Origin of the sequence: Paenibacillus oryzisoli (assembly GCF_001653565.1) — a bacterium.
Lineage (GTDB): Bacteria > Bacillota > Bacilli > Paenibacillales > NBRC-103111 > Paenibacillus_E > Paenibacillus_E oryzisoli.
In genome coordinates, this window is record NZ_LYPB01000060.1 from 1 (window position 1) to 115,343 (window position 115,343).

The following is a 115,343-nucleotide window of genomic DNA, read 5'->3' on the forward strand; positions in this document are numbered from 1 at the left end:
CTGCATAATTTTAAAAAATGAATGCTTAGGCCACGTAAGAACTCTAACCAATTTTTCAATTTGAATTGTGAAATCGACTCGGAAATCCATCTATTGTTCCAAAGAGGGAAGAATTGGAAAAAATACATACATAAAATCCATTTAATTTGTTTGTGGCGGTGGAGTGAGGTCTGATTTGTCGCTGTTGAGGTAGAGGTAGAGGTATATGCAGAGGCAGAAGTAGAAGTAGAAGTAGAAGTAGAAGTAGAAGTATATGTAGAGGCAGAACGTCCGAAATCCGAAAAAAGCGCCCCAATCTGAAGCAATTGCTTCGAGAGGGGACTTTTTGAGGGCAGGCTTCATTGCATATGCTTCTTGTAAGCAGTTCTTTGAACGCGCTTTTTGCACGCAGTTCTTTCTACGAACCTCTCTAACTAAACCACCAATACAGGGGAATAAATAAAATCGACGTTATAATCCCGGCGGCGCCCATGGCAAATCCGCTCATACTGCCTTCCTCCTCCGAATCTTTGAGGAGGCGTGCAGTGCCAATCCCATGTGCAGCGGTGCCAACGGCGATGCCGATGGAGAGCGTATCGCGCCATCCGAGCCAAGTCAGCAGCTTTCGGCCGATCATGCTGCCGAAGAGCCCGGTGAGGACTGTTAGCACAGCCGTTAGCTCCGGCAAGCCGCCGAGATGGCGTGATATTTCGAGCGCGATAGGCGAGCTAACGGATTTGGGCAGCATGCTGAGCAGAATCTCACGGCTTCCGCCGAGCAGTCCAACCAGAGCGGCAGCGGTAACAATGCCGGATACGGAACCGAGCGTAACCGCAAGCAGGATGCTGGTCAGGTGTTTTTTTATCAATCCCGCGTGTTTATACAGCGGAACACCCAGGGCTACAGTTGCTGGTCCAAGCAACAAGGTAATCATATCCGCGCCTACTTTGTAGGCGGAATAGGGGATGTGGAAGCTAAGCAGTACCAAGATGATGAAGCCAGAACAGACAAAGAGCGGATGCAGCCAACGCCACCGCTGATGAATGAACTGAGCAGCCGTATAAGCTGCGACACTGAGTGTGATGCCGAACATCGGGTTCATAAGCCAAGAGAAGGAGGTCATTTCATCCCACCTTCAGCTGTCTTTGGCCCAGGAGCACCAGTCTTCATCCGATGCCCTTTCTCCCCATGTCGTTGCAATTTGGATGTGATAAAGCCTGTAACAAGTAACACCGCGACCGAACTCCCCATGACACCTACTCCGATAGAAAGCCAGTTTCGCCCGATCAGGGGGAAGAAGGCCATGGTGCCCACGACAAATGGCAGGAAAAACAGCATCATATGGCCCGTGAACCAATTCGCGGTCGTTTCGACCCATTCGAGCTTAATTAGCTTTGCAAACAGGGCGATAGTAAAAAGGATAAGTCCAATCACATTGCCTGGAAGTGGGATGTGAAAGCTCGTTTGAAGCCAAATACCAATAAAGTTAAACGCAAGCAAAATTGCGAGTCCTAACATAAGGTCCTCCTGTCTATCGTCTTGTTCTTCGTCCTTGTCTATCCTCTTGACCTGTCGTGATGTCTTAATTAATGCCCTACCGCGCTGGAATCCGTATCCTCACGAGTGTCCCTTCGCCTAGATGACTCTCGACTTCAATCCCATACGCATCGCCAAAGTAAAAAACGATACGATCATGTACATTTTTGATGCCAATATGTGTTTCGTCCAGTGTGTCCGAAGGTTGAGCGAGCCGATTTCGCAGCTGGACAAGTTTCATTTCATCCATGCCAACTCCATTATCCCTGATCTGGATCAGCAAGTCATCCCCCGAAACTAAGGAAGATACTTCCAACAGTCCTGCATGACTGCTCCTTTCCAGTCCGTGGACGAAGGCATTTTCGATCAGCGGCTGCAATGAAAAATGCAGAACTTGCAACGTCTCACTATCTACCGCGAGTTCTTCGCGATACTGAATTTTATCCCCGAAGCGCAGCTGTTGGATTTTCACATACAAGCGAATGTGGATTAATTCTTCCTGTAGGGTTACGGTTTCTTTCCCTGTTTGAATATGAATGCGGAACAGCCGGCCTAGGATACCGACCATTTCACCGACATCACGCTGTCCGCTGATAATAGCTTTCATTTGGATTGTTTCCAGCACATTAGCGAGAAAATGCGGATTGATCTGACTTTTCAAAGCACCATACTGTGCGACTTTCTGCTGGGCTTTAGACATGGAGGAACGTTCAATATAGTTCTGCAGGTCTTCTAGCATTTTACGGATACCGTGATACAACACGCCGAACTCATCCTGCCGGTCCGAGCTAAGATCCACATCGAAATTTCCTAAACCAACCATTTTCACCTTACGGCTCAGCAGAATGATCGGCTTCGTCACCCGCGCGGATAGAATGAACATGAATAGTACGGCAGTTCCTAGAGATAAGAAAGCTAATGCTAGTATAATTTTGATCAAAATCTCCGCTTGTTTCGTCATTTCTTTCTCATCGATGGATTGAATGACCTTCCAGCCCGAGTAGGGAGAGGTCACGAAGTTAATGAACGAATTGGCGCCGGCAAAATATGCGTAAAAGCTCCCATGCTCAGCAGTCAGAACAGTCTGAAGCTTTTGATTCTCGAGTGGAATCGGTTGATTGGCGTTCACTGACGTATTATCAGAATTATAAATACTAGCACCTTGGCTATCGATAATGGTGAAGTTGCGTTTACTCGTCTCCGACAATTTCAATATTTCACGTAAAGAATCTAATCGAATATCAATAAGCATCACCCCGAGTGGCTGCTTACTTCCGACTTTATTAATGACCCGCGCGATGGAAATAACGGGATCTTTGGCATTTACGCGATGGAAGGGAAGGTGAGTTCCGAATAAGACGATGCCACCTTTACTTCGCTGTGTCTGCACGTACCAATCCTCATGCGTGAAATCTTCCACATCATAATCCGAACGATTGAAATTCGCCGAGTAGAAAACACGAGAACCTGCGTAAATTTGCACGCTATCGACATTCTTAATTGTCATTTCAATCGAACTAACGAAGTGTTCAATCGTGTTCCCGTATTGAATTCGCTGATCGTTACTGTTCTCGTCACCATCTGCAACCCAATGCTCTAAGGCATTCTGCAGTTGCCCATCCATTTGCGCATTGAGCGTTCCTTTCTCGATACTCTGCAAATATTGATCGATATTGAAGGACAGATTCGTAAGAATGAGGTTCGAGGAGCTTTGGTACTCATTTTTGACGGCTTGGATGGAGAAGAAATAGATAATGACCGAGATAATCAATAAGGGAACGGTAATAATCAGAATCATTAGCACGAAGATTTGATGGTTAACATGCTTCATCCGATACTGCTGCGAGAGCCGCCGCCATGCATTCAAAGGTTCACCATCCCCATTTCTTCCGATAGTCTGTTGGTGTCATGTTCGTAATGCTTCGGAAGGTTTTTACAAAATGTTTGTAGCTTTTATACCCACACATCGCGCACACATCGGTGACCAAATACTCTGGCTTCTTCAAGCATTCTTGCGCATAGTGGATACGAATTTCGGTCACAAACCGCATGTAGTTTTTATCTAATTTTCTTTTGAAAATACGACTTAAATACGAAGGATTATAGAAGAATCGATCAGCTACCATCTGCAGTGTAATGTCTTGATCGATATGCTCTTTAATATAAGCTTCTATGAGCTCAAAAATAAGCACATCTTGGTGATTCGTTGAAGAGAACTCCTCTCGATACACTTCACTGACTTGCACCATCCAAGCGGCCAGCCAATTGAATAGGGCTTCGAGCGTTGGGAAATCATCGACACACGTCAGTTTTAACAGTTTTTCACTGTAAACGCCTTCGACAGGAACGCCATTGCGGTGGGCGAAGCGAACGGTAATCGAGATGATATCTTGTATATAGGCGAATCCACGATCCAGCGAAGTGTGGGGCATATGCGTCCGCAGATCCGTGGCTAAGCGCTGCATAAGCTCCTCGATATCCCGTATATTACCGCTTTCAAGTCCAGCGATCAATCGGTTCTTATCGGTCTCTTCCAGTAGTAGTCGGGTATCCTTAGCACGCGTTTGTGTTTCATTCGTTTCAACTGGCAAGAAGAACTGTCGATTCACTTGATAGTAGCGTTGATACAGGGCTTGATCCGTTTGACGAAGCAACTGTGGCAATTGCGAACTATCCGATGTTGCTTTGCCAATCGCCATGAATAAGCTGGAATTGCTCACTGTAAATGAGTCAGGCTCGACCTCGTACGTACTTGCTTGATCACCCAATAGTGCTATCGCATAGCATTTGGTCTTATCTATATATAAGAGAAGAGGTATGGGAATACTGGAACGATACACTGATTCTAAAGCCCTCCGAATAATGCCTTCGGCTTGTTGTCGGAACTCTCTTTTATCATAAAATGAGACCGAATCTTGAGGAAACCATGTCACGACCATAGGTTGGTATCGAATCGTCAAATGCCCAAAGTCATGGAGATGTTGGCGTATACCTTCGTCCCAAGCCGCATGTTCATTCTCCAGTAAATACTTGACCAACTGGTTGCTTTTATAGGTTCTAATTTCGCTGGCTTGTTGTTCCAGATCCATACGTTGCGCTCGTTCATCATGCTTTTGCTTTAGCGCAGCCATACAGCTTTGAAGGGTCGCAAAGCTCTCGTCATATTCAAGAGGCTTTAGCAGAAAGGCATATACACCGCCAAGACGTATCGCCTTCTGAGCATATTCAAAATCATTGAAACCCGTCAAAATAATAAAAAGGGTATCTGGGCGTGTCGCTCGAATGTGTTCAATCATCTGAAGACCGTCCATCTCGGGCATGCGAATATCTGTGATAATCAAATCTGGTTGCACATGTTGAGCTGTGAGCCAGCCTTCCTTGCCATTGACAGCTTCAACAATTGTAGTGAAACCAAGCTCTGCCCAGTCAAAATAGTGCTGCAAGCCAGCTCTGATGAGTGGTTCATCCTCGACAATGAGTAGTTTATACATGAAGTTCCCCCAGCTTGTTAGGACTTGAAACCGTGCGGTAACACAAGTATAACACTAAAATTATCGGAATTGAGGCTCTCATTTGCTGGAAAACGAACAGGTCAGAATACGACTATGAATGTAAAGATACGGGGATTCTCCTCCATTTTAATTTCACGTATGCTTAGTGCACGGAATGAAACGAATCATGTTTATTCCACAAACAATAACGGGGGTGCTCACATGAGGGCTATGAAAAAAGGACTTATGACACTGGTAGGCGTTGCTCTTGTCGGGTCGCAGTTAGTTGCATGTACGAATTCATCTACGAATACACCAGCGAACACAGCCACGAGTACTGCCGAAAGTAAAGCGGTTACACCAAGTCCGGCGGCTGCGAAGGCAGTTGAGATTACGTGGTGGAATTTCCCGAATTTTCAACCGCTAGATGGGGAAGTTGGGAAATACGAGAAGGGAATCATTGCCGCTTTTAACAAGAAACATCCAGAGATTAAAGTCAATTTAGAGATGATTACCTTTGAAGGCGGTCCGCAAAAGCTAAACGTTGCTATCGCTTCGAATTCGGCACCAGATGTGATCTACGATGCGCCTGGACGCATCATTGACTGGGGGAAGAAGAAGTTACTGGCTCCGCTGAATGACATTGTTACCGAAGAAGTGAAGAAAGATATTACGCCAGCCCTGTGGAAGCAATCCATGGTTGGGGATCAGATCTACATGTATCCGATTAATACTGCACCGTTCATGATGGCCGTTAATAAGACCGTATTCGAGAAAATCGGAGCGCTTGATTTACTGCCGCTGAGTCGACCTGACCGGACGTGGACCATGGCTGAATATGAGAAAGCGTTGCAAGCCGTGAAGGAGAAAGCGCCTGAAATCATTCCAACGGGCTTCTTCGCCAAAAGTACAGCAGGTGATCAAGGGACTCGCGCCTATATTGCCAATCTAGGGGTTTCAAGATTCTTGAGTGAAGATAACTCCAAAGTAGCAATTAATACGGATAACGCTGCCAAAGCATTGGATTGGGTAGCTAAAGCGACGAAGGATAAGATCAGTGTGTCCGGTTCTGCCTCCCTCGCCGCAGCGGATGTCAACGATTTATTCTTGCAAGGTAAATTAGCTTTTACGCTTAATTATTCAGCTGTCCTTAAAGCACAGAACGTTCCTCTTAAAAAGGTGCAATTCGAAGATGTTCTGCTGCCATTCCCTACATTAGATGGATCTAAGCCTAAGCTTGAACCGTATTTGGGCGGTATGGCCGTGTTTAATAACGGAAATGCGGACAAGATTGCAGCTGCCAAGAAGTTGGTCGATTTCATTGCGAACGATCCCGAGTATGCAAAGAAAAACTTAATTCAAACGGGTGGATTGTCTGCACGTACGTCAATTACAGGTCTTTATAGTGATGCTGAATATAAATATGCAGAAACAGCTCGTCAATTCATCACAGATGCACCAACAATTGCCGATGGTTACGCAGAAATTCGTACATTTTGGTTCCCTGAATTGCAACGTGTGTTAACGGGTGGAGCAACAGGTAAGGAAGCATTGGATAGCTTTGCGGCTAAGGCGAACGAAGCCATTGCCAAAGCAAAGAAAGAGCAAGCAGCCTCCAAATAAGTAACGAAGAGTGTCCACTGGGAGTAGAGTGCGATTGTACTCTACTCTTTTCATCTCAATAAAGAAAGGGAGGGAAGAAACATGGAGGTTACGGTTCGTAAAACCAAGAGTTATATTCGTCGAGATTGGCTTATGAGCTATATTTTTCTACTGCCTGCACTTGGATTCTTTCTGCTATTTGTCGCTTATCCCATGGTAAAAGGGATTTACATTAGCTTCTTCGATTATTCCTTGCGTACATTCAACTTTATAGGATTCGCTAATTATGTCGATTTGATTCACAACGAAACGTTTCTGAAATCGATGCGAAATACGCTTCTGCTTGTCGTTATAACAGTTCCTATTGTCATTGTTTTCTCCTTATTCGTAGCGGTTTCTATTTATAAGAAAAAGGAATTCGCACGATCATTCTATCGTGGGGTCTTCTATCTGCCAGCCGTATCTTCTGTCGTTAGTATTACGGTCGTATGGGGATGGATCTACCATCCGAATTATGGCATTCTCAACTATTTAGGGGGATTAATTGGCCTTGAACCGATGTCATGGTTAGGCGATCAGCGAACCGCTTTATTAGCGATTATTGCCGTTTTAATTACGACATCTGTTGGTCAGCCAATCATTCTTTACGTAGCTTCCCTAGGCAATATTCCGACTTCTTATATCGAAGCGGCTGAAATCGATCGGGCTAATCCTTGGCAAATCTTTTTGAAAATTATTTGGCCTATGCTCATGCCGACTAATCTCTATATTATCGTTATCACGACGATCAATACATTCCAATGTTTCGCTTTAATTCAGTTGCTTACTTCTGGCGGGCCTGTTTATAGTACTTCGACCGTCATGTATGGCGTGTACGAGCAAGCTTTCGTGCTTGGCCATTTCGGCAGTGCCTCGGCGATGGGTGTGTTCCTTGCGATTATTATCGGGGTTATCTCGTTGATTCAATTTAAATTCTTTGGCAGCGATGTTGAGTACTAGGAGGGGACATCATGAGAGTAAACGCTGGGCAAAGGGTATTTAACGGATTTTCTACGGTATTATTAATTCTTTCTACGTTGTTTTTCATATTTCCGTTTTATTGGATTGTGACGGGGGCTTTTAAGTTCCAAACGGTGGCCACACAAATTCCGCCAGAATGGTTCCCGCTCAAACCGACCTTGCAGAATTGGGTAGATTTATTCAAAAATCCAGTATGGCGCTGGACGCTAAACAGTTTCATCATTGCGGTAGTTGAAATGTTCGCTGTCTGTCTAGTTTCGGCTTCTGCCGGCTATGTCCTGGCGAAGAAATTGTTCCCAGGCCGGAAAATTATTTTTACAATGTTCATCGCTGCAATGGCCTTACCGAAGCAAGTCATTCTTGTACCACTCTTTACGATGTTGGCCGATTTCGGATGGGTCAATACGTATCATGGACTTATTTTACCAGCAATTGGATGGCCATTCGGTGTGTTCTTGATGAAACAATTCGCTCAAACCGTACCAGGGGAGTTAATTGAAGCGGCGAAGATCGATGGTTGCTCCGAAATCCGACTATTCTCTACGATTATCTTGCCATTACTTAAACCCGCGTTAGGGGCGTTAGCGATCTTTACTTTCATTGCCTCGTGGAACGATTATTTCAGTCAGCTCATTATGACGAGGTCTACCTCGATGATGACACTGCCGCTAGGGGTAGCCACGATGCAAGGCGAATTTACAACCAACTACGGAATCATGATGGCCGGAGCCGCACTCGCGTCTGTCCCTATGATTACGATCTTTCTCGTGTTCCAAAAAGCCTTTACACAAGGGATTACAATGGGTGCGGTCAAGGGTTAAGGTTAAAGTGACATGGTACATTAAATGGGTTAACGATTCAATCAATTCATCACTTGGAGGAAATAGGATATGAAACCTTATAATTTAGAACAATTTCGCGGTATTATTATCGCTTTATATGCGAGTTATGATGAGCAAGGAGAAATAAATACAGACGCAGTCCGACGATTAGCTCGTTATTATGCCTCGACGGGCGTAAAAGGGCTTTATGTTGGGGGGAGCTCGGGAGAGGGGATGCTTCAAACCGTTGAAGAACGTACGGGGATCCTTGCTGCTGTGATGGAGGAAGTCGGTCATGAACTGACGATTATTGCTCATGTAGGAGCAGCCGCAACAAGAGATAGTGTCGCACTTGCCAAGCATGCGGAAGAAGTTGGGGCACATGCGGTTTCAGCGGTTCCTGCGATTTATTATCGCTTATCTCCTGATAGTGTAGAGGGACATTGGCAGGCGATCATTGATAGTACTTCGCTGCCGTTCATCATTTACCATATTCCGCAAACGACTGGCTTTCAATTATCGAAGGGCTTGTTAATGAAAATGGCCTCGCAAGAAAAGGTGATTGGCGTTAAGATTTCCGCAGAAAGCACCTTTGAGCTTCAACAATTCAAGGCGGCAGGAGGCAGCGAGTTCCTCGTATTCAACGGTCCTGATGAGCAGTACTTAGCTGGACGCAGTATTGGTGCAGATGGTGGTATTGGCGGAACCTACGGGGTGATGCCGGAGCTATTCCTCAAGATCGAACAGTGCTATGTAGCGGGACAAATGCGCGAAGCGCAGGAGTGGCAGTTCAAAGTTAACGAACTTATTGTCCAATTACTGTCTTTCCCGTCCTTATATGGGGCTTGCAAAGCGATTCTAAAGCTGCGTGGCTACGATATTGGAGAGCCGAGAATGCCATTATTACCCTGTACAGCAGGAGATCAAGGGCGGATCGAAGAATTGAATACGCGGATCATGACACTGGTTAAATTGGCTAAGGCATAAGAGGGAGGAATGGTAACGATGGAACCTAGGGAGATATTTCAAGCAGGCGGGTTGATCGTTTCCTGTCAGGCACTGGAGCATGAACCTCTTCATGGCGGAGATACAATGGCGAAAATGGCCAGAGCAGCTGTTCAATCGGGAGCGATTGGCATTCGAACGAACGGTGTCCACGATATTTTGATGATAAAAAAAGAAGTTGATGCACCTGTTATTGGACTTATTAAAAGAGATATACCAGGCTCTGATGTGTTTATTACCCCAACTTTGGATGAAGTAAAAGCGATTGTGATAGCAGGCGCTGATGTTGTCGCGCTTGATGTTACGAATCGCGAAGGTCGATTGGAAGCGGTGAAACCGCTCATTGCATGGGCTCACGAGATGGGAGCCGTTGTTATGGCGGATATTTCAACCTTGGAAGAAGGACTGGCAGCAGAAGCGCTTGGTGTTGATTTCATCGGGACGACACTTGCTGGCTATACACCCTATAGTACGCAGCAAGAAGGACCTGATTATGAATTGCTTGAACAGTTATGCGGAAAAGTTCGTGTACCTGTTGTCGCCGAAGGACGAATCTAGACACCGGAGGAAGCAGTGAAAGCATTGGCTTGTGGGGCCGCCTACGTCGTGGTGGGGAGTGCGATCACGCGACCACAGCTCATTACCGAGCGTTATGTGCAGGCTTTATCTACTTTGCGTGTGTAGGGGGAGGACAGATGGCAGCGTATACCTGTAACCCTTTATCGGATTATGTGATTGGCGTTGATGTTGGCGGGACGAAGATCAATGCTGGTCTCGTAAATGGCCAAGGTGAAGTCTTGCGAATGGTCAGTTTAGCGACACTTGCGGGCGAAGTGAAGACGGTCGATCGAATTCTGCAAGCGATTCAAGAAGTGATGACAGAAGCTGGGAGCATAGAGCCAAACCTATGTTTGAAAGGTATTGGAGTCGGAAGTGCAGGACAGATCGAATGGTCGAGCGGCTCCATTCGTTCGGCATCTGAGATTATCCCCGGTTATGCGGGAACGAGGCTTAAGGATATCCTTCAGGAGCACTTTCAGGTGCCTGTTATCGTGGATAACGATGTGAATGTGCTCGCGCTGACGGAGAAACATTTGGGGGCAGGACAAGGTGTGGCACATTTCCTGTGTCTAGCACTAGGAACAGGTGTTGGCGGCGCACTCGTTGTAGATGGCCGTCTGGTCCACGGTGCATGGGGCGGTGGCGGTGAGCTTGGCCACATTTCAGTTGACTTCAACGGCCCCCCTTGTGTATGCGGCGGAATTGGATGCTTGGAGCAATATGCGTCAGGGACTTCGATTGCTAGACGGATGCACGAGAAACTTGCGCTCAGGGGAGAAGGCGAAGATGGTATTGACTCGCGTGAGGTTTTTGCACGATGGCATAGGGGAGATCTGGTAGCGAATGAACTTATGCTGGAAACCTTGTCAGCGCTAGGATCGGCCATAGCTTCTTTCATCCATATGTTTAATCCCTCGTTAATCGTCATCGGCGGCGGGGTAGCCGAAGCGGGTGATCGGTTGTTTACGGAGCTGCGGAAAGAAGTAGCACGAAGAACAATGCCTGCTATGCTGGAGGGTGTTCGAATCGAGCCAGCTTATCGTGGCAATTGGAGCGGTATGATTGGCGCAGCACTGCAACTGTGGGAATGATCGTGGGAGAGCCTCGCTATTGAAGCGGGGCTCTTTGTGCAATTGGAAAGTTACGGACGATTCTGAAATGCTGTTCGATGCGTTGCTCATCAACCCACCAATTTCGCGCCTTAGTAACTCAGTAAGCAACAAATTCCACTAACTTAGCTACTCAGTGACCCCAATATCACCATTTCTAGTTACTCATCAACACAACACTCAACTACTTTTTACCAACCAGGACACGGCACGCAAGTTTAACTGGAAAACCTCCATCTATTTTAGTCCAAAAAGCTTGAAATTACGCATTAAATGGAAATTATACAGTTAAAATTCCATATATCAGCTGTTTCGGTTAGATCCAGGCAAATTAGCTGTATAAAATCCATTTAGTTGATCGAAATCGATGAAATGGGGGGAATTAGCTGTAGTTTTTACAGTTAAACATGGCAGGGGGCGGATCAAGTGGTTTGAAATGGTCTTGACGCTCTCGTTCGGTCTATCCACTCCGCCGCTGACCGTCCGCTCCCAATCATTTCCCCCGCCAGTTCCCCTGTCGGTAATCGGAAGGCGTTGTGCCTGTGTTGCTTTACTAAGTTAGACGATGTAGCCTGTCATCTTCGGATGAGGGCTACTTTTTGCGTAAGCCAAAAAAGTAGTTACCATCATTTGGAACACTGCTATAATGGATGGAGTTCAGTTCGGACTATAGCAACCAAAGGGGAGAGCGCATTGCCATTCATTGAGGTTAAACATTTACGCAAAACATTCGAAACCGATGTGAGACGAACGGGGCGATTTGCCACGATTCGAAGCTTGATTAAGCCGGAGAAGAGAGAAATGGTCGCGGTGGAGGATATATCTTTTTCCATTGAAAAAGGCGAGAGTGTTGCCTATTTGGGACCCAATGGTGCGGGCAAATCGACAACGATCAAAATGCTGACCGGCATCTTGGAGCCGAGTGGTGGAAGTATTGAGGTGGCGGGCTTAATTCCGCATAAGAGTAGAAAACTAAGTTCTTATCAAATCGGTGTCGTATTTGGACAACGGAGCCAGTTGCTATTTGATTTGCCTGTGAAGGATTCCTATGATTTATTACGATATATGTACAGTATCTCCTGGGAGCAATATCACAGAAATTTACGCGAGTTTGCCGAGGTTCTGGAAGTAGAGCATCTGCTTAATCGACCGGTGAGAACGCTTTCGCTTGGCCAACGGATGCGTTGTGAAATCTTGGCTTCCTTGTTGCATGAGCCGGACATCCTTTTTCTGGATGAGCCTACAATCGGGCTCGATGTTGTGGCGAAGGAGCGAATCCGTGCTTTTATTGAGAAGATCAATCGGGAAAAAGGCGTCACGCTGCTCCTAACAACACATGACATGCATGATATTGAACGGTTATGTCATCGGACGATGATTATCGATAAGGGTCGTCTCATTTATGATGGTAGCCTGCAGCATATTCGCGATCATTATGCGACTGAACGTCAAATTAAGGCTACTTTCGAGGATACCAAACTCGCCGAAAAAGCCGCTTCGCTGTTCGCGGACTTCCACGTGCACACGTTGGTTGAAGAGCGCATGCTCAAAATATCCTACGATCAGCATCACATGGATACGTCCACCTTATTAAAGCATCTGTTAGAATACGCACAGCCGCGTGATCTGACTATGCAAGATGAGAATATCGACGCTTTAATATCTCGGATATATCGCGAAGGTATTACGGACTCGCCGCAGGAGTCAGGTCGTGAGTTGGAAGGTGTGATCGTGCGTTCATGAATACCCTCCAACGACTAGGCGGAATGTCCCGAATTGCGGTTCGCCAACGCATGCAGTTTCGGTTTGATTTTATGATGACACTCGTGTCAACGCTCATGTTCTGTGTGTTGTATTACATGCTATGGAAGGCTATTTATATGTATGGCAGCGGACAGGTGTTGCCTTGGGAGCAATTAATCACCTATGTGATGGTTGGTCAAACGATTAACTTTGCTCGCTGGTCGCCAGCGGAGCGTGCGCCTACCTATGCCATGGCGCTGCGTGTCCGTTCCGGGGACATCGCACTGGATCTGATCAGGCCGGTGGACTTTCAAGTACAACGATTCGTAGAAGCCGCAGGCTTTTTCGCCGTGGAAATGTTGTGGGTCAATATACCTGCGCTCCTGCTGCTCATCTTCGGGCTTGGCATTCAAGCACCACCGAGCTTGGGGGCTGGAGCTGCCTTTGTGCTAAGTCTTATCATCGGTTTCTTAGTTGCTTTTAGTATAAATTCGATTATTATGATGATTTCGTTCATGACGACGAATACATTCGGAGTACAGTTGGCGAAGCGAGCGATGATGGATATTTTCGCAGGAACGTTGATTCCATTCGATTTCTTTCCTAGTAGCTTGCAAACCATTCTGACCTATTTACCATTTCAAGCTATGGCTTATATTCCCTTATCCATTTATACAGGTAAACTGACGGGTGCAGATATGGGCTTCGCACTATTGGAGCAGCTAGCATGGGCAGTTGTGATGATTATCATTAGTCGATTGTTATGGATGAAAGCGGCGAAACGGCTAGCGATTAACGGGGGGTGAGAAGATGTTAGCACCGAAGAGAAGTTTCATGGGGCAGGTAGCGTATCTGATAGGGATGTATGTCCATTTTCTAAAAGTGTATGTCAAAACGTTGGTCGCCTATCGTGCGGACACGATAATTGCGGTCATTGCGGGGATCGTTGCGCAGGGAAGCACGCTGGTATTCCTGACAGTCATTTTTAAACGAATTCCGATGCTAGCAGGTTGGGATTATAACGAGTTAGTCTTTATGTTCGGACTTGCGGCCACGGGGCGAGCACTGAACCAAACCTTCTTCAACGCGCCATTTATGCTAACAGGCAACATTCGGAATGGACGGATGGATATGATGATGGTGCGGCCTGTTGGTGTGCTTTTCCAAACTATAGGCTACTCGCAAGAATTAAATGGCGTCGGGCAGTTGATTACAGGCATTGCCATTATGGGGTATGCGGCTTCCCATTTGGATATGAGTTGGACGTTCTTGCCTGTGCTATATGTGGTTATTGCTCTACTATGCAGCGCTCTTATTCAATACTCGATTCTACTAACAATAAGTGTATTAACATTCTGGTTTCAGGAGATCCGATCGCTGATTTATCCAGTAACTTGGCTATATGATTTCACGAGGTATCCCATGCAAATCTTTCATCCGATTCTACGTGGATTGTTAACTTATATCATTCCGTATTCCCTCGCAAGCTTCTATCCAGCAGCGTATCTATTGCGACCAGAGCAATACGGCTGGGCCGCTTGGGGCGTACCAGCCGTCACGTTGGTGATCGTCATGGGGGCTTATTTCATATGGTCACAGGGGCTAAGGCGTTATTCGAGTGTGGCGGGATAAATTGTTCGCTGCGACTACAGTCGATATATATCGGATAAACACCGTCCTGAATAGGAGGAGCCACTTTGATGATTATGGGAGAAATCGCTGCAGGCAGGGGTTCGTGCACGCTGGCAGCTGTCTGTCTGAGGCGCTTACTCTTCTCGAAAACATCAATGACGAGATAGTACATTATACATAGCACGATAAAACCCAATCCGCAGATTTGTAAGTTTTGCATCCTAGTACGCCTCCTATGAATCTTTTTTCATAGATTAACGTATTTGGGATGCGATGTCGCTCGAAAATCGGTGTCGTTTTGTGACATATTGTCCCAAGACTCCTAAATGTAAGCCTTTATCTTGACATTATTAGTGAGAACCATTATCATTCGTTGTAGAGATCTAAATGAAAATGATTATCAATGGTTGACGTGAGTGAACGGCATCATGAGGGGGCTAGTCAATATGAATCATAGCGAGAATGGTATTGGTGTCGGAACCTTGCAGGTAATAGCTGACTTTCAGTTAGAACGTTGGCTGCATACCCTTGCTCAGGAAGATCGTGGGACCGATTCGCAGGATCTGAATTGGCAGCAGCTTACCCAATACGCTGCTTATCATGCGATTAATGCATGGTATACCTTAGCACCAACTGCTCGTACACAACAGGCGATTACATATGAATTTGAGAAAAAGTGGACGAATAAAGTGCAGAAATTCGAGAGTGATACGTTCTATGGCGAGGTGAAAGATCGCGTCATTGATCAGTTGTATCGTATTCTGACGAGTAAAAGTCGAATCGAATGGCCACTCCTCTTATTCGAAAGCTTGGATATATGGGTTGATGAGCTAGATTTGGGATTATCGATGATCGTTCAGGTGATGGAATCATCCGAAGATACCATTGTCATTCATAAATTTGTTATGGAAGACTGCGCGGCTTCACTTGACCTGTTTACGCATATGTCGGTTGTTTTTTGTAACAAGGCGTTCGGAGGGAAATCTGTGAGGCTGCACATTATCAATCTGATGAGCGGTCAACAACAGCGCATAGAAACGAGCCATTACACAATGGATCAATCGCTCGATTATCTGAAACTTGTGAAAGATGTGTATTTGGAAAGTCGCAAATGTACCTGCTGCAGAGAGGATGGACATCATGGAAATAAACTCGTCATGGCAATCCACCAATGATTTGCTATCCCTTAAGTTTACTACGTTGACCGCATCTCTAGAAGGGGTGCTGTATGCGGGGACGGAAGGGCATGGGGTGGTTCAGTTTTCGCCACTGCGTTCCTGGGAAAGCGCATCCGAAGGATTGCCAGATAAGGTACACGTGTACCGTTTAGATTGGGTGGAGTCACAGTTATTCGCTTCAACGAGTCATGGCTTGTATCATTTCGAGGATGAAGTATGGCAGCAAACGAGCGTCACCGATTCTTGTTATGCGGCAATTGGCTGGGGGGATCGATTCGTACTTACAGAGAATGGCTTGCTCTGTGGGAATGATGATGATTGGCTGCCACTGGCTTACCGAGGGAAGAAAACATTTGATTTGTTAGTGACACCACATTTTATATTCCTGGGTTATGAGGATGGCGTTGCCTTTTATGATTTATTTACGGGGAATTGGTGCAGTATGCCTCTCCATCAAGCTGTGACGAGTTTAGCTGTGTTTAACACGAAGCTGGTCGGTACAACAGAGCGCGGGGGCTTAGTTGTGGGTAACAAGAATGGTGGATTCAATCAGCATCGGTTCGAGGGAATGTTCTTGAATCGTTTAGTTACACATCGCGGCGAGGTTTATGCGTGTGCCAATTCTGGGCTGTATAAGCTGATTGAGATCAGAGGAAACGTCGTACTGCATGCGTTAAATGCACAAGCTGAGGTAACAGATCTGCTAATTTGGCGTGATATGATGGTCATATCGACAAAAGATTCAGGTATTAAATATAAACATGCGGACAAGACTGGTTTTCAAACGGTTTTGTAAGCAAGAGAAGCTCCCGGCGACAAGTATGCGCGGGAGCTTTTTCAGTTACCCTACTCAAGGGGGCGTGCTAGCTGAGACGTCGAAAGGAGCTTGTTGATAGCGTTATGCCATAGGGTTATTTCCACATAAATGACTGGATTCGCTTGATTTTATTGAAATAGTGCTATTCGGTAACGCTATTTTTTCAAAAAACATGCATATGGAGCAAATAACGTTATGGTAGAGCTTTATTTGAGATTGCTCGTGAACTAAGCGACCTCAGGAGTCACTTTAAGCGTGCCAAATCCGTGGCATCGCTAACGGTTCTTTCCCCAGTTCTGCCCAAATATAAGAGAGCAGCAGGCGAGATTTCAAATCTCTATAAGCGGGCTCATCCCACAAATTACGGATCTCACCGGGATCTTCTTGCAGGTCAAAGAGTTCGCCGTAAGTTTGATTGTAGTAGACGGTTATCTTATACCGTTCGTCCACATAGGTTTTCTGGTGAATCGTCGTTTTCTCATGCCGGAATTCGCAAATCGCATGGTCTCGTGCATGTTCGGCTTGACCTGTCCATACGCTGCTTTGGTCAACACCTGTCATGAAGCAAGGCACCGGTAGTCCAGCCATGGAGAGGAAAGAAGGTGCGAGATCAACGAGAGATTGGATCGCATTCGAAGATCTACCCGCTGGCACATGACCAGGGTAACGAACGATGAAGGGGAGCTTGATCAGATCCTCGTAAAGGAAGCCACCTTTATACTGAAGACCATGCTGCCCGAAGAAGTGGCCATGATCGGTTGTAAATACGACAATGGTATTTTCGGCAAGCCCTAGCGCGTCTAGTCGATCCAAGATACGGCCTATGTGAGCGTCCATACAGCTGATCATGCCATAATAGGTGGCCACGAGCTGTTTGCGTTCGCTTTCTGGCAGGCGGGAATGAGAATGATAACCATGGAGGCCATATCCGCTTTCTTTTAGATAAGAAAAGTCGGGATGCTCTTCTTGTGTGAGTTGAAAATGTGGTGGATTCTTCTCATGTTCACCGGGAGTGACAGTTGGGATCGTCAATTTCTCTGGATCATACATCGTATCCCATGGCGAAGGGACTAAATAATCCGGATGAGGATCGAAGAAACTTGACCATAGGAAGAAGCCTTCATTGGACTCCTTATACTGCTCTAACAGCGCATTAGTTCGTTCTGCAATCCATGTATTATAGTGGAATTCCTCTGGAATTGCCCAATGATGCAACTGATTAGGATCCATGGTTCCCGTTGGAGCTAAGAAATAATCTCGCCAGTTCGTGAGCCCTTTCTCCTCCATCCATAGCGCATAATGTTGTCCCACATGTGCTTCATTTGTATGATTGCGCGCTAGTTCAACATGGTCAAATCCATAGAAAGTTTGATCGAATGCTTTCCAGTAATCCAGGTCTTGCAGAAGGGGATAAGCTTCTAGTGAGGGATATTCCTCTGTTCCTTTGAGCGGGTGGAAGTGGGCTTTACCAATCAGCGCTGTGCGATAATCTGCCCGCTTGAAATCTTCCCCCACGGTGTGGCGATCTTCCAGCAGCTTCGTACCGAGCGTCCATGCACCATGTTGACTTGGGTATTGGCCGGTTATAATGGAAGATCTAGTCGGTGTACATGTCGGATTAGGACAGTATGCCCGTGTGAATGTCGTTCCTTCTTGCACGAGTCGATCCAAATTAGGCGTAGATAGTTCTGGATTGAATGCGCCAATCGTATTCCAATGCTGCTGATCACTTGTGATGAGTAAAATATTCGGTTTCTTCAAGGGGGTGCCACCTTTCTATTTGCCTTCTACAAGTAGTATAGAAATAGGATCGAAAAAGTAACATGATTGAATGTTAGAAAGTTGTCATTATGTCTACTTTTTCGTAAAATTAAGAAATGAGTAGATGGGGCAAATGGAGGAACAAGATGCAAGAATATGAGATGGAATTCGCTGATGTCTGGTTCGCTATTCCTCAGCCGTTTCAAACTGCAAGTGGTTGTTGGATTGTGCGAGCAGGGCAGAATATAGCCAAGCCTACGTATCACATTGGGCCTAAGGTCATTGAACAGACGAGCTTTCATTGGATTATGCAAGGTAAGGTGAGGGTGACTTCACTTGAACATACCGTGGAATTGAGCGAAGGAGACGTTTTCTGTTTATTTCCAGGACAACCATATGTATATCAAACAATGCAAACAGAAGAGGGTATCCCGCCACTACAAATGATTTGGCTTGCCATGGAAGGCAATCAATTACCGCTATTAACAGCAGAATTTGGCATAACGCCGCATAAGTATTGGTTACATGGCATCGTGAATAACGAAGTGGGTGAAGCACTGCGAAGTGTGATCGGCGCGATTTCGGGTACGAAGAGGAATATGTTTCTTGAACAGCGGACACTCAGTGATCTATTTTATAAAATGAACCTGCAAGCAAACCGTTCTGCCTCCAAAGAGAAAGAGAACTGGCTCGCACAAGTGAAAGAGTTCTTCGATTTACACTATACGGAGCATATACGTGTCGAGGATGCGGCCAATCATTTTGGCTACCATAGGTCTCATGTGTATGCTGCATTCCTGAAGAAATATGGCACCTCACCCCAGCGTTACTTAGCCCAGAAGCGCTTAGAGAAGGGGGCTGAACTGCTCAAAACCACGTCGTTATCGGTCACGGAAATCGCCTATTCATTAGGTTATTCCGAGTTATATGCCTTCACACGGGCATTTACGACCTATAAGGGAGTCTCCCCACGCACCTATCGGGGGTAATCGCCAATACGCTACGAGTATCTCGCAGGTGATACACCGGTAACTCTTTTGAAAGCTTTATAAAAGTTAGAGTAGTCTTCAAATCCTGTCATTTTACATACTTCGGTCGGGGGGACGGATAACTTCAATAATTCCATGGCTTTGGCGATTCGTTTATGAATCACGTATTGTTTGAAGCTATACCCGGTTACTTTCTTGAACAGATGTGAGAAATAGTAGCGATTGATAAAGAACGTATCCTCGATATGCCGCAGCGATAGTTCATGATACAGATTGTTATGGATGTATGTGACAATGTGCTCAATCTTCGCATTATACTCGCCCTCTAGCTGGGAGGTATGGAGATGAGTGGCAATGATGTCATTAAGATGAATGAGAAGTCGAATGAAAGTCAATTCGATCAGCACCTGATTCGCAGGTTGGTTGCTATAGTGATGTTCTTCCATATCTGTGAAATATCCACCTAGTTGCTCAACCAATTTGCTTGGAATGCGGTTGAAGCTTCCGGGCTTTTTGCGTTCAAAATAGTGCAGTATAGGATAGCTCTCATTGTGATAATGTTGACAAAATTCAGGTGTGAAGAAAATGAGGATCCGCTCATAGCTGGAATCCGACGTGAAATAGGGGCGATGTATTTCCTTATTTGTGATGATCAATAGATCTCCGGGACTCAAAGAATAAGTCTGATCTTCAACTTGATAATTCACACTACCAGAAATCAGATAATAAATTTCGTAGCAATCCAACATATAAGAGCGGTGCTGCTCATCATGTGGACTTTGTGTAATGGAATGCATGTAGCTAAAGGCACCATTCTTGAGTTGAAATGATAGAAGCTTCTCGTTCATCGTATCCCTCTTGAGCTTGACTTATTTACTCTTACTATATCATAAAAATCAAAGGTAAAAAGCAAGTTATGCCATGTTTCTCGCAAGGTCTACTATAGGTTACAGCCGTGAAATGCCGCTATACTTAGCTCATTGGAGATGCAATGATCCAAGCTAATTTAGAGGGGGAATGTAAATTGAAAGCGATTTTACAGGAGAATAAAACTTTTATTCAGGGGACATGGGAACGAATTGGTGCGAAAATATCCAAAACATCCCAACGGATCCAAGATGGATTTCCCCACACGACGATCAATGGTGTCTATGACGATTGGCATGATGAGCTTTCCTGGTGGACCAATTCATTCTGGGCGGGGATCCTATGGCAGCTATACAAGGATGATCCAAGTAACGAAACCTATAAAGTGTATGCCCAAAGTATTGAGAAAAAGATGGATGCCGTTCTACATAGCTACGATCAATTACATCACGATGTAGGTTTTATGTGGCTGTTAACCTCGGTGTTGAATCATGAACTTACGGGATATCAAGGTGCAAGACAAAGGGCACTGCTAGCAGCGAGTGTATTGTCGTCACGATATAATTTCGCTGGAGGATACATTCGTGCATGGAATGGAAGTGGAAATGATGGCTGGGCAATTATTGATTGCATGATGAATATCCCATTGCTTTTCTGGGCGAGTGAACAAAGTAATGATGACCGCTTTAAACACATAGGTATCCAACATGCAGACAAGACGTTGAAAGCGTTCGTTCGCGAAGATGGATCCGTTCATCATATTGTTAGCTTTGACGAGAAAACGGGTGAAGTGGTTGATATCCCAAGGGGTCAAGGTTATGCAAGCGGATCCTCGTGGTCAAGAGGGCAGAGCTGGGCTATCTATGGGTTCGCACAAACGTATAACTGGACGGGGAAAACCGAGTATTTGCAAGCTGCGAAACGGATCGCACATTATGTATTAACGTGTTTACCCCTTAATGGTTATGTACCGTTATGCGATTATAGACAACCCGCCAATGCCACGCTGTTAGATAGTTCAGCTGGGGCCATTACCGCTTGCGGATTGATTGAAATTGCTAAAGCCGTTCCAGAGGCAGAGAAAGATTTGTACTTACAATCCGCTATCTTGATTCTCAAGGCGCTTGATGAGCAATGTGCCATCTGGGATCTATCTGATGAATGCCTGTTAACGAAAGCAACAGCAGCGTTTCATCCTGGCAACAATCCACGCACGGCTGTCGAGAATGGGGCATTGATCTACGGAGACTATTATTTCTTGGAAGCGATTGCGAAGCTGAGAGCGTTATTGTAGGAGCCTTCGTTCGTATGAAAGCCTCCAGCACATATGAATTCATCAAAACAAGACCGGTTTCCTTGGTATCCAAGGGAGGCGGTTTATTTCATTTTTGACGGTTGAACGTTGACCATTGTCCTTCGGAATGCCATAATCGATGATAAAACGAAATAGGGAGTCGGCCAACTATGGGATTACGTGCAGTCTTTGATACGTATCGGCATATGAAAATCAAAAATAAATTGTCGATTTTGATTACGATGATTATCGCGGTTTCATTGGCATTTACAATTATGATCCAGCAATATGTGTTTTCGATCTACGATGGGCAAATTTATGATAAATCTTCACGCGTACTCAATTTATCATCTACGGCGATCGAAACAGAGTTAAAGCGGTTGCAACAGCTCTCGTATCGGATTCTGGCAGAGGAGCAGGTGCAAGATTGGTTAACTTCGCTTAAGAAAAATCCGTCGGATTATGACCGACTCATCATTAGTCAATACTTGGTAGATCGCCTGATCAGCTATTCAGGTGAAGAACCTTACTTATTTTCCATTCAGATTATGGATGCCAAAGGAAATGAGCATGAGGGCGGTAACATTCTAAGAATGGACGCCGAACGGAAAAGGCAGATTATGAACGTGGCAGCAGAGGGGAATGGGGAAAATCGTTGGATATATCCCGACAGCAAGGACTCCGCATTGATTGCAACGCGGGAAATTCGCTCCTTTCATAGAACAAACTTTGATTTGGACTATCTTGGAACATTAGTCATTCGAATCAATATTGAGAAACTTGTGCGCGATATCGCACCTGAAGAGGGCGATGTGTTGATTGTATCCGATGAGCATGTCATCTTTCCAAGTGAACCTTCCTTCGATTTGACTCGTATTGCGAAACCTGCGAATGCAGGAAAAGGCTATGATATCCAGAACATGAATGGGGAAGAATATTTCATTGCCCAGATCCAGTCTCTGAATACAGGTTGGACGTATTTGAATTTAACGCCATTTAATCAAATCTTTGATCGCATTATTTTTATTAAGGAAATGGTCGTTTTCGTCTTTATTGGCATATTTGTAGTTGTCATATTGTTAGGCGTACGTTTCTCCTATAGTTTAACGCGGCCGATAGATGAACTCATGGTGCGGATGAAACTAGCGGAGAAGGGAAATTTCGAAGAGGCGAATTTATTTCCGTCAGTGGGGCAGGTAGCCATGAACGAAATAGGTCTCTTACAGCGGAGCTTCCGCTTCATGATAGAACGTATAAATACGTTGATTCAAGAGAATTATGCGAATCGCCTGCTCATTAAAGAAACGGAATTTAAGGCGTTACAGTCTCAAATTAACCCTCATTTTCTGTACAATACGTTGGAATCGATTAATTGGATGGCCAAAGTAAATCGTCAAGACAAAATTTCCGAGATGGTAGAAGCGCTGGCGTATTTGCTTCGCCACTCTGTTGATTTGAAGGAACCCATTATTACACTTGGTGAAGAAATTGATATCGTTCGCAGCTATGTGACGATACAGAAAATTCGCTTTGAAGAGCGATTGGTATTTAAACTGAATGTACCTGAAGAATTAATGAGCCGGCCTATTCCCAAATTGACCCTCCAACCATTAATGGAGAATGCGATTCATTATGCGCTGGAATCCACGATCGAACCTTGTGAAATCTCGATCCGCGGTTGGAGTACCGAAGAAGGTATCTTCCTTGCCGTTGATGATACAGGTCCAGGATTCCCGAAAGGGATGATTGAAAGGTTGCGTAATGGTGAAGTAACTACGAAAGGCAAAGGCATTGGTCTTCTCAATATCGATGATCGAATGAAGCTTGCCTTTGGAGAAGCCTATGGTATTCACGTGGATGAATCTGCTGAGCATGGGGCTTCCGTTATTCTACATTTACCCAAAGGACAGGAGGAATAAGGCATGTATAAAGTATTGTTAGTTGATGATGAGCGAATTATTCTGGATGGCATTTCACGTATGGTAGACTGGACTTCCTTACAAACGGAGCTTATGGGGACTGCACGTAATGGTGTTGAAGCCTTTGAATGTATACAGCAACAGATGCCTGATATTATCATCAGTGATATTCGTATGCCTGGGATGGACGGGCTAGAGCTTGTGGCGCGTGTCCATGAGGCATATCCGCAGATCCGCTTCGTGCTGTTATCGGGTTTTGGTGAATTTGATTATGCGAGCAGAGCAATGCAGTATGGTGTGAAACATTATTTATTGAAGCCAACGAATGAAGGGAAGATAGGGGAAGCGCTGAAGGAAATCGTGGCTGACCTTGAACAAGAAACGAGCAAGGAATCATTCGTTCGGAAGATGAAGGCGGAGCTTGAGAAAGTGATGCCGCATGTTAAGGAACAATTCCTCAAGGAGTTTGTGACCAATAAGACGTATGGCCAAGTGGATTGGGACTATTTCCGAAGCCTATTTAAGCTTGATTTTGATTACCAAATTCGACTTCTCTTATTTCAGTTGGAAGATGGGTTTGAGTTTGAGCATCTGTTTGCGATCAAGAATATTGCTCAAGAAATATTAGAAAGTCCGCTGCTTAGTACGACAATTGGCAATCATGTCTTAATTTTGCTGGAGGAATCTGAGCAAATTGATCAGCTCCATGAGCGCATCTATCATATACGAGATACTTTCCAGAGTTATTATAAAAGGGATGCAACAATTGCTCTAAGTGAGCCGAGCCATATTACTGGAGCTAGAACGCTGTATAGGCAATGTTTGAATCTGCTTAATTATCGCTTTTATTTGGGAGAGGGAAGCCTCATTACCCGCAAGGACACCGAAGTATCCCAAGAGGCTTCGCCCAAGGAGCTTGTTTGGGATGAAGAACGACTCAATATGTCCGTAAGGTCTGGACATCGTGAGGAAGCGGAAGCGGCTTTGCTTGCTTTTATCGGGGATCTGAAAGAAGCTCAGCTTGATATTGATGCGACGAAATCCTATGTCATTCAGCAGTTTGTTTCCCTTATTCGACAGTGCGCTCCAGACGAGATGAATCACTATTTCACTCAAATTCCCTTGATTGTGGAAATGAATACGCTTCAGATGATTCAAACGTTTATGGAAAACGTCGTTATTACCATGACGGAACGATTCTATGGTCTTAATAAAGTGAAGCATAGTGCGATTGTTCAAAAAGTGATAGACGTTATTAATTCCCAGCTAGGCAACTCAGAGTTGAGCTTGAATTGGGTTGCGCATGATATGTTGTATATGAATGCAGACTATCTTGGAAAACTATTTAAGAAGGAAACAGGAGAGAAATTTTCTAATTATGTGATGAAAACGAGAATAAACCGTGCTACAGAAATGATTGCAGAGGATGCGGATGTGAAGATATTTGAGCTCGCTGAGCGACTTGGTTTCGGAGACAATCCCCAATATTTTAGTCAAGTATTCAAAAAATATCGTGGTTCGACCCCCTCTGAATACATGAAATCGACAGACACCTCTGCATTTTAAACAAATAGGTCTGTATTTTGGATTAACGTTTGCTCCTTCCAGCGGCATAATACGAGTAGAAAGAAAACGATTACAACTTTGGGGAGGAAATAACAGATGAAAAAAGTCATGTTTACGGTTATCTCGGCTGCTTTACTACTTGCAGGTTGCGGTACAAGCGGTTCTAGCGGTTCAACAAGCACTCCAAGCACAGGCACTAGCCCAGCAGCAAGTTCAGCACCAACGACAAGTACCAAAGCGAATCCCGTTACTTTGCGCGTAGCTTGGTGGGGTGGACAAGCACGTCATGACTATACATTGAAAGTCATTGAACTATATCAGCAGAAGCACCCGAACGTGAAAATCGAATCAGAGTACGCTGCATTCGACGATTATTGGAAGAAGCTTGCTCCACAAGCTGCTGCTAACGGATTGCCAGACGTTTTCCAAATGGACGTATCCTACCTCACGCAATATGGAACTAGAGGGCAATTGGAAGATTTGACACCATTTACAACAAGCGGCGTTCTGAATGTGAAAGATATTGCTGAAAACAGTATTTCTGGCGGTAAAATTGACGGCAAACTTGTTGCAATGAACGCGGGATCCAATGCTCTTGGTGGTACTGTCGATCCGCAAATGTTGAAAGACAATGGGATTACGCTAAAGGAAGATTGGACATTTGGTGACTTGGATGCAGTCGGTGCGACCCTGAAAGCGAAAGGAAAGTTGCTTGCTGGTGACCTTCGTCATGACGTATACTTCCCGTTCTATCTGAGAAGCGTTGGACAGAAGTTATACGCGGCAGATGGTGCTAGTCTTGGCTATACCGATGATAAAGCCTTTGTTGACTACTACACGATGTACAAAAAATGGTATGATTCCGGTTACTTGCTGCCGCTAGATAAGTTGGCACAGAAAAAAGGAACAGCGGAAGACGATGAAATGGTACTAGGCAATGCGGCTGCTACATTCGCTTGGTCTAACCAGTTCATTGGGTTCAACACTGCTGCGAAACGTTCACTTGATATCATGAAGACGCCAAGCTGGAGCCAAAACAAAGCGCTGTTCTTGAAACCTAGTATGTTCTGGTCAGTGTCCAAAAACTCCAAGAACAAAGAAGAAGCAGCAAAATTCGTCGACTTCTTGATTAACGATATCGACGCGAACAAAATCATCATGGGCGAGCGCGGTGTACCTGTTTCCTCCAAAGTAAAAGAAGCTTTGATGCCGCTGTTGACGCCTGAACAAAAGAAAGTATTCGAGTACGTTGCATGGGCTGAGAAGAACGCTTCCCCAATGGATCCGCCAAACCCAATCGGCTCCGTTGAAGTAGAGAAATTGCTTAAAGACACCGCGGAACAAATCATGTACAAGAAATTAACGGTTGAAGAAGGCGCAGCGAAATTCCGTAAAGACGCGAACGCAATCTTGGCTAAAAACAAAAAATAAGCTGGCTCCCAAGCCTCCGCATACCAAGTGTGCGGGGGCTTTTCATTGTTCAGCCGGGATCGTCAGCATTAGTGATGTTTTTCATCGCTAAAGGGCGAGTGAAGAGTCGGATCCGCCGGGGTCGTCAGCGTTAGTGATGTTTTTCATCACTAAAGGGCGAGTGAAGAGTCGGATCCGCCGGGATCGTCAGCATTAGTGATGTTTTTCATCACTAAAGGGCAGGTGAAGAGTCGGATCCGCCGGGATCGTCAGCGTTAGTGATGTTTTTCGTCACTAAAGGGCAGTTGAAGAGTCGGATCCGCCGGGATCGTCAGCATTAGTGATGTTTTTCATCACTAAAGGGCAGGTGAAGAGTCGGATCCGCCGGGGTCGTCAGCATTAGTGATGTTTTTCATCACTAAAGGGCAGGTGAAGAGTCGGATCCGCCGGGATCGTCAGCATTAGTGATGTTTTTCATCACTAAAGGGCAGGTGAAGAGTCGGAACCGCCGGGATCGTCAGCATTAGTGATGTTTTTCATCACTAACGGGCAGGTGAAGAGTCGGATCCGCCGGGATCGTCAGCATTAGTGATGTTTTTCATCACTAACGGGCAGGTGAAGAGTCGGATCCGCCGGGATCGTCAGCATTAGTGATGTTTTTCGTCACTAAAGGGCAGGTGAAGAGTCGGAACCGCCGGGATCGTCAGCTTTAGTGATGTTTTTCATCACTAAAGGGCAGGTGAAGAGTCGGATCCGCCGGGGTCGTCAGCATTAGTGATGTTTTTCATCACTAAAGGGCAGGTGAAGAGTCGGATCCGCCGGGGTCGTCAGCATTAGTGATGTTTTTCATCACTAAAGGGCAGGTGAAGAGTCGGATCCGCCGGGGTCGTCAGCATTAGTGATGTTTTTCATCACTAAAGGGCAGGTGAAGAGTCGGATCCGCCGGGGTCGTCAGCATTAGTGATGTTTTTCATCACTAAAGGGCAGGTGAAGAGTCGGAACCGTCGGGAATGACAGCTTCGAACTAGCCGTACCCACAATAGAAATGAACTTCCAATCGAAGAATGTAACCGCTACTATCAGTCTGTTATTTATACAAACAGGACGGTTTTTTGCCTTCTGGCAGCTCATCAATTCTTTTATAATGAAAATACAAAAGAGAGGAAGCGAGGCTTCCACTTCAAAAATCGACGTTAGGGGTTGATCACCAATGAACAAGCTGCGTTATAACGATAACCTGGTGGGGTACATATTTGCTTCCCCTTTCATTCTGGGGTTTCTCATCTTCACACTGTATCCGATTTTTTCTTCACTCTTCTACTCATTTACGGATTACAACCTCTTTGATGCTCCCAATTTTATCGGTTTTGACAACTATGAGAAAATGTTTACCGCGGACGATAAGTATTGGAAATCCGTCAGTGTAACCTTCACGTACGTGTTCGCAAGTGTGCCATTACGACTTGCATTCGCCTTGATGGTGGCGGTTCTGCTCAATAAAGCAGTCTCTGGTATCGGCGTGTATCGCTCCTCGTTTTACTTGCCTTCCTTGATCGGGGGCAGCGTGGCCGTATCCATCATGTGGACGCAAGTGTTCGGAGATAAAGGTTTGGTGAATTCAGCCCTAGGTGCTATCGGAATTCACACAGATACATCTTGGATTGGGAATCCGTCGACAGCGCTATGGACGCTGATTGCTTTGTCCGTCTGGCAGTTCGGTTCTTCCATGTTGATCTTTCTTGCCGGTCTCAAAAACATTCCAGCTTCTTATTATGAAGCGGCTAGCGTAGACGGCGCGAATAAAATTCGTCAGTTTTTCAAAATCACATTGCCACTGCTTAGCCCAATTATCCTGTTCAATCTGATCATGCAAACTATCTCTGCTTTCATGACCTTTACGCCGGCCTACATTATCTCACGCGGCGAAGGTGGACCACTGGATAATACCCTACTATATTCTTTGTACTTATATCGCAGAGCATTCCAATTCTACGAAATGGGTTATGCTTCCGCGATGGCATGGGTCATGCTAATTCTAGTCGGTATCATTGCACTCGTTATTTTCCAAACATCGAAATACTGGGTGTACTACGAAAACAAAGGAGAGAAATAACATGGCACATTCGAATCCCTACAGACGCGTTGGCTATCATCTCCTTCTAGTTCTGGGCTCGCTTATCATGATGTACCCCATCATTTGGTTGCTTGCTAGCTCGTTGAAGCCAAACAGTGAAATTTTTTCAACCGCTTACAGCTTGATTCCGAGCAAGATTGCCTGGGAGAACTTTCAAACAGGGTGGAGAGGCTTCGCAGGTAATTCATTCGGCCGCTTCTTCATGAACTCGTTCTATATCGTAATCTTGTCCACGATCGGTGCGGTAGCTAGTTCTGCCCTTGTTGCTTATGCGTTTGGCCGTATCCCATTTTTCGGTAGAAACTTCTGGTTCGGCTGTATGATGTTAACGATGATGCTGCCGCATGATGTTACTATCATTCCGCAATATGTACTGTTCGCAAAATTAGAATGGATTGGATCCTTCAAGCCGATCATCGTCCCGCAGTTCTTTGCGATTCCATTCTTTATCTTCCTGATTATGCAGTTCATTCGGACGATTCCTATTGAGCTTGATGAAGCTGCCAAAATGGACGGTTGCAGTAAATACAGCATCTTTTTCCGGATTTTGGTTCCACTTATCGTGCCAGCACTCATCACATCAACGATTTTCTCCTTCTACTGGCGCTGGGAAGATTTCATTAACCCGCTGTTATACTTAAATAAACCGAGCATGTACCCTGTGTCGCTGGCTTTGAAATTATTCTTGGATGGAGAGTCAGTTAACAACTGGGGCGGCATGTTCGCCATGGCATCCGCGTCACTGGTACCGATTGTTGTCGTGTTCTTCATTTTCCAACGGTACATCGTTGATGGGATTAGCACAAGCGGATTGAAAGGATAGAGAATAGAGGATGAGAGGAGAGCTTATAGATATGCCTAAATTAGTATTTGAGGAAAATGATATCAGAGCAGCCATTGACCGTGTGGTAGATCGCACGTTTCGGATGGACTTCGGATGGGATTGGCCAGGTGGTGTTGCCTTTTATGGGGTATGCGAAGCCTATGAGGCAACTGGAAATGAGTCCTATCTTACTAGGCTGAAAGCTTGGGTGGATGAAAATATGGAGGATGGCTTGCCGAAACTTTCGGTCAATGCGGTTTCCATCGGACACTCCCTTCTGACGCTCTATGAGGTGACCCAAGAAGAGAAATACCTAGACACGGTGAAGGAAATGGCTGATTTCCTTGCGAACCAAGCGGAACGGTTTGGGGACGACATTCTCCAGCATACAGTTAATTCGGAGACGTATAACTTTCCAGAACAAGCTTGGGTAGATACGATGTTCATGGCGGGGTACTTCCTACTTCGTGTTGGTAAATTACTGAATAAAGATGATTACTTCGAGCTCGGCTTGAAGCAGTATCATGGACATGAGAACGTCTTGCAGGATGCAAAGACGAATCTGTACTATCATGGCTGGGATAATATCGCGCAAAATAACATGTCCGCCATGTTCTGGGCTCGCGGTAACTCCTGGGCGGCCCTGACGATGGCACGTGCACTTCATCTCGTAGAAGTAACGCATCCATCATTCATGATTATTGATGGATCGCTGCGTGACCAACTAAGCGCACTTGTCCGCTTGCAGGATGAATCAGGTTTGTGGCACACCATTCTGGATGATGATACAGCTCCGCTGGAAACTTCCGGATCAGCGGGAATTGCCGCAGCACTGCTAACGCGAGGGCGACTGTATAACAAATACACGCAGAAATCGATAGACGGTATCTTAGCACGAATTACCGAGGAAGGCACAGTTACTGGTGTCTCCGCGGGTACGGCTGTCATGAAAAACGCCGAAGGCTACAAAGGCGTGCCGGACAAACGCATTCAAGGTTGGGGACAAGGGTTAACCTTGACGTTCCTAGCTGAGATGCTGAATTCGAAGAAGAACAGCTTCGGAAACGGGTGCTAGAGGAAGTGTTAAGACATTCTAGCCCGACCTAGTCCCAAACTAGCTGAATCTAGCCTTCGTCGCCCAACCTAGCGAATCCTAGTCGGTTAGATGGAAAATCTACAGTTATTTCAACGGATTTCCGTTCAAAATTTAGTTTAAATGGAAAGCCTCCAGTTATAATCGGTCATTCTCTGCGAAACGCACAGAAACGCCAAGATTAACTGGAGGTTTTCTTGTTATTTCATTTAATTAGCAGAAAAAGCAAAAATAGATGGAGGATTTCCATCTATTTTCCAGTTTTGACAAGTTTGATTTCTTGGAATTATGACGTCTACTTCTTGCGCCCATACTGCTTCCCGATATCCATCATCCGTCGGTACAACTTGCGATTAGACATGTTTTTCAGCGGGTAGAATTGGGGTCTCGTATTCACTTCGAGTATCCATGGTACCCCTTTGGAATCAATTGCGACATCGAGACCAAGTTCCCGGAATCCTCGATTGTGATTGTCAAAAGCATACCCAACCGCCACGCCTAGTTGTTTCAGTTGCGCTTCACGCTCTTGAATATCTGCAGAGTTGTAGCCTGCTCCGCGCATCGTGGGCTTGAAATAGCCAATAGTTCCGCCTTGATTATAGTTCGTAGCTACTTTTCCTTGTCTGCCAATTTTGGCGAAGAGGGCCGTGCTGACCCACACACCTTGATTGTTTTTCTGTACCATCACTCGAATATCGAAGGGTCTGCCATTCGTCTTGGCAAGCTTAATCCCTTTCTGAAGCAAATAAGAGCGCTTTCCCGCATGTTTGGACAAGTTACTATGCAATTTCTTCCTTGTGGCATAGAAGTGTTTCGTCCGATTCAATTGGGTTTGGAAGCCCTCAGGCTTCCTTGTAATACGTATAATATTTGAACCTCCAGAACCATCTGTAGGCTTGAAAAAGACAGTCGTATAGTCATCTAACATCATGTGCAAATTGGTTTTCGTAAAAAGCAATGTTCGAGGGACGTAGTGACGCAACTGAGGTTGCTCAAGCAGCCACTTTGTTTTACGCCATTTGCTCTTGATTGAACTGCTTTTATACGTGGGCATGGGGAGTACACCTCTTTTTAGACATCGTATGTGAGGTGTACGCTGCTTGTCAGTGCTTATACCCAGGGGAGGAATCCAATTTGCATGGCTAACGGCTTAGATGCGATGGTTTTACTTGGCAGCTGTGAATTGAATTACTTTATGTTCATAACGGTCAAGTGTGAGCGGGCCCTCAGGATAGATCGTTCCCGTGATGGGATCTACACCCTCACGTGGAAGTGTCACTCGGCCGCCTGCGCCGTCCATGTTTACCACGACCCATACCTCGCAGCCATCGCCATGTCGCGGTGCAACAATCGTTCCTGCTGTTACATCAGTACGCAAGTGCACACGGGCATCATCCGCATACCGCAGGATAAGTTTATTCAACAATTGCTCGCCAGCATCCCCCGTCGGCATGGAGCCGAGCATAACGATCTTCCCTTTGCCATAAGATCGTTCGGTCAGGAAGGCTAGACCCGGTGTCATCCCCGATTCGATGGTGCCAATCGCAATAGCCTCCTTCGGCTCGAAGACGGAGCTCCATAGTGAAAGCGGAGCAGCAACCTCAAAGGCGTTGCCGATCGAGCCAGTGCCGTCCATAGGGAAGGTGTAGACTGTTTCCACACCCGCGAGGTGCTCCAAATCTCCGAGTGCCGCATGCGTATGCATCGTATGCTCTTCCGTGCGACCACCAGAAAGCGGGCCAACGACCCATACTCCTCCTTCAGCAACGAAAGCAGCAGCACGTGTCATCAAATCCTCGGAGATATAAGGGAGGAATGGCGTAAACAGAAGCTTGTACCCATCCAGCTCGGCACCTTCTGGAATGAGATCCCGATGGATGCCTAGATGGAGAATCCGCTCGTAGAAACTGGTTACAAGACCCCGATGATTCAGCTTCTGATGGGGTTCAGTTTTCAGAAATGTTTTGGAACGATCCGAATAGGTCATGGCAACCTCGGCCTGCGTCGGGCGAGTTGCTAAGATAGTGGCTTCGATCTCTTGTCTTGCTTGCTCGACTTCTAACACATTCGGGAAACCAACTGTAGGCTTTCCCCACGTACTGATCACAGAACCGTGCGGCTGTTCGCAGCCTGCTCGTTGCTGCCTCCAAAGCCAATAACAGAAAGCTTCTGCTCCCAAGGCATAAGCGGCTACTGCTTCGGCTTTGAGATAACCGTTGGGATGCGGCTTGGCGTAGCTTGCAAGTGAAGCTGCATGGGAGGGACTTGTTTCCATGATCCAGTAATCGCGGCCGCGCTTAAAGTTTCGCCACAGATCATTATTTAGTAAGTAATTCGCTGGATGATCGTAAGTCGCATACGTATCGAATGACGCAAAATCCAGCTCGCGGAATAAACGCTCATTATCAACGCTGAAAGCTACGCTGCTATTGTGCGTGATCGGCGCGTCGGAGAATTGGCGGATAATCGCCGCCTGTTCGTCTGAGAACTGAGCGATTTTCTCCATGGAGAATAGTTGGTACATCGTACTAAGGGAAGAGTTGTGCAAGAACGGTACAGGACCCGGTTGCGGCACTTGTTCGAAGCTGTGATAGTTCTCGCTCCAAATTTGGGCGCTCCAAGCATCATTGAGCTCTTCAATAGTTCCGTAGCGTTCTGCTAACCAAGTATGCCACTGCGCGAGGCAGGTGCCACACATACATTCAGAGACATGCGCTTTGAATTCATTGTCGATCTGCCAACCGATCAGGCCAGGTAAATGACCAATAGCTCTTGCGATGTGCTCCGTGATGATAGCCGCTTTTTCACGAAAATAGGGATGATTCGTACAAGCATGCTGACGGGAGCCATGGCCCATCACTTGAAGCTGCTCATTCACATACATCCGTTCGGGATGGCCATGTGTGAACCAAATGGGCGGTGTAGGTGTCGGCGTACACATAACGGTTTCTATCCCATTTTCATGCAAGAGGTTAACCATTCGCACAAAAAATCCAAGGTCAATATTTCCCTCTGTTGGCTCCATATTCGACCAGGCAAATTCGCCTATTCGCACAACATTTATGCCTGCTTGCTTCATAAGAACGATATCTTGTTCAATGACGGATTGATCCCAAAGCTCAGGATACCAAGCTGCTCCATGATATAACTTTTTACCCATTATCATCATCCATCCTTTTTTATCAGAAAGTTAGTTTCTACTATAAATGCTATTGTAATCAGGGGCAATAACACATTCTTGCTGGGTAAAAAAGGAAGTGTCGACTGTTTTGCTCGGTTTGCACTTTCTTGCTGCAACACAATTTCAGTGACTTGGAAGGGCTTACAAGAATGTCTGATTGGCGGTAAATCACTGGGGATGCATACTAAGGCTACAAACGCTCTCGAGGCGATCATGACATGGAGGTGAAAAGGATGAAGCAGGGGGCTGCTCCTAACAACAGAGAGCTGATTCAGGTGAGCGAGGCACAAGGGCTTCGCAGGTCACAGGTGTGGGCGAGGTTGCGCAAAGATAAATGGATCTACGCATTGTTAACACCGGGCTTATTGTATTTCATTATTTTTAAATATGTACCCATGTGGGGTGTATTGCTTGCCTTTAAGAATTATCAGCCTTTTCTAGGCTTTTGGAAGAGTGACTGGGTTGGCTTGGAGCATTTTCGTGTTTTTTTTCAGAATCCAGAGTTTGTCATGCTCCTTCGCAATACATTGTTGCTTTCGTTATATAATTTGGTCTTTTACTTCCCGGCACCGATTGTGCTGGCGCTCTTATTAAATGAAGTCAGGGTCAATATGTATAAACGAACTATCCAGACGTTAATTTATGTGCCGCATTTCATATCTTTAGTCATTGTAGCTTCCTTGACTTATGTCTTCTTAACGACGCAAGGAGGGTTGGTTAACGAGCTTTTGGAGAAATATGTGGGTCATAAAATTGACTTCTTAGCGAGTCCCGAATGGTTTCGGCCCATGATTATTATGCAAACGATGTGGAAGGAATGCGGGTTTGGCACGATTATCTTCCTTGCCGCGCTTGCTGGGGTCGATGTGGAACAATATGAAGCCTCCATTGTGGATGGCGCTAACCGCTTCCGGCAGCTGTGGCACATTACGCTGCCATCGATTCGCAGCACAATCGTAATTCTGCTCATCTTGCGAATGGGGGATGTATTGGATAACGGCTTTGAGCAAATTTTCCTCATGCTGAATCCATTGAACAGGGAAGTAGCGGAAGTATTTGATACTTATGTCTATATGATGGGGATCACACAAGGCGCATTTAGTTATAGTACAGCAGTTGGTTTGTTTAAAGCGGTCATTGGCGTCATTCTGGTACTTGGCGCGAACTGGACAGCGAAGAGATTCGGACAATCCGGCATTTATTAATACGAATATTGAGAGTAAAGGAGGAGACGGGTTTTGGCCAAACAGTATAAGAGTGTTCCCGGAACCATCTTCGATGTAAGCAATTATGTGGTTCTAGGTATTATTGGTATCGTAGCCATTTTGCCATTTCTCTATGTCATAGCAGGATCGTTTGCTTCGGATGCAGAGCTGACCCAACGTGCCGTATTCTTGATACCTGAGCAATTCACCTTAGCGTCGTACCGGTTTATTTTCTCGACAAGTACAATTGTGAAAAGTATCGGGGTATCGCTTTATGTGATGGTTGTGGGGACCATCGTGAACTTGTTCTTCACCGTTACGATGGCATATGCCCTATCGAAGAGGAGTTTAATGGGACGTAATACAGTACTCAATCTGATTATTTTCTCCATGCTGTTCGGTGGTGGATTAATTCCGACCTTTCTGGTTGTGCGTGAGCTGCACATGTTGGATACCTACTGGGCATTGATGATTCCTGGGGCGATTAGCGCCTTTAACTTGATTATAGTCAAAAACTTTTTTCAAGAAATCCCACCCGAATTAGAAGAAGCAGCGAAGATCGATGGCTGTACGGAGATTGGTCTTCTGTGGCGGATCGTGCTGCCCTTATCCATGCCTGTATTGGCAACGTTCACGTTATTTTATGCAGTTGGTCATTGGAATAACTTCTTCTCTGCTTTACTGTACATCAACGATCCAGCCAAATGGCCTCTTCAGGTCATGCTCAGACAGATTGTTTTGCTGTCGCAAGCTGCAGCTGGCGATATTAATTCCATGGATCCGAATTTCGTGAAACCGCCCGAGCAGTCGATCAAGATGGCTGTTATCGTTGTGGGTACCATTCCTATTTTGCTTGTCTATCCGTTCCTGCAAAAACATTTTGCCAAAGGGGTCTTGATCGGCTCGGTCAAGGGGTAACGGATTACGATAGAGGCAAGTCCAAACCTTAGAGGAGGCATGTTTATATGAAGAAAAATGCGAAAAAATGGGTTACTGTAGCAACGGTAGGTACAGCTGTCGTAACAACTATGGTCGGTTGCTCCAGTGACAAAGAGGGTTCAGCGACACCAGCAACATCCGCCTCAACCACACAAGCAGCTACACAGACTAAGGCACCAGAAAATCTAGCCCCACTGGAACTAAGCATCATGCTGCCGATCTTCAAAACGAATTTTCCGAAAGATGATGGCCCTGTTACGACTGAAATTGAGAAGAAAACCAACACAAATATTCATTTGGAGTGGGTACCAAACGCTTCCTACACAGATAAATTCAATATTACTTTGGCTTCTGGCAAACTTCCGCAGATCATTTATGTGGGTGATGTGAAAAACCCAAGCTTCGTTAACGCGGCTAAATCAGGCGCATTCTGGGAAATTGGGAAATATCTGAAGGATTACCCGAACTTAAGCAAAGCCAACCAAGTCATTATGAACAACTCATCTATCGATGGGAAAAATTACGGCATTTATCGTGGGCGTGCGCTGGGTCGAAATGGGATTAATTACCGGAAGGACTGGCTAGAAGCAGTAGGAATGCAGCAACCGAAAACGATTGATGATTTCTATGCGATGCTGAAGGCGTTTAAGGAGAAAGATCCGGATAAGAACGGAAAAGATGACACGTATGGCATGGTTTTGGTCAAATGGACAGGGCAATGGGCAAGTGGGTTTGATACGATGAAGCTCTGGTTCGGTGCACCGAACAAATGGGGGGTCGTAGACGGCAAGCTCATACCGGAGCATCAAACGGCCGAATACATGGAAGCGCTTAAATTTATGAAGAAGCTCTATGATGAGAAGCTGATTAATCAGGATTTCGCGGTCTTTGATTCAGCTAAGTGGAACGATCCTGTGGTTAACAATCAAGCAGGGGTTATTGTCGACGTAACAGATACGGCAACGCGTATTGATGATCGTATTCATGCAGCGCTTGCGAAAGAAGGCAAAGATAATCCTAACATTCATTATGTAGATAACATGATAGGCGTCACTGGTAAAAATGGCTTGAAAGCTTTACCTACTTCTGGTTTTGCAGGCATTCTAGCGATCTCGAAGTCCAGCGTGAAAACAGAGGAAGAACTGAAGCGAGTTCTGAAATTCTTGGATCAAATGAACGAGCCGGATCTTCAAACCTTAGCCGGTTATGGAATCGAAGGTAAGCATTACACGAGAGATGGCGAAGCGCTTGTACCGAGTAAGGACACAGCTATTCTCGAGTCCGAAGTGGAAGGCTTGAACCAAATGCTGCCATTCATACCGGAAGATCGCGGCTTGAAGGTGAAGCAAACGCCGCTTCGTCTGCAAACGACGAAAATACAAAAAGAAGCGGAAGCAGTCATCGTGGCTAATCCTGTGGAGCCGTTCATCTCCTCGGTGTACTCACAAAAAGGTCAACAGCTGGATAACATCATCAACGACGCGCGCATTAAATTCATCGTTGGTCAAAGTGACGAGGGAGCTCTGAAAGCCGCATTTGAAACGTGGGAGAAATCTGGCGGGGATGATTTGGTGAAGGAAATGAACGACTTGTATGTGGCTGCGAAGAAATAAGGTAGATGGCGAGCACCCGAGAGGGTGCTCTTTCTGTTGGGCTCAAAACAGTTGTATGCTATCTTTTTCTGATATAAAGAGATACTGCTGCAGGACCATCGGTTTCTTGGACTACTTGCAGGGGGGGCCATGATTTCAAATACAATGGATGCGTCAGCGATTTGGATTTAATTGTTGTCTACGATGCTGTATACCGTGAAGAAGTAATGAATCAACGTGTTCGAATTGCAGAGAAGCTAGGAAACTTGTTATCTGGCTTTACGGGCGAACATGTGGGTGAACCGCGTTTGTTGATTTGTTTATATGGACCACCGCCACTTCACGTTGATTTGAAGTTTGTTACTGCTCAGGAACTTGAACACAGGGTTGAGGATCCTATGATCCTTTGGGAGAGAGTTGTTACCACGCTTTACAAATGACCATTAGACTCTATCAACAACTTCGTCAAGGGTTAGGTGATTTTGAGTATAAAAGAGAGGCGGAGCAAGTTTCAGTCGCTTACCTTGAATCTGTTTACGCCTCCGAATAATACAACCCATCAACGCGCAGGGACCTCAAGTCTTGCGCTTTTTTATTTTAAGCATGTATATTGAAAAGAAGGATTACATCGAACTGACCCGCATGGCAGTTCCACAGTCAGGAGAGAATCTGCAGTGAACACAGTACAATGGTTGTCCTTACTGCTTTTTCTGGCAGCGGGATTAATGATCTACGTGGCATTTTTATCCTATCAGAAGCGCCATCTACCCGTTGCTAGAACGATGATTTTGATCATGCTAGGAGCGGCTTGCTACGCAATTGGATATGCTCTCGAGTTGCTTAGTCGCAACTTATATGAAGTTAAACTTTCGCTTCAAATCGAATATGTGGGCATTCCTTTCATCACGACGCTTTGGCTTTTTCAGGTCATCCAATTCTCTGGGACGGTTTCGCGTTATCGAAAGCACCTTGCGTTGGCGCTATTCATTATACCCGTAGGCGTCTTTTTTCTCCATTTGACCAATGAGTGGCATCATCTATTTTACGAGCAATATATCTTGAATGATCAATCTTCATTCCCGTTATACAAAACGGCTAAAGGACCTTGGTATACAGCACATACGCTATATAATTACTTCATGTTAGTGTGTGGATTTTTTCTGTTCATACCGATGTATTGGCGGTCTTCACGCATCGTGCGTAAGCAAATTATCGTACTGACGATGGGAGCCGCAGTGCCCTTGCTTTTCAACATATCCTTGTGGTTTGGTATGGTCGTCGACTTGACGCCTTTCGGGTTCGCGGTCTCTGGGATCGTCTACGCGTGGGGGATTCTGCGTTTCAATCTGCTTCGGTTTACACCGCTTGCGCTGACGCAAGTGTTCGACACCATCCGGGATGGTGTTATCCTACTTGATTATAAGGATCAAATTGTTAGTTATAACAAAGCGGCCGAAGGCGTGTTACCTGAACTCACTTTGACCAAACATTACCCCGCTCATGTCGAGGAAGTTCTCTCCGCCAATCCAGAATTGATTCATCTTATTCTTGACTCACATAACGGAAACGAACGGTTTCCATTCTACAGATCCCAAGCTGGTGGCAATAAGCATTATCAATGCAGCGTATCGTTCATCTATGATGCAAGCACACCTATCGGGAAAATGATCCTGTTTAACGATATCACGGAGTTGAAAGAGAACGAGACTAGGTTGCGTGAGAGCGCGAACCAGCTTGTGGAATTAAATTCGTTTAAGGACAAGATGTTTACGGTTGTAGCCCATGACATTCGTGATCCAATCGCGCTTCTAGTCAGCTTGACCGAACTTCTTGGTGAAGAGATTGCTGCGGATAACAAATTGCATGCCGAATTGTTCGGAGTACTCCAAGGACAAGTGCAGAACACGTTCCATCTGGTTGAGAATTTGCTCGATTGGTATCGGAGCCAGAAAGGGAATGTTGTGTTTCGGCCGTTAAGCTGGAATTTACAGCAAGTCGTTCGTCAAGCACTGTTGCTAGCGGAATCGAAGGCAGGAATGAAGCAAATTGCAATGAGAGAGTTCATTGACGAGAAACTGACAGTTAGTGCGGACAAAGAGATGCTTGATCTCATTCTCCGAAACTTGATTTCCAATGCGATTAAGTTCACGGGAATTGGTGGAAGGATTGATATCGGAGCTAGTTTGGACAAGGACAGGATTGTTGTGACCATACGCGATAATGGAGCAGGAATGGATGAAGAGACAGCGGACATGCTGCGCCGTGACGATACCTTCATCAAAGTGCCGAACCCCGAAGAAAGTGAAGGGCATTCTCGATTTGGGCTTATGCTTACTCGCGAATTTGTAGCCATTCATGGCGGGAAATTGTGGTTTGAAAGTGTGCGCGGTGTAGGAACGACGTTCTACTTTACTTTATACAGTTCACGGGGCGGGATGGACGTAATTGACCAGTGGAAGGGAGTTGAAGAAGCATGAAAGTAATTTTGGTAGACGATGACACGACAATGCATTTGATTTTGAACAAAATGTTACGCAAGTTGCCAGAAGTTCATGTTGTTGGCACCTTCACAGATACGAAGTCGGCGGCCGCCTTCTTACATGCGCACACAGATATCGGCCTCGCGTTTGTCGATATCGCAATGAAAGGTGAAAACGGGATGGAATTCGCCGCAAGGATAGGAAGCTCTGGCTCTCCGGTTCAACTTGTTTTCGTCACATCTCACAAGGATTTCGCCCTAGAAGCGTATGAACTTTCGGTTATCGACTATTTGGTCAAGCCGGTTTCCCAAGAGAGGCTGCAGAGGGCAGTCCATCGTGCGATTGTGAACTGGCGTGCTTTTCATTCGCCATCGACTCCGTTAGCACCTGAACCGCACACAGATAGAATCGTTATTACAGCGCTCGGAGACATAGTTGTGAGCAATGAAGCAGGCCGCGTGAAGTGGATCTCGCGAAAATGCGCCGAGCTATTTGCATATCTCCTGCTACAACGAGGTAGACGTATACCGCGTTCCAAGCTGGTTACTGATATTTTTGGCGGTATGGAACAAGCAGGTGCGGAGAACTATTTGAACACGACAGTGTATCAACTTCGCAAATCGTTGGAACCACTAGGTATGCGAGAGGTTATACGTTCAGAGAACGATGGCTATGTACTTGAATTGAGTGATTGCCTGATAGATTATGTAGAATTCGAAGCGCAAGTGGAGGAACTACAAACGATGGATGCCAGCCAAGTGGAGATTGCTCTAGGCGCTGAACGGCTGTATACCGGGGATCTGTTCGGTGATAAAGCGTATGTTTGGGCCATTCACGAAACAGAACGTTATACCCAAATGTACGCCGCATTCGTCAAACGATTAGTAGCCGCGCTTATTTCGTTGGGGGATACAAGTTCCGCTTCAAAGTTATTACTCAAGCTAAATGAGCACAATCCGCTGGACGAGTCGGTGATACGCCATTTGATGATCATACGTGAGATGACTGGAGATAAAAAGAGTTTGAACGCACTGTATACGAATTATGTACGGCTGCTCAATCAAGAGCTTGGGATTCGTCCTTCTGAGGAGTTAACTATGCTATATGACTCGTTAGTTCGAGCGTTTACTGATAAAAAGACAAAAACCGCGAAGCCTTGATGCTGCGCGGTTTTTGTCTTTTTCTGGCCGAATCTTTCATTATTCTTTTAGTGAGCTGTAGTAGATTGATAGGAGAAGAAGTTGTTAATGTACCGACGGTTGAAAATTAAAATCTGTCTGTAAAAGGAGTATAACGATGATACTGATAGCAAGATTAAAGAAAGACTTTTTACTAAAGTTTCTAATTATTATAGCAGGGTGCGCATTATTTTCCTTTTTATGGCTTATCAACCCCAATATGAAGCAAGCATCTGCAGCGTCATGGACGTACTGTGCAGGCGATGGAGAGAATTGTTCGTTTACTGGCACGAAGATGGTCCAATACGGTTGGGCAACGTTCGATAGTCAAGTATGGGTTATTAAAAAGCTGACGCCTCAAACGTACCAACTTAATGGTGCATCCGTAGAAGGTGTAAGATGCAGCGCGAGCGAGTTTGCTCCTGTTTCGGGTTCTATGTTTGGTAATTTTTGTATGGTGAGTGAGCCAGAGCCATTGCTTGATGTCTCGTGGTCTGCATCCGTCGGAGAAGGGAATATGTCAGTTACGCTTACATTTTCCTCTACAGAGACGAGCGCTGGGACGCTAGATGAGTTGAAGAATCATATTTCAATCAAAAGAACGGATGAGGCTGACTTTATAGCTTTAGCGCCAGAAGATTCCATCAGCAATGCAACTTCCAATTTTGGTGGCGGTACGATTGTCATTACCTTTCAAAAACCGCTAATGGGTTTGGACAACCAAATTCGAATAGCTGCTGGCGCTTTGAAGGATATTCTGGGCACTACTTTTGATAGCGAGATCGAGATTAATCAATTAGATGAGAATGACCTAGGTAATTGGCAGTATGTAGGTAACAGGGGCATATCCCAAGAGGCATCATTTAACATGTCACTCAAATTCGTACAGGATATGCCCTATTTGGCTTATATCGAAGACACTGGCAATAAATTATTTGTGAAAAAATGGGATGGCCGCAGTTGGATTCCCGCAGGAGATGAGTCGATTTCCGGTGGAACCGATGGGCGAGTAGGAACCGCATTTTATGCATCTACGGCCGTTTCAGGCGATATGCTTTATGCAGCTTACTCGGATATAACGAATGGGTTTAAAGCCTATGTCAAAAAATACGATGGAAACCATTGGCAGCTCGTAGGCGCTGGAGCTGTTTCCACGGACAGGGCGTTCGAGATGTCCATTACCGTTTCAAACGGTATCCCTTATCTGGCATACAAAGATGGGGCCAATGGCGACAAACTTACCGTGATGAAGTTTAATGAGGGCAATAATAGTTGGGAAATGATGGGGATCGCGGGATTTTCACAGGATCCGGTATCACAGATCTCGTTATCAGTTAATAATGACATCCCTTATGTGGCTTATCGCAATGAGAAATCGGATCGCGTCAATATAGGCGGCACATGGCAAGGCATGACAAGTTATTCAGGAGAGTTTAAAAAGTTTGATACGGCTAGCGGCAATTGGGTGAATTTAGGTCCTTTTGCGACGGGCGGAAATTCGACCACGTATTTGACCTTTGATGGGGGCATTCCCTATGTGGCCTATGTCGATTGGCTCACGGGTTATGGGGTCACATTGAAAAAGTTTGAAGGAAGCAGTTGGACTAGAGTAGACAATGGTACTTTTAAAGTAAGAGATTCCAGTAATATCAGTTATACCTCGTTCTATTTTTATGAGGGCTTGCTCTATGTGGCAGGCCTATTATCAGACGGAAATACAGGTGTGAAAAAATGGAACGGAAGTAGTTGGATATCTGTTGGTACTTCGGGTAGTACAGAAGGATCGGTAATGGCTAATTCCTTATATGTGAATAACGGCATTCCGTATCTAGCTAATAGCTCCTTTATCTTAGGGGGAGACCTTACGATCAATAGAAAGCCTGGTGTTCAGAAATTTCTTCTAACAGCACCGGTCTTGACCGCTGACTCCACGAGCAATAACACGGAAAGTCCAATTGAACTTACCTTTTCGGATTTGTCGGCTTGGCGCAATGAAATTACCGAGGTTAAGGATGGCACAGTTACGATATCGTCAGCTGTATATACGGTTAGCTCGGGGAAGTTAACGTTTAATCCAGGTGTGCTGAGCCTAGGTAACCATACCATCACGGTTTCGACGAAACATTACGGAGATGCTACTGCTAGTCAGTTGGTTCAGTTGAAACCAGTGACTTTAGCGCCTGACACGACAGAAAATGATGTTGTCCATGACATCGCTATTACATTCGCTGATAATCCGGCATGGCGCGGCGCCATTACGACGGTGAAGGACGGAGTGATAACCATACCGTCAGATAACTACGTCGTAGACTCGGGAAAAATCACTTTTAGTGCTGGAGTACTAGCACATGGTGATCATATGATTACGATTTCGGCAACTGATTATTTTGATACAAGCCTTAATCAACCCGTCTCATGGATGCATTCACCTCATTTAATTGCGGATAACACCGATAATTACGCTGCGAGTGCGATTGACATCACGTTTGCGGATGATGCGAATTGGCGGGATGAGATCACAGCTGTCAAAGATGGAACGAAGACGGTGCCAGTGGCGAAATATGCAATAAACGCTGGAAAAATTTCTTTTAAAGCAGCCGCTTTGTCATTAGGAACCCATATTATCACCGTCATTGCACCTAATTATGACGATGCCATCGTTACACAGGATATTCGCGCAGGTACAGGAGAAGTGATCAGCACCGATGCATCGCTATCTAATATGGTAGTTGATCAAAGTGCATTGACATTCAATCCTTCGGAGTTTTCTTATCAAATGGATGTAGCCAACAGCGTTACAGGTTTCAATTTGACTTTAATCAAAGCGAATCCTAAGCAAACTCTATCGGTTACTGGTGTAACTTACACGACTAGTTCTGTCACCGGTAATGTGTACGTGTACACGATTTCTAATTTGAATGTTGGACAGAATCCAATCTTCATCGATGTATATGCACAAGATGGAAGTTCACATTCCTATGTGCTTACTGTGAAACGGGCCGAGCCAAGCGCGCCAAGTGTGCCAAGTGCGCCTGGTGGAAGCGGTCCAATTTCACCGCCGACGTCATCAATTACTACAGTGATTACCTCCACAGATGGCAATTTGACATTGCCAGTTGGTAAAACAGGCGAAGTTAGTTTGAACAAGGAAGTTACGATCTCGATTCCGGCGGATGCTTCATCCCAAGAACTCAAGGTGACCATTGATAAAGTGTTGGATACACAGGAATTAATTAAGGATAAGGATTCGCTAGCAAGCCCTATATTTGAAATTTTGAAGAACTTCACCGAGAACTTCAGCAAACCGATTACGCTGATGTTTGCATTTGATCCGGCCAGTATAGCAAGTGACCAAAGAGCTGCGGTTTTCTATTTTGACGAAACGAACAAGATATGGGTAGAAGTTCCCGGTGGAAAAGTAAGCGGGGATCAGATCACCGTAGATGTGAATCATTTTACGAAATATGCGGTATTTGCAGTTGACCCAGAGGTAGTTAACCTGAATTTTAGTGATATAGTGGGGCATTGGGCTGAGTCAGGTATCCTGCAAGCGGTGAAAGGCGGTCTAGTCACGGGTTACCCTGACGGTACGTTTAAACCGAATCATACTGTGACGCGTGCGGAGTTTGCAGTCATGCTGATGAATACATTGAAGCTGCAGGGAGTAGGCGGCAAGCTGAATTTTACAGATCGTGGAGAGATTGGCGCTTGGGCGCAACAAGCCATCGCACTCGCAGTGCGTGAGGGGATCTTGCATGGCTATGAAGACGGCAGCTTCCAACTCAACGCAGAAATTACGCGAGCCGAGATGGCGGTAGTGATTGCAGAAGCTCTGGGCAAAGTTGCCGAGACAGATTCTGGAACGGGCTTTGCGGATGATAACCATATTGCCGTATGGGCAAAGGGCAGTGCAGCTTTCGTGTTACAATCCGGGATCATGCTGGGAAAAGGTGATAACCTATTCGCCCCGAAAGATCATGCGACGAGAGCAGAGGCAGTAACAGTTCTCTTGAAAGTTGGCGCACAGAAGAGCAAATAGTGGGCAAAGTATGAAGGAACCTAATAAAGTCATAACGGTTAGCAATAATAAAGACAAAATTACAAGAGCCCGAGGGAAAGTATCTTCGGGCTTTATGGATTACCGTCAGCCAAACGTTCAATTTATTCATTACTGCTGACAAGCAGATCCGGGTATTTATGGATTCTCCTTATACTCAATCGTTAGCCCTTCAACATGACGTTTGCTCATCATCTTTCGCTTCTTTCGCGTGTCTGCCGATTCGAACACGATGTCCATATCGTAGTCTCCTTCCGGGTATAGCTTGCTGCGCTCGATATAGAGAGACAATCTCTTGCGGTTAATGAGCACTTTCTCTTTCTGGATTTGCACTGTAATATTTCCGCGATGGTCCGGCTCGCTGCAAATAATGCCTGTGCGGCGCAGCGCGTGCACCCATACGCAGTCGCCAATCGCGAATATCGGTATCGGCGCTCGCTCCCCTTTTTCTTTCAATGTGACTTTTACAGGAATTTCTTCTGTAACCGTTGTAGATATTGCAGGTGCTTCGGACGATCGTTGCGTCGCCTCGTATGTGATTTGCTTTGATCTCTCGATGAGCGCAAGAGGCATTCCGAGCTTTTGCGCGATATAGAAAGCATAAGAGGAGCCCGCTTGACCAATTGTTAGCTTGTAAAGGGGCTCAAGCGTTTCGCTATCAAACTCCATACGCGCATTCTCGAAGCCGCGCGCAGCGTGAGCAAATTTCTTGATCTCGTTAAAATGAGTCGTAGCCATGACCGTTGCCCCGCGTTGGTACAGTTCCTCCAGCACTGCAATGGATAGGCCGATGCCTTCTCCGGGGTCGGTTCCTGAGGCAAGCTCGTCGAGAAGCACCAGCGACGATAGTCCGGCTTCCTTGAGAATGCCAATCACATTCTTGACATGCGAGGAAAATGTACTGAGCGAATTCTCGAGACTTTGTCCGTCTCCGATATCGACCATAACGGATCTGTATACAGCAAATTCGCTTCCTTCTCCTACTGGAACGAGCAATCCCGACTGCACCATAAGTGTCAGCAGACCGACTGTTTTCAGCGAAACGGTTTTGCCTCCTGTATTAGGCCCTGTAATAACAAGTGAGCGGTAATTGTCACCGATGCGGATATCAAGTGGCACGGAATGCCTGCCGAGCAGCGGATGACGGCCTCCCAGGATGGAGATCCGACCGCGATCGTTTAATGCGACCGTTCGACCGTCAAGTATTTTGGCGTATTTGGCCTTTGCGAACATAAAGTCGTAATGACCGATCGTTTCCAAATTGATAGAGATTTCATACTTATTGCTCTCAACCAGATCCGTGAGATCGCTTAGGACCCTTGTTTCCTCCGCGGCTTCCTCGGACTGCAGATGCATCAGTTCGACATACAGGTCAGCGATATCAGTCGGCTCAACGAATACAGTCTGACCGCTCGCTGACTCGTCCAGCACGGCACCGCCAACTTGTTTGCGGTATTCCTTCTTCACGGACAACACGTACCGGCCACTTCTCGTCGAGACGACGCTTTCTTGTAAATAGCTGCGGTATTTGGACAAAGCCGTGTCGAGTTTCTTGCGAATGCGGTCGTCAAGGATGTTCATCTTCTTACGGATGCGAGACAAGGCGGCGCTCGCCTCATTATCGACTTGACCATTGCGGATACAGCGCCGGATTTCGGCTAACAGTTCTCGCTGGTCGTAAAGGGATAGCGCATATGAGGCGATGCGCGGGGCGAAGGATTCCTTCTTTATCATAAAGTTCTTAAGTTGCTGTGTACTTTCGATGAATCTGGCGAAGTGCATAAAGTCTTGTGGCGTAAAAATAAATCCTTTCCCGAAAGTGCCTATAAGCGGCTCAATGCCTTCAAGGGATGGGACGGGCACACTGGCACCATGGGCTATGACACTAACCGCTTCTTCGGTTTCTTGAAGTAGTGTCGTGACAAGGACCATCTCGATAGTTGGTTCCATATTGGCAATGTGGGCACGGCCCAAATAACTCATGGCAAAGTCGGCCAAACGCTGTTTCACGCGGTCATATTCCAAACGTTGATAAGTGGACTTGTTCAAATGAATGCCTCCTTTTGGGTACAAAAAAAAGCGGACTGGAAACAACAATCGTTTCCAGTCCGCTTAGGGAGAAACTGATGTTCTTAACAGCATCAATATGCAACCTGCCAATAGAGAACGACAAAACAAACCTGTCCATTTGAACGGTTCACTCGCGTACGCCAAGCAAAACAGATTGCACTATGAAATTGCTAGTTAAGAACGACCTCAGACATTAGAATCTCTCCTTTGTATTACTCTACGGCTAGTATACCCTTATCATATGTGAGTCCAGTCTGGAAATCTTGGGAGAAATTAGCTTAAGTTAAACTTTCCGGGAGAAAAATAAAAGTCGGAAAAGTAATGAAACTCCACTGGTAATTAACTTCCATTCCCCTTTCAATCCGGATACGCTTTAAGGTGAAGTCTTCGCTCCAAACTACACTTTCGAACGGTTGGTGAGAGCATGTTCCGAGCAATGAAAGAAGGGCTGGCAAGAACCTTAAGCAAAACGATTGGTGGACAAGGTCGCTTTTATAAAAAGAGTCTAATTACGATCTTCATCGTATCGGGTATTCCTGGGCTGTTGATGGGGGTGCTCGTGTATTGGATGGCTGGTGGGCGAGTGGAGAGTGAGCTACTTCAACTGCATTATCGGCAAATTGAACAACGATCGCAAAATATTGATGACCAGTTAGGGAATCTGGAGCTGTTGTTATCCCATTGGGCCTTCGATAATAAATTTGACTATAGCCTAGACGGCTTTGACTTTGTAAGGAATTTCGAAAGGACGCAGGATATTACCAGAACATTGGTTGCCATGCAAGGCTCCAATGCGATGGTGAAGCATGCTGAACTTTACGTAGGTGGAACAAGCTCTGTGCTGTTCAATCCGGAATATATGAAGATAGATGATCGAACAGCTGCCATAGCTTCCCGATATAATCCGCTCATCCACGGTCAAAATACGACCTACTGGACGCAATGGTCCTTTGATTCGAATCGCCCTGATAACAAAGATTTAACGCTGGTTCATCAAGTCCCTGGTGGAAGTTTGAAACCATTCGGAGTGCTGGTATTCCGTTTTGATAACCAGAAGGTGGCCAATATGCTCAACACGCTGACGCCATATGATGGCGGGGAGACGTTTCTGATTCAGAATGCTGGAGAACTGTTCGTTTCAGCAAATGGAAACACGAGTGCATCACCGTTTGTAAGCGCTCTTCGTGACAAAATTGCCTCATTAGCAAGCAATAAGGGTTCTTTTTTTATGGAGTGGGAAGATTCTACCTATACAGTATCCTACGGTAGCTTGGCGCGAATCGCGGAAGATTGGACCTATGTATCCGCATCGCCGATATCAAGCATCACATCACCGGTCGTCTTCATCTCCAAGCTGATTATCACAGTAAGCCTAGCGGTATTGCTGCTTGCAGCTATTCTCGCATGGCTAGCATCACGGCGCATTTATTTACCTGTCAAAAGGCTTGTAGTCATGCTAGGTGGCAGTGTGGCTCACCATGAACATGGGGACGAGTTCACCTTATTGGAGTCGAAGTGGACGAATCTGCATAACGAAAGTCAAGAACTGAATACGAAGCTGACGGAACAGCTGCCGCACCTGAAAGACAGCTTTCTTCACCAACTGCTGCAAGGCTATTTGAATGCGTATTCAGAGGATGATCTGCGTCATCGGATGGAGCGCTTTCAGTGGGACGTGAAGCAGAAACAATTCGTTGTCCTCTATGTTCAATTAATTGGGATGACGAGCATGGAGGGGAACTTTCGACTAGGTGAAGAAGGGCTAGTTACTTTTGCGGCCGTGAATATGATTGATGAGCTGGCAGCGCAGTATTTTGAACAGAGACACACACTTAACTTTCACGATTTAACAGCGGGTATTCTTCTTATCCTGCCGGAGAATCAATCCTATAGTGATGCCACTCAAGCTTTTTGTGATGATTTGAAACAGTCGATTAACCGTATTTTGAAAATGCGCATGACCATGGCGATCAGCCGGCCAGTTTCGCTAATTTCGGATGTTCCGATTGCATTTGAACGAGCGAAACAAGCAGTTAGCTATCGCTATTTTGAGAATGTGAATCAGATTATCGATATGGAGCATGACAATTACGTAGGAGATGAAGACATGGAATTGCAATATCCATTTACACAGGAGCGGGAGCTCATACAGGCTTTACGGACAGGGAAAGAAGGGGAAGCAAGCGAGTTGCTGGTGTCTTTCCTGGAGGTTTTATCATGCAAAGGTGCCAAAGAAATTGAAGTTCAGCAAGGGATGCTGCATTTGCTTGGGAATGTTCAGCACGCCATCATGGTGTCCGGTATTAATCCGAATCGTCTTTTCAAAGGCGCGAACTTATATGAACAGCTATCCCAGATTCGAGAGTCTACGAGAATTCTTGCTTGGTTTCAGGATAAAGTGCTCAGCCCCTTCATGAGGGAAATGTCCGGTCGTTCGGACGCGCAAGTGAAACGGATGATTGAGCAAGCAATGATATATTTGCAAAATAATTATAGACAAGATATTTCGCTTGATAATTGTGCGGAGCATACAGGGACGAATCCATTTTTTCTAAGCAGATCCTTTAAGCAAGTGACTGGTAAAAACTTTATTGATTACCTGACGGAGCTGCGCATGGACAAAGCGAAAGAATTGCTCAGAGATTCGGAAATGCGAATCAACGATGTTGCCGATCAGGTGGGATACCAGCATACGTATTTCAATCGGATTTTCAAAAAACTAGAAGGCATGACGCCAACGCGCTATCGTGAGCATAGTCGATCTTCTTAACAATAAAGTATGAGTCCGCCAAAAAAGTGCAAACCGTCTCATCACGGAATGGCAATAATGTCTGCTTGTTCGCAAGTGCTCCTCTTACTACAATAGGGCTACATGTGAAAAGGAGATGATCGCTTGGCTTCGGATCTGGCAATTAAGCTGAATTGGTTGAACAAAGAGGCGTCAAAGCCTGTAGGGATAACGTGGGGAATACCTTGGCGCGAAGGTGAACTTAGACGTGATGAATCGTTACGTTTGGAAACGGATGGGGGTAATAGTGCTGTACCCGTACAAAGTTGGCCGACTGCTTACTGGCCGGATGGCAGTGTGAAGTGGTCTGCCCATGCGGCAACTCTTTCCGGATTAGATGGGAATTGTGCCATTCGCAAAGGTAATGGACCTGATCCGGTTTATCGTGTGACTGTAACCGAAACTGACGATACCATAACGCTCGATACAGGCGTCATGCAATGTATAATAGGCAAACAAGGAAAACAGTGGCTTCGCAGTATCGTTCGTGAGGGCAACGAGATATGCAGCGGCGGCGTGCTGATCGGCTTGATGGAAGAACTGAGCGAAACGTCAGGTGTTCGGATAAGTCGCGAGGAAACTTTCGAAAGCTGTATCTTACGCGCCGTTGTTGAACAAAACGGACCGATTCGAGCTGTCGTTAAGCTAGACGGCAGGTTACGCTCATCGACGGGAATAAGAGAGTGGCTGCCTTTTTCACTGCGAATGTATGTGTATGCAGGGCAGGAGACGATTAAACTCGTCCATACGTTTCATTATGATGGAAATCCCCATGAGGATTTCATTAAAGGCTTAGGCATTCGCTTCACGGTGCCGATGAGAGGTGCCCAATACAATCGACATATCCGTTTGGCAGGGGATCGGGGATATTTCAGCGAATCACCCAAAACGTTACATACGCGTCGAACCAAAGGAAAGTATAGGGAGCTATTTGAAAGTCAAACGGCAGGTGAGTTAACCGTATTCGACCCCGCAGAGGATGGGTATTTCCTAGGGCTGTTGGATGATTCGGCAACATGGGATAGCTTCAAACTCGTACAAGATTCATCCGAGCATTATCGGATATGGAAACGGACGAAGACAGGTTGCAGCTGGGTCAAAGTGACAGACGGTGCGCGCGCTGGCGGGCTAGGCTATGTCGGCGGCGAAGGCGGCGGCTTAGCGGTGGGGTTGCGTCATTTCTGGGAGAAGCATCCATCTAGCTTGGAGGTACACGGTACAGCGGGGGCGGAGGCTACATTTACGGTCTGGCTGTGGTCACCCGATGGGACAGCGATGGATCTTCGTCATTATGATACAGAAACACACGTGGAATCTTCGTATGAAGGGGCCGAGGAATTGCGTGCTACACCATATGGTATAGCAAATACGAGTGAATTGATGCTGTGGTGTACGCATGAAACGCCGGATGCAGCGCTTTTGGTGCATATGCAGGAAGAAGTGCACAATCCCTCGTTACTCATTTGCGAGCCTGCGTATTATCACGAATCGAGGGCTTTCGGCTACTGGAGTTTACCAGACCGTAGTCATGCAGTGAAAGCGCAGTTGGAAAGTCGGTTGGATGGCATTATTACCTTTTATCAAGATGAAGTTGAGCAACGGAAGTGGTACGGTTTCTGGGATTATGGCGATTTCATGCATAGTTATGACCCAGTAAGGCATGTATGGAATTATGATTTAGGTGGCTGTGCCTGGCAAAATACAGAACTAGCACCAAACATGTGGCTTTGGGTTATGTTCCTTCGTACGGGGCGAGCGGATATCTTCCGGATGGCAGAAGCGATGACTCGGCACACGAGCGAAGTTGACTTGTACCATTTCGGTGAATACGCGGGACTCGGCTCCAGGCATAATGTGGTTCATTGGGGCTGCGGCTGCAAGGAAGCTCGTATTGGGATGGCGGGCTTGCATCGGTACTTCTACTATTTGACTGCCGATGAGCGGATCGGAGACATCATGGATGAAGTGCGTGATTCGGATTTCACGACGGTGAACCTGGATCCGATGCGTGCTTATTTTCCGAAGGATGAACATCCTACGCATATCCGTGTAGGGCCGGATTGGGCGGCTTTTAGCTCGAATTGGATGACGCGTTGGGAGCGTTATGAGGATACCTCTTATCGGGACAAAATCTTGGTGGGCATCAACTGTATTAAGGACGCCAACTATGGTCTAATCTCAGGACCAACTTATGGATATGATCCCAAAACAGGTGTCCTTTCGCCACTTGGTGACGATAACTGGGGCAGACATTTGGCCATATGTATGGGAGGCCCGCAGGTATGGTTTGAGCTTGCTGGTATGCTGAAGGACCCTGAATGGGAAAACATGATGGCGGAGCTCGGCGTCTATTATAACCAAACACAAGAGGAGAAGGATAAGCTGACCAATGGTCAGATATCCACGAAAAATTTCGAGCATCCTGTGCTCAGTGCAGCGATTACGGCGTATGGCGCATTTTATAAAAGGGATGATGCGACCGCAGAAAAGTGTTGGACTATTTTACTCGGAAACGCGTTTGCTAAGGTTGATCTTCAGCAGGAGGCTTCCATTGTCGCGCACGTGGATACCTTGCAAGAGATCGATTGGATGAATACGAATGAGGCCGCACAGTGGTCCTTGAATACGATTATTGCACTTGAGCTTATATCAGATTGGTTACCCCAATAGACGAAATTGAGGAGAGATGAGCTGTGGGACGTACGTGCAAGGAGCCTTATCTATTAGGTACGTTAGATATTCGTTCGGCGGGTCCGCGTTGTAAAATGCTTCTAGGCGACCTGAACGGTGACGGTCGCATGGAGATGCTGCTAGTGCATCCTGACAATCGGCAGGATGTTCGCTATATTCCCCATCAGGTGCAATGCCTGACGGCCTTTGATCTAGAGGGCAATCTGCTGTGGCAGACAGGCAAGCCAGATGCGAATGCAGGAAGTGCAGGATCAGACTATCCCGCACAGATTGCTGACATCGACGGCGATGGTCGCTTAGAGGTACTATGTGTGATGGATGGGCGGTTTCTCATCCTGGATGGGGCGAGTGGCGAGGTAAAGAATTCTTATGGGCTGCCGCATGAACATGCCCATGATTGCATTATTGTAGCGAATTTGACGGGTGGGGCATTTGCCAGTGACATTATTCTCAAAGACCGTTATCACACGATGTGGGCGATGGATCGTCATTTTAATCTACTCTGGACACATCATGGTAACCCTGGGCATTTCCCATGGGTTTATGATTTGGATGGTGACGGGAAAGACGAGGTCATGGCTGGTTATGATCTCTTGGATCATGATGGTCAGAAACTGTGGAGCTGCAAAGATCTTGAGGATCATGCCGACTGTATCTGGGTCGGGGATGTGAATGGAGATGGTCATCCTGAACTTGTGATCGGCGGCAGTGTTACGGTAATGTATGACCGCTTCGGGAAAGAACTGTGGCGCTATGAAGGATCTATTGAATCGCAGCATATTGCCTTGGGGAGATTCCGCATAGATAAACCAGGGTTGCAGATTGCAGGATTGGATCGAATTGTCCGTGAGGATGACGGAAAGGGATTGAAGGGGAAGGATGGTTTGTTTTTGCTGGACTGCGAAGGTGTTGAGATTTGGAAGGAAGACCGTCAAACAGACGGCTGGCTGACGATTATTGAGCCGATCCGTGGCTGGGAAGCCGACTCCGCAGATCTGATACTGGCCTATCGCAGAGGCGGCGGTGTCTGGCCATCCTTATATGATGGTGAGATGAACGTTGTTGTTGAATTTCCGCTAAATGGATATGCTGTACATGCCGATGTATGTGGTAGCGGAACAGAGCAAGTGATTATTTATAATGACGACACAGCCGCCATTTATGCTTGTAAACCGCTTGTACTGAGCGATGGACGATCCGGCAGAGCATTGCCGCAGCCCAAACGCTTGTCTAGCTCAACCTTATATCCTGGCGGTGAAATTCCGTTATGAAGAGAAAGGATTTTTACGATGACAGATGTGTTAAAGTTCGATTTCGGAGTAGGTAACCCGGAGTCAGGATATACCAAGATTACGCCGCATACTGAATATGAGAAAGCGGTTGGCTATGGATTTAACAATGTGAAGAATGTTCATGCGAAAGATCGGGACGAGCCAGGTGCGTTGCGTAGAGACTTCTGCATTCCGCTGGATACTTCGTTTCTAGTGGATGTTCCGGATGGGACCTACCGTGTTTCAGTTCTGTTGGGCGATGAGATTGCAGAAACGGAGACAACGATCACGACTGGTGAAGGAAGGCTGATGCTTCAGAAGCAACGTACGTCAGCGGGACATTTTGTGCGCACAAGCTTCTCTGTCTGGGTCGCGGATGCACAGTTAAAGCTGACGTTCACAGGGAGAGCACCGCGCATCAATGCGCTAGAAATCGAGTCTGTGCCCACAACTTGTACATTGTTTCTAGCAGGGGATTCTACTGTGACCGATCAACCGACAGACGGGTATCCGTATGCAGGCTGGGGACAAATGCTCCCGCTTTTCGTCAAAGGGGATGCGGCGGTGGCGAATTATGCCTTGTCGGGCAGGAGCTCGTTAAGTTTTATCGGCGAAGGTGTCCTGGATACGATTTGGAGCCGCATCAAGCCACACGATTACCTGCTTATCCAATTCGGTCATAATGACCAGAAGCCCGATGAAGCGCGGTTTACGGAGCCATTTTCCTCCTACAAGGAAACATTGAAAATCTATATCGACGGCGCTCGCGAGCGAGGCGCCTATCCGATTCTGGTCACGTCGGTGCAACGGCGTTTTTTCGAGGAAGATGGCACGCTGCGGGATACGCACGGCGATTATCTGGTTGCTATGCGCGAGTTGGCGGCAGCGGAAGAAGTGCCCTTGATCGATCTTGCTGCTAGCAGCAAAGCTTTGTTTGAAGCATTAGGGCCAGAAGGGACGAAGCGATTATTCATGTGGCTGGCCCCAGGCGAGTTCTTGAATTTCCCTGACGGCGTGGAAGATAACACGCATTTCCAGCAGTTAGGCGGAGTTGAAGTCGCGAAGCTGGTTCACGCTGGCTTGAAAGACTTGAAGCTGCAGCCGCTCAGCTTGTATTTGCGATGAGGCAGGGGACACCGTTGCCTGTATAGATGTGAGAAGGAGCTAAGCGTGTTTTGTGCTTAGCTCCTTTTTATGTGAATCTGTGTGGCTGCAGCGGGGGATGGGGGATTTGGTGCGCGAGATGCGCTGCAACGCTGAAAAACCGCGTTACAGCGGTGAAAAGAGCTCGTCCCGCCTCGCGTGCAAGCTGTAACGTTGAAAAACACCGTTACAGCGATGAAATGACTCAAAAATTCCCCCACCCCCGCACCTGCCATACTATAATCAATGGTCAAAGTTGCGAGAATACACTTATTTTCAGTGAAACGGGCTCGAATATGGAAAATTAGTGCAAATAGGCAATCTTTCGGAGCAAAAAGAGTCCAAATGGTCTACATCTCCAGAAATAGTTGCCTTTTTGCACGCATTCTAGCTAGCGAGGTCATTTCGACTCAAAAAGATGTATCTTTGCACTTTTGAAGCAACTCAGCACGATATCAGAACCATATCAGAACCATATCAGAACCATATCAGCACAGTTCGACGCCAAATCTGTGCGATCAGCGTAGGAGGCTGTACCATCACGGCACATTTGCTTATCACTTCACGCAAAAAAGAAGCCCCTCCACCACTTTCGTGGTTGCAGCGAGGGCTTCTTTCCTTTAGCTACTTCCTACTGAATGTTAATCTTTGTAATCAAGGCTCCGGTGCCTTGCAGGGTTATGGCGCGATTTTGCACCATATTTGACATGTTACCTGTAATACTCACAGATGAGGACACGTTGTAAGTTGTCGTCACGTTGCTTCCATTGGTTCCAGTTTGGTTGATGGTAATCGTGGCAATCTTGCCTTGATTCGTAAAGGTTACACTGTTAAATGTACCAGATACACTGAAGTTCTGATTGTTGCCGCTAGTCAGCTGCGTGACTTCCGCATAGATGGCTGAATTGTTGTAGGAACGGATTTTGACAATATCACCTGCTTGTAAGGCTGAACCGCTGACCTGAGTACCGCTGCGATAGATGAAAGCTTTGTCGTTTACATTAACCGCTTGTGCTTGGTTGCCATTGACAATCACGACGACAGAGTTCGTTGCTGAAATGACCGTACCTGTGAATTGGGCAATGTTTGGCTGGGTAACCGATGTACCATCCGCTCGCTGAAGGATTTCGGCATGGAGCACAACGCCATTATAGTAATGGACTTTAATGACTTGACCCGGTTGCAGCACGGCACTTGTCGTTTGAGCACCATCCGAGTAGATGGAAGTGTTCGCATGAAGCTGCAGGCTATATGACTGTCCGGCACTCGTGAGTGTGAGTAAATTGTTGCTGACTTGACCAGAAACAGTTCCGGTCATCTCGCCTGTCGTAGTGACGGGGGAGACACTTTTGGTTACTTCAATAACCGCTGCCGTATGATTATAAGCGTAAGTTGTTAGAACATCGCCTACTTGAAGCGCGGAAAGAGTTGTAAAGGCACCATTTTTATAAATGATGGTAGTACTGTTCAGTGAGACGCCTTGAAGCCCGGCCGACGTGGTTAGCAGCAATGTATTATCGCTAATGGGATAAGTCAAAGTACCAATGATAGTCGATGCCAAATTCGTTGGTGTCCCAACTGTGCCCACGGCTTGTGTCACTTCTACATAACTGACCCCATAGTTGTAGGAGCGAGTGGTGACGATGTCACCTACTTGCAAGCCTGCGGCTGTCGTCTGAGCGCCATTACGGAAGTAAAGCACGTTGCTATTCAGAGGAAGGGAAATCGTCTGCCCATTGATTAAAAGGGTGATCGTATTCCCGGATATCGCGGAAGTTACCATGCCTGTCTTCACACCTATGGCTTGTGTTGGCGTTGTCGGGTTACCTCCATTGGGCTGGGAAACTTCAATATAAATGATGGAGTTGTCGTTGGAACGAATCTTGAGGACATCCCCAGTTTGCAAAGCGGAAGGACTGACCTTGGCGCCATTTCGATAAATAAATACATCGGGATGCAATGTCAAATTAATGTTCTGACCGTTCGTACGGACGGTTAAGATATTGCCGTTGACAGGTGCTACCACAGTTCCTGTAACAAGCCCCTCAATACTACCCGGCAATTGATTCCCTGCGCGATCTAATAAGGCAGCAATTTGCGCGCGTGTTACGAGCTGTTTGGGGCGGAATGTATTATCCTCAAAACCGTTCACAAGACCTTTGTCAACGGCCACCTTGACATATCCCACCGAACCAGCAGGAACGGCAGACGAATCGGAGAAAGGTAGCTTTGCGTTCATATTGGCTTCAGCTTCGTCTTGAAGCTTCAGTGCTTTGACAAGCAGCGTTGTAGCCCAGAGGCGATCAGCAGGCTGATTCGGGTTGACGATCGTATCCGATTCGGTGAAGAGATCATTCTCCAAGGCAACAGCTACATACCCGACGGCCCAAGAAGGTACACTGGCGGCATCAAGGAAATTGAGTTTCGTCGCTTTTTCTGCATCGGATTCAGCTTGATCGCGAAGCCCCATTAACCTTACAGCCGCCGTAATGGCCTCAATGCGTGTAACTGTTTCTTGTGGTTTGAAAGTACCATCGGGATACCCATCGAAAATACGTCTAGAGACGAGACTCATAATGTAGTTTAAAGCCCATTCGAATTCTTTGCCTTTGATATCTTTGAAATCAAACTTAATTGCGTTTTGCGGGCGTTTGTCAAAATTCTGACGTGCGTTACTGTTCCGATCATCGTTGTGATCCCGACCGTTCTGTGCGAAAGCCGTTGTGCCAGTCGTCATAACAAGGCTAAGGGCCAGTGTAGGGATAAGCAGTTTCTTCATACGCAAATGCTTCATCTTTTTCTTCTCTCCTTAATAAAATATATGAGTAGAAAATTGCGACCCTGCGGTGTGTGATTATGCGAGTCAAACTTAGTAACAGTATTCGGGTGTAGATGGATTTTTCTGGGTGTTGATTTATAAAAAAGGAAAATCAGTTTCCGTGTTATTGCTGAATAGCATTAGCTTGGTTGCGTTTTCGCAATTTAGAAGATATTTCTTGCTGTTTTTCAAAGATTCTACCGCATGCTTCGGAATTATTTCCAAAAAAAAGTAATATATTTTTCTTAAAACAACCCGCATTGAGAAGGAATATAAAGCCCAATGAAGTAAGTAATAGAAATGAAATATTTCAATCGAATCGTTCTAGCCTACGGGTCCTTCACCCGTCCAAATTCCTAGCATAGTATGTAGGAAGGTGGTGATGAAAAGTGACAAATTCACTTGAGGGCTGGATAATTTACACGATTTGGGGCATTTTTGGGTTTATGATCATTGATTTTCTTATTGCGTTCTTCAAATCCTTTTGGGTGGGCTCCTTCGGACCTACAGTCGTGTTAGGTTACTTGAAAGATGTCCTATACTATGTACTGCCACTGACGGTTCTATTATCTATGATTTCTTTCGATCCAACAGGCTGGATAGTGGTGATTTTTTATTTCATTTGCGGCCTCGCTGTCATGGCGAAGTACGTGCTCGATATCATTAAGAAATTCCAATAATCGTCGCCGTGGCCCTGCTTCTAGCGGGGCCAACATGTATGCTTTTTTTTCATAGGGATACTCAAACTTAATCATAGGAAGGAAGTGTAGCCATGAGGAGTTATCAATGGATTAGATGGCGAAAGTTAATCCTCTGGCTAGCAGCCATCGTGTTGTTTGGCGGGCTGCTATGGGCAGGTGGGCCAACCGCTTGGGGGATTGCGATAAGTGTTGCGACTTTATTAATGCAACTCGTATTCGCTATGGCCTTCATGATCATTCAATTTGTTGCGCTGTTCTGGTTTCTTGCTCGAGGGCGAACTTATTGGATTCTGCCTGGAGAGACTGGATCGACATGGGATGACTATCGTGGAAATCCTGAGATTGTCGAAAATGCGAAGCGAATTGTTACCCTGCTTAAAGGTGTTAGGGAGTTCAAGGAAATGGGTGGCGAAGCGATTCGCGGATTATTGCTTTGTGGACCGCCAGGTACTGGGAAGTCATATTTAGCCCAGGTTATTGCGAATGAAGCTCAGGTTCCTTTTGCCTATGCGTCTGCACCAAGTTTTCAGAATATGTTCTTCGGTGTAGGCAACCTGAAAGTCATGGGAATTTATAAAAAAGCCCGCAAACTTGCACGTGTCTATGGTGCTTGTATCATCTTTATTGATGAGATCGATGCGATCGGTATGAGCCGTCAAGGCGGCGGTGGCGGTATGGGCATGGGGATGATGGGCATGGGCGGCGGTTCAGGCCTACTGAATGAGCTGCTCCTGCAGATGGACCCACCTAATATTGATACGTCCAAAATTGTAAAGATGCTGCGCGCTCTAGGGCTGCGCCGCAAAAAGGCAGAACGCCCGCCGGTCCTTACGATAGCAGCTACTAACTTGCCTGATGTACTCGATTCCGCTTTGCTCAGGCCAGGTCGGTTCGATCGCCAACTCTGGGTGGATGTCCCGGATTATGACGGTCGAGTTGATATTTTCCAATACTATTTGAAAAAGGTTAAGATGGATGCTACGCTAACCGCCGAAAAGGCAGGTCTTGATTCCATTGGTTACAGCCCGGCGCAGATTAAACATATCGTCAATGAAGCTGTCGTACTCGCACATCAGCGCGGTGCGCAAGCGGCCAGCTATGAAGATTTTCGTGCTGCGATGGAAACTTACGAATGGGGGCTTAAACAGCCTTATCGGTCCATGCAAGACGACGAGAAACGCAGTATTGCTTATCACGAAGCTGGTCATGCGGTAGCTCAATTTTTACTAAAGCCTCACTCGCGAGTATGGAAAGTAACCATTGTTCGTCGTGGTGGTGCGCTTGGACTCTCGGCTACGAAAGAGAACCATGAGCGGCACCTCCAAACGGATGCCGAGATGCTCGTATCCATTCAGGTAAGTCTTGCTGCGCGTGCAGTAGAGGATGAATTCTTGCATAAGAAATTGAATGGGGTTACATCTGATTTACAGCGTGCTACTGAGGTGGCGGGTGCATACTTGGGCATGATGGGTATGGGGGATGAGTTGTTTAGTTTCCTTGCAGTTGGCTCTCGCGTGGATGGACTCAAAACACTTCGTCCGAAGATTAATGAGCTGTTGAATGAGCAAATGAAACAGGTTAAGGCACTCGTTCTTGAATATTCAGAATTCGTCCATAAGATTGCAGAAGAGTTGCTGAAGCGGGAAGATTTAACTGGCGATGAGGTTGAAGAAATATTTGTTCAACTGTATGGTGACACCAAGGCTAGAGCTATCGAGGTTGTCCCTCCCGCTCCTAAAAAGTCATCTTCACCTCCAACAACTGAACAGCAACTATTGGAAACGGATGAAGAGTTATAAAAGGTTAAGAACATGCCATGTTTGAAGGATTGCCTCCTAATTGGCCTTATCGGTTAACAAAGGGGCAATCTTTTTTCGAACAAATGACGATCAAGACGGGACGCAAAGGAGAACTCGATCATGGACTATGACGCTATTGTGGTTGGAGCAGGACTCGCGGGTTTAGTGGCAACGGTAGAGATCGCGGATGCTGGCAAAAGGGTGCTACTCCTGGATCAGGAACCAGAAGCATCGTTTGGCGGACAAGCTTGGTGGTCGTTCGGCGGTTTATTTCTGGTGAATTCTCCGGAGCAGCGCCGGTTAGGTATCCAAGATTCACAAGAACTGGCGTGGCAGGATTGGCAGGGTTCAGCAGGCTTTGATCGTGAAGACGACGAGGATTACTGGGGCCGCAAGTGGGCAGAGGCCTATGTTGAGTTCGCTTCTGGTGAGAAACGCGATTGGCTTCATGCCCTGGGGATTCGCTTCTTCCCCGTTGTCGGGTGGGCGGAACGCGGAGGCTATCTGGCAGATGGACATGGCAACTCTGTGCCTCGTTTTCACATAGTTTGGGGGACAGGTCCTGGCATCATTGCGCCATTCGAGCAGCGTATTCGCGCGTACATCAAAGAAGGTCGTGTCATCTATCATCCACGTCATCGTGTGAACGAGCTCATTCAAAGCGGCGGCGCCATCGCAGGCGTTCGCGGATCTGTGCTTGTCCCTAGCTCTGCGGCTCGTGGGGAAGCAAGTTCGCGTGACGTGATTGGCGACTTCGAATACCGTGCGGGAGCGGTTGTCGTGTGTAGTGGCGGAATAGGTGCCAATCACGAGTTAGTTCGCCAATATTGGCCGAGTCGGCTGGGTGCAGCGCCCAAGCGGATGCTCTCTGGTGTGCCTGCTCATGTTGATGGGCGCATGCTCGCCATTACGGAGCAATCCGGAGGTCGGATTGTGAACCGCGACCGGATGTGGCACTACACGGAAGGGATCAAGAATTGGAATCCCGTATGGCATAATCACGGTATTCGTATCCTTCCGGGACCATCCTCACTGTGGTTAGATGCGCGTGGTCAGCGTTTTCCCTCACCAAACTTTCCTGGATTTGATACATTAGGCACGTTAGATGCGATTCAAAAGTCAGGCTACGACTATTCCTGGTTTATTTTGACTCAGAAAATCATTGAAAAAGAATTTGCCTTGTCAGGCTCTGAACAGAATCCCGATTTGACGGGGAAAAGTATACGTAAAGTGTTGTCTAGAGCGCTGCCAGGAGCGATGGCGCCGGTGCAAGCTTTTATGGATAAGGGAGAGGACTTCGTCGTTGCTTCCACATTGGCTGAACTGGTCACGGGCATGAATGCATTGACGGAGGAAAAGTTGCTAGACTATGCTCATATTGAACGGCAGGTAAAAGCTAGAGATCGGGAAATTATAAATAAGTTTACGAAGGACCTGCAAATCACGGCGATTCGAGGCGCTCGCCATTATATTGGTGATAAATTAATTCGTGTTGCCAAACCGCATCGACTACTGGACCCTGCGAAAGGCCCGCTTATTGCTGTGCGATTGAATATTGTGAGCCGTAAAACGTTGGGCGGCTTGCAAACGGACTTATCCGGTAGCGTATTGAATCAAGCGGGAGAACCGATTCCAGGACTTTATGCTGCCGGAGAGGCAAGCGGCTTTGGAGGCGGTGGACTTCATGGGTATCGCGCTTTGGAGGGGACATTTCTCGGAGGGTGCTTATTTACCGGCCGAGTTGCGGGACGAGCTGTAGCGAAGAGCTGAATGGGTTCAGCAGCAGCTTAGGATAGGATGATCAAAGCATGCAAACAAAGGAGAACATCAGGATGACCGACATCGTAAACTGGTCAAATGGCGCTCACGGGCGCAAGTTTATCGCTTCATTTAGCGGGGGCAAAGATAGTGTCCTGGCGCTGTATAAATCACTGAAAGTTGGCGAAGCCGTAGGGCTTATCGTTATGCTGGAGGAAGAAGGCAAACGATCAAGATCCCACGGCATGCCTCCTGAGCTTATCCGCGCCCAAGCGGATTCGATCGGCTTACCCGTGTTAACGGCTGCTGCAAGTTGGGATGATTATGAGGAAGTTTTTATGGGACTATTGGCACAAGCTAAACGTCAGGGCGCAGAAGTGCTAGTCACAGGTGATTTGGATATGCCCGAAGAGGGCTGCTGGCACGACAAAGTTACCCAGAATGCTGGCTTACAACTCGGCATGCCCCTCTGGCGAATGGACCATGTCCAAACAGTCAAAGAATTTATTGACCTAGGGTTTGTGTCCGTACTCGTGACGGTCAATTTATCGTTAGGGATGCAGGAAGAAGATTTGGGACGAACGCTTACCCACGCGTATGTCCAAGAACTGCAAGCCCGTGGTATCGACCCATGTGGAGAAGGCGGCGAGTTTCATACAACCGTTATCGATGGTCCGATTTTCAAACAAGCTATACCTGTTCGCAAAGGCAGCGTACTTAGGAACGGGGATTATGCCTTTATGCCACTTGAGCTAATAGCAACTTAACTAGGTGCAGCAGTGTGCAAAACCTTCGCAGCCACGAAAGTGGAAGTGAAGGTTTTTTAGGAGAGGGTATTCAAACCTTTACAAATAAAATATAACCTCTTGATATTTCAAAATGAAGAGGATGCTATAATGAATTAGTTTTAGGATAAAGGAAGATCAACATTTCTATCTATATGCAAGTTGGACAGGAGAGATTTGAAAGAATGAATCAAGCAAAAAAGTATCATAGATTGAAATCTACGCTCGAAGTATTATGGGTATCTCTGAAGTTGGGTTTAACATCTTTTGGTGGTCCAGTGGCGCACCTGGGTTACTTTCATGACGAATATGTGCGAAGAAAAAAATGGTTAGATGAGCGTAGCTACGCAGATTTAGTTGCACTCTGTCAGTTCTTACCAGGTCCAGCGAGCAGTCAAGTCGGAATAGGGATTGGTACCATTCGCGCAGGTCTTCTAGGCGGATTTATTGCTTGGCTAGGGTTCACGCTGCCATCCGTGATTGCATTAGTTCTTTTTGCTTTAGTGTTGAAAGGATTCGATATGAGTCATGCTGGTTGGATTCACGGGTTAAAGATAGTTGCAGTAGCTATTGTGGCACAAGCAATTGTAGGAATGGGTCAAAAACTTACCCCGGATCGGAAACGAGTGACAATCGCAATCGTCAGTGCAACTATCACACTGATTTGGCCAACTGCAATAGCTCAGATCGTACTTATTGCTTCAGCGGCATTCATAGGCGTACTTATGTACCAAGAGAAGAGTGAAGCGGGACGCACAATGCTTCAAATTCCAGTTAGCCGCACAATAGGTGTGATTTGTCTAGTTTTGTTCTTTGCTATTTTAGTTGGACTTCCTGTTCTAAGAGGAATTACTAGTCAGCATTGGCTAGCGTTATTTGATAGTTTCTATAGGTCTGGTTCCTTAGTGTTTGGTGGAGGTCACGTGGTATTACCATTATTAGAACGAGAGATGGTACCGACAGGTTGGGTAAGTAAAGAAAATTTCTTATCGGGATACGGAGCCACCCAAGCGGTACCAGGGCCGCTGTTCACATTTGCTTCGTATTTGGGAGCGATTCATGGGGGAATCTTGGGAGCTGTGATTGCAACTTTCGCTATTTTTCTTCCTGCCTATTTATTAGTTATTGGTACACTTCCTTTTTGGAATGTTTTACGGAGCAGTCCCCAAATTCAAGGTGCTTTAACAGGTGTGAATGCGGCTGTCGTCGGTATTTTACTCGCTGCTTTCTACAACCCAATTTGGATATCAGCAATTTTACAGCCAGTCGATTTTGCTTTAGCAGCTATTTTATTTATTTTGCTCGTATTTTGGAAATTACCTCCATGGGTGATTGTGATCGTTGGTGCCATAGGAGGGACGCTGACGCAGCTTTAATCGCAGAAAAAGAAAAAAACTGCAAATATGCAGTTTTTTTCTAAATATCAGAATTTATAAGTTTTACTTACTAAATTATGATGAATTTCTAGATAAACGCTCCTGTCCTTCAAAGGACGGCGTAGCCGTTTATTTTGGTACCCAGCAAGAAATCAGAAAATCAGGTGAAACGGATGCCCTTTCGCAACGCTCATTTTGCTCAAACGTTCATCGCACTGACAGTCAGAAGACTCAAATCCACTTTGTTCCCCGTAGGATCACTGATCTGCACGGTCACTTGCTCGCCAGCACGCAAATCGAAGAAATTGTCGCTGAAGCGAATGTTACCCTGTGGCAGATCGAGCTTCACCATACGTGCATGAGCACCAGTGGCCGTTATATGCACGGCTTGCGTTTCTGAATCAACATTGACACTGAGCGAAGTCGTGGGGAACTGGAGATCTTTCTGATCACGTAAGTAATGAAGGTTGTCCAGCGCAGCCCAGTCTGTCGTATGAACGCGGACAACGACTTGCTCTGCAGGCACGCCATGTAATACTGCAGCCTCAGGCAAGCTTCCCAGCTGAATCGCAGCGTTCGCCCCCACTGCAGCATCGAACGTATGCGTGAACACGATTTCCCCAGAGAAGTTATAAACCGTTACGTGAACTTGCCCTTGTAATTCAGCCAACGTATCGTTGACAGCCCACACGTGCAAGTCCTGCCCAGGCTCATGATCGATGGAGAGCAGAAGCGGGTGATAGAACTTGGTCGCATAATAGTAGGAAGCTTTCGGTAACAATTCATAATCAATGAGCGACCAGCTTGTGCCTGGCCAGCTATCGTTCAATTGCCAGATGAGGGAGCCGCTCGTACGGTGCTTGTTTCGACGGTAATGCTCAATGCCATACTTCAAGCCTTCGGCTTGTGTCAGCATGGAGAAGTTCATATATTCCTCAATGTTGGTCGGAATACCGGTATATCCTTCCATAAGCAGGATACCTTTCTGGTGATTGGTATCTTTATTGCGATAAGCCATTTCAACACTGTTCCAGTAGAATTGGCCATTTGGAATGTTTTTCTCTAACGTGTACCGATTGGCAGAGGCGTGCATACCGAATTCGCTGCTGAAAAGGGTGAAGTCTTTTTTGTAGTTTTTGAACGTGACGCCTTGAATGCTATAGTCTAGCAAAGGCACATCGCCGACTTGACGCGGATATACGGAACCATGCCATACCTGCCAGTTATGGCGGTCGCCGACGTCAGGATCGTTGGCATCATTGCCCCCGAATGGGGAAGATGGCCAGTAAGCACGACTGTCATCCAGCTCCTCAAGCGCATCCGGAATCAGCTCGTGGTAAATGGTTTCGCCGTAGAACGGGCAATCAATGTCGCCGCCAGCCGTTTTCATATCAACCAGCCAGTCAATTTCGTTATTCCCACACCAGAGGGCAAGGGAAGTGTAATTGCGCAAGCGCTTGATGTTGTAGATCACTTCGCGCTTCACATTCTCCATGAAGTCACGGTTGAAATCAGGGAATAATGCATTCGCGAAAGCAAAATCCTGCCAAACGAGAACGCCTCGCTTGTCGCACTCCTCATAGAAGACATCCTTCTCATAGATGCCGCCGCCCCATACGCGAAGCATGTTCTGATTGGAAGTAACAGAAAGATCAATCAAATCTCGATAGCGTTGATCTGGAATGCTTCCGATGAAGTGATCCGCCGGAATCCAATTCGTACCTTTGGCAAATAGTTTGATCCCATTGAGTACAAATGCAAAGGCATTCTGACCATCCCCATCCTTGAGTTGCAGCTCAATCGTACGGATACCAAACGGCTTGCGATACGTATCCACTTGTTCACCGTCAGCATAGAGAACAACTTCCAGTTCGTACAAGTAAGGCTTGCCGAGGTCGTGTGTCCACCATAGCTGTGGATCAGTGACTTGTAATACGAATGATTCCGAGGAGTTAACACTCCCGCTCGCAGAAGCAACCACTTGACCAGCCGCATCCACTAATCGAATGTCACACGATTTCTGTACACCTTTGCGGAGCGTAGTCACGTCGACATCGACTTGAACTTCTGCACCAGCATCACGGATCGAGCGTGTTCTTGCAAAAACACTATCCAGCTTCGCGCGGCGGTATCGCTCGATGAAGACTTTACCCCAAATACCCACAGTGACCATGCGTGGACCCCAGTCCCAGCCGAAGTTCATCGCAGCTTTACGCAGCCAAGGGCGCTCTTTCGTATACGAAGACCATTGGAACAATTCTTTATCCTTATTATGTAGATGCAAAGGATCGAATTTAACAGCAATTGAATTCTTGCCATCTTGAATAACGCGTGTAACATCAAAGGTGTGTGCCATCAACATGTTGCTCGTTGTTCCGATTTCCTTCCCATTCACGTAGATCGTAGCAAATGTATCCAGACCTTCAAAGGTTAGTTCATGCTTCTCTTTCTCATCTGTTGCTTCCCCTAAGGAATAATGGAAAGAGTGGCGGTACCACCATTCTTTCTGTTCGATCCAGCGACTCTTGGCGTCATTGTGACCGAAATACGGATTCTCAATCAATTCTCGTTCAATGAGAGCGGAATGGACATCCCCAGGAACCTTCGCTGTGATCCAGAATCGATCGTCTAGCCATGCTGCCGCGACTTCAAGTGGTCGAACTTGTCCTACTTCGAACTGCTGCAATCGCCATAATCCTGATAATTCCATCGATGATTTCTCCTCTAACACCATGATTTTTTATAATTTTGAAGGTGAAGCAGCAGGATGAAGGACTGCTTCCTCCCGGAACTCACTTGGCGTTTTGCCAGTGAATTTCTTGAATACTTGGCTGAAATATTTGATATCTTCAAATCCGACAGAGCTTGCGACATCGGCTATTTTGGCAGGGGATACGGTTAGAATTTCCATGGCACGATTAATTTTTTGGCGTGTCACATAGTCACCGAACGTAATGCCGGCTTCCTTTTTAAACACTTCGCTTAAATGGTTCGGATGCAAATGCACATATTTAGCAACCTGCTGCAAGCCAACATCCCTCCCCAAATTCTCATGAATGTAGGCCATGGCTTTCTGTGTATGTGTGGCTTGTCCGCCACCTAAACGATGATGATACAGCTCCATAAGTGTCAATAAATATTGAAATAAGGCGTCCTTCAACACGATATCCCGTTTGACGACGAAGGCGATACTTTGGTTATCTAGTGCTCCTTGACGGCCCGTAGCAGTCAATACACGTTCAAGCCAACGATGTGCGGTTAGGGCAGCAGAACGGACCAAAGATTCAAGGGATTCGATCGTCATCTGCGGGTCGTTCAAGTCCGATTGCAAAAAACGTTGAACCCAGTTCTTTAATGCGACGGAGTCGTCTTCCAGCAGGATCGAAGAGAGCTCTAGCTCCTCTTCATGCGTACAGACAGTCTTGCCGCCTTTGCGCTTAACAATTTCCGTATAGACAAGAATAGATTCATCAAGGTGATGTTTATAGCTATAAGCATAGTCCGCGGTAACATACGATTTATATAAATCGGACTGTTGGAGAACGACCTCGCCGATGGATATACTGACTTTGCATTTGAGTAGCCGCTCGATCTTTTGTTTGGCAGACTCGGGATGATCGAAGAAATCGGATGCACTGGTTTTGGGAAGTGCCACGACGATGCGTTGCCTGTAAATTAATGTTTCACAATGCAAAATGTCGTGAAGCATATTGTCTACTGCGAAAAGAAGCAGTGAAATTTCCGAGGAGTTATCTCCCCATCCTTCGGCGGTAACAACGTAGGTTTGAAATTTGGGTTGCTCATGTTCCTTCGAGAGAAATAAGCGAGGAAGGTAGTCCGGCAGTATCTCTGCATCAACTGCGGCAGTTTCTCCTTCAATAATCCAGCGTTCAAACAAGCGATTGCGAACTTCTTTATTCTTATAGAGATCCTGATTGAGATGCTTCCATTTATCTTCAATGCGCTGTTTGACTTGGAGGACGGTCTTCATAATCTCTTCGGGCCGACTGGATTTCAAGAGATAGTCACTGACACCTTGCCGAATCGCTTGCTGTGTATACATGAAATCATCGTACCCAGATAGGATAATTGTCTCGATATCGGGTATGATTTCTTTCGCTTTAGTGGCCAGTTCTAAGCCATTCATATGCTTCATACGGATATCCGTTAATAAAATATTCGGGCGTTCCTCTGGCATGCGACGCAGTGCTTCTTCCCCTGAGGCGGCAGGCTTAAGCAGCTCAAGTCCGAGCTCTTTCCAATTAATCACTTTAGCCAAGCCTGTTCGGATGATGACCTCATCATCAACGATCAAGATTTTCATAGTTATCCTCCAAAACTGGGATCGCGAATGACACACAAGTACCCTCATTCAATCGGCTTTCGATCTTGATTCCCGAATCAAGCCCGTAATGTAATTGTAAGCGTTCATGCACATTGCGCAGCCCATAACTGGCATCATTGGCTTCCATGCCTTCAGTAGGGTATAAACTTTCAGTAACCTCTCGCAAACGGTCCTCTGTCATCCCAATACCATCATCCATCACCTTGACATGCATGGAGTTACCCTTAAGCTCGACATAAATGGAAATGATTCCTGGCACTTCTTTCATTTGAATGCCATGAATCATGGCGTTTTCAACCAAGGGTTGCAGCAATAATTTCAGCATAATTGAATCACTAAGACGGGCATCAACCACGTAGTCCACGGTAAATTCATCCGGGAATCGGATGGATTGAACCTGCACATAATTGCGAATATGGGCTAGCTCCTGTGAAACCTTGCAGTATTCTTTCCCTTTATTTAAGCTGAAACGCAAGAAATCACTTAAGGCGCCTACCATTTCTGCGATGCGATCCTCTTCTTGGAGTAGAGCAATCCAATGTATGGAAGACAGCGTGTTATAGAGGAAATGCGGATTGATTTGGGCTTGCAATGCGCGCATGTCCGCTTCTTTTTTGCGCGTCTCATTGTGTATGAGCTGCTTTTTCAAAGCTTCGATATGTGTGCTTAACAAATTGTAGCTGCCAGCTAGACGGCCAATTTCATCTGATGTGTACACCGGATAGAGGGGTAAAGGTTCATCAGGGTTGATTTTGGTTAACAAGCGGGTTAACGATCCGAGAGGCGTGGTTACCTTACGAATAACGAATATAGTGAGTAACACATTGGCAAGGACAGAAATCGCCACAGCAACGGCAGTTAGTTGCAAAATGTATCGATTCTGAGCACTGTATAGTTTCGATGGGATCATGCCAACAATCGTCCAGTTGATGGTCGGTTCTCGATAAAACAGAATGTTCTGTTGTGAGTTCCCGGTACCTAACGTCCATACGCCGGTAGAATGGTCACGGATGTGATTGGTTATGCCGGGGAACAAGCTATCGGCTTTCTCTGACAGCCAACGCTTCGAGGTGGATGAGATGATTTCATCTCGATCATTCAACAAGGCTACTTGGCCATAGCCATCGGCTAATTGTGGAACTGACCATATGCGAGACAGCGCTTGCTCATCCACACTGATCGATAGCCAACCAAGGGTTTGGTAGGTATTCATCGCTCTTAGGGGTCTTATAAAGGAGAACACTTCACGTTTCCCTAAATAGTTCTCAATATGGTATAAGCCTGTCCACATCTTGTCCGTAATCTGATTAATGGCAATCTCTTGATCCAAGCTCGAGTTGTAGATTGTAGAGGTAGACAGAGGCGTCGTGTTATTGCTGGGATAAATGGTGATATTTGAAATGTAATCTTTGGTGTAGACCAGATTCGTCATTAACCCAAGGATTTGTGATTGCGCATCCAAGTTCTCATCGGATCTCTTCAAATACGATTGAATATCCCGCTGTCCGATGAGGAAAATGGACATATTCTCAACATCCTTCAGAATGAACTGCAATTTGGCATCCATTTGAGCGAGTGAGTTCAAGCCTGCTTGCTGCGCTTTATCTTTGGTAATATCCGACGATGTTGTGAAAGCGAATGTACCCAGAAACAAGAGGGGGATTAATGTTGTGACAAGCATGATGAAGGATAGCTTACGCTGTAAGGAATAGCCGAACCACTCGCGCAACAGATGTCATCTCCTAACTCGTTGTCTGGATCGTTGAGGTTAATGAAGTCAATTAGCCTTTAACAGCTCCCGCGGTCATCCCTTTCATAACTTGCTCTTGGAAGGCCAAGTACACAGCAATTGTAGGAATAACAGCGATTGTCATAGCGGCTAAGGTTAAACCGTAATCCGTTTGGTAGCCATCAGCGAAATTCGCGATGCTAAGCGGTAATGTTTTTAAACTGCTTTTGCTAATAAAAACAAGGGCGAAAGAAAAGTCATTCCAGAAATGCAAGAAGCTGAGAATGACGACTGTTGATAGGGCTGGCAATGAGATTGGCAGCATAATACGCCAGAATACACCCCAAAGCCTCGTTCCGTCAATATAGGCAGCTTCTTCGATTTCTTTGGGCACGGAAGCCAAATAAGCGGTAAGAACAAAAATAGCCGTCGGTAAAGCGAAAGCGGTATAAGGTAAGATGAGTGCCCAGTACGTGTTCAGCAGTCCGATTTGTTTCATAAGAATAAACAAAGGTACCAACGTGCTATGGATAGGGATCAGCATCCCTATGACGAAAAATGCCAGAATAATGCCCTTGAAGCGAAATTTGATTCGAGCTAACACGTACGCTGCTAAGGAACTTAGAAATAGCGTAAGTGCGAGTGAAACGAGCGACACGATAACCGAGTTTAGAAAAGCCGTACCCATTTTAGATGCTTGCCATGCCGTAACGTAGTTCGAGAATTTCCATACTTGGGGCAGCCCGAACGGGTGGTTAAAGAATTCGCTATTCGTTTTGAATGAGGAAATAACAAGCCAAAATAAGGGATAAAGCGTGAGAATCGCATACAAAGTTAAGAAGGTCCATAGTGCGCCTTGTTTCCATAATTGAAACGAGAACTTGCGAGTTGTAGCAGTTGATTTTACTTGAATGGGAATTGAAGACATAGTCAGCTTCCTCCTTTCGTTATCCTTTGGATTTACGGCTTGTTGCCCATTGGCTGATCCCGATGAAGATCAGGGAGATCAAGACGATGGTTGTCGAAATGGCGCTGCCAAATCCATAGCGGTATGAAGAAAAAGTCGAATTATACATATACGTAGCAAGAAGCTCTGTGGCGTGAGCAGGGCCACCCTTGGTCATCACATACACGAGATCGAAGGATTTCAAGCTTCCAGAAATACATAGGATGATGGCAATTTGTACAGTGCTCCACATCATAGGCAGGGTAACGGAGAATAATTTGCGTGCTCCTTCAGCGCCATCGATTTGTGTAGCATCGTGAATTTCACCAGGAATATTTTGAAAAGCAGAGATGAAAATAATGAGATATAATCCGACAAAGCTCCAAATCAGAGGAGGAGCCAATGCGAAGATAGCAATCTTAGGATCGGATAACCATTGCAGCTTCCAAGATTCTAAACCTAGCTTCTCGAGGAGAAGGTTCAGGATACCAATCTGGGGGTGATAAATGTATTGCCAGATCATTCCGATGACGACCGAGGACATGACCATGGGTACGAAGACTGCAGAACGTATGAACCGTTGCAGCGCATTGCTTTTATGCAAGAGAATGGCAAGAATGAGAGCGACCGGCAGCTGGCCGAACACAGCAACAACAAGAAAAATAAGGTTATTCTTTAAGGATGTCCAAAAAATAGGATCATGAATAATTTCTACATAGTTTTTCAAACCGATAAATTTCGCAGTACCAATACCCTTCCAGTCGAAGAAGCTATAATAACCTGACCAGAGAACGGGAACAAACACAAATAAGGCGTAAACTAGAATCGCAGGAGCAAGGCTCATAAAAACAAACCTGCGGACGTAAGCAGCATTCATCAATCTCACTTCCTTCATGTATGAAATTAGCCAGCCCTGCCACAGATGTGGAGGGCTGGTTGTACGACAACGTTTTATTTACCTAGTGAAGCTGCTTGTGAGTCTTGAATTTTCTTAGCAATGGCTTCGGCGTTTCCACCCATGAGAAGCTCTTGTAGACCGTTATTGATAACTTCAACCGCAGCGGAGCTTAGTTTAGCATCATAAACCGGTGTGATTTTCGTTGTTTTCATAAGATCGTTAAGTTCAACGAATAATGGGTTTGCCTTTGAAGGGTCAAGTTCAATTTTGTAGCTAACTAGTGTGGAGCTGTTCAATGTTGCTTGTTGCCCTTCAGGACCAGATAGTGCGTAGAATAATTTTTGAGCTGCTTCTTTCTTAGCTCCAGCCAGTTTCATGCTAACCCCAAGTCCAGTTCCAACAACACCAGAAGTAGATTGAGGATCACCTTTGCCACCTGCGATGGAAGGCATTAAAGCGATATGCGTGTTAGCAAGCAAATCTTTCGGCGCATTCTGAACGACGTCAGCCATTGCCCATCCACCATCGATGAACATCGCAGCTTTACCTTGATAGAACAATTGTCTCATTTGGTTCTGATCAATACTGTTAAAGCCATCTTGGAATGCTTTGGCATTGCTTAGCTCTTGTAGCTTTTTCAAAGCTTGAATGAATTCAGGATCGGTGAACTTCACGCCATCTTGCTTAGCTGCTTTAAGGAACCACTCGGAACCTGTCATACGATCAGCAAGTCCGCTGAAAATCGTGGATTGAGCAGCCCAGTTCGCTTTGTTGCCAAGTGCGATTGGAATGATTTTGTTGTCATTGAACGTTTTGACAGCTGCCATAAGCTCGTCCCACGTCTTAGGAACAGCAACTTTATATTGATCAAGAAGCGCCTTGTTGTAGTAAATAAAGGAAGTTGGCGAAAGGTTCATAGGTACGGAATAGATTTTGTCACCTACTGTATATCCCTCTAAAGCGCCTGGAATGAAATTGTTCTTCCAATCTGGTTTGCTGTCCAAGAACTCATTGATCGGTTGAAGCAAGTTTCCGCTAACGAATTCCTTCGTCATCGCATCGGGCCACATAACGAATAGGTCAGGCATTTCATTGGCTGCCGCAACGGTTTTAAGACGTGTTTTCAAACCATCGGTTGGCAAACCTTCAATTTCCAAAGTGATGTCTTTATTTTGAGCTTGGAAATCGTCTAGAATTTTACGCATAGCCACAGCTTTCGCATCTTGACCAGACCAGTTGTGCCAAATGGTAAGCTTTACTTTCTCACCGGAAGTGCCGTTATCTGCTGGAGCGGCTTCGTCACCGTTGCCACATGCGGATACAAGAACGGTTGTTGCAAGTAAAGCAGTAGAGATAAGTGTTAGTTTTTTCATGTTCGACCTCCTGATTGATTGATTCTACTTTATTCTAAAGATTTTCACATGTTTCGTAAGGTGAACAGGATAAGGACCAGGGTAGAAAATGATCGGATATCGACGTGCTATTCTTCAGGATATCCATAAATAAGGTAGAATAAGGCAAGGTGGTCGTTATCGTTAAAATATCCCAATACCTTAAGTAACTCTCCTAATCTCCTTAAGTTTACCGCTTTCATTAAAAGCCAGTTTTTTCTATGATGGAGATACCAACTACGAGTCAGCATCCTACTTTGTAAAATGAGAGGGTGATCGGAACAATTATGTAATCGCTTACCGAAAGAATGTGGAGCAGGATAGATCGTTTCTAATCTAAGGGAGGTATACAATGCGTAGTTTGAAAAAAATGGTTTCGTCTGTCTCGATGATGGCAATCGTGCTTAGTTTATGGAGTCCTGGTGTTTCGAGTGCAGCTACTCCGATCGGTGATGCCAATTCATCGATTTTTGGTCCCAATGTGTATGTGTTTGACCCCGATATGCCTGCAGCTGATATTCAAAGTGCAGTGAATGCGGTGTTCACAAGACAGGAATCCAATGAATTTGGAACGGAAAGAGATGCCTTTCTTTTTAAACCAGGAACGTATAATGGCAATTACTTTATTGGGTTTAACACACAAGCTTCAGGCCTTGGGCTCAATCCAGATGATGTGTTGATCAATGGTGGACTGAATGTGAATGCGGATTGGGATAATGGGAATGCTACACGCAATTTCTGGCGGGGGATTGAGAATCTCAGTATTAATCCGACATTCAATTATACACCACCCGCTCCAGCTCATTTCTCAGCAGGGACGACGCAAATCGCGGTTTCACAAGCTGCACCACTCAGGCGTTTACATATTAAAGGGAAATTGAATTTGTTCGATTTCGATGCTGGATGGGGCGCTGGATGGGCAAGTGGCGGCTTCCTGGCAGACTCCATCGTAGATGGCCAAGTAACACCAGCTTCTCAGCAACAATGGTTCTCGCGGAATAGTCAATGGTCGAGTTGGTCCAATGGGGTCTGGAACATGGTGTTCGTCGGTGACAAGAATACGCCAACAGGGAACTTCCCAGATCCGCCTTATACAGTGGTCGAGAACACGCCAGTCATAAGAGAGAAGCCGTATCTCTATATCAACAACGCGAATGAATATCAAGTATTCGTTCCATCCCTTTCTCAGAATACGCAAGGGGCCAGCTGGGCAAATGGCGCAACACCAGGAAGTTCCATCAGCATCGATCAATTCTATATTGTACGCGCGGATGTTCCAGCAACAACGAGTGCGACGAATATCAATGCAGCATTGGCGAATGGCAAGAATTTGCTATTTACGCCAGGAATTTATCACATAGATGATACAATTCGTATCAATAACGCCAATACAGTTGTACTCGGCATTGGGATGCCAACACTTATTCCAACAACAGATAAACCAGCGATGACGATCGCTGACGTGGATGGCGTCAAACTGGCGGGGCTTCTGTATGAAGCCGGGCCAAATGCAACCTCATCGCTATTGGAAGTCGGTCCAACAGGAAGTTCATTGGATCACTCCGCTAATCCAACTTCGTTGCATGACTTATTCTTCCGTACGGGAGGAGCCGTCGTTGGTCAAAATAAAGCGCAAATGACCATTAACAGCGATGATATTATTGGTGATCACTTCTGGATGTGGCGCGCAGACCATGGGGCAGGAGCGGGATGGACAGAGAATGTCTCGACGAATGGCCTGATCGTGAATGGTGATGATGTCACCTTGTATGGCTTATTTAATGAGCATCACAATGAGTATCAAACGTTATGGAATGGGAACGGCGGACGTGTTTACTTCTACCAGTCAGAAATTCCATACGATGTGCCGAATCAAGCGGCATGGATGGACGGAAGCAAGAATGGCTATGCCTCGTATAAAGTAGCTGACACGGTCACGACACATGAAGCTTGGGGACTTGGTGTGTACTCTTATTTCCGAGATGCAGCTGTGAAGCTGGAAAATGCCATTGAAGTGCCGAATGTGGCAGGCGTCAAAATTCATCATGCGACGACGATTTGGCTCAATGGTACAGCAGGCAGTGAAATTACGCACATTATTAATGGCATCGGCGGGCGTGTGTATGGGACATCTGGCAGTGCACAAAGGCAGACGATTAACTTCTATGGAACAGATGCAGGGGATACGGAAGCCCCAAGTGTGCCTACGAATTTGGTTCTCAAAGAGACAGCCGCACATGATCGTGTCAAAATAGGATGGACGGCTTCCACAGATAATCTTAATGTCACAGGTTATGATGTATATCGGGATGGGACGCTTGTTGGTCATACAACGACAGCGGAGTTCCTCGATACGACGGTCAAACCACTGACAACGTATAGCTACACGGTGAAAGCTAAGGATGGTGGTGGTAACGTTTCCTTGTCGAGTGTGGCGTTAAGTGTGACAACGCCGAAGAGGGCTTTGGATCGCTCCGCATGGACAGCAACCTCGACATCAGCAGATCCAGCAGCACGCCTCATTGATGGCGATATGGGGACGCGTTGGAGCGCGGGCAAGCCAATGTCCCCTTCACCAGAGCAATCATTCACCATTGATATGAAAGTACTCACGAGTATCAACAGCATTGAGATGGATTCCACAGGCAGCAATAATGACTATGCGCGCGGATATGCACTATACGTTTCTAATGATGGCGTGACTTGGGGCAGTCCGATTGCCACGGGAGTGGGTACGAACCGGCTGATATCCATTGATTTTGCGCCACAGGTGGCTAGATTCTTTAAAATCGTGCAAACGGGAACGAATTCCAGCTGGTGGTCTGTTCATGAGGTGAGAGTGTACGGTTCTGTACCTGCATCAGCTTCTATTGAAGGACCTGCGACAGTCACAAGCGGGCAATCTTTTGACACAACGGTACATGTATCCGATGTCGTTTCCAGCGTGTATGCGCAAGATATTCAATTGTCATATGACACAGGAGTGCTTGAATTTGACTCAGTGGAATCTTTGAATCCTGCCACTACGATCATTGGTCAAAAGGTTGGAGGGGGACATATTCGCATTCTAACAGTGAATTTGGCTGGCGGTGATGTCAACGGACCGTTGCTGGCTCTGCACTGGAAAGCGTTAACCCCAAGTGACGATGTCTCGACAACGATTCTCCTAGACAGTCTTGCCCTTGCTGATTTGCAGACAGCAACGAACTTAGGCTCAGCTTCCGAAGTAGTTCTTGTGAAAGCGATTGTCGATCTGTCCATCTTGAACGCGAAGATTAGCACGGCACAATCCTTGCATGATGCCGCTACAGAAGGTTATAGCAGTGGGCAATACGCGCCAGGAGCGAAAGCTGCCTTGCAGGCTGCAATCGATACAGCAAGAAGTGTCGCTGCGGATCCAGCGGTTACGAAACCGCAAGTGACGCAAGCATTAGCGAATCTTCAACAAGCTTTAGATGTCTTTGACTCGCTGAGATACGTTGGCGATCCTGGAGATCTGAATAATGACGGCGTTCTCTCTGTCGTAGATTTGGCCAATGTAGCAGCGGCGTACGGCAAAACATCCGCAGATTCAGACTGGGCACAATTCAAAAAAGCTGATTTCAACAGAGATGGTAAAGTGGATCTGGTTGATTTGGCTGCTGTGGCACAACGCATTCTTCAAGAGTAAGGGTAACGATACAATACGATAGATGTTAGGATTAGTCGGATAAACATCGCCCGTTATGATACATTTCGTATAGTTTCATGGCGGGCGATTTTCAAATCATAGGGATAAGTCGTTCCTTATTATTGGTATGTGCTGATTGCTGAAGGAGGACATCGAACATGGTTTTGGGGAAATGGTCGAAAATAAGCATCATACTCGTATTCTTGATAAGTTGGATTGTTCCTACAACGGGTTGGGCCTCTGAGGCCTTGGAGTCAGGCACATTTACGATGAAGGTTTCATCACCAATACCGAATAAAGGTGACACGATTGAAGTCATCATAACGGGACATGAGATGAAAGATGTCTATGCTTTTGAAATTAATATGGCGTATGATCCTACAAGGTTAACCTTCATAGATGCGAAATCCGATGTACCTGGTTTCTCCGTTCCAGCGATTGTCAAACAGACACATATTCAGCTCGCACATACAAAGGTTGGTCAAGGTAAAGGCTTAGAAGGGGAGCAAACCCTATACAAGCTGCATTTTAAAGTGATTCAAAATGGTAAAATTGAACTCACGCTTAACAGTGTAAGGGTTCTCGATGCTAACCTGGTGAGTACGACCAAGCTGATGGATACACGTACAACCCTAAACATCCACGGTCCGTACACTTTCGATGATCTTGATGCATTCGATTGGGCTATAGATGCCATTGAAGCATTGGCGGTTAAAGGGATCGTGAACGGCACAGGAGAGCGACAGTTTAGTCCGGACTCAGCGGTGACTCGTGCGGATTATGTAGTGCTTTTGATGAGAGCATTAGGATTGAAAGGGACGGTTGGCGAGTCTTTTGAGGACATTGATGCTGGCGTTTACTATGCGGAGCCTGTAGCGATTGCAAGGGAATTGGGGCTCGTGCAAGGAGATGAAGGGAATCAGTTCCATCCCCAAGCTTCTATTACAAGAGAGGATATGATGGTGCTTACGGACCGAGCATTACGCGTATCCAAGCAACTTAAGATGGATGGTAATGAATCCGATCTTGCAGATTTCGAGGATGTCTCGTCGATTTCAGCATATGCGGTGAACAGCGTTGCAACTTTAGTTAAACTTGGACTCGTCCACGGCTACGCAAATGGGATCCATCCGAAAGAAACAACGAATCGCGCGCAAGCGGCTGTTTTAATTTATAATATATTGGCATACTTGAAGTAATGACTTCATGTTGAAAAGGACCTCGAGGCAGATGTCTCAGGTCCTTTTCCGTATTGATTCAGGCACTGCTGTCGCTATATTGCAATATTTGTAAGCATTATGCGAAAGCATCTTGTGTTAAAATGGAAAAATCGGCTTGAAATCAACAGGTATGAGGTGAACTATTTTTTGCTACAGTTATCAACCTATAGAAGAAGAAGCTTTCTTTCTATGATCCAACATGCACTCGGACTTGTTGTGAGTCGTGGAAAACTTATGATTTATACGTTTTTGGCAATTTTGTTGAAGTCACAGCTCTTGTTGGCTGCGTTGCATGCGCCAGATAAGGCGGGGATTAATATTGGCAAAATGTATTTCACAGTACCGCCAGTTCTTTCCCATTTGATGTTTATTTTATTCGTTGTGGCTATTGGTCTTTTCTTTAAAAAACGTGGCCGTCGTATGTATCTTGTAATCGTTCAAGTACTGTTCAGTGTACTTCTGGTATGCGATTTAGTGTACTTCAGGGCGTATTCAGCGTTTCTATCCCTGCGGTTTATCGCCCATCCCAATGGATTTAATCCACTGGATTATAATCTATGGACATTTATACGCCCTTTCGATTTGTGGCTGGTGATTGATCTTGTGGTAATCGCTGCGATTGCGCTTTTCAGGATGAATAACAGCCCGATTCTGTCACGTCGAACCGAACGCAAAAGACATCCGATAGTGGCCCTAGTATTGATGGTACTAGCTGTTGGCATTGTGACCTATGACCATTATCGTATCGATGTGAAGAACACGACCCAAGGCGAGATGATGTTCTTCAATCTCAGTTGGGCACCTTTTCAATCTATGTCAGATATGTCACCTATTGGTTATCATTTGTATGATGGTTTACGGTTATTCGGAGCTGCAAAGTCCATTGAGCTTACAGATGGTGCGCGAAGTGAGGTACAGAACTGGTTCGCTTCGAACGCTGAGAAGTTGCCGGATAATACCTACAAAGGGATGTTTCAAGGTGAAAACCTGATTGTCATTCAAGTGGAATCCCTAGAAAATTTCGTCATTGGACAGAAGGTGAATGGGCAAGAGATTACACCTAACTTCAACCGATTGCTAGGAAATAGTCTGTATTTCCCGAATTTTTATGAGCAGGTGAACAATGGCACGAGTTCAGACAGTGATCTGCTGACGACAACATCCGTGTTTCCAATTCGTTCAGGCGCGAATTTTTTCCGTTATCCGACGAATACGTACAATTCCCTGCCTAAGATGATGGAAGGGATGGGCTATCAAACGATTTCGACACATTCCGAACCCGCGGGGAGCTGGAACTGGGTAGAAGCGCATCATAATATCGGCTACCAGACGAGCTGGGATATCAGTAAATACCAGGTAGATGATCTCGTTGGGCTTGGCTTGTCCGATGAGACATATCTCAAGCAGCTTGGTGAGAAAATGACAAGTGTGCAGTCGCCATTCATGCTGCATGTTATTACCTTATCTAGTCACGGTCCTTTCGATTTGCCTGATAAAACAAGGAAACTTCAACTCGACCCTAGTTTGGATAAAACGATCATGGGCGCGTACTTCCAAGCGATCAACTATACGGACAAGCAGATCGGGGCTTTCATCGACAAGCTGGATCAAACAGGTCTGCTGGACCAGTCGGTAGTTGCCATCTATGGTGACCACACCGGTGTGCATAAGTATTATCAGGATCAAGTTGATGCGATACCATCGTTGGAAAATGAAGCTTGGCGAACGCATTCGCTGCAACTGCCGTTCATCATTTACAGCAAGGGCATGACAGGGGAGCAGATTCCCACTATCGGGGGGCAGATCGATACCTTGCCGACGCTTGCTTATCTTATGGGCGTAGAGCGCGATAAGTTCGAATCTACAGCAATGGGCAAAATTCTGGTGAATACGAATCGAAATTACACGATTCTCAACAACGGTACGCTCGTTGGCGAGCCGCAGAATGCGGAGAAAGATCATATTTTGCGATCATTCCAGATCGCGGACTGGGTGCATGAGAGCAACTTTTTTGCGAAATAGATGGGTATGAGGAGAGCTAAGCAGATGCTTAGCTCTTTATTGCGTGAACGGCGAGCAGTAGGGAATTGAATACCTGTAAAAAGTACATCTAATTTGTAACTTTTGAGCTAGTAAATTAGATTAAAATTATGTAGTTATTTTTCATGGAAATTACAATTTCAATGAAAATCCTCGCTATTAACTGTAGGTTTTCCAGTTATTCTGGTATAGAGTGGATATTAGCTAGTTGGAGTTCCTGATGTAGTTAAAGTAGATGGCGTAGTAGTCGGAGTTGATGAACGAGCAAAGGTAGCAGGAGATGAACGAAGTTTGCCCAGCCCCCTATTTAGGAGCTGGGCTATTGTGATTTGAAAAGTATTATTTTACTTCGGAAAGTAAGAATTTATCGTTTACTTTTTTTGTTGTATAGGTCACGCCGTCTTTCGTCGTGAACTTCACGAGCTCAGACGTGTTGGCTTTATCGAACGTGATTTCTTCCTTTTTGGTCGTCAAAATATTGTCAGTGAAGTACGACTTCGTATTCGTAAGGAATGTCGCACCAGCCTTCGTATCTGTTACATAATAATTTGCAATGGTATCCAGCATCGCGGCATCGACGTAACTAGAAAGAAACTTCTTAGCTGTCTCTTTATCTGTTGCAGCAATCGGATTGAGAACGAAAGCGCCATCGGCAGATTTCGCTTCAGCGAACAAGTAATCCACTTTCTCGCGGGCGATTCTAGCCGCGATGTAGCCTTTCATGTTTGTTGCATCTTGTGTAACAGCAGCGGTTGCTTGTGGGGCTGCTGTCGCTGTCGCAGTAGGTGTCGAAGTTGTGGAATCTTTGGAACTGCATGCAGCGCCTGTAACTGCCATTGTTAGTATTAGAAGCCCTGCAGCTGTTTTTTTCAAAGTCATGGGGTACACCTCATCATTATTTATGTACTGGCTTATATTGTTAAAAAAACCGAATTATATGCAAATAGGATAGCCAGCAAGATAAAAATATAAACGATAAGAGTGGGAAATGCAACCGTGAGAGCGCGTGATTATGCAGGAAAATGCTGGTTTTAGTTAATAAAAGTGATGAAAACGCTTGTAATTGTGACGATATATTTAGAGGTTACAAGATTGTAGGCCAAAGGTCGGGAGATCGTCGATAAAATCGACTAACGCGAGCAAAAGGCGGGCGCGTAGCCCGAATAAATTTTCAACAGAAAAACTGGATGTTTCTACAAACGACTACATGTAGAAAATCCAGTTATATGTGAATGTGTGTCCCCCTCATAAATAAGGCGTCTGAGTTAAATCCATGATTTCTGCTTGTAAACCAGTTCGTAAATCCGTTTTGGGTTGATAGCCGAGGAGTAATTGTGCTTTGCTGATATCAGCCCAAGTATGTCGGGGTTCTCCGGAAGCCTTGCCAAGAAATTGCCTGTCTATTTTTCGATCATAAAGTTCTTCGAGAATGGCGATACAATCAAGGACAGAAGCACGTTCTTTGCCTCCGATATTTATCGTTTCACCTATGATATTCGCTGCATGCGCCGTTGCTGCAATCGCTTCAACACAGTCACCAACAAATGTAAAGTCGCGTGTTTGGAGTCCGTCGCCATTAATCGGTATGGGCTTATTGTGACGTATATGTTGAATGAACCGATGGAAAGCCATATCAGGTCGCTGTCTAGGACCGTACACCGTGAAGAAACGTAAGACAACGATAGGTAACCTATCTTTCGTTGCATAAACCTTACAGAGCTGCTCTCCAGTCAGTTTGGTGATCCCATAAGGTGAGAGCGGCTCTGTCGTAGAGGTTTCATTTACTTGATTCGTTTTTTCGCCATAAACGGAAGAGGTCGATGCATATACGATCTTACTGACAGGATACATCCGACAACCTTCCAGTAGTCGCTGTGTAGCTTCAATGTTATTCGTGACGTAGGTTTTGAAGTCTTCTCCCCAGCTTGAACGCACCCCAGGCATGCCAGCCAAGTGGTAGACAATGTTGACACCAGGAAGAATTTCCCCCCATTGAACATGCAATAAATCTTGGTTAATGAAAGTGAAGCGTTCATGGTTTCTTAAATACCGCAGATTATATTCTCTTACTTGGATAGGAGTTGGAGATTTCTGAACCAGTGCATCCAATCCGATGACTTCGTTCCGTGGATCCTGGAGAAGCTTCTCACATAGATGCGATCCAATAAAACCTGCCGCTCCTGTAACGAGGATTTTCATCGCAAGTAACTTCCTTTCTTTCAGCAATATATTATCTATATCCAATACCGAAATAAGCATAGCCTAGCTTGGTCATTTCTTTGCCGTTCAACGTATTTCTCCCATCAAAAATATAATAGTTTTTCATATGTGCTCTTAACTGCTGCCAATCCGCTTCTCGATAATCTTTCCATTCCGAACACAGGATGACTGCGTCACAATGCTGCAATGTGGTCTCAATGGATTCGAATTGTTGAACTTTTTCAGAGAGGAATGCTTGAGGCAACTTGGCAATGGGATCGTGTACTCGGAGGTGGACTCCTTTATGTTGTAATTGTTGAATGATGGAGAGGGCTGGTGCTTCTCTTAAATCATCGGTATTCGGTTTAAAGGAAATGCCGAGAATCGCAACCGTTTTACCACTAAATCCATCTATCTTTTGCTCCCATATAGTCAAAAAGTGGGTAGATTGCGAGTTGTTGACGGCAACAACGCGGTCAAGAATGCTCAATTCAACTTGCTGCTCTTTCGCCGTGTATAAGAGAGCCATGCTGTCTTTCGGGAAGCAGGAACCGCCATAACCGATCCCGGCTTTCAGGAAATGAGGGCCAATCCGTTGGTCCATTCCCATTCCTTTCGTGACATCGGTGACATTGACTTCCAAAGATTCACAAAGTCTTGCTAATTCATTTACATAAGAAATTTTCGTTGCCAAGTAGGCGTTCGAAGCATATTTGATCAATTCTGCTGTTCGGGGATTAGTCAACAAGATAGGGGCATGAATGCTGCTATATAAGGATTGAATAACTTGGGCTGCTCGCTCGCTATCGCTTCCAATAACAATTCGATCCGGATTCAGAGAATCATACAAGGCGCTGCCTTCTCTAAGGAACTCGGGGTTAGAGACGACATCAAAAGGTTGGGGTTGAAGTTGCGACTCGGTGATCCATTCGACTAATTTGCGGTTTGTGTCTATAGGAACTGTGCTTTTCACAGTAATGATTTTATAGTCATTCATGTAAGTACCAATACTCGTGGCTGCTCCTCGTACTGCTTGGAGATCAGCGCTTCCATCTTTGTCGGAGGGGGTACCGACACATATGAAAATAATGTCATTCTCACGAATACCCTTTTCGGGTGAGGTAGTGAAATGGATATTTCCGGATTCAAGATGTTTCTTTAATAAGAGGTCTAACCCGGGTTCATAGAAAGATAACTTGCCCCCCATTAATGCATGTATTTTCATTGTATCTGTATCCAATCCTGTAACTTGCCATCCTAATTCAGCAAATAACAAGCCCGTTGTAATACCTACGTACCCCATACCCATAATCAAAATTTTCATTTTCCTGACCCTCCGTCTTCCTGCACAAACATCGACAATGGACTGATAATTGAGTTCGTCATAGGGTAGTGGTTAGGATTAAGAATGGCATACTCTAACAAGATGCTGTTGTCCAATGTACAACTTTCGAGTTTGATATTAGGTCCTATCGTTACGTAAGGTCCGATTACACAATTAATTAATTCAGCACTAGGGTCAATGCATACAGGTGGGATTAAAGTAGTTCCTGGATAATCTGTTCGGGTCGCTAGCAAACCTTCATCAGCTAACTGTGTCAACATCCACCGATTCGCTTCCAGCCAGCCTTCCATCGTCCCGACATCAGAGAAATTCTTTTCTGTCATTTGATAGGTAACCGAATAGTTATGTTGGATCAGCCATTGTATCGCATCTGTAATTTCATATTCGCCTCTGGCGGAAGGATTAATCGCGTGTACAGCTTGGAAGATACTTGGTGTAAACGCATAACTCCCCAGAACCGCAAGATCTGACTTGGGCTCTGAAGGCTTTTCTTCAAGACCAATAATACGATCATGACTTATCTCTGCAATTCCAAATGCGCTTGGATTCGCAACCTTTCTTAGAAGAATGGCTGCATCATGATTGTCATGTGTAATGGCATGGCACAAGTCATGAAGATCTTCTGTAATTAAATTGTCGCCAAGAAGCAGTACGAAAGGTTCGTTATTCATGTAAGCTTCGGCGTGTTTCACTGCATCTGAGATTCCCAAAGGATTAATTTGAAAAATATATGTGATATTTACATTCCACCTCTCGCCAACGCCTACATCTTCCATAAACATGGAATGAAGATTGGGCCGGATAACAATTCCGATTTCGTCGATGCCTAATTCCACTAGCTTTTCAATACCATAATGAATTAAGGGTTTATTCGCCACTGGAAGCAGACCTTTAGGTTTAATATTAGTAAAAGGTTGGAGTCTAGTACCTATGCCTGCACAGAGAATTAATCCTTTCATAAGCTTTTACCTCCTTGTCTATATGAAGACATTATTAATTTATGATGAAAATTATGAAATGTAAGGGCTATTCACAGGGAGAATAAGCTGATATGTATACGTTTTATGGAAATGCTTCCTTCAGGACAAACATAATCCGCCAATCTACTCTATCAAGAGCCTAAGCAGGAATAATGAAATATCATAGTATACAGGGAGACATTAAAGTTTCTAATTTGCGGTGAGGGGAATGATTTTGTTGGAAAATTTAGAACAATTACTCAGTTATTTAAAAGCGCATCCTGAAGTGGTAGAACTCTCATTAGAGTATGAGAACGGTGACAAAAACAAAATTGATTTAGCAGAGATCAAAGATCTAAGAAATGACATCGCTTGGGCCGAAGTGGACGAAGTAGAAGTGGAGTTAGCTGACGGTAGTAAAATCGCTTTTGGTTCAGACGATGATGAGGATGACGAGGAAGAAGAATCAGACGAAGAATCAGATGATGAAGATGAAGACGATGAAGATGAAGATGAAGATGAAGATGAAGACGACGACGAAGAAGTAACGGTGTCTGCTGTAAATAGTGATGACGAAGATGAAGATGAAGATGAAGATGAAGATGACGAAGACGACGATGAAGATGACGATGACGATGATGACGATGATGACGAAGACGAAGACGACGAAGCATAAGTAAAGGAATTCTATGTATATGTGATGGATGTTCGGTGAAAATAAAGATATAGAGGGATCCCATAAAAGAAGCAGCGGCAGACCAAGACTTGAATAATAAAGTCTTAGACTGCCGTTGTTGTCTTTCAAATAACGTACTCTTTGGTATAACAATGCAACCAAGTACCATTTCATTTATGTTCGTTATTTCAGCTGCCTACAAAACGGTTTCTTGCTGCTCCTATACCGAATAGAAAGAGCAAGACCGCAGCGCCAAGCAGAATGAAAAGTGGCAGGTTCCAACTATTTGTCGCATCATGCAGATATCCGATAAGAGCAGGTCCGACCGCAGCCAAAAGATATCCGATCGATTGCGCCATGCCAGACAGTTCCGCAGCTTGATGTGCATTTTCAGTACGTAACCCAAAAAACATCATGGACAAACTAAAGGCGAAGCCTCCACCAATTCCGAGCATGATGATCCACAACAGAATCATATTGGAGCTTCCGTAAAGAAGTCCAATCGTTCCCGTCAAAAGCAAAATGGTTGTAATGACCACTAACAACTGTTGGTTAGACATGCGCCCAGCAATAACAGGGACAATAAAGGCAAATGGAAGCATAGCTATCTGCATAATCGAAAGGTACCATCCTGATAGGTTCGGATCAATTCCTTGCTCCTTTAAAATTTCAGGCAACCATGCGATCAACACATAGAAAACCATGGACTGTATCCCCATAAACAAGGTTACTTGCCAGGCAATGGGGGATCGCCAAACATTCACCTCGTTACTGGTCATTTGTTGACTTGTCGTAGTAGTTTGCTTCGTTTTATTCCTTAATTGAGGTAACCAACAGAGGATCGCTATAGAGCTTAGAATCCCCCATATTCCTAATGCTCCCTGCCATTTTAGACCTGCGTTCACCGCTAGAGGCACACTGATTCCTGATGCGATTGCTCCACATAAATTCATTGAAATAGCATAAACACCTGTCATGGAGCCAATTTTATTCGGGAAATCCCTTTTGATTATACTTGGCAATAATACATTACATACGGCAATTGCGAATCCAAGTATGGCTGTCCCAATAAACAGATTAGCTGCGCCAGATATAGAGCGAATTACAATACCTGCTGTCAGAAAGAGTAGGGCGAACAGTATGGTACGTTCAACCCCATATCTTTGTCCTAATTTTGGTACAAGAGGCGATAATAAAGCAAAGGTAAGCAAGGGTACCGTTGTGATCAGACCTGCTAATGTATTTGAAATATGAACATCATCCCTGATTAAACTCACTAAAGGACCGACTGATGTTAAGGGAGTACGTAAATTAGCTGCAATAACAATAATGCCGAGTATGATCAGCCCAATAGATGAGGGTACGGCATTATTAGTTTGTTTGTACGGCATTCTTAAATTCTCCTTCCTTGAAAAACGATACATCCGCGCGAATAATAAAAGTATATTATAATATATTATTTCAATCAATAGGTAATTTATAATATACTAAATTAGATCTGTAAACAAAAATACAACTCTGAAATTCCTTTCATGGAATTCAGAGTTGTATGTAATAAGTGCCATATTCGACTTTAGAAATCGTACTTTAAGGATATATGGAGCACGGTTTGGCTATCCGTATGATTGGTATAAGAATGAGGGGAATCTGCACGAAAACTGATCGTATCATATTGATTCAATATGTACATCTCTCCATTGACTTGAATTTCAATGGAACCAGTCATGACTGTCGCAATTTCAGTTGTATTGACATGATGACCTTCAGGCTGATACGAGCTATTTGGCTGTAAGTAAGCACGGCACATTTCAATATCGTTACTTTTAAAAACGGGTTCAATGATCCAATTTTTGTGATCATTAGAAAACCGCAGTCCTTCACCTGCTCGATACAAACTAGCAGAATCTTCTGATTTAAACAAAGCCAATAGCGGTAAAGATATACCTTTTGAAATTTTCCATATAATGGCCAAAGTCGGATTTGTCTCGCCACGTTCGATATTCCCCAGAGTAAGTTTACTTACGCCCGTTAGTTCCGATAAGTCATCTAAGCTCATGTTTTTTTCTTTTCTATACTTTTTCAAGGTAACACCGATTTGTAATACAATTTCTTTTGATTCATTGATTTCATCCATTAGATTCACCTCAACAAAAAACAGTTATAGCTAGTATATTATTTATTTGGATTCTTTTCCATACGAGTAGAATTTGATGCCTGACTACACGCCTACGAAATAAATGAGCTGTCCCTAAGTAGATGTGTCTACTTATGGGACAGCCAATGAAGTTAACATGATACGTCATATTAGATTATCTTTGTTCCCAGACAGCAAGAATTTCCTGAGCGACACGTTCCCAAGGGAAATATTGTTCTGCCAATCTTCGTCCATTAAGTCCCATGTGGCGTGCATGGTTCATATCCGACAACAAGGAATTGAGTGTCTGTGCATATTCATTCGGATCTTCTGGGTTATTGATGAGTATACCATTATTATTTCTTATAATCTCTGGGTTGCCTCCTCGAGCTGTTGTAAGGAAGGGCAGTCCAGCGGCCATAGCTTCATAATGAACGCGCGCTAAGGGTTCCTGCCAAATCGACGTGCATACAAAGACATCTCCTGCACAGAACCAGCGGTGAATATCTTGTGCTTGAACATACCCGGTTGTGATGACGGGAAGGGGTGAGCGCACGGCGAGTGCTCTGACATAAGCGATATAATCGCTTACGGAGTTATCGCTGAACCATGCACCTCCTACTACAACGAGTACAGCATCCTGATGTTGAATTTGAGACATGGCACGAACTAACACATGGGGGCCCTTATTACGTGTAAGCCGTCCAACGAACAGAATAACTTTCTTGTTGGATAAATTGTGTTCAGCTCTTAGGCTCTCACGCGCAATCCTTGCCTGTTCCGACTCCATCCATGGGGCAAAACGATGCAAGTCAACGCCGGAATATATCGGTTTTATTTTGCTAGCTGCTTGTGGATAGTAATCACAGATAGCAGTGCCAATATAGTTGCTAATTGTAATAATGCGCTCGGTTTGTTCAATGACTTGATTTCCTTCGTTTGCCCCGATTTTGAAGGGATTGAACATATCGTTATGCATACTTAGAATAATCCGTGAGGAAGGGGCAACTTCTCTAACGGGAAGGACCAGCAACGGGCGGTTGAAAATTTGAATCAGATCATAATGCTCTGGTGTATGCCTAAGGAATTCGATAACCCCCGTCGCGTATGCTTCCAGTAGTCCATGGGATTCCACACGAACATAACGAATGCCATTTACATGTTCATCGTTAGGTAATGACTGGTCCGTTCTTCCTAATATGGTAATTCTGTGATGTTTACTTAGTAGCGAAGCCACACCGTCAATATAGGTTTGAATAGCTCCCCCTCGAATGTTGGGGACAGGCAGCTTTTCTGTACAAATCATCAGAATGTTCAAGTTAACAGCTTCCTTTCTCAGGCGGTCCTTTTTCTAGGGGGAATCTGCCTTTTTTTCCATGGCGGTGGTGCTTTCTTATTGGTTAGTGGGTGTTTTATTTTTTTCATTGTTGGTTTGATTTCGCGTTTCATCGGTTTTTTAAGTCCGAGTTTGCGTTTTATTGGTTTCTTCCGAGAACGGAATACTGGTTTCACTTTTTTCTTGAGCGATTTTCTGTAACCCGTAATGATTTTTACACCTGTGAGACGTTTCCATTTTGTAAGTCTTTTTAATTTTCTACGTCTCAGATAACGGGTTTTCTTGATGATTCTAGTTCTTTTTGCAGCGCGACGCTTCCGTGGAACGCGAAGTTTAAATCGTTTCTGTCTGCGAGTTGGGAATGGAATAAGAGCTGGAACTGTAGGTGCGGTAGTCGTAGAGTCTCCAGCATTAACGGGCTCAGGTTGGACCACTTCAACAGGCGTAACGGGCATCTCGGAGTAAACAGGCGTTAATAGATCTCCAGGAAGAACAATAGAAGGACGTTGGAGAGAAGGTTTGACGTAATCCGCCGAGTAGTCTCCAGCAGGGTAGTTTGCCTTATCTTTTTCGAGCTCGGTTAATGCCTGCCATTTGCTTGCTTCTGTTGTCATGACTCTTTGAAGAATTGGCGCAAGCTCAGTATCAAGGAAAACTTGGGGATTAAACACAATTTCTTTGACATGCTTATAAAATTCATTAGGAAAAGCCATATCGATCCATAAGATCTCGAAGGTTTCTTGGTCTATGGGATTGCCCTTATGATAGGCTTCAATCATGCCGCGAATCCAGGTTAAATCCCACACACCCATATCATCCATGGTGCTAGTGATTAATTTTCGTAAGTCCCGAATAGGCAGATCATAAGATACGCCGTCTAAGTCAATGACCCAGATGCCGCCAGGTCCCATTTGGCCGTTGGACCATCCAAAATCTTGATGAGCAAGTCCCCAATGGGGTTCACCTTTGGCGATCATCTTGTGGTAAGGGGAATTTTGGAAACGTTGATACATGTCGTTCGCTTGCCTTTTGAATTCATCAATAACGGCAAGCAAGTTTGCGCTTGCTGCAGTATCCGAGTAGGCGAGAGCGATATCCTGAAACCAGCCGATTTTGGCAATGATTTTCTCGTAATATTTGCCCCATCCAAAGATGCGCGAGGATTTCTCCGAACCAGAAGGTGGAACATAGCCACGTGAGTTATTGTGGAATTCCCCTAAGCCAAAGCACAGCTGAGAAGCGCCTTCCAAATCGACTTTGGATACGGGTACCAAGGGTTCAATCCAGTCTGTCACGATCCAGAGTTTACCGCCTGCTTCGACGAACATGTTCCCTTCTTTGGTAGGAATGAAAGAGGGTACACGGTAACCTAGACCAGACATATAGGATTGAGCACCTACACTGAAAAGACTTCTTCGAGGGCGTCTGTGCAGACATTTGATACTGAGGTTGCCTTTACTTGTGCTGATTTTCCAAATAGCGCCGCCTTTATCGGGCTTAGAGGTAATCAAGAGCATATCATGGACCTGCATGTCATAATGTCCCATGACCTCTCTTGCCAGCATCTCTAGTCCAGGAGGAACATACATGTTAGCTACGATTCCTGGTTCCAAGACGTCATCGATCCAGGGTACGATTTGATAATTTTCCACCACCATCACTCCATCACGTATTTTAAAGTGAATTGTACGTTCTAAGCATTTACCCAATCTGCGACATTACTTTAGTTTTACTTCTGTGCGTTTGCATACTGCTGTGAAAACGAATGATCACCTCACATAAACCGAATTAGGTTTATCTAATTCTATGCATATGTCATTAGGTGAATCGTTGATATGTACAAGAGTGGAACTTCACGAAAAACGATTAGACTTCCGCATACTTTTATACGGGAATATATCTTTGATATGAAACCAAATGGTTTCATATATTGAAAACGAAACCAAAAGGTTTCGCAAAGTGCGGTAAGTCAATCTTAACGTGAGTAAAGCGGATAAGACGCAGTCTTTCGTCATTTATATACTTGTATCGTTCCTTACTTCTATTGCTTTCGCAGTATGTATAGAGCTATGGAAAGCTGGTGGACAAGCATTTGAATAAGATGGAGAGAGTTTGTTGAATGCTTTTTGGTTTACGATGCTGTTGCTTATTTTCTGGTACTGGGTGTGATTACTCTGAAGATACGCTAACTTCTTCTAAGTTTATGATAAGTCTTAGCATTCTTCTCCGAGGTATAGTAAGTGTATAGCTAAGAACACACTTTCAGGAGGGGTCAAGATGAGTACATTGACGCAAGAAGAAGTAGCCTTTTATAAGGAAAATGGGTATTTTCTGTATGCTAAACAGTTATTCTCCGGGGATAAATTAGCCGAATTAACGGGGATTTTTGAGGATCAGTTGAAGCAAAAAGGCAGCAAACTATCCGATGAGTTAGACACGCCGCATTTCCGCGAAGAACGCTTGTTGAACTTCCTGTTATCGGATGAAGTGTTGGATCTAGTTGAGCCAATTATCGGTCCTAACATCGGTCTTTGGTCCTCTCATTTTATTTGCAAGGATCCGATTGTTGGCCGTGCAACGCCTTGGCATGAAGATTCTGCCTATTGGAAAGGCCGGGTCTCAAGCTTCGATAACATCATTACTGTCTGGTTGGCTATTGATAACAGTACGAAGGAAAATGGCTGTATGCAAGTCATTCCAGGTACCCATGCTCATGGATTTTCAGAGTACGAGAAAGTAGACGGCGAGACGAATCTCTTTAGTACGCAAATTAAAAACGTAGATACATCCAATGCAGTTCATTTTGAGCTCCAAAGGGGTCAATGCTCGCTGCATGATTCACGCATTATGCACGGCGCCGATCCCAACAAGAGTGACTTTCGCCGCTGCGGCTATACCATGCGATATTTCTCAACAGACACTAAGGTCTTTGAGGATAAAAATGCTAATCACAGAGTGTGGTTAGCTCGCGGTAAAGATTTAGCTGGAAATCAATATGCGAATGTGGAGTAGAAGGAAATGTAACTTGATGAACGAAATCTTATAATAAACGAATTGACCACGAGGAGGAAATGGATGAAGAAGCAACCCGTCCGATTAACGACTGAACAGTTTATTCATCCTGCATCCTCCTATCAAATATACTTTCAACATATTAATGAGATCCATGCTCTGCATTGGCACGAATTCTATGAGCTTTGTTTTGTGCTTCGAGGTAGAGGGATGAATACGGTTAATGGAACTGCACATGAATTGCGCAAAGGAAGCTTGTTCTTGTTGACTCCTGCTGACTTTCATGAAATCTATTCCTATCCGGATGAACCGATGGAGCTGTATAATCTAGTCTTTGATGAGAAACTGCTAGATCAGGGGATGCGTGAGTTCATGTTTGGGCAAGTTGCCGAATATATGGTGGATTTGAATGAAGCTCATCATGATGCGATAGAGTCAGAGTTTAGCATGATTCGCGATGAGGTTCAGCTAATGAAGCCAGGACATTCTATTCTGATTAAAGGAGCTTTTGAGCGAATTCTGTTGTATTTATTTCGAACTTTCCATGATGGGAAAGGTCAGCCAGAGCTGCCGGTCACGCCGTCGCAGTCCTCAACGCTTCAGCGAGCGCTTGTGTATATGCACCATCATTTTCGCGAAGAACTTCGATTGGAAGATGCAGCTAAGCAAGCGGGCTTGGCGCCGAATTATTTTAGTCTCGTTTTTCATAAAATGACAGGTATTTCGTTCCAAATCTACTTACAAGGGTTACGATTACAATTTGCCAAATCCCTTCTGCAAGCTTCGGATATTCCAATTACGGAAATCTGCTTTGCCTCAGGATTCAATACCTTAACGCATTTCGAAAGAGCGTTCAAGCAGAAGTATGGAAGTTCACCGCGAACTTTTCGTTCGAACTAAAGGTGTGTGTTGATGTCTAGATGTGTATAATAGATATATCTAATCCACACAAAGGGGACAACCTCTCATGATTACTTGCAAATCGTGCTCCAAACCAACAGAACTCCATACACAGCGTTGTTCGCACTGCGGGGCATTATCTCCCTACACGGTTGCTGAGAAATTCGATATGATGGCCGAACTGGTGGAGAAAGCGCTGAAGCAGGAGCTCGAATCGAGAAGAAGATTGAAACACTAGGCCTGGTACAAATGCATAGTAGAGGCTGGGAGTAACCAGAGTAAGGCACCCGACATGGTCAGGTGTTTTTTTGTTTTTTGTAGGGTTCTGTCACTGGCACAGGAAATGAATAGTGTACTGATGGTGAGGTAGGAGGTGCCATAGGATACTGGTGGGGATAGGGGGAAACAAGAGGGGGATAGAAAAGTAGAGTGGGCAGAGAAAAGTAGAAAAAGAAGGAGAAATAAGAAAAGTAAATAAAGAAAGAAAAGTAGAAGGGAATTGAGGAAAGAAGAGAAGTGAAGAGAATTGAAGAGAAGAGAAGAGAAGAGAAAGAAAAGGTGGGGCAGAGTAGGGGAGTCGGTATCTAGCTAGGTGTTTTAAGTAGAAATGGGTTTACACTCACCTTATCTCGCCTTGCCATCAATTACCACCCTCGCCGTAAATAGATGGATTTTCTCCCGTTAATTATTAAGAAATTCCGTCAAATTATCAAATAAATGGATTTTATACAGTTAAATTCAGTCAATTTGACGAATTGGTAAGAGAATGGCGAATTTAACTACATAATTTCCATCTAATTCAAATTATCACGTTATTTCCTATGAAATAACTGTAGTTTTTCCAGTTAGTTAGTTTGAGCAGCATCAACTTCCATACTTATTACCTGAGCAATGGCAACCGAAAAGTGGAAATACAGTACAAGGAAAAACAAATGCGTGCCATTTTACTCGAGGTTTGAACGTTTTATAATAAAAATGTAAGCGCTACACAAACTAGTTCATTGGGGGAAATAGGATGAAGAAGACATTAGTAGCTGCAACATCAATTTGTTTACTGGCAACGTTACTCGCAGCATGCGGATCGGAAACAACGACAACGACTGCTAGCTCAACACCAGCAGCCAAAGCTTCAACGGCAGCGGCTACGCCAGCCCCAGCGACGGAAGCTCCCAAAGCGGCGAACCCGAACGATGAGATTAAAGGGAAGATCGTGTTCGCAACAAACCGCACAGATTTAATTGATACGAAGTTGAAAGAATATAAAGAAGCTTTCAAGAAGAAGTTTCCGAATGCAGATGTGGAATTCGAAGCGCTGAAGGATTATGAAGCTGCTATCAAATTACGCTTAGCTACAGCAGAAGTGCCCGATGTCGTTTTGATTCCGAACATTCCGAATACACAGCTTCCTGATTATTTTGCCCCACTGGATGATCTCGGCCTGAATGATAAAATTCGCTTCAAAGACTACAAAACAGCGAACGGAGGTACGTATGGCCTCGTAACTGGAGGTTCCACAACAGGCATTGTATACAACAAGAAAGCCTTCGCTGATGCCGGTGTTACAGCGCTTCCGAAGACGCTCGATGAATTCTATGCGGCATCAGAGAAGCTGAAAGCGAAGGGGATTGTACCTCTAGCAACTAATTATAAGGACAAATGGCCGCTCTACACATGGCAGCACGTAGCTGTAGCGATGTCCGGAAATCCGAACTTCTGGAATGATCGCATCAAGCAGGAGAATGCTTTTGACCCGAATGGTGCGTTCGCCAAGTCACTTGGTATCCTCAAAACGATGATCAGCAAGGGTTATGTCGAGAAAGACATCAACTCCTCGAACTGGGAGCAATCCAAGAAGGATGTAGCCTCTGGTAAAATGGCAATGTACCTCTTGCCGAACTGGGTCATCCCACAAGTCATTGAAAATGGCACAGAGAGTGCGAATGTAGGCTTCTTCCCAATGCCATTCGATAATTCGGGTAAGCTGACTACCCTCATGACACCTGACTATTTCTATGCAGTTAGCAAAAATAGCAAGAACCTCAAGACAGCAAAAGCTTTCGTTAAATGGTTGATTGAGGATTCCGGCTATGATGATTTCGCTGGTTTCATTCCATCTTTGAAGGATAAGAAGTCCTCGGTAACCCAATTGTCGGACTTCCTAGCTACGAAAGACTTGAACTTCGTTGAAATCGCTGCGGATAACAGCGATGCCATGGCGATCCAAAACAAAGCGCAAATTGACTTGAACGATATCGCACAAGAAGTAGCGGTAACAGATGTAGCCAAAGTATTTGATAAATATAACAAAAAATGGGTAGATGCGAAGAAAGCGCTTGGTAAGTAAACGTTAGGCTTAAGAGGGCTGAATGATCAGATTGCAGGCATTCAATCCTCTTTTTTCAAATTAAAGAGCAATGAGGTATGGAGATGAGCTACCAACAACAAAAAATTACGCTAATCGTATCTTTCTTAATTGTGCCGCTCATGCTGCTTTTGACATTTACCTACTATCCAGCATTGAGGCTCATTTACCTAAGCTTTACATCATGGGATGGGTTAGCACCGGTCAAAACGTGGGTTGGACTCTCAAATTACAAAGAGCTTATGGGGAATAGGGAAGTCTTTTATATTTTCCTTCATAATGTTGCTTACTTCGTAGGTGGTATCCTGCAAAATGTAGTTGCCTTTTTCTTCGCTGTCCTGTTAAACAGTAAGCTCAAGGGACGGAACATGTTTCGGACAGTCTTATTTCTGCCCTACATTATGAATGGCGTCGCTGTAGCGTTTATGTTCGGTTATGTGTTCGATACGAATACGGGTTCATTGAATTATTTCTTAAGTTTGCTAGGCATGGATCCGATTTCTTGGTTAGGTAAGCCAGGTCTTGTCAACATATCTCTAGCTTCAATTGGCGTGTGGAAGTTTATGGGTTTCAATATGGTAGTATACTTAGGGGCACTACAGTCGTTGCCTGAAGATCTCTATGAAGCAGCTAAAATAGACGGTGCACGACGATTCCAAGTGCTTCGTTACATTACAATCCCTGGTATGAGGAAAATTATCGAGCTTAATCTGTTTCTGACGGTGATCGGGGCTTTGGAAGTTTTCGACCTTCCTTTCGTACTGACCAAAGGCGGTCCTTTGGCGGCAAGCAAAACGTATGTTCAGCAAACAGTGGAGACCGCGTTTCAATATAACAACTTTGGACTCGCATCAGCGATGAGCGTCCTGCTCATGATCGTCGTGATTGTCGTAGTATCGGCACAACGCAGAATTGTTGGAGGAAAGGAGGAGTGACACCATGAAGCCAAGACCAATCACATCGGCAGTGAAATACACGCTTTTGTCCTTTGCCAGCCTAATTATCTTTTTCCCCCTATATATCTTGTGTGTAAATGCCTTTAAGGGGAGCAAGGAATATGGCATGTCCAGCGCGTTTTCATTGCCAAACTCCTTTCTTAATTTTGAGAATTTCCAACTTGTGTTTGAACGGGGGAACCTCGGGCAGGCGTTTCTGAATACGACCATCGTGATAGGCTTATCCTTGATTGGTAATATTGTCATGGGGACAATGGTAGCGTACGTGCTCGGGCGTTTTAAATTTCCAGGACGCTTTCTTATACTGGGTCTGTATACCGGAGCGGCGATTATTCCAGCAATCACGACACAAGTGGCGATTTTCTCGATTATCAAATGGTTGGGGTTATTCAATACACATTTCGCACCTGTGCTCCTATACATTGGAGCGGACGTCGTACAAATTTACATCTTGCTTCAGTTTATTCGTAATATTCCTTATGAGCTTGATGAGAATGCAATGATCGAAGGTTTATCGCTGTATGGCATTTTCTACCGGATTATCGTTCCACTGCTGACACCGGCCATTTCAACGGTCATTATTCTGAAAACCATTTCAATATATAATGATATGTACACGCCATATTTGTATATGCCTTCGCAGAAGCTAGGTGTGGTATCGACCACCTTGATGAAATTTACAGGTACGAATAGTGCCGAGTGGCAATTAATTTGTGCAGCAATTCTGATTATCTTACTTCCGACAGTGTTGTTATTTCTGTTCTTGCAACGCTACATTTTCTCCGGGATTACGAATGGTTCGGTGAAATAATGAATGAGCAGGACACCGCTGCTGGTGAGTCGAAATAGTAACCCAAGGCCCTAACTGTAGAGCCATGGGTTTTCTTGGATTTTAAAAAGAAAGGGCTTACATTCCTGCGAGAGAGCTAGGGGGAACTTGTTGTGCAAAGTGAAATATGGCATTGGATTGTGAGGCTGTCACTTACTAAGAAGCTAATTACGGTGTTTGTCATTGGGATCACAGTGCCGATAGTTACAATCTCAATGATCTCATATTCAAGTTATTCAAAGTCGATTGAAAAGAATACGGCTCTCTATGTGAATCAGATTTCACAGAAAATTTTGGAGCGGGTAGACCAATATGTCTCGGATATCAAACGTGTAACAGGCAGCCAGATTTATATGCAAGATATTCAGGAGTCGCTTGCGAATCCGAATAAAACGGTGGAAGAAAATAACCGCCTCCAGAACTTCGTCAAAGGCTTGAATAGCTTGAAGAACGATACGGAATCCGTGTACATTTTCGATAATTATGGCAACATGTATGACAGCACCAAGAATGATACAATCCGAGCCGATATCCGGCAGCAAGCCGTTGACTTACGTCAACAAGTACGGAACGCACAGGGTTCTTCCATTGTGATCTCCACTCAGAAAATAACGGTTGGTCATACGGACAAATATTATTTCTCGATTGCACGAGAATTGAAAAATACGAATTCGTTAGAAGGTATTGGCATGATCATCTTTGACTCGAGAATTCAAGTCATCGGGGATGCCGTCCGTGAGTTGGATGAGGTGACCACAGGCAGGACCATGGTGCTGGATGATCAGAATACGGTCATCTATGATAGCGAACAGAGATGGATTTCAACGAATGTAGCGAGTAATGAGCTGGTTCGCAAAGCGGTTGGGGCACAGGGCAGTTTCAAGGTGACGCTGGAAGGGAAGACGTATTTGACATCCTATACGACTTCCGAAGTGACGGGCTGGAAACAAATCGTGCTTATTCCCGTGGATCATTTGACAGAGGAGACGCGGGTAACTCGGGATTTCACGATGATTCTCGTTTTGCTGTCGATCACGGTTGCGCTAGTCACATCTGCGATCATTGCCATTGCGTTGACACGGCCGTTAAGGACGCTGATGAGGACAATGAAACAGGTCAATAAGGAGAATCTCGATGTTCAAATTCCGGTGAAATATTCGGACGAGTTCGGCATACTGGCGAAGCATTTTAATAATATGATTAGAAGAATTAATGAGCTAGTTGAAGAAGTCTATCAGACGCAAAATCGCAAACGAGAGGCTGAGCTCAGGTCGCTGCAGCATCAAATCAACCCTCATTTTATCTATAACACACTGGAAGTGATCCGCATGACGGCTGAGGTGAAGCGAGATTATGAGATTTCGGAAATGACTTACAATTTGGGGGAGCTGCTGCGGTATGGCATTTTGCGAGGGACGGATCAGGTGACAATTCATAAGGAATTGGATCATTTGGAGAAATATGTGGCACTGCAAAATTTCCGATTCTCCAAAGACATTGAACTGGAGGTAAACATCAGCGAAGCTCATCTTAGTTACCCAGTTATTAAACTATTATTTCAACCTATCGTGGAGAATGCCATCTTACATGGTTTTGAAATGAAGGAAGAGAATTGTCTCATTACGGTTAGTTCTTACAAGGATAAGCAAGCGATCTATTTTGCCGTTCGGGATAATGGGTGTGGCATGGAAGAAGCGCAACTGAAAATGATTCGGAATGCGTTGCTAGGTTTGCAGCAAGAAAATCGCAATAACATCGGGATTGCCAACGTGAATGAGCGCATTGTTTTGCAGTATGGGGCACCATTCGGTCTGCAAGTTAGTAGTGAAATCAATGTCGGCACGACCGTAACGATTGTCCTGCCGGTTCTGGAAGTATGGAAGGAGAGCGCATAAATGACGATGAAAATGTTGATAGTCGACGATGAACAGCGGATTCGATTAGGTCTTCAAGCTATGGTTGAGGCGATGGGGTTACCTATTGAGATTATAGGGTTGTGTGCGAACGGGATTCAAGCGATGGATAAAATGGACGGCTGGGAAGCTGCGGATTGCAAGATCCTCCTGACAGATATCAAAATGCCCATGATGGACGGGATGAAGCTGATCGAACGAACAAGGGCGGAGTATCCGGATGCGCATATCCTTCTATTAAGTGGATTTAATGAATTTGAGTATGCCCGCCAGGCCATTCGATTCGGTGTAGAAGAATATTTGTCGAAGCCCGTGAACAAGAAGGAGTTATTTCAAGTTTTGAAGCGAGTTGGGGAGCGTTTTGCAGAAGTGGATTCCTCTGAAAAGGAGACAGTTGGTCCTGTAGCAGAGGAGCCTAAGGTTCATAAGAAACAAATTATTGCCGACGTGATCCGCATGCTGGAGTCTGATCTTAATCAAGCTTTTGAGTTGAATGAGCTTTCCGCTAAAGTAGGTTTGAATCCAAGTTATTTGTGCAAGTTGTTCAAAAGGGAAACGAATAAGACGATTACCGACTATGTGACCGATTTGCGAATCGTGAAAGCGAAGCATATTTTGGAAGATTATCCGGATGTGAAAATGTACGAAGTAGGCTCGCTAGTGGGTTACTCGGATCCGGTTTATTTCACGAAGTTGTTCAAAAAGTCTGTCGGTATGACCCCAAAAGAATATCAAAGCGGACAATGTGCTTTTGGCAACCAAAATGCCTGTTTAGACTAAAGATTTTCGCTATCCGTTGCAGTAAAGTAAAGGTATGAAAGATAGTTGAGGAGGTTGTTCGCATGAGCCAACACAAGATCCATATACCTGAAGCCGATGCTTTATTGCAAGATGAAATTACGAGTGAACAAGCACAGTTTTTCTTGGAGAATGGTTTCCTAGTTATTCGCAATGTGGTTATTGGAGAAGAACTTCGACTCCTGCAAGAGCAAACAATGATGGCTGTAGACATCGGGATAGCTGGAAGTGATGACGAGGATTATATGTACCGCGTGAGGACCAATGGAGAACGCAAATATTGGCGGACGGAATTTATTATCGACAAGCAAGAGGCGAATAAGGTACTGCTTGCCCATCCGTTTATATTAAGATCTGTGGCTAAGATCCAGGGGGTCAACTTCATTCCAACGTGGGATTCCTTAGTTGTGAAAATTCCGAATCAAGCGGCCAGTGTGCCTTGGCATCGCGATGCGTCAGTGCCCGAGGGGTGCACAGATCCGCGTCCGATCTTCAATGTCGATTTCTATTTGGATGAAGCCGATCTGAAATCATGCTTGTGGGTTATTCCTGGTTCGAACCATTGGGGGGCTGAGGTTGCTGAGCAGCGCTGTGCACTCCCAGGTTTTGATGTCAGCGATGCAGTACCCGTGCCTATGCATCCTGGGGATGTCATTTTCCACAATATTCAGCTGCTGCATGGCTCACCTGAGGGGGATGGGAATGCGTTGCGCCGGACCGTGTACTATGAGTTCCGTCCAGGTGAAATCGAAGCGGAATTTGGCCCGCATACGCTAGAGTACCTCTCATTGAAGCAGCATATGCTCGTCGATTGCATCGAGAAGCGCAAAGAAGCAGTCTATACAGTAGGTGAAACGCCGTATGACTATCAACCAAGGGGTGCCTTTGCGCTAGGTACGAAGCAAGTGCCGAAGACCTATCGGTATACGCACACGGAATATTGGCGCAGATGAGTAAGTAGGAGGCTGTCCCTTTAGGGACAGCCTTTTATTGTCGAGATTTTTAAGAGTTTAATGAAATAGATGGATTTTATGAAGTTAAATCTTTGGGAAACTCTTATTTTTGGCGAATAGATGGAAAATATACATTTAATTTGTAACATTTCGATTGGAATGAGCCGAAGTAGTAGGTTTAGCTACATGAAATCCAGTTATTTCAAAAAAATAGGCGAATTTAACTGGAATAGCTGTAGATTTTCCAGTTAAATGTGAAACAGTGGAGGTTCAATATCCCACCTCCCACTATGAATATATCAAATTCGAACAAAACTGGGTTAAACTTTGTCCCGTTTTTTTCTTGAACATGCGTCCGAATGTGTGGACATCTGAATAGCCGACACGATCCGCGATTTCGCTGAAGGAAAGGTTGCTGTGTATGGCTAGTTCTTTCGCTTTGTTGATGCGGATCCACGTCAAATACTGCATGGGGGACATGCCCACATGTTGGCGGAATAAGCTCAAAATGTAGTTTTTGCTGAGACCAGAAACATCTTCCAGTTCTCTGATTTGTATTTCGCGGTCGTAGTGCTCGGTGAGATAGTTTTTGATTAGAACGAGTTTGGGCATTGTGAGCGTGTCGGTTTTGGCGCGGGTAGAACCCGTTTCGAATGATTGCGCGGCTTCAGCAAGAATACGCATGAGTAAGCTTTGGCAGTGCATTTGATGCAGGAGTCCTGGCTGGCGATAGTGCGAAACAAGCTGGGAAAGCATCGTTTCTACCGGATGATCCGCGAAATTACCGAGGTGATGCTTATGCTTGAAGAGTTCCTCGTACGGGAACGCAGACGTACCGAAATGAAAGACAAGGGAAATACAAACATAAGGACTGTGGTCTTCTTTGATAATCGAGTGTCGTTCATTCGGACGGTGAAATAAGAGATCACCGCGGCGCGTCTCGTAGGGGGTATCGCCAACAGGGTAATGGGCAAAACCATCGACGACATATTGCAGGACGTACTGCGTCATCTCCCGATTGTAGATCCGCCATCCCTGCGGGGCATGGAACATATGAGCTAATGTAATGTAGGGTGGAAAATAATAATCTGCAAGCATACCGATTGTTTCTGCCGGTTGCATGGTTGTCAGGTCTGGAGCCAAAGGGATCAGCACCTTTCTCAATGCTCATTATAGCATGAGGAGCTGAAAATGAAGAGTGCTTTTGGCAACGAGTTGCGTAGGGAGTGGGAATGGATGAAGGACAAAACTAGCTACTTGTAGGTGTGTGGGTTATGTTTTATGTAGCTCATTCGTGTAGGGTTAGTAGTAGCGCGTATGTTGAGGCGGAAGAGGTGTTGAGTAGCTGTGTTTTGAAGTGTTGGTTGGGGTGTTATGGCGGCCGGAGCGCGGGGAAAGCGAGCGCAGCGGAGATGTTAGCGCCCATTTAGGGCGCTAAAGTTAGTCCGCGTGGCGTCGCGGGAAGAGATAAGGCCCATTTTGGGCCTTATTCCGGTTGCTCCACCAGACCGCTGAAGCGACCGCCGTGCCAACAAAAAAACTCCAGCCCCCAAAAGGGGCTGAAGCACTGTGTCTGAAGCACTGTGTCTGAAGCACTGTAGCTGTAGCTCTTGGACTGGAGCTCTAACCTAGAGCTCTACCATCTCTTATTCCGTTACTTTCTGCATTTTCCCGGGATTGTTGATCTTATAAGGCACCGGATGCTTGCTCAGCTTCTTCGCGACGATTTTGCACTCGAAGGTGACGGTGTCGCCGACGGCGAGTTCGAGCTTCTTGAGCGTTGCACTGTGGCTCGACCAGGCGGTTCCTACCTCTAGTGCTGGATCCAGGATGGATACAGCTTCATAGATGATGACTTCATCATCGGTGTCTGAGAAGTTGTTCGGTACGGTCGTAAACTCGGTAACCGTTGCCTTCATTTTCACTTTTTCTTCAGGAAGCTCCAGTTTAGGGGCTTTCTCTTTTTTCGTTTTTTCCTTAGGTGGCGCTTTCTCAGCAGGGGCTGCTTGTCCTACTTCAGAAATATCTTCGGCCTTCTTGGACTTTGCGGCCTTAGCTGGCTTTTCTTCTGGCTCAGCAGCACCCTCAGCCTCGTCCGCAACAGCAGCCTCTTCAGCTAGCGCTGCGCCGCGTTGGCTATAGTTCGCAGCCTGCATTTCCTTCAAATAGGAGGGATGTATGCAGTGCAACTGCTTCGTATCTAGTTCAATGACAGCTGTCATGGGATCCACGAGGCCGACGATATTGCAAGCTACATTGAGGCTATTGCCTTTATAGAAGAAGGCTTTCGCTTTGACTGCTTTTTCAGAAACTAAACCCCATTCTTTACATTGTTCAATCAGCTCGGACTCTTCATCAAAACGAGTAAACGCATCTGGCTGAATAGCGAACGCATAATCCATATGTAATCAACCTTTCCATTGTATATAGAGGGGTATTTATTTCACTTTTTCCTCATGGTCCCCTTCATTATCTTGATCCTCAACTTCAGCTTCCAGGTTTTCCTCTTCTTCTAGCCGGAAATCATCGGTCTTTTCTCCGTCTTCCCATATTTCCACAAAAAGCGCATCGCAATTGTCAAAATCAGCAGGCTTAAACGCAAGCGCTTTGTCCTCGTCGGGACCGACATAAACATTCTCAAGTGTTTCCCCATCAAAAGAGAGGATGACATAGATTTTCATAGGCAAGGTATGCCTCCTAATAAGTGATAAGCAATATTATAACATACCGAGTGAATTGTTCGCATGAGAAGCGATTGATCTTTCATATACATCTATATAGCCTGTATTCCCGGATTGATTAGCGTTTCGCACTGCCCCGTTAACAACGGATGTGAAGGAGGAATTCCAAGGATGGCGTTACTAGTCATATGTGTCCTAGGGTGTCTGTCTGGCTTCATGATCTTCAGAAGACAAGTGATACCCCGCAGCACCGATCAAGCGCTGAATGAAGTTAAGTTATCCATTATAATTCCGGCTAGGAATGAAGCGGATAATCTTCCTCACCTTCTGCATGCCCTGAAAATTCAAACCTTGGAACCCTACGAAGTCATTGTAGTGGATGATTTTTCGGAGGATCACACAAGGGAAATAGCTGAAAATTACGGTGTTACCGTGATTTCCAATCCTAAGCTGCCTGATGGGTGGACGGGCAAAAACTGGGCCGTATGGAACGGTTATTCCAAAGCTACTGGTGATCTGATTGCCTTCCTGGATGCCGATATTCGATTCGCACCGCGAGCCTTAGAATGTTTGGTAAAAGCGCGGAATAAACTCGGTGGCGTATTGTCAATTGTGCCCTACCATTACACGGAGAATCTAAGAGAGAGACTAGCGCTCATCTTTAATGTGCTCGGTGTATTTGCGTTTACGTCTCCTTTTGAAAAGAAAAATAATCAGAAAGGCCTCTACGGTTCTTGTATTGTAACGACGAGGGAAGATTACGAATCCATCAAAGGCCATGAAGGTATCAAATCGGAAATGCTAGATGACTTGAATCTGGGCGCTGCCTATGCAAGGGCTGGCATACCAGTAAATAATTTTATCGGCTACGGGCTGGTATCTTTTCGCATGTATCCTCAGAGTCTCAAGAGTCAGATCCAAGGCTTCGGCAAAGGTGCTGTCCTAGGCACGTCTAAACTCAAAGCAGGCACGCTAATGCTTACCGCGAGTTGGGCGACAGGGCTGGTTCTCTCAGCAGCGTTCCCATTTTTCCTGGCAACATCCTGGGGCATACCGCTTCTAATCGGCTACCTATTGTACATGGCACAGCTATTTTATTTTGTAAGATACGTTGGAATTTTCGGCAAGGTTACACCCGTGATACACGTTGTGTCGACGTTGTTTTTTATTATGGTGATGCTGTACTCGATGTATCAGGTCGTATTTCTAGGGCATGTGGCCTGGAAAGGGCGGCACGTCAAGGTAGGAAGCAGGCGAGTGCAATGATTATCGTTTGGACGATAGGTGCTTTTATATCAGGTGCGCTCATGTTTAGTTACTGGTTAGGCCGGTTAGCTCGGAAAAATCTGAAAACCGTTGGGGACGGCAATCCAGGTGCACTCAATCTATGGAAAGCGGCGGGATATCGGCTGGGCATTGCTGGGGTTTTGCTCGATTTTATCAAAGGATATCTCATCATTCTATTGGCTGTACATGTTGGCGGAGTGTCGGGGTATGGATTGATCCCAGTTGCGTTAGCGCCGATTTTTGGGCATGCTTTTTCGCCATTTTTACGTGGAAAAGGGGGCAAAGCCATCGCCGTTACTTTCGGCATTTGGAGTGGCTTGACACAATTTGAAGTGTCACTTGCTTTGGCGGTTATTTTGGCAGTCATGCTAGGTGGGATGAAAGTTATTAACAAATGGAAGCCGATCTCGTCAGAAGTGGATGGTCAGCAGGTGGTGATCGGGATGCTCCTTATGGGAGTGTATCTGTATGTGAGGGATGCAGCGGCAGTGCATATGTGGATATGGGTAGGGAATACGCTGCTCATTATGTTCAAGCATCAGAAAGAGTTGGCTGCATGGTTGCGTAAAAGGAAGAAGGAACAAGAGGGGACTCTCCCTTGAAATATACCGTGAAGAACTTGCCGCTAGCTCCAGTTTGTTGGAGGTGGCGGTTTTTTTGAGTTAAGCCATGTCAACGTCAAGGAGAGAAAGGAGTCAAATGAAGATTGATACATACGTGCCTCCTCCATGGGAAAAACTAGAACAAAAAGGAGGGAGTGTCTCTTCCCATGGAGGATCAACTTGCACGCAAAGAAGAGCGCTTAAACGCGGTTAGTCACGGGATTGGCGTGTGTTTAAGCATATATGGGCTCATTCTGCTCATGCAGCGGTCTGTGCTATTTGACGATTGGCTGTACACGGCGAGCAATGTGGTGTTCGGAGTATCCTTTTGCCTACTCTATGTGTCCTCGACGCTGTTGCATGCTGTACGTTCACCTAAGTGGGGAAAACGCTTCGAAATGCTGGACCACGCAGCAATTTTCATTGCTATGGCGGGCTCGTATACACCGTTCCTGCTCATAACTTGGCATAGTCGGGTTGCGATTGAGTTGCTTATCGTGATATGGGCACTAGCTTTCGGCGGTGTTAGGTATGTTCATGTCATTATTGGGCGATTTATGCCTTGGGGACTTCTGATGTACTTGGGCATGGGAGCCTTCATGATACTATTTATTATTCCGCTTTATGTGCGATTGCCCTATGCTGCATTTATTTGGCTAGAAGTAGGCTTGATCAGCTACATCGGGGGTGTTCCTTTTTTCCTCTGGCGCAAATTGCGTTACCATCACACGATTTGGCACATATTCGTTCTGGCTGGAAGTACCTGCCACTTTATTGCTGTCTATAGTTACGTGATGCCTGCGCTGTTATGAACTAGAAATGAGGTGTTTTAAATAATTCAGGAGGAGGATAATAATACCTTAATTTTGTGCTAGTACGGATTAAGATTGTTTATTTAATGTTCAAATCATCATTCATATAATAAGAGCATGAGTCACACATTCCTTTCATGCCAAGGAGGCAGAGACAATGCAAAGCAACACACCTTTATTATTGACTGATGAGCAAATGAGAACGTTTATTACGAATGGCTGTCTACTTCTCAAAACCGATTTTCCACGTGAATTTCATGAAAGTTTAGTCGAGCAATTGAATACGGTGTATACCGAAGAAGGCAATCCCGGTAATAATCTTTTACCTCGCATTCGTGAGCTGCGCAAAGTTTTTGACCATCCGGTGGTGACTGGTGCATTGACCAGTGTGCTGGGGCCTAATTATATGATGCATGCGCATCGCCACGGGCATTATAATGCTTCAAGTGTAGCTGGCGGTTGGCATAAAGATAGCTATTGGGGTTACAACAGGATGCGCAATCATCACCCGCAATGGGCAATGATTATGTATTTCCCACAGGATACACCTGTGGAGTTAGGACCGACAGGCATACTGCCAGGTACGCAAAATTATGAATCACGTACTTTTGAGGGGAATGAGCCTGAAGGAGAAGTGTTGGCGAGTGGGGATGCCGGGACGTTTGCACTGATTCATTATGATATTTGGCACCGTTCCACTCCGAATGTACTGGGGCAAGCTCGTTACATGTTGAAGTTCGAATTCATGCGGACGGAACTGCCGCAATCGCCAAGCTGGAACAATCAAGAGCTCGGATGGCGCAAACCTGAAGGGCTACAACTGCCAATGGGTGAGCACGATTTCATGTGGGAAGAAACGTGGAATTGGTTGTCAGGACAAGTTGGCAGCATGGCTGACACGCTTGCTTCTGATCCACAACGGATCAAGGAGCTGGCAGCTGAATTAAGCAGCTTGGAACCTGATGCAATTAATGCGGCTTATGAGCTCGCAGCTAGTGGACCGAGTGGTGTGGAAGCTTTGCTTCAAGCCCTTCATAGCGAGCAAACCAACGTGTCACGACTTGCAGCTTATGGCTTATCTGTAGCGGGGAGTGGTGCTGTAAGCGGATTAATTGCTGCGTTGGCAACAGACAATAATGAAGCTGCCAATGCAGAGGAAATCATCGCCCATGCCGTGTTCGCGCTTGGTGAATTGCGAGGACTCGCCAGCGAGGCAGTACCAGCGCTTGTTAACTTGATGGGGCATCCTTCGGAGGAAATCCGCTGTGCTGTAGTAGATGCCCTTGGTCTTATGGAATCTGGCCACGATCAAGTGGTGGCATGTCTGGGGAATGCGCTGCAAGATGAAAGCGCTCAGGTGCGGTTCATGTCCAGCTTGGCGCTGTCCCGTCTAGGGGCCAATGCTGAAGCAGCGATTCCGCAATTGGAAATCGCGCTGGATGACGAGAACCGCTATGTGCGTGCGCATGCGGCGGAATCCTTACGCTACGTAGGTACAGAGCGAGCGAAAGACACGCTCATTAAGTTCCTGCTTAACGCGCGTTGGTGCCCAACGACGACTGCGAAGAATGCGTTTTATCCTTAAGGTAGTATCCGCAAGCAGCTCCCATCGATGTGATGGGAGCTGCTTCTTTCGTATGGCGGCGTGGTATCTCGCCACGCCGCTGGCTGTGTCGTGATGGGAGCAACGGCTCCTCCAGGAATGAATGTTACACGATTGACAGACAACTCATTATCCTACTGTCAACATCATCATACGATTGTTCACCAACGAAGTTAGTCGTATCTAGCAATCAGCTCAGCACAAAATCTCCGAAACAGTTAGCACATCTAAACAAACAAAACTCCAGAGTAACTAGTACGTCCAAGTGACTAAAATTCCTAAGAAATCGTACCTCTAAGTGACTAATACTTCGAAGAAACTAGTACCTCCAAGTGACTAATACTTCGACATACCTAGAACACCTGCTTAACAATAATGCGAAGAGTCCGCTCAACTTAGTGAACACCTCACCATCTAAACAATAGATGGAAAACATACAGTAAATTTACGCCGAAACAGCAGTTAATATGAAATAAATGGAAAATATACAGCTATTCTTGATGTTTTCAGCCGAAAAGGGCAAATAACCCGAAAATAGATGGAGGTTTTCCATCTATTTCGCTGATTAGCTTGTTTTATAAGAAAATAACTACCTATTTTCCAGTTAATGTTGGCGCGACGGAGGTATGGGAGTGGGATGCAGGAGCAGGAACGGGATCTGGATCAGGAGCTGGAACAGAAACAGAAACAGAAACAGAAACAGAAACAGAAACAGCTCATTCCGTTAAATGCGTTGCGGCCTCATCCACAACTCAGCGCGGCCGCAAATCACGGAATGCCGTTGGTTTGAATCCCGTTTGTTCCTTGAACATTCGGGAGAAATACGATAATTCCATGCCGAAGGAATCGGCTATTTGAGAGACATTCAGCTCCGTTGTCAGGAGTAGATCTTTGGCTTTTTCGGAGCGCAAGTGGTTCATATATTGGATCGGGGAGTATCCCGTAAATTGTTTGAACGCATTGATGAAATAATTGGGATGATAATGGGCGAGCTGAGCGAGTGTTTCGATCGAAACCTGATCTGCTATATGCTGTTCCATGTAGCGCAGCACAACATTCATTTTCTCATGGGTTGGGGTGGTAGCTAAATTCAGTTTCACGGCAGCATTGGCATCAATGAAATCCGCGATGAGTTCATGGAGGATGCCTGTTACGCGAAATTCAGCTGATAAGGCATCACTCCGACGATGTGCAATTAAGTTTTCGAACGTTTGACCAAGGGCTAATACGTCTTTGACCACAATCGATGGGCTGGTATGCAGAATCTGAAAGAGATCCAGATCACCGATTTTCGCAGTGAAATGGCACCAATACTTGCCGAAGGTATTCTCACTAATCGTGCCATAAGCTTGGTCACTACCCGCAGGCAGTAAGTAAAGGTCGCCAGGACGCGGATAATAGGTGTGGTCACCTATTTTCACATAACCTTCGCCCTCCGTTATAAAATAAAGTCGATTAACAGGACACGAGGGGATCTCATCGTTCCAACTTCGCGATACTTTCGTATAAGCCGCCAAGTCGACATCGATTCTTGCTCTGGCCATATATTTCTTCCAGAAAGTTCGCTGGCTCGGATTCATATCTGATTTCATAAGTTAGATTCCTTTTACGAATAGTCGACAAATGCCTTCCGTGTACTGCTGTTTCGTATAGCCTAATGTATCTTTATGATACAAGTATTGTTCCGGAAACAGGGAAATGAGAAGTGTATTGACCGTCAAGGTGACATCTAAATCCTTGATCTCATTATTTTGAATGGCATGTTGAATGAGTGGAGCTAGAATATTGCGAAGTCTGACAAAGAACGGCTTTTTATGAATAGTATAGTGCCGTTTTTCTCCATGCATAGAAGAGATAATGGATAGAAGTGCGACATTCTCGTCCACGAAATCAATCACATCATGGATGCAAGCAGATAGTTGATCTAGTCCAGATCCAATAGGATGCATATTTGTGTATTTATCCTCAATCATATCTATAAATCGATTTGTTGTGGATTTGATCAAGTCGCTGCACACATCTCCAATATGGGTATAGCGGCGGTATAAGGTTCCTTGGCCGACGCCGGATTCCTTGGCAATTTGATGCATTGTTACAGATTCTATATCGTTCGTTTCCAAAAGCATGCGAGCAGCTGAAAGGATGCGACGACGATACTCCGTATCACGTTCGCCGCGGCGACTGCTTGGCGTAACGGTATCAGTAACGACATCTTTTATGAGTTCACGGATTTCTTGTTGATGTTCATCTGGATGTTTCATATTTTGCTTCCTCCTGGTAGAGAGATCGTCCATGAAAAAATCATTTGACTTTGCGGACAATTGTCCGTAATATGGGGTAGCGGACAATTGTCCCGTAAATATTGTAACACGTGAAGAGAGAGATTGTCTAAGGAGGAGTTAGGAATGAGTCAAAGTGCTGTATCCGGTGGAACCGAGCCGGAATTTAAGATTACGAGCATTCTGGTGCCGTTAATCGCTATTATTACGGGCATATTCATGGTTATCCTCGACACGACAGCAATGAATGTTGCATTGTCGAAGTTAGTGGTTGACTTTAAAACAGATCTACCAACAATACAATGGGCGGTAACAGGCTATATGCTGGCATCCGCTGCGGTAATTCCATTAGCGGGGTGGTTATCGGACCGTTTTGGAGCGAAAAATGTTTTCCTTACATCTGTACTGCTGTTTACGATTGCATCTCTTTTATGCGCGACGCCGAACTCGGCTGAAATGTTGATCTTCTTCCGCATTCTGCAAGGCTTGGGCGGGGGCTTCGTGATGCCAGTTGCTATGGCATATGTATACAGACTTAGTCCGCCGAACAAAATCGGGCAAGTCATGGGTATGCTGGGCGTACCTATTTTATTAGCACCAGCTATTGGTCCTATCTTGTCAGGTTGGTTAGTTGAGTACCATTCGTGGCATTGGATTTTCCTTATTAATTTGCCTGTCGGTATTTTTAGTTTTATTTTCGGATTATGGAAATTACCTGTTGTGGCACGCAAAAAAGTTGCTGGTTTCGACCTTCCTGGAATGATCCTGGGTCCGATTGCTTTCGCTTCGCTATCTTATGGCATTTCGCAAGGTGCTTCAGGGTGGACTTCTGATAAAGCGCTTGGTGGTATTATCGTCGGTGCCGCTGCATTAATTGCTTTCGTCATTGTTGAGCTCAAAACGAAAATTCCTTTGCTTGAGCTTCGTGTATTCAAATCATTCGATTTTTCCTTTAGTATATTCATTCAATGGGTGATCCAATTCTGTATGTTCGGGGCGATTTTCCTTCTCCCGCAATTCCTGCAGCAAGCCCGTGGTTACGGAGCATTCGATACCGGATTGACCCTGTTCCCGCAGGCGATCGCGTCTGCACTTATGATGCCAATTGGCGGTTATTTATTCGATAGAATCGGCATTCGTTGGTTAGTTGTAATCGGTCTTACTTTGGTTTCTGGGGCAATTTTCCAGTATTCTCATTTGGATATGACCACGCAAAGAACGGATCTTATTCTACCACTAGCCATGGCTGGGGCAGGTATGGGACTCATGATGATGCCAATTAACTCACATTTGATCAAAAAAGCTCCGCAAGACCTCGTCAGCCGCGTTACTTCGTTGACAAGTGCGATGCAGCAAGTAATTAGCTCCTTTGGTGTTGCGATCGTCGTGACGATTCTGACATCACGAGTGTCAACATTGATTACCGAGCAGAAACTTCCTGTAAGTTCCCCTGCGGAGATGCAGAAGTCGATGCTTTCCGTTGCGCCTGATGCATTCGGATATACATTCACATGTATGATGATTATCGCGATGTGTGGCGTGGTTCTTGGACTCTTCCTGCGCCGCGGCAAGACAGTAGCACATGCCGAAGGAAGAGCAGAAGTTGCATTAGAAGGTTTGCACTAACATACAGAAGGCAGCCCTCAAGAATTTACTTGGGGCTGCCTTTTCTTGTGTCTAAGGTAGTTTTACGGATGCGCGGTAGAGATTGCTGTTCCATGTGACTGTACTTTTGAGCGACTCAGCAACGAGACGAAGCGGGACATACATCCGGCTGTCACTCATGATTTGCAGTGGGACGGGCACAGCCACGGACTTGCCATTCACGGTAGCGACAGAGCTTCCGTCCTGCAATTTCAATGTAACGCCAGCATTCGTAATTGTAGCTGTTCGTGTTGAGGCGTCCCAAGTAAACTTCGCGTTCATGGCTGTAATGAAGGGACGAATCGGGACAACTGTCGTTTCTCTATCAATAAAACCAGCAAAATCCGAGATATATTGCCCGTTGATTTCAATTTGTACCTTTGGTTTATCTAACTTGCGGACGAGGAGAACATTGCTAAGCTTACGTCCAGGATAGGTCATCATCGTCCCGTTGGCATAAAGACCGGAGCTTGACCCACCATCCATATTCATCGCCTCTGTAAGTCCAAGGGCAATCGAAATCGAAGCAAGCTCAGACAATGTGGCGTTAGGTACGGTACCCATGACTAGGCGATTAGAGCCATCAATCCCAACGAAGCTCCTAGCCGCAGAAGATTGTGTGACTTTTGGATCGGTAAAACCGTCTCTACTCACATTGATATCGGAGGCGCCATTCGTTACGAGCTTCGGACCTACGCCGATCGCGGACAGCCAGGTTTTGGCGTCGAGATTGCTGCTCCCTTCACCTTTTGCGAGGATATCCTTCGTGATTCTATCACCTACGTCAAGTTTGGTCAGTACGTTCTGCTTATTGTTGGCACTATTGCCGACGAATAAAACATATCCATCTTCTGGAACTGCTACGGAATCCTGTGTAATCCGTGTGACAAGTCCCTCGCTTATCACCACTTTAGTCCCGTTGGGAAAGCCAATCCAGCGGCCAAAATCCGGCGTATACCAGACAATCTGGTCGGTGCTCGTGTCTCCGTAATATTTATTAATCCCCCAAGGATTTATCGTATAGGTGCCGCCGCCTTCGCTGGTGCGAATGGCAATATCAAGATTGACGAACTGAATGTCAGGTACCTTATCTTTGTTCAGAAAAAGCGTCTGATTTTCCCCAGAATGCATCGTCTCACCAGACTTCAACAGGGTGCCATTGGGGTAGCGAATGTAAGGATCGGACTCGTAAGCGTTAAAGAATGTCCCATTAATCGCCGCGACACCATTCTCTCGATCGACAATGGCTTGCATGGCGTCATCATGACCGATACCACCATCCGCTAAGGCAGGAACGAGTTCAAGCGTTGGATCGGTGAGGTCAATTGTGACCGTTTTGACGGTAAAGTTTTTGCCAGAAGCGTAAACGAGTTTCGTTGATGCGCTAACGGAAGGGGAGTAGGCAGCAGATACTGATGACGCTCCTCCGGTAAGAAGTGCTGCAGTTAAAAGCAGCGATGTAGCAGGAAGTAATAGCTTTGGATAAAGCATTAAGTAATGTCTCCTTTATAAGTAATAATGTCGAAATATGCTGAAATATATGGTTAGTATACCATTCGGAGGAGTCGGTGTGTTTAAGACGTAGGTAGATTGAAACATGGGACGAAAGATAGGGCCTTGACTTACTAGCTGTGGAAAAGTTATGGGAGTGTGCTGTGCGAAATTAGTGTAGGTGAATGATGTATATGTGGTGGGGGATCGTCATTTGAGCTGCAAGGTTAGCGTGTGGAGTGAGATGGCTGCTTTAAATGCAGAGACAGATACTTATTAGGAGTCGCTGGAAACCGTACGTACTTTGCGGTTAGCCAGTCCGCGTGCCGCTGAGATGTAAATAAGGCCCATCTCGGGCCTTATTTACGGTTACAGCCGCTGCTAATTACCAAGATTTCCGCAGCGTAAACAAATCTTGCAGTTCATCATTCGACATCTCCGTAATCCAGCCTTCGGAGGAGGAAATGACGTTTTCGCTGAGGCTCATTTTGCTCTCGAGCATCTCGTCGATACGCTCTTCGAGCGTGCCGAGCGAGATAAACTTGTGGACCTGCACGTTCCGCGTTTGGCCCATGCGATACGCGCGGTCGGTCGCTTGGTTCTCGACAGCGGGATTCCACCAGCGGTCGAAGTGGAACACGTGATTCGCCGCGGTCAAGTTCAACCCGACGCCGCCGGCTTTCAGCGACAGCACGAAAATACTCGGTCCCTCGCCGTCAGCGGCTTGGAACCGTTCAATCATGCGGTCGCGCTCCTGCTTCGGCGTGCTCCCGTTGAGGTAGAACACCGGCTCTCCGCGCTGCGCGGAAAGCACGCTCGCCAGCATGCGGCCCATGCCCACATACTGCGTGAAGATCAAGCACGAATCGCCCTCGTCGCGGAGCTCATCGACCATCGCAACCAAGCGCTCTAGCTTCGCGGAGCGCAAGACCAATTCAGCGCGGCTATCCTCGCTCTGGGCCATTTCCTCCGCCTGCTCCGCTTCCTTCGTGAGCAGCATCGGATGATCGCACAGCTGCTTCAGCTGTGTCAAAGCACCAAGGATCGCGCCCTTGCGCTCCATACCCTCGAGCTTCTTCATGCGCTCCATCAGATCCTTCACGGTCTGCTCGTACATCGCGCCTTGCTCGGCCGTCAAGTTGATGTAGACCTTCATTTCCAGCTTATCCGGCAAATCGAGCTGGATGGCGGGATCTTTCTTTTTGCGGCGCAGCATAAAAGGTTTCACCAACTGCTGGAGCTGCGCAGTCCGCTCCGCATCTTGATGCTTCTCGATCGGATTCGCGAAGCGAACTTGAAAGCCACGCTGGTTCCCAAGATAACCAGGATTCAGGAAGTCATAGATGGACCACAGCTCTGATAATCGATTCTCAATCGGCGTACCCGTGAGAGCGATGCGGTGAACTGCGTTCAACGAGCGGATGGCGGAAGATTGCTTGTTTTGCGCATTCTTAATATTCTGAGCTTCATCCAAACAGAGGGAACTCCACATGTAAGGTTGAAGCGTTTCTTGATCCATAAGTGCCGTCGTGTAAGAAGTTAAGACAATATCGACGCCTTGCAAGGCATCATCGAGTGCTGCTCCACCCAGACGACCTTTGCCATAGTGCAGCATAACCGTAAGCTCTGGTGCAAAACGAGCAAGCTCTTTCTGCCAGTTGCCGAGTACAGAAGTAGGGCAAATCAGCAGAGCAGGCTGCTCAGAAACAGGTTTGTGATGCAGTAAATACGTGATGAATTGGACCGTTTTACCAAGACCCATATCATCTGCTAAACAAGCACCAAGACCGAACTTTCTCAGATAAGTTAACCAAGTGAACCCTTGGTGCTGATATCCGCGTAACTCTGCGCGAAGCCCAGCTGGCACGGGAATCTGTTCAAGATCGGAAGGCTGTCCTAGCTGTCGAACTAACTTAAGCAAATGTGTGTTCAGTTCGACTTCTAACTGTAAGCGAGCTTCTTCTTCGTAATCCAACTCCTCTTGAGATTCCCCATCCCATGAAGAAGCATTCACTTTCTCTCGTTCTAACTCACTCAGCAAATGTAACTGGAAAATATCTTGCAGCGACAAGCCCTCAGCCGGATCGATGCTATCCATCAACCTGCGAATTTGATCGAGAAATGCGGGATCCAGATAGATCCATTGCCCGC

Annotated in this window: 83 protein-coding genes and 1 pseudogene (1 of these 84 running past the window's edge); 53 read left to right on the forward strand and 31 right to left on the reverse strand. The window is 45.6% G+C overall.

Annotation, left to right across the window (positions count from 1 at the left end; all coding sequences use genetic code 11):
* Positions 1–409 precede the first annotated feature (409 nt).
* The 4 genes from A8708_RS12355 to A8708_RS12370 all read right to left on the reverse strand — a co-directional run bounded on the left by A8708_RS12355 (position 410) and on the right by A8708_RS12370 (position 5,006).
* Positions 410–1,072, reverse strand: coding sequence for an LrgB family protein (locus tag A8708_RS12355; RefSeq protein ID WP_420848549.1), 663 nt, complete (start codon positions 1,070–1,072; stop codon positions 410–412).
* A 26-nt stretch (positions 1,073–1,098) separates the two neighbouring features.
* Positions 1,099–1,497, reverse strand: a complete 399-nt coding sequence (locus A8708_RS12360; protein WP_068663781.1) for a CidA/LrgA family protein — start codon at positions 1,495–1,497, stop codon at positions 1,099–1,101.
* Between the two features lie 76 nt (positions 1,498–1,573).
* Positions 1,574–3,382, reverse strand: a complete 1,809-nt coding sequence (locus tag A8708_RS12365; protein ID WP_068663782.1) for a cache domain-containing sensor histidine kinase — start codon at positions 3,380–3,382, stop codon at positions 1,574–1,576.
* Positions 3,383–3,386: 4 nt separating this feature from the next.
* Positions 3,387–5,006 (reverse strand): response regulator, encoded by a 1,620-nt coding sequence (locus A8708_RS12370; RefSeq protein WP_068663783.1) that lies wholly within the window; start codon positions 5,004–5,006, stop codon positions 3,387–3,389.
* A gap of 222 nt (positions 5,007–5,228) precedes the next feature.
* On the opposite strand from A8708_RS12370, the gene A8708_RS12375 reads away from it, so the two are divergent.
* The 11 genes and pseudogenes from A8708_RS12375 (at position 5,229) to A8708_RS12425 (ending at position 16,473) form a co-directional block, all read left to right on the forward strand.
* A complete protein-coding gene (locus A8708_RS12375) occupies positions 5,229–6,629 on the forward strand; it encodes an ABC transporter substrate-binding protein (protein WP_068663784.1) in 1,401 nt (466 codons plus the stop codon).
* 81 nt (positions 6,630–6,710) lie between these two features.
* Positions 6,711–7,607, forward strand: coding sequence for a carbohydrate ABC transporter permease (locus tag A8708_RS12380; RefSeq protein WP_068663785.1), 897 nt, complete (start codon positions 6,711–6,713; stop codon positions 7,605–7,607).
* 11 nt (positions 7,608–7,618) lie between these two features.
* Positions 7,619–8,449: a carbohydrate ABC transporter permease gene (locus tag A8708_RS12385; RefSeq protein ID WP_068663786.1), complete on the forward strand. Its 831-nt coding sequence runs from the start codon at positions 7,619–7,621 to the stop codon at positions 8,447–8,449.
* A gap of 69 nt (positions 8,450–8,518) precedes the next feature.
* Entirely contained in the window at positions 8,519–9,436 is a 918-nt protein-coding gene (locus A8708_RS12390; protein WP_068663787.1) for a dihydrodipicolinate synthase family protein, read from the forward strand.
* Positions 9,437–9,454: 18 nt separating this feature from the next.
* Positions 9,455–10,138 (forward strand): annotated as a pseudogene (locus tag A8708_RS12395) (N-acetylmannosamine-6-phosphate 2-epimerase).
* Positions 10,139–10,149: 11 nt separating this feature from the next.
* A complete protein-coding gene (locus A8708_RS12400) occupies positions 10,150–11,106 on the forward strand; it encodes an ROK family protein (RefSeq protein WP_068663788.1) in 957 nt (318 codons plus the stop codon).
* A gap of 711 nt (positions 11,107–11,817) precedes the next feature.
* On the forward strand, positions 11,818–12,867 hold the full coding sequence (locus A8708_RS12405; RefSeq protein ID WP_068663789.1) for an ABC transporter ATP-binding protein: 1,050 nt from the start codon (positions 11,818–11,820) through the stop codon (positions 12,865–12,867).
* Positions 12,864–13,673 carry an ABC transporter permease gene (locus tag A8708_RS12410; RefSeq protein WP_068663790.1) on the forward strand — a complete coding sequence of 270 codons (810 nt, stop codon included), beginning with the start codon at positions 12,864–12,866 and terminating at the stop codon, positions 13,671–13,673. The genes A8708_RS12405 and A8708_RS12410 overlap by 4 nt, the downstream gene beginning before the upstream one ends.
* 4 nt (positions 13,674–13,677) lie before the next feature.
* Entirely contained in the window at positions 13,678–14,499 is an 822-nt protein-coding gene (locus tag A8708_RS12415) for an ABC transporter permease (protein WP_068663791.1), read from the forward strand.
* Between the two features lie 446 nt (positions 14,500–14,945).
* Positions 14,946–15,674 carry a hypothetical protein gene (locus A8708_RS12420; RefSeq protein ID WP_068663792.1) on the forward strand — a complete coding sequence of 243 codons (729 nt, stop codon included), beginning with the start codon at positions 14,946–14,948 and terminating at the stop codon, positions 15,672–15,674.
* On the forward strand, positions 15,640–16,473 hold the full coding sequence (locus A8708_RS12425; RefSeq protein ID WP_068663793.1) for a hypothetical protein: 834 nt from the start codon (positions 15,640–15,642) through the stop codon (positions 16,471–16,473). The genes A8708_RS12420 and A8708_RS12425 overlap by 35 nt, the downstream gene beginning before the upstream one ends.
* 270 nt (positions 16,474–16,743) lie before the next feature.
* Here the strand turns inward: A8708_RS12425 and A8708_RS12430 are convergent, their stop codons facing one another.
* Positions 16,744–18,255 (reverse strand): sulfatase family protein, encoded by a 1,512-nt coding sequence (locus tag A8708_RS12430; protein WP_068663794.1) that lies wholly within the window; start codon positions 18,253–18,255, stop codon positions 16,744–16,746.
* A 146-nt stretch (positions 18,256–18,401) separates the two neighbouring features.
* Between A8708_RS12430 and A8708_RS12435 the strand changes: the two genes are divergently transcribed.
* Positions 18,402–19,244 (forward strand): AraC family transcriptional regulator, encoded by an 843-nt coding sequence (locus A8708_RS12435; protein ID WP_068663795.1) that lies wholly within the window; start codon positions 18,402–18,404, stop codon positions 19,242–19,244.
* 11 nt (positions 19,245–19,255) lie between these two features.
* Here A8708_RS12435 and A8708_RS12440 read toward each other — a convergent pair whose 3' ends face one another.
* On the reverse strand, positions 19,256–20,092 hold the full coding sequence (locus A8708_RS12440; protein ID WP_068663796.1) for a helix-turn-helix domain-containing protein: 837 nt from the start codon (positions 20,090–20,092) through the stop codon (positions 19,256–19,258).
* A 176-nt stretch (positions 20,093–20,268) separates the two neighbouring features.
* On the opposite strand from A8708_RS12440, the gene A8708_RS12445 reads away from it, so the two are divergent.
* From A8708_RS12445 to A8708_RS12475, 7 genes are all read left to right on the forward strand, one after another.
* The gene (locus A8708_RS12445) at positions 20,269–21,405 is read left to right on the forward strand and encodes a glycoside hydrolase family 88 protein (protein ID WP_239696655.1); all 1,137 of its coding nucleotides are present in this window, start codon (positions 20,269–20,271) and stop codon (positions 21,403–21,405) included.
* A gap of 170 nt (positions 21,406–21,575) precedes the next feature.
* The gene (locus A8708_RS12450) at positions 21,576–23,324 is read left to right on the forward strand and encodes a sensor histidine kinase (protein WP_068663798.1); all 1,749 of its coding nucleotides are present in this window, start codon (positions 21,576–21,578) and stop codon (positions 23,322–23,324) included.
* A gap of 3 nt (positions 23,325–23,327) precedes the next feature.
* On the forward strand, positions 23,328–24,890 hold the full coding sequence (locus A8708_RS12455) for a response regulator transcription factor (protein ID WP_068663799.1): 1,563 nt from the start codon (positions 23,328–23,330) through the stop codon (positions 24,888–24,890).
* Between the two features lie 96 nt (positions 24,891–24,986).
* Positions 24,987–26,321 (forward strand): ABC transporter substrate-binding protein, encoded by a 1,335-nt coding sequence (locus A8708_RS12460; protein WP_068663800.1) that lies wholly within the window; start codon positions 24,987–24,989, stop codon positions 26,319–26,321.
* A 1,189-nt stretch (positions 26,322–27,510) separates the two neighbouring features.
* Positions 27,511–28,413 carry a carbohydrate ABC transporter permease gene (locus A8708_RS12465; RefSeq protein ID WP_057309586.1) on the forward strand — a complete coding sequence of 301 codons (903 nt, stop codon included), beginning with the start codon at positions 27,511–27,513 and terminating at the stop codon, positions 28,411–28,413.
* 67 nt (positions 28,414–28,480) lie between these two features.
* Positions 28,481–29,257 carry a carbohydrate ABC transporter permease gene (locus tag A8708_RS12470; RefSeq protein WP_414813245.1) on the forward strand — a complete coding sequence of 259 codons (777 nt, stop codon included), beginning with the start codon at positions 28,481–28,483 and terminating at the stop codon, positions 29,255–29,257.
* Positions 29,258–29,288: 31 nt separating this feature from the next.
* Positions 29,289–30,332 (forward strand): glycoside hydrolase family 88/105 protein, encoded by a 1,044-nt coding sequence (locus A8708_RS12475; protein WP_068663802.1) that lies wholly within the window; start codon positions 29,289–29,291, stop codon positions 30,330–30,332.
* Between the two features lie 313 nt (positions 30,333–30,645).
* Here the strand turns inward: A8708_RS12475 and A8708_RS12480 are convergent, their stop codons facing one another.
* On the reverse strand, positions 30,646–31,404 hold the full coding sequence (locus A8708_RS12480; protein WP_068663805.1) for a YheC/YheD family protein: 759 nt from the start codon (positions 31,402–31,404) through the stop codon (positions 30,646–30,648).
* Between the two features lie 111 nt (positions 31,405–31,515).
* Complete coding sequence (locus tag A8708_RS12485) at positions 31,516–33,510, reverse strand: beta-galactosidase (protein WP_068663806.1); 1,995 nt, start codon at positions 33,508–33,510, stop codon at positions 31,516–31,518.
* A 254-nt stretch (positions 33,511–33,764) separates the two neighbouring features.
* Here A8708_RS12485 and A8708_RS12490 point away from each other — a divergent pair, with 254 nt between their 5' ends.
* From A8708_RS12490 to A8708_RS12520, 7 genes are all read left to right on the forward strand, one after another.
* Positions 33,765–34,736 carry an ABC transporter permease gene (locus A8708_RS12490; protein ID WP_068663807.1) on the forward strand — a complete coding sequence of 324 codons (972 nt, stop codon included), beginning with the start codon at positions 33,765–33,767 and terminating at the stop codon, positions 34,734–34,736.
* A gap of 33 nt (positions 34,737–34,769) precedes the next feature.
* Positions 34,770–35,654, forward strand: coding sequence for a carbohydrate ABC transporter permease (locus tag A8708_RS12495; RefSeq protein WP_068663808.1), 885 nt, complete (start codon positions 34,770–34,772; stop codon positions 35,652–35,654).
* Between the two features lie 47 nt (positions 35,655–35,701).
* A complete protein-coding gene (locus tag A8708_RS12500) occupies positions 35,702–37,288 on the forward strand; it encodes an extracellular solute-binding protein (RefSeq protein WP_068663809.1) in 1,587 nt (528 codons plus the stop codon).
* A gap of 161 nt (positions 37,289–37,449) precedes the next feature.
* A complete protein-coding gene (locus tag A8708_RS36445; RefSeq protein ID WP_068663810.1) occupies positions 37,450–37,707 on the forward strand; it encodes a hypothetical protein in 258 nt (85 codons plus the stop codon).
* 234 nt (positions 37,708–37,941) lie between these two features.
* The gene (locus A8708_RS12510) at positions 37,942–39,744 is read left to right on the forward strand and encodes a sensor histidine kinase (RefSeq protein ID WP_068663811.1); all 1,803 of its coding nucleotides are present in this window, start codon (positions 37,942–37,944) and stop codon (positions 39,742–39,744) included.
* The gene (locus tag A8708_RS12515; RefSeq protein ID WP_068663816.1) at positions 39,741–40,907 is read left to right on the forward strand and encodes a response regulator; all 1,167 of its coding nucleotides are present in this window, start codon (positions 39,741–39,743) and stop codon (positions 40,905–40,907) included. Before A8708_RS12510 ends, A8708_RS12515 begins: the two co-directional genes overlap by 4 nt.
* Before the next feature lie 238 nt (positions 40,908–41,145).
* A complete protein-coding gene (locus A8708_RS12520) occupies positions 41,146–44,964 on the forward strand; it encodes a hemoblobin-interacting domain-containing protein (protein ID WP_204787523.1) in 3,819 nt (1,272 codons plus the stop codon).
* A 156-nt stretch (positions 44,965–45,120) separates the two neighbouring features.
* Here the strand turns inward: A8708_RS12520 and A8708_RS12525 are convergent, their stop codons facing one another.
* Positions 45,121–47,031: an endonuclease MutS2 gene (locus tag A8708_RS12525; protein WP_068663823.1), complete on the reverse strand. Its 1,911-nt coding sequence runs from the start codon at positions 47,029–47,031 to the stop codon at positions 45,121–45,123.
* A gap of 445 nt (positions 47,032–47,476) precedes the next feature.
* On the opposite strand from A8708_RS12525, the gene A8708_RS12530 reads away from it, so the two are divergent.
* The 4 genes from A8708_RS12530 to A8708_RS12545 all read left to right on the forward strand — a co-directional run bounded on the left by A8708_RS12530 (position 47,477) and on the right by A8708_RS12545 (position 54,927).
* Positions 47,477–49,822, forward strand: a complete 2,346-nt coding sequence (locus A8708_RS12530; RefSeq protein WP_239696656.1) for a helix-turn-helix domain-containing protein — start codon at positions 47,477–47,479, stop codon at positions 49,820–49,822.
* Positions 49,823–49,945: 123 nt separating this feature from the next.
* Complete coding sequence (locus A8708_RS12535; RefSeq protein WP_068663824.1) at positions 49,946–52,510, forward strand: exo-rhamnogalacturonan lyase family protein; 2,565 nt, start codon at positions 49,946–49,948, stop codon at positions 52,508–52,510.
* A 95-nt stretch (positions 52,511–52,605) separates the two neighbouring features.
* Positions 52,606–53,802 (forward strand): FG-GAP-like repeat-containing protein, encoded by a 1,197-nt coding sequence (locus A8708_RS12540; RefSeq protein ID WP_157264746.1) that lies wholly within the window; start codon positions 52,606–52,608, stop codon positions 53,800–53,802.
* Positions 53,803–53,820: 18 nt separating this feature from the next.
* On the forward strand, positions 53,821–54,927 hold the full coding sequence (locus A8708_RS12545) for a rhamnogalacturonan acetylesterase (RefSeq protein WP_082927456.1): 1,107 nt from the start codon (positions 53,821–53,823) through the stop codon (positions 54,925–54,927).
* 649 nt (positions 54,928–55,576) lie between these two features.
* On the opposite strand, the gene A8708_RS12550 is transcribed toward A8708_RS12545, so the two are convergent.
* A complete protein-coding gene (locus A8708_RS12550) occupies positions 55,577–57,739 on the reverse strand; it encodes an S-layer homology domain-containing protein (protein ID WP_068663828.1) in 2,163 nt (720 codons plus the stop codon).
* A 413-nt stretch (positions 57,740–58,152) separates the two neighbouring features.
* Between A8708_RS12550 and A8708_RS12555 the strand changes: the two genes are divergently transcribed.
* The 5 genes from A8708_RS12555 to A8708_RS12575 all read left to right on the forward strand — a co-directional run bounded on the left by A8708_RS12555 (position 58,153) and on the right by A8708_RS12575 (position 64,182).
* On the forward strand, positions 58,153–58,443 hold the full coding sequence (locus A8708_RS12555) for a hypothetical protein (protein WP_082927457.1): 291 nt from the start codon (positions 58,153–58,155) through the stop codon (positions 58,441–58,443).
* Between the two features lie 92 nt (positions 58,444–58,535).
* Positions 58,536–60,263 (forward strand): AAA family ATPase, encoded by a 1,728-nt coding sequence (locus A8708_RS12560; RefSeq protein ID WP_082927458.1) that lies wholly within the window; start codon positions 58,536–58,538, stop codon positions 60,261–60,263.
* A gap of 120 nt (positions 60,264–60,383) precedes the next feature.
* Positions 60,384–62,033 (forward strand): FAD-binding dehydrogenase, encoded by a 1,650-nt coding sequence (locus A8708_RS12565; RefSeq protein WP_068663830.1) that lies wholly within the window; start codon positions 60,384–60,386, stop codon positions 62,031–62,033.
* Between the two features lie 62 nt (positions 62,034–62,095).
* Positions 62,096–62,788 (forward strand): Dph6-related ATP pyrophosphatase, encoded by a 693-nt coding sequence (locus A8708_RS12570; protein ID WP_068663833.1) that lies wholly within the window; start codon positions 62,096–62,098, stop codon positions 62,786–62,788.
* A 203-nt stretch (positions 62,789–62,991) separates the two neighbouring features.
* On the forward strand, positions 62,992–64,182 hold the full coding sequence (locus A8708_RS12575; protein ID WP_068663835.1) for a chromate transporter: 1,191 nt from the start codon (positions 62,992–62,994) through the stop codon (positions 64,180–64,182).
* Positions 64,183–64,381: 199 nt separating this feature from the next.
* Here A8708_RS12575 and A8708_RS12580 read toward each other — a convergent pair whose 3' ends face one another.
* From A8708_RS12580 to A8708_RS12605, 6 genes are all read right to left on the reverse strand, one after another.
* Positions 64,382–66,892, reverse strand: coding sequence for a beta-mannosidase (locus tag A8708_RS12580; RefSeq protein ID WP_068663837.1), 2,511 nt, complete (start codon positions 66,890–66,892; stop codon positions 64,382–64,384).
* A 30-nt stretch (positions 66,893–66,922) separates the two neighbouring features.
* The gene (locus A8708_RS12585) at positions 66,923–68,506 is read right to left on the reverse strand and encodes a response regulator (protein ID WP_068663839.1); all 1,584 of its coding nucleotides are present in this window, start codon (positions 68,504–68,506) and stop codon (positions 66,923–66,925) included.
* Complete coding sequence (locus tag A8708_RS12590) at positions 68,487–70,256, reverse strand: sensor histidine kinase (RefSeq protein ID WP_068663843.1); 1,770 nt, start codon at positions 70,254–70,256, stop codon at positions 68,487–68,489. The genes A8708_RS12585 and A8708_RS12590 overlap by 20 nt, the downstream gene beginning before the upstream one ends.
* 52 nt (positions 70,257–70,308) lie before the next feature.
* Positions 70,309–71,184 (reverse strand): carbohydrate ABC transporter permease, encoded by an 876-nt coding sequence (locus A8708_RS12595; RefSeq protein ID WP_068663845.1) that lies wholly within the window; start codon positions 71,182–71,184, stop codon positions 70,309–70,311.
* Positions 71,185–71,203: 19 nt separating this feature from the next.
* Complete coding sequence (locus tag A8708_RS12600; RefSeq protein ID WP_068663847.1) at positions 71,204–72,079, reverse strand: carbohydrate ABC transporter permease; 876 nt, start codon at positions 72,077–72,079, stop codon at positions 71,204–71,206.
* A gap of 74 nt (positions 72,080–72,153) precedes the next feature.
* Entirely contained in the window at positions 72,154–73,473 is a 1,320-nt protein-coding gene (locus tag A8708_RS12605; protein WP_068663849.1) for an extracellular solute-binding protein, read from the reverse strand.
* A gap of 370 nt (positions 73,474–73,843) precedes the next feature.
* Between A8708_RS12605 and A8708_RS12610 the strand changes: the two genes are divergently transcribed.
* From A8708_RS12610 to A8708_RS12620, 3 genes are all read left to right on the forward strand, one after another.
* Positions 73,844–77,161: a discoidin domain-containing protein gene (locus A8708_RS12610; protein ID WP_068663851.1), complete on the forward strand. Its 3,318-nt coding sequence runs from the start codon at positions 73,844–73,846 to the stop codon at positions 77,159–77,161.
* A 158-nt stretch (positions 77,162–77,319) separates the two neighbouring features.
* Positions 77,320–78,360 (forward strand): S-layer homology domain-containing protein, encoded by a 1,041-nt coding sequence (locus A8708_RS12615; RefSeq protein WP_068663853.1) that lies wholly within the window; start codon positions 77,320–77,322, stop codon positions 78,358–78,360.
* A 210-nt stretch (positions 78,361–78,570) separates the two neighbouring features.
* A complete protein-coding gene (locus tag A8708_RS12620) occupies positions 78,571–80,403 on the forward strand; it encodes an LTA synthase family protein (protein ID WP_068663855.1) in 1,833 nt (610 codons plus the stop codon).
* Positions 80,404–80,760: 357 nt separating this feature from the next.
* Here the strand turns inward: A8708_RS12620 and A8708_RS12625 are convergent, their stop codons facing one another.
* From A8708_RS12625 to A8708_RS12640, 4 genes are all read right to left on the reverse strand, one after another.
* Positions 80,761–81,300, reverse strand: coding sequence for a hypothetical protein (locus A8708_RS12625; RefSeq protein ID WP_068663858.1), 540 nt, complete (start codon positions 81,298–81,300; stop codon positions 80,761–80,763).
* A 366-nt stretch (positions 81,301–81,666) separates the two neighbouring features.
* Entirely contained in the window at positions 81,667–82,620 is a 954-nt protein-coding gene (locus A8708_RS12630) for an NAD-dependent epimerase/dehydratase family protein (RefSeq protein WP_068663860.1), read from the reverse strand.
* A gap of 31 nt (positions 82,621–82,651) precedes the next feature.
* A complete protein-coding gene (locus A8708_RS12635; RefSeq protein ID WP_082927460.1) occupies positions 82,652–83,944 on the reverse strand; it encodes a UDP-glucose dehydrogenase family protein in 1,293 nt (430 codons plus the stop codon).
* On the reverse strand, positions 83,941–84,924 hold the full coding sequence (locus A8708_RS12640; RefSeq protein ID WP_068663862.1) for a sugar phosphate nucleotidyltransferase: 984 nt from the start codon (positions 84,922–84,924) through the stop codon (positions 83,941–83,943). The genes A8708_RS12635 and A8708_RS12640 overlap by 4 nt, the downstream gene beginning before the upstream one ends.
* 238 nt (positions 84,925–85,162) lie before the next feature.
* Here A8708_RS12640 and A8708_RS35415 point away from each other — a divergent pair, with 238 nt between their 5' ends.
* Entirely contained in the window at positions 85,163–85,600 is a 438-nt protein-coding gene (locus tag A8708_RS35415; protein WP_068663864.1) for a hypothetical protein, read from the forward strand.
* Positions 85,601–85,788: 188 nt separating this feature from the next.
* On the opposite strand, the gene A8708_RS12650 is transcribed toward A8708_RS35415, so the two are convergent.
* From A8708_RS12650 to A8708_RS12665, 4 genes are all read right to left on the reverse strand, one after another.
* Positions 85,789–86,991, reverse strand: coding sequence for a CynX/NimT family MFS transporter (locus A8708_RS12650; RefSeq protein ID WP_068663865.1), 1,203 nt, complete (start codon positions 86,989–86,991; stop codon positions 85,789–85,791).
* A 182-nt stretch (positions 86,992–87,173) separates the two neighbouring features.
* Positions 87,174–87,734 (reverse strand): helix-turn-helix domain-containing protein, encoded by a 561-nt coding sequence (locus A8708_RS12655; protein ID WP_068663867.1) that lies wholly within the window; start codon positions 87,732–87,734, stop codon positions 87,174–87,176.
* A gap of 175 nt (positions 87,735–87,909) precedes the next feature.
* The gene (locus A8708_RS12660; RefSeq protein ID WP_068663869.1) at positions 87,910–89,052 is read right to left on the reverse strand and encodes a glycosyltransferase family 4 protein; all 1,143 of its coding nucleotides are present in this window, start codon (positions 89,050–89,052) and stop codon (positions 87,910–87,912) included.
* A 17-nt stretch (positions 89,053–89,069) separates the two neighbouring features.
* The gene (locus A8708_RS12665; RefSeq protein WP_157264734.1) at positions 89,070–90,728 is read right to left on the reverse strand and encodes a CotS family spore coat protein; all 1,659 of its coding nucleotides are present in this window, start codon (positions 90,726–90,728) and stop codon (positions 89,070–89,072) included.
* Between the two features lie 619 nt (positions 90,729–91,347).
* Here A8708_RS12665 and A8708_RS12670 point away from each other — a divergent pair.
* The 9 genes from A8708_RS12670 (at position 91,348) to A8708_RS12705 (ending at position 100,793) form a co-directional block, all read left to right on the forward strand.
* Positions 91,348–92,082 (forward strand): phytanoyl-CoA dioxygenase family protein, encoded by a 735-nt coding sequence (locus tag A8708_RS12670; RefSeq protein ID WP_068663873.1) that lies wholly within the window; start codon positions 91,348–91,350, stop codon positions 92,080–92,082.
* A gap of 63 nt (positions 92,083–92,145) precedes the next feature.
* On the forward strand, positions 92,146–92,982 hold the full coding sequence (locus tag A8708_RS12675; protein ID WP_068663875.1) for an AraC family transcriptional regulator: 837 nt from the start codon (positions 92,146–92,148) through the stop codon (positions 92,980–92,982).
* 67 nt (positions 92,983–93,049) lie between these two features.
* Positions 93,050–93,220, forward strand: a complete 171-nt coding sequence (locus A8708_RS35420; protein ID WP_157264736.1) for a hypothetical protein — start codon at positions 93,050–93,052, stop codon at positions 93,218–93,220.
* Between the two features lie 777 nt (positions 93,221–93,997).
* The gene (locus A8708_RS12680) at positions 93,998–95,326 is read left to right on the forward strand and encodes an ABC transporter substrate-binding protein (RefSeq protein ID WP_068663877.1); all 1,329 of its coding nucleotides are present in this window, start codon (positions 93,998–94,000) and stop codon (positions 95,324–95,326) included.
* Between the two features lie 83 nt (positions 95,327–95,409).
* On the forward strand, positions 95,410–96,279 hold the full coding sequence (locus A8708_RS12685; RefSeq protein WP_157264738.1) for a carbohydrate ABC transporter permease: 870 nt from the start codon (positions 95,410–95,412) through the stop codon (positions 96,277–96,279).
* 4 nt (positions 96,280–96,283) lie between these two features.
* A complete protein-coding gene (locus A8708_RS12690) occupies positions 96,284–97,111 on the forward strand; it encodes a carbohydrate ABC transporter permease (RefSeq protein WP_068663881.1) in 828 nt (275 codons plus the stop codon).
* 131 nt (positions 97,112–97,242) lie between these two features.
* Positions 97,243–99,024, forward strand: coding sequence for a sensor histidine kinase (locus A8708_RS12695; RefSeq protein ID WP_068663887.1), 1,782 nt, complete (start codon positions 97,243–97,245; stop codon positions 99,022–99,024).
* 6 nt (positions 99,025–99,030) lie between these two features.
* The gene (locus tag A8708_RS12700) at positions 99,031–99,822 is read left to right on the forward strand and encodes a response regulator transcription factor (protein WP_068663993.1); all 792 of its coding nucleotides are present in this window, start codon (positions 99,031–99,033) and stop codon (positions 99,820–99,822) included.
* A gap of 62 nt (positions 99,823–99,884) precedes the next feature.
* Positions 99,885–100,793, forward strand: coding sequence for a phytanoyl-CoA dioxygenase family protein (locus A8708_RS12705; protein ID WP_068663889.1), 909 nt, complete (start codon positions 99,885–99,887; stop codon positions 100,791–100,793).
* A gap of 288 nt (positions 100,794–101,081) precedes the next feature.
* Here the strand turns inward: A8708_RS12705 and A8708_RS12710 are convergent, their stop codons facing one another.
* From A8708_RS12710 to A8708_RS12720, 3 genes are all read right to left on the reverse strand, one after another.
* Positions 101,082–101,915, reverse strand: coding sequence for a helix-turn-helix transcriptional regulator (locus tag A8708_RS12710; protein ID WP_068663994.1), 834 nt, complete (start codon positions 101,913–101,915; stop codon positions 101,082–101,084).
* A gap of 524 nt (positions 101,916–102,439) precedes the next feature.
* Entirely contained in the window at positions 102,440–103,195 is a 756-nt protein-coding gene (locus tag A8708_RS12715; RefSeq protein WP_068663891.1) for a hypothetical protein, read from the reverse strand.
* A gap of 36 nt (positions 103,196–103,231) precedes the next feature.
* A complete protein-coding gene (locus A8708_RS12720) occupies positions 103,232–103,474 on the reverse strand; it encodes a hypothetical protein (RefSeq protein WP_068663893.1) in 243 nt (80 codons plus the stop codon).
* 171 nt (positions 103,475–103,645) lie between these two features.
* On the opposite strand from A8708_RS12720, the gene A8708_RS12725 reads away from it, so the two are divergent.
* The 4 genes from A8708_RS12725 to A8708_RS12740 all read left to right on the forward strand — a co-directional run bounded on the left by A8708_RS12725 (position 103,646) and on the right by A8708_RS12740 (position 107,760).
* Positions 103,646–104,740, forward strand: coding sequence for a glycosyltransferase family 2 protein (locus A8708_RS12725; RefSeq protein WP_068663895.1), 1,095 nt, complete (start codon positions 103,646–103,648; stop codon positions 104,738–104,740).
* Complete coding sequence (locus A8708_RS12730) at positions 104,737–105,363, forward strand: glycerol-3-phosphate acyltransferase (protein WP_068663897.1); 627 nt, start codon at positions 104,737–104,739, stop codon at positions 105,361–105,363. The genes A8708_RS12725 and A8708_RS12730 overlap by 4 nt, the downstream gene beginning before the upstream one ends.
* Positions 105,364–105,530: 167 nt before the next feature.
* The gene (trhA, locus tag A8708_RS12735; protein ID WP_068663898.1) at positions 105,531–106,175 is read left to right on the forward strand and encodes a PAQR family membrane homeostasis protein TrhA; all 645 of its coding nucleotides are present in this window, start codon (positions 105,531–105,533) and stop codon (positions 106,173–106,175) included.
* A 157-nt stretch (positions 106,176–106,332) separates the two neighbouring features.
* Positions 106,333–107,760 carry a HEAT repeat domain-containing protein gene (locus A8708_RS12740; protein ID WP_068663900.1) on the forward strand — a complete coding sequence of 476 codons (1,428 nt, stop codon included), beginning with the start codon at positions 106,333–106,335 and terminating at the stop codon, positions 107,758–107,760.
* Between the two features lie 770 nt (positions 107,761–108,530).
* Here A8708_RS12740 and A8708_RS12745 read toward each other — a convergent pair.
* Together A8708_RS12745 and A8708_RS12750 are read right to left on the reverse strand one after the other, a co-directional pair.
* Complete coding sequence (locus A8708_RS12745; RefSeq protein WP_082927462.1) at positions 108,531–109,370, reverse strand: helix-turn-helix domain-containing protein; 840 nt, start codon at positions 109,368–109,370, stop codon at positions 108,531–108,533.
* A 3-nt stretch (positions 109,371–109,373) separates the two neighbouring features.
* The gene (locus tag A8708_RS12750) at positions 109,374–110,039 is read right to left on the reverse strand and encodes a TetR/AcrR family transcriptional regulator (RefSeq protein WP_068663902.1); all 666 of its coding nucleotides are present in this window, start codon (positions 110,037–110,039) and stop codon (positions 109,374–109,376) included.
* Between the two features lie 144 nt (positions 110,040–110,183).
* On the opposite strand from A8708_RS12750, the gene A8708_RS12755 reads away from it, so the two are divergent.
* Complete coding sequence (locus A8708_RS12755) at positions 110,184–111,683, forward strand: MDR family MFS transporter (RefSeq protein ID WP_068663904.1); 1,500 nt, start codon at positions 110,184–110,186, stop codon at positions 111,681–111,683.
* 51 nt (positions 111,684–111,734) lie between these two features.
* Here the strand turns inward: A8708_RS12755 and A8708_RS12760 are convergent, their stop codons facing one another.
* Both A8708_RS12760 and A8708_RS12765 read right to left on the reverse strand, forming a co-directional pair.
* A complete protein-coding gene (locus A8708_RS12760; protein ID WP_068663906.1) occupies positions 111,735–113,192 on the reverse strand; it encodes a stalk domain-containing protein in 1,458 nt (485 codons plus the stop codon).
* A gap of 385 nt (positions 113,193–113,577) precedes the next feature.
* On the reverse strand, positions 113,578–115,343 hold the 3' portion of the coding sequence (locus A8708_RS12765) for a DEAD/DEAH box helicase (protein WP_068663908.1). Its footprint extends 1,183 nt past the window's final position; the window shows 1,766 of its 2,949 coding nt (coding positions 1,184–2,949); the start codon falls outside the window, past its right edge; the stop codon is at positions 113,578–113,580.

Coding starts and splice junctions, on each gene's coding strand:
- A8708_RS12730 (WP_068663897.1), top strand. CDS start 104,737: ATGATTATCGTTTGGACGATAGGTGCTTTTATATCAGGTGCGCTCATG.
- A8708_RS12545 (WP_082927456.1), top strand. CDS start 53,821: ATGACAGATGTGTTAAAGTTCGATTTCGGAGTAGGTAACCCGGAGTCA.
- A8708_RS12355 (WP_420848549.1), bottom strand. CDS start 1,072: ATGTTCGGCATCACACTCAGTGTCGCAGCTTATACGGCTGCTCAGTTC.
- A8708_RS12675 (WP_068663875.1), top strand. CDS start 92,146: ATGAAGAAGCAACCCGTCCGATTAACGACTGAACAGTTTATTCATCCT.
- A8708_RS12585 (WP_068663839.1), bottom strand. CDS start 68,506: ATGAAAATCTTGATCGTTGATGATGAGGTCATCATCCGAACAGGCTTG.
- A8708_RS12625 (WP_068663858.1), bottom strand. CDS start 81,300: ATGACTTTGAAAAAAACAGCTGCAGGGCTTCTAATACTAACAATGGCA.
- A8708_RS12605 (WP_068663849.1), bottom strand. CDS start 73,473: ATGAAAAAACTAACACTTATCTCTACTGCTTTACTTGCAACAACCGTT.
- A8708_RS12620 (WP_068663855.1), top strand. CDS start 78,571: ATGATCCAACATGCACTCGGACTTGTTGTGAGTCGTGGAAAACTTATG.
- A8708_RS12670 (WP_068663873.1), top strand. CDS start 91,348: ATGAGTACATTGACGCAAGAAGAAGTAGCCTTTTATAAGGAAAATGGG.
- A8708_RS12420 (WP_068663792.1), top strand. CDS start 14,946: ATGAATCATAGCGAGAATGGTATTGGTGTCGGAACCTTGCAGGTAATA.
- A8708_RS12635 (WP_082927460.1), bottom strand. CDS start 83,944: ATGAAAATTTTGATTATGGGTATGGGGTACGTAGGTATTACAACGGGC.
- A8708_RS12615 (WP_068663853.1), top strand. CDS start 77,320: ATGGTTTTGGGGAAATGGTCGAAAATAAGCATCATACTCGTATTCTTG.
- A8708_RS12410 (WP_068663790.1), top strand. CDS start 12,864: ATGAATACCCTCCAACGACTAGGCGGAATGTCCCGAATTGCGGTTCGC.
- A8708_RS12520 (WP_204787523.1), top strand. CDS start 41,146: ATGAAGCAAGCATCTGCAGCGTCATGGACGTACTGTGCAGGCGATGGA.
- A8708_RS12500 (WP_068663809.1), top strand. CDS start 35,702: ATGAAGAAAAATGCGAAAAAATGGGTTACTGTAGCAACGGTAGGTACA.
- A8708_RS12475 (WP_068663802.1), top strand. CDS start 29,289: ATGCCTAAATTAGTATTTGAGGAAAATGATATCAGAGCAGCCATTGAC.
- A8708_RS12460 (WP_068663800.1), top strand. CDS start 24,987: ATGAAAAAAGTCATGTTTACGGTTATCTCGGCTGCTTTACTACTTGCA.
- A8708_RS12450 (WP_068663798.1), top strand. CDS start 21,576: ATGGGATTACGTGCAGTCTTTGATACGTATCGGCATATGAAAATCAAA.
- A8708_RS12630 (WP_068663860.1), bottom strand. CDS start 82,620: ATGAAAATCCTCGTTACAGGAGCGGCAGGTTTTATTGGATCGCATCTA.
- A8708_RS12485 (WP_068663806.1), bottom strand. CDS start 33,510: ATGGGTAAAAAGTTATATCATGGAGCAGCTTGGTATCCTGAGCTTTGG.
- A8708_RS12400 (WP_068663788.1), top strand. CDS start 10,150: ATGGCAGCGTATACCTGTAACCCTTTATCGGATTATGTGATTGGCGTT.
- A8708_RS12380 (WP_068663785.1), top strand. CDS start 6,711: ATGGAGGTTACGGTTCGTAAAACCAAGAGTTATATTCGTCGAGATTGG.
- A8708_RS12580 (WP_068663837.1), bottom strand. CDS start 66,892: ATGGAATTATCAGGATTATGGCGATTGCAGCAGTTCGAAGTAGGACAA.
- A8708_RS12390 (WP_068663787.1), top strand. CDS start 8,519: ATGAAACCTTATAATTTAGAACAATTTCGCGGTATTATTATCGCTTTA.
- A8708_RS12640 (WP_068663862.1), bottom strand. CDS start 84,924: ATGAAAGGATTAATTCTCTGTGCAGGCATAGGTACTAGACTCCAACCT.
- A8708_RS12455 (WP_068663799.1), top strand. CDS start 23,328: ATGTATAAAGTATTGTTAGTTGATGATGAGCGAATTATTCTGGATGGC.
- A8708_RS12725 (WP_068663895.1), top strand. CDS start 103,646: ATGGCGTTACTAGTCATATGTGTCCTAGGGTGTCTGTCTGGCTTCATG.
- A8708_RS12755 (WP_068663904.1), top strand. CDS start 110,184: ATGAGTCAAAGTGCTGTATCCGGTGGAACCGAGCCGGAATTTAAGATT.
- trhA (WP_068663898.1), top strand. CDS start 105,531: ATGGAGGATCAACTTGCACGCAAAGAAGAGCGCTTAAACGCGGTTAGT.
- A8708_RS12465 (WP_057309586.1), top strand. CDS start 27,511: ATGAACAAGCTGCGTTATAACGATAACCTGGTGGGGTACATATTTGCT.
- A8708_RS12550 (WP_068663828.1), bottom strand. CDS start 57,739: ATGAAGCATTTGCGTATGAAGAAACTGCTTATCCCTACACTGGCCCTT.
- A8708_RS12700 (WP_068663993.1), top strand. CDS start 99,031: ATGAAAATGTTGATAGTCGACGATGAACAGCGGATTCGATTAGGTCTT.
- A8708_RS12665 (WP_157264734.1), bottom strand. CDS start 90,728: ATGGTGGTGGAAAATTATCAAATCGTACCCTGGATCGATGACGTCTTG.
- A8708_RS12540 (WP_157264746.1), top strand. CDS start 52,606: ATGCTTCTAGGCGACCTGAACGGTGACGGTCGCATGGAGATGCTGCTA.
- A8708_RS12685 (WP_157264738.1), top strand. CDS start 95,410: ATGAGCTACCAACAACAAAAAATTACGCTAATCGTATCTTTCTTAATT.
- A8708_RS12705 (WP_068663889.1), top strand. CDS start 99,885: ATGAGCCAACACAAGATCCATATACCTGAAGCCGATGCTTTATTGCAA.
- A8708_RS12375 (WP_068663784.1), top strand. CDS start 5,229: ATGAGGGCTATGAAAAAAGGACTTATGACACTGGTAGGCGTTGCTCTT.
- A8708_RS12610 (WP_068663851.1), top strand. CDS start 73,844: ATGCGTAGTTTGAAAAAAATGGTTTCGTCTGTCTCGATGATGGCAATC.
- A8708_RS12655 (WP_068663867.1), bottom strand. CDS start 87,734: ATGGATGAAATCAATGAATCAAAAGAAATTGTATTACAAATCGGTGTT.
- A8708_RS12415 (WP_068663791.1), top strand. CDS start 13,678: ATGTTAGCACCGAAGAGAAGTTTCATGGGGCAGGTAGCGTATCTGATA.
- A8708_RS12760 (WP_068663906.1), bottom strand. CDS start 113,192: ATGCTTTATCCAAAGCTATTACTTCCTGCTACATCGCTGCTTTTAACT.
- A8708_RS12370 (WP_068663783.1), bottom strand. CDS start 5,006: ATGTATAAACTACTCATTGTCGAGGATGAACCACTCATCAGAGCTGGC.
- A8708_RS12570 (WP_068663833.1), top strand. CDS start 62,096: ATGACCGACATCGTAAACTGGTCAAATGGCGCTCACGGGCGCAAGTTT.
- A8708_RS12715 (WP_068663891.1), bottom strand. CDS start 103,195: ATGGATTATGCGTTCGCTATTCAGCCAGATGCGTTTACTCGTTTTGAT.
- A8708_RS12575 (WP_068663835.1), top strand. CDS start 62,992: ATGAATCAAGCAAAAAAGTATCATAGATTGAAATCTACGCTCGAAGTA.
- A8708_RS12480 (WP_068663805.1), bottom strand. CDS start 31,404: ATGCCCACGTATAAAAGCAGTTCAATCAAGAGCAAATGGCGTAAAACA.
- A8708_RS12595 (WP_068663845.1), bottom strand. CDS start 71,184: ATGTCTTCAATTCCCATTCAAGTAAAATCAACTGCTACAACTCGCAAG.
- A8708_RS12680 (WP_068663877.1), top strand. CDS start 93,998: ATGAAGAAGACATTAGTAGCTGCAACATCAATTTGTTTACTGGCAACG.
- A8708_RS12650 (WP_068663865.1), bottom strand. CDS start 86,991: ATGCCGTACAAACAAACTAATAATGCCGTACCCTCATCTATTGGGCTG.
- A8708_RS12435 (WP_068663795.1), top strand. CDS start 18,402: ATGCAAGAATATGAGATGGAATTCGCTGATGTCTGGTTCGCTATTCCT.
- A8708_RS12690 (WP_068663881.1), top strand. CDS start 96,284: ATGAAGCCAAGACCAATCACATCGGCAGTGAAATACACGCTTTTGTCC.
- A8708_RS12710 (WP_068663994.1), bottom strand. CDS start 101,915: ATGCAACCGGCAGAAACAATCGGTATGCTTGCAGATTATTATTTTCCA.
- A8708_RS12470 (WP_414813245.1), top strand. CDS start 28,481: ATGATGTACCCCATCATTTGGTTGCTTGCTAGCTCGTTGAAGCCAAAC.
- A8708_RS12600 (WP_068663847.1), bottom strand. CDS start 72,079: ATGAATGCTGCTTACGTCCGCAGGTTTGTTTTTATGAGCCTTGCTCCT.
- A8708_RS12530 (WP_239696656.1), top strand. CDS start 47,477: ATGTTCCGAGCAATGAAAGAAGGGCTGGCAAGAACCTTAAGCAAAACG.
- A8708_RS12720 (WP_068663893.1), bottom strand. CDS start 103,474: ATGAAAATCTATGTCATCCTCTCTTTTGATGGGGAAACACTTGAGAAT.
- A8708_RS12425 (WP_068663793.1), top strand. CDS start 15,640: ATGGAAATAAACTCGTCATGGCAATCCACCAATGATTTGCTATCCCTT.
- A8708_RS12745 (WP_082927462.1), bottom strand. CDS start 109,370: ATGAAATCAGATATGAATCCGAGCCAGCGAACTTTCTGGAAGAAATAT.
- A8708_RS12565 (WP_068663830.1), top strand. CDS start 60,384: ATGGACTATGACGCTATTGTGGTTGGAGCAGGACTCGCGGGTTTAGTG.
- A8708_RS12560 (WP_082927458.1), top strand. CDS start 58,536: ATGAGGAGTTATCAATGGATTAGATGGCGAAAGTTAATCCTCTGGCTA.
- A8708_RS12750 (WP_068663902.1), bottom strand. CDS start 110,039: ATGAAACATCCAGATGAACATCAACAAGAAATCCGTGAACTCATAAAA.
- A8708_RS12490 (WP_068663807.1), top strand. CDS start 33,765: ATGAAGCAGGGGGCTGCTCCTAACAACAGAGAGCTGATTCAGGTGAGC.
- A8708_RS35420 (WP_157264736.1), top strand. CDS start 93,050: ATGATTACTTGCAAATCGTGCTCCAAACCAACAGAACTCCATACACAG.
- A8708_RS12440 (WP_068663796.1), bottom strand. CDS start 20,092: ATGAACGAGAAGCTTCTATCATTTCAACTCAAGAATGGTGCCTTTAGC.
- A8708_RS12515 (WP_068663816.1), top strand. CDS start 39,741: ATGAAAGTAATTTTGGTAGACGATGACACGACAATGCATTTGATTTTG.
- A8708_RS12360 (WP_068663781.1), bottom strand. CDS start 1,497: ATGTTAGGACTCGCAATTTTGCTTGCGTTTAACTTTATTGGTATTTGG.
- A8708_RS12385 (WP_068663786.1), top strand. CDS start 7,619: ATGAGAGTAAACGCTGGGCAAAGGGTATTTAACGGATTTTCTACGGTA.
- A8708_RS12740 (WP_068663900.1), top strand. CDS start 106,333: ATGCAAAGCAACACACCTTTATTATTGACTGATGAGCAAATGAGAACG.